Raw genomic sequence first — 115,343 nt, forward strand, 5'->3', positions numbered from 1 at the left:
ATGCAAAAAGCACCACATAGAGAATGGTTACCTGCGCCACGTCATTTTAAAGAATACACCAAGAAAACATTTAAAGAACCTGAAACTTTGTTTGATAATTATGAAGGAAGAGGTACTGCTGCAAAAACGGCTGAAATGAATTTGCTAACGCATATGAATTGGGCTGGAGATTCTAAAATGTACCCTGAAATCATGAAAGAATTAGGGATAAAAGATATGTCTGGTTGGGATTTAGAAGCTTTTGAACGAGAAGTCGGCGCTATGAATGCTGAACAAAGAGCTGTTTGGGATTCTGTGTATCGACCAATGATGGAAGCTTTTAAAAAGGAGTATCCTACCATGAATGAAAAGGAATTGATGAAATGGCGCTACCAACGTTATATGCAAGATTACCTTGGGTGTATTGCCTCTGTAGATGAAAATGTAGGTCGATTGTTAGATTATTTAGAAGAAACAAAATTGGATGAAAATACCATCATTATTTATACTTCGGATCAAGGATTTTATTTAGGTGAACACGGTTGGTTCGACAAGCGTTTTGTGTATGATGAATCTTTCAAAACACCTTTGTTAATTAAATGGCCAAACGTAATTACACCAGGAACAACAAATACTGAAATGGTACAAAATCTTGATTTTGCACAGACTATTTTAGAAGCTGCTCATATTGTGCCTCCAGCAGATATGCAAGGAGAAAGTTTGATTCCTTTGTTGTTAGGAAATAATGAAGAATGGACAAGAGATGCCGTGTATTACCACTATTATGAATACCCAGGAATTCATATGGTAAAAAGACATTATGCTATTATTACACAAGAATACAAATTAGCGCATTTTTATTATGATGTGGATGAGTGGGAATTGTACGATCGTAAAAATGACCCTCAGGAAATGAAAAATGTGATTGATGATCCTGCTTATGCTGATGTGCTTGTGAAATTAAAAAAACAACTGGTAGAACTACGTAAAGAATATGGTGATAGTTCTCAGTTAGATCAAGAGATATTGAAAAAATATATGGAGGCAAAAAACAATCCAGATATTGAAACGGTACCACTTCATTAAAAAAAAATAAAGGTCTGAATTTTTTAGGAAACTATAAATTCAGACCTTACCCAATTAAGAAATTTATTATAGCCCTTTGATTCTGATGAAATTGTCAAAATTTATCCATATACTCGTCTTCCTGTTTTTCATAAAAAGTCCAATGTTCGGACAAAAAACAGCTGCGCATCCTCGTTTATTTGCAGAAAATAAAGATAGAGCAGCTTTGTTAGTTAAAATAGAGAATGAAGACTGGGCGAAAGCCTCATGGGAAACTTTGATGTCTGAAATCAATCCACATGTCAATCGTCATGTAACAGATCCAGAATGGATGGTGTCTAGGTTGGCCATGTATTGGAAAGAAGGAGAACGTTTTACCCAATGTTATATCAAAAAACAAAATTGGGATTATGGAGAAGGAAATGCACCCGTTCCTACAGTTCGCCTACCAGGTATGCGGACTTGGAATGATTACGTAAATGTACCTTTGGAAGATAGAATTCCGTACAATGCCTCAGGAGATTTGTTGGGGATAAGCAGGTCTAAAGCAGATAAAACACCCGTTTTAATTCCTTATAAAGAAACAGGACATATGATTCGTCAGAATAATATGGAAATCCTGAAATTGGCTGAAAAAGCGGCTTTTGCGTACTACATTACCCAAGAGGAAAAGTATGCAAAGTTTTCTTCAGATATTTTATGGACTTGGTTGTTAGGAACCTATTACATGGAACCACCTTTAGATCCAAAAGAATCAACAAAAGGACCAGGTGGTTATAAACCAGGAGGCATTATGGGTTATTATGATTATGAAGTCATTCATGATGATAGACAAATACCTACAGCTATTGCTTATGATTTTTTATATGATTATATGAATGAGCACCCACATCCACATTTAAAAAGCATAGCGAAGACTCCTACAGAAGTTGCTGGTGTGGTTTTTAAACGTTTTATAGAAATAGGGTTGATAAGAGGAGGCAAAAAAGGCAATTGGAATGTAAATCGCTATAAAAACGTGCTGAATAGTATGCTTGTTTTAGAGCCGAACGATTTTTACGAAGATGGTAAAGGAAAAGAATATTACATTCCTTTGTACACGCAACAATCGTCAGATTATTGTGCTGCTTTACCAGGAATTATGGATTATTATAACAAAACAACGGGGCTATGGCCAGAATCTCCTGGCTATGCTTCAAGCATGATTCCATTAGTGTTAGAAATGGGCGTGAAATTGTATAAATCTGGGGTAAATACTTTGGCTGGAAATCCAATTATTACCAAAGCGGCTTTGGCTAACTTAGGTTGGTTAGATGCTCGTGGAAATTTAGTGGTTTTTGGTGATATGCGTGGAGGTCCTGCAGATATATCTTCTTTTGAATCTTTATTGACCTATGCAACCTGGGAAGGGGATACGGAAACGGCTAAAAAAATGGCCACAGTGATTCGTAAAAACATTGCATCGGGTCAATATAATAGAAATGCATCAGATTGGCAAGGAATTGTGTTAAATCAACCGTTACCAAATTCAGGCAGTAGTTTACCATTCCATAAAGCGGCATATTCACCATTTCATAAACATATTATTATGAGAAATGGGAATGATGAAGCTAATGGATTGATGTTTACTTTGTATGGAGGAAAACACAAATCGCATTTAGCAGCAAATGGTTTGGCCATGCAGTTCTATGCTAAAGGTTGGGCAATGGCTCCAGATGCTTCTGCATATGAATCCTATTGGTCTTCTGACGCAAGTTACCATCGAGGAATTTTAGGTTCTAATACCATTGTTCCTGGATATAGCGATGGAGCTATTACCATAAATGCGATGGATCCATCAGTAGATACTGAAACAGGATTTTATAATACTTCGGAAACTTCAAGTAATGTTTCTTTTTCAGATGTTTCAGCAGAAGAAAAACGTCGTTTGGTAGCCATGGTTCGTACTTCTGAAACTTCTGGGTATTATGTAGATATTTTTAGATCGGATCAACCAGATAATGATTATATACATCACAATTTAGGGAATTCTATGGTGTTGAAAAACACAGAGAATACAGCCTTGAATTTAAATAAAGTGAATGATTTAGGAGTAAAGTATGATAAAGATTACTCTTTCTTTAAAAATCAAAGAAAGGTAAATTATACAAACGATTTTAATGCTACTTGGACAATAACAGCAATCGCTCCTGAATTGCATACAAATATGTGGATGCTAGGACAAGACAATAGAGAAATTTATGCTGTTGATGCACCACCTACTACTTTGCGTAGTGATATTACTCCAGGACAAGTAAATAAAAGTCCAGAAACAACTCCAACGTTAATTGTTCGTCAAAATGGAATTAATGGAAAAGAGCATCCATTTGTGGCTGTTTTTGAAAATTACGAAACCAATCAAAAATCGATTCAAGAAATTTCTAAAATAGAAAGCTCTAAAAACTTTGTAAGCATTGCGGTAAGTTCAAAAAATAGCAAACAATATATTTTAAATGCTACAGATGATGAGGTTTATAAACCAATGAAAAAATTAGAGTTTCAAGGTGTTTTTGGAATTGCTTCCGAAGAAAATAAGGAATTTCAATATTTGTATTTAGGAAAAGGAAAGTTATTGCAAAAAGGATGTTATAAAATAGAAGCTGTTCATCATTCTGTAACTGCAGAACTAAAAGTAGAAAATGGTAAATATTACTATTCTTCAGATCAACCAGTTTTTATTCAACTGAACAAAGGAAAAGCAAAACAATATCCAGCAGGATATCATATCGAAATTAAATAGTATGGGAAAAATGAAATATTTTTTAGTAAGTCTAATGGTTTACATGTTCTCTTGTTCTTCTTTATTGAAGGCACAAGAAGCAGAACATCCTAGAATTTATGCAACCAATGCGACTAAAAATAATTTTTTAGCAAGTATAAAATCTGTTGCATGGAAAAAAAGTTTGATAGATGAAAAAATTGAAGGATTAGAAAAATATTTGATTTATTGTGAAAATGATTTTACTTGGTTGGTTTCTAGATTGCAAATGAACTGGAAAACTAAGCACGATAAAGTGTTTTTAAAAGGAGGTAATTTTTCTCATTCTGAGGGAAATGCACCCGTGCCTACGGTACGTTTTTCGGGTACTAGAGATTGGGCTACAGAATATGCTGTTCCTAAATTAGAAGATATAGAACCTTATTTCGATGATCCGCGTGGTTATTATTTGGCACACAAAAAAACAAAGAAAAAAGAATGGGTACATCCATCAAAAATTGGGCATGCCATTGAAGGCATAAATCGTAAAATTATGAGTCTTGTAGAAGATGCAGCTTTTTTATATTGGGTAACTGGTGATCAAAAATATGCTGAATTTGCAAAACCAGTTTTTGAAACTTACATAGAGGGAATGTATCATAGAGAGGCTCCTATAGATTTAGAAAATGGAAACCAACAACGTATTTCTGGTTTGGCTACTTTTGAAGTTATTCATGAAAAAATTCTGATTCATTTAATTACGACCTATGATTTTTTATACGATTATTTGAAAGCGGAAAATGTAAATTTAGCGCATAGTGCTGCTGTATTTCAGAAATGGGGAGACCAAATTATCAACAACGGAATTCCTGATAACAACTGGAATCTTTTTCAAGCTCGATTTTTAACTTATGTCGCTTTGGTTTTAGAATCAAACAAAAGCTATAAGAATGGAAAAGGAAGAGAATACTTTTTAGACCGTACTTTTACGACTTCTACAGAAAGACAATTGTCTATCAATGAATCGTTATTGGTGTACGACAAAGAAACCGGGATGTGGCCGGAATGTGCCTCTTATTCTGTACATGTGATTACAACCTTGCTTAATATTTTCACCTTATTAGATAATGCGACAAATAACAACGAATTAGCTAATTTTCCGATCATAGAAAAAGCTTCTTTGGCTTCTTTTCAATACTTATTTCCCAGTGGGTATACCGTTGGTTTTGGCGATTCGAATCACAAACCTTTACCAGCAGAAAATTTTGAATTACTAATCTCAAATTATAGTAAGTATAAGAATGAAGAAAAGGAAACGCTTATTTCTGGATTGTTAGCTGATATGATTGCTAAGGGCGAGTACAAGCGTAAAGCGGATGATTTGTTTCAGTTGTTTTTTTATGTGGATGCTTTAAAAACTACAGAAAATACTAAAAATGGTTTGGAAAAATTAACTTCTCCAACATTTTATGCTTCCAATGTAAGTATGTTCAACCAAAGGTTGGGACAAGGTGAAAATGCCATGATGGTTTCTACTGCGGGTTCTTATGGAAATCACTCGCATGTAAATGGAATTTCTATTGAATTGTTTGCGAATACATATGTTTTAGGACCCGACATGGGAAAAGGTTCTAGTTATTGGCATACGGATCATCGAGAATATTATTCAAGGTTTCCTGCGCATAACACCGTGGTAGTAGATGGAAAATCGGATTACGATGCCATGCGTGGTTATCATCCCTTTAAATTAGATACATATTTTCCAGAAGTTAATCAAACACCAAGTTTTGACAACCTAACTTTTTCTAAAGTGTCGTTTTTTGAACCCAAAACAAAGTCAGATCAACAAAGATTTACGGCACTTATAAAATCAAAAATAGCACAGGGCTATATGATAGATGTATTTAGATCTAAAAAGCAAAAAGAAGGGACGCAAAGACACGATTATTTTTATCATAATTTAGGACAGTCATTAGAAATTTTTGAGCCCCATGCAAAAGCATTGAACTTAAAAAAGTCGAATGATTTTGGTAGCAAACAAGGAGATTTAAAAGCTTATGATTATTTGACGGATAAAAAGAAAGTAAGTACAGATAAAGATGTACGTGCCTTGTTTACACTTAAAAGTAAAAATGCAGCTGATAACTTAATGAATGTTTGGATAAAAGGAAGTGAACAGCAAAGTGTTTATACAGCTTTGGCACCAAAATCGAATGCCTTTAAAAAAGGTTCGGGTACGGTTCCTGCGGAAGTGATTGGAGATGCAATGCAAACACTAATTATCAAAAGAGAAGCATCGGCATGGGAAAACCCGTTTGCAGTGGTGTTTAACCCTTATATGAAGGGAACAGAAAACCCGATTGCAGATGTGAATTATACGACCATTAAAGACTATCCAAGTACGCAAGTGATTGAGGTTTTGTTAAGTGATAAAAAAACAACAGATATAATTGTATTGAATACTTCAGAAGAAGATGTTGTAGCTCATAAAGATTTTTATCAAAAAGGATTGTTGTCAATTACTAGAAAAGTAGAAAATACAGAAGCTGTAGATTATTTGTTTTTATCAGGAATGTTTAAGTACGAGCAAAACGGATGGGGAATTGTTGCCTCTGGTTTGCCTGCAACCATTTCACTAGAGCGTTCTGGAAATACCTTTGTCATAGAAAATAATGCTCCTGTTTTGATAAAAGCTCCTTTTTTAGAGGGAAAGAAAACAGCTGAATTAAGAGTTTATGAAAATGGAAAATTAATAGCAACTAGACAAGGACAAATCAATAGGTCAAACCCAAATCAATTGGAATTCAGACTGTCTAAAGCCTATGAAAAATCGGTAATAGTTTATTAAAAAGAATATAAGAATGAGAAAGTATTTAATTGGAATGCTATTTTGGGTAGGTGTACTTAGCACTGTTTATGGTCAGCAAAAAAGTACTGAAAAAAAAACAGTAAGCTTGTATGTGTCTGCTATCAGTTCTTCAAAAAGTATAGGAACAGATGAGCACCCCTTTTCAACCATAGTAGCGGCTGTAAAAAAAGCAACCGCGTTAAAATTGAAAAATGAAAATACGAAGGTGACCATCCAACTGCTTCCTGGAGATTATCACTTAGAAAAGCCGATTTTGATTTCGCCTTTATTAAATGGATTGACGCTAAAAGGAACAAATGCAGCTGAGGTAAGAATTAAAGGTTCGGTAGTATTAAATCCAAATTGGAAAAAATACAATAAGTCTATTTACGTAACTACGCTTGCTGAACATGTAGATTTTGATCAACTAATTATAAATAAGCAACCACAAATTTTAGCGCGTTATCCAAATTATGATGAGGCGGCTCAATACTGGCAAGGTGCTGCTGCAGATGCTATTTCAAAAGAGCGTTTGGCTACATGGAAAAATCCGAAAGGTGCTTATTTTCATGCATTGCATGGTGGTAAATGGGGCGGGTTTCATTATGAAATTACGGGGGTAAATACACAAGGAGAAGCAATTTTAGAAGGTGGTCAACAAAATAATAGAGGTTCTAAACCACACAAAGAATACCGAATGGTAGAAAATGTGTTTGAGGAGCTAGACAGTCCGGGAGAATGGTACTTGGATAAAGAAACACAGCAATTGTATTATTGGCCTTCTGAAGATGTAAATATTAAGACTGCAAAAGTAGAAGTAGCTGTACTTAAAGATTTGATTCAAGTAGTTGGTACGTTAGAGAATCCTGTCAAGGATATTACGATTAGCGACATCACTTTTACACATACAAAACGTACATTTATGGAGAAATACGAACCTTTATTGCGTAGCGATTGGTCTATTTATAGAGGAAGTGTTGTGTTTTTTGAGGGTACAGAAAACTGTGTCGTAAAAGATAATAAGTTTGTTTATTTAGGAGGAAATGTACTTATGGCAAGTAAGTACAATAAAGGCTTACGAGTGCTCGGAAATCATATTCATGAGAATGGTGCTAGTGCCGTATCTTTTGTTGGAGATGCTTCTGCTGTGCGTTCTCCATCATTTAATTATGGGAAATTTGTAGCACTTTCAGAAATGGATACGCTTCAAGGACCGCAAAACGAATTGTATCCAAGAGCATGTTTGGTAAAGAACAATTTGATTCACAGAATTGGTCGTACAGAAAAACAAACAGCAGGCGTGCAAATTTCTATGGCAATGGATATTACGGTAAGTCATAATAGCATTTACGATGTGCCTAGAGCCGGAATTAATATTGGTGACGGTACTTGGGGAGGTCATATTTTAGAATTTAATGATGTGTTTAATACGGTATTAGAAACACACGATCATGGATCTTTTAACTCTTGGGGAAGAGATCGTTTTTGGCATCCTAAACGTAATGAAATGAATGCTATTACAACTGAAAATCCTGATATGTATACATGGGATGCTGTAAAAACTACCATTATTAGAAACAATCGTTTTCGTTGTGATCATGGTTGGGATATTGATTTAGACGATGGTTCTTCTAATTATCATATTTATAATAATTTACTATTGAATAACGGATTGAAATTACGTGAAGGATTTGCTCGGATAGCTGAAAATAATATTATGGTCAACAATTCTTTACACCCACATGTTTGGTTCGCAAATAGTAGCGATGTGTTTAAATACAACATTGTAGCAGACACCTATCAAGATGTTGGTTTGTTAGGTTGGGGAAAGGAATTGGATTACAACTTTTTTCCGAACGCAGAATCGATGTTAAAATCTCAAATTTATGAGAGAGATTTACACAGTGCTTATGGAGATCCTATGTTTAAAGATCCGGCACAGTTAGATTTTAGTGTACAAGAAAATTCTCCTGCTTTAAAAATAGGTTTTAAAAATTTTCCAATGGATCAATTTGGAGTTCAAAAACCTGCATTTAAAAAGATAGCAAAAACTCCAGAAGTACCTGTTATCAAAGATCCATCAACAAAGAAAAGTAGTCCTGTAGTGGCTTGGTTACGTAACAATATTAAAAGTGTAGCTTCAGAGCAAGAACAATCGGCTTACGGATTAAATACCCCAGAAGGAGTGATTGTTTTACGTGTTTGGAAACACAGTCCGGCTGTAAAAAATAACGGAATTAAAAAAGGAGATGTTATTTTGCAAGCTTCAGGAAAAAAGGTGAATAATGTCCAAGATTTTTTCAAAATAAATGTAGAAAATACTACAGATGCGTTGGATCTAGTCGTGATGAGAAATCAATCAAGTATAAAAATTACAATTAAAACTAAATAATATAAATAAAGAGAAAAATGAAAAATTACAAGAAAATTATTCTCGTTGCATTGGTAACAATATTTACTTTTCAAACGAGTAGTGCGCAAACAAAATCTAAAGCTAAAAAGCTTTCTGATGATGCGCGTATGGAATGGTGGAGAGATTCTAAATTTGGAATGTTTATTCATTGGGGAGCCTATTCAATTATTGGAGGTGAACGTGGAACAAAAATCGCCGGAGGTGGAGCCGAATGGGCCATGGATAAATTAGATTATACCATTGAAGACTATGAAAAATTCCCGGAAATGTTTAATCCCGTTTTGTTTGATGCAGATGCTTGGGTGTCTATGGCAAAAAATGCAGGGATGAAGTATATTGTAATTACTTCAAAACACCATGAAGGTTTTGGTTTGTGGGATTCTAAAGTGTCTGATTATGACGTAATGGATACATCTCCTTTTAAAAGAGATATCATCAAAGAATTATCGATAGCGTGTAAAAAACAAGGAATTAAATTTTGTTTTTATTATTCTATTGTAGATTGGCATCATCCGCAAGCACAAGGAAATTTATACCCGAATTACAATATTTCTCAGCATGATGATCCATCGGTTGTCAATCCAGAATTTCCTGAGTATTATGAAAATTATATGAAACCTCAGGTAGGTGAATTGTTAAAAAACTACGGTGATATTGGTGTTGTTTGGTTTGATGGAGACTGGATTTCTGATTATACCACAGAAATGGGGAAAGATCTTTACAAATACATTCGCGACATTCAACCAAATACAATTGTCAACAATCGTGTAGATAAAGGGAGAACCGGAATGGACGGAATGGATAACAAACCTGGCGAATTTGCAGGAGATTTTGGAACACCAGAGCAAGAAATTCCAGATACAGGAATTGATTCTGATTGGGAAGCTTGTATGACCATGAACGGTTCTTGGGGGTACAAACCTTCTGACAATAAGTGGAAAAGTAATGAAGACTTGATTCAAAAATTGGTAGATATTGTTTCTAAAGGAGGAAACTTTTTGTTAAATATTGGGCCTGATGGTTTTGGTAGATTTCCTTCAGAAAGTATTAGAAGGTTGAACGCGATGGGAGAATGGACTAAAAAAAATGGAGAAGCTATTTATGGCGCTTCTGCAAGTCCTTTTGAAAAACCAAAATGGGGACGTTATACTAAAAAAGACAATGTACTTTATGCGCATGTTTTTAACTGGCCAAAAGATGGATTGTTAAAACTTCACAAAAGTATCAAAGTCAAAAAAGCAACCTTGTTAACAGCTCCTAAAACAAAACTATCTACAATTGCCACTTCTAGAGAAGTGTTGGTTGATGTACCTATGTTGGCGCCAGATACGACGGTATCAGTTATCAAAATTGAGTTGGCAAACTAATACGAAGTCTATTTGAAAAGGGAGAAACAGGCAAACATCGTTTAGGTGTTTGTCTGTTTTGTTCTAAAATAAATTTAGAGATTTTGATTCTTAACAATTAAACTAAAAAAGATGAAACTTTACAAAAAAATACAAATTCTAGCAGTTGTTGCTTTTTTTACGACTAGCCTTGGGTTTTCTCAAACTCTTCCGTATGTAAAACCTGATTGGGGAGCTTATACGAAAGGAGAAGAGGGCTTTTTATTAGCGCATGTTATTCATTGGCCAGAAGATGGTAAATTAGTGATAGATCGCGCCATCAAACCAAGAGAAGCAAGGTTGCTTTCTGAACCAAATAAAAAAATAAAAATAAAATTAATTGAGGGGAAGTTAATCGCCTTCTTGCCTAAGAAAGCTCCTGAAGTTCAGATTTCAGTAGTAAGAATTCAATTAATTCCTACAGAAGATTGGGCGAATTTAGGACGTTATAGAGCGGCAAATGCAGCATTAAAGGCTCCTTCGAAAAAAGAAAATAGAGTGGTGTTTATGGGGAATTCAATTACCCAAAATTGGACAAGAGATCATGGTGTTTTCTTTGAACAAAATCCATCATTTGTAAATCGTGGTATTAGCGGACAAACATCTGCACAAATGTTATTGCGTTTTCGACCAGATGTTATTGAGCTAAAACCCAAAGCAGTTGTTATTTCTGCAGGAACTAATGATATTGCTGAAAATAGAGGTCCAATTAGTGTTGAGCGCATTGCAGGAAATATTTTTTCTATGGTTGAATTGGCAAAAAAGCATAAAATAAAAGTCGTGCTGGCCTCTGTGTTGCCAGCAAGCAGTTATTCTTGGAGTCCTTCTATAGAACCTGCAGATAAAATTATTGAACTGAATGGTTTGCTAAAAAAATATGCGAAAGCAAATAAAATAGTGTATTTAGATTATTATACGCCTATGGTAAATGACACAAAAGGATTGAAAAAAGAGTTGGGTCGAGATACTGTTCATCCAAATGCAAAAGGATATGAAATTATGGAACCTTTGGTAAAACAAGCCTTAAAGAAAGCTTTGTAAAAGGAAACTATAAGATTATAACCATAGTTTATAGTGGTTGAATCATAATTTAAATTTTTTTCTAAATAAAAGAATTAGCATTGCTACAGCATCTACAGGTGTTGTAGCATTGTTGTTTTTTAAAGAAGTTTAAATAGTTGAAAAGTATGAAAAATAGAATTTTACTCATTGTTTGTTGTTTGTCTTTAAGCACAGTGTTTGCACAAAAGCGAAATTATTTATTATACACAGATACAAATATTGCGAACCTAAAAAAACAAATTGCAACAGATACTTCTATTCAAAATAGTTGGGAAGCTCAGTTAAAAAAAGCAGACGACTTGCTAGAAAAAGGAAAGTATAAAGCGGCCGATTGCCAAGTACTTGGTTTGGCTTACAGAATGACTGGTGAAGAAAAATATGCAAAATCTATCAAGGAAATAGTAGTTAACTATACGTCTAAAGAAACTTGGGAAGGTCAAGCATTGTTAAACAGAACTCCCGCTTGGAAAGGAGGTTTAGGTACGTCTCATACGAGTTTCTTTATTTCTATCGGTTACGATTGTATTTATAATTATTTATCGAATAAAGAACGTAAAGAAATTGCGCAAGGAATTGTAAAAGTTGGAATTCAACCCGCTATGGCCGATTGGTTGAATCCGAATACTAGTTTTCATACGTTTGACACCATGGGGCACAACTGGTGGAGTGCCTGTGTGTATATGGCAGGATTTAGTTCCTTGGCTGTTAGGAATGAGATTTCTGAAGCGACGACTTGGGTACGGGAAATAGCTTTAACGGCTACCGATTGGGTAAATTATACAGGCAGTGTTCTTCAAAATAAACCGTCAACATTCGATAAAGACGGTGGCTTTTATGAAAGTATCAATTATGCGTCTTATGGAATTTCTCAATATTTATTGTTCAGATATGCACTAGGAGAAGCTTTGCCTAATGAAAAACAAGTAGCGTTGCCTATATTGGATAAGGTGGGTGATTTTTTTATAAAAACTACCTATTATGTTGGTGAAGGAAAACCGATGTCTGTAAATTTTGGAGACAGTGCTATTCATAAAAATGGAAATGGCTGCATGAAGTTATTGTGGCAATTAGGGTATACCGATGCTAAATACGCTTGGTACCTAAATCAAACAAATAAAGGAAACGACAAAGAAGGTTTGCAATTAGATACGCCAAATGGCTTGATTTTAAATCCGATACTGCCTAAATTAAAAGAAGATTTTACACCTGAATTAGCAACTTCTCATTTGTTTAAAGATATGGGTTGGGCTACTTTAAGAAATTCCTGGAAAAAGGATGCAACGATGTTGGCGGTAAAATCTGGTTTTACTTGGAATCATACGCAGGCGGATGCTGGATCGTATATTTTGTTTCACAAAGGAAAAAATTTAATTATTGATTCTGGGAATTCTTCTTATGGAAACCCATTGTACACACAGTACTATTGTCAAAGTGAAGCACACAACGTTGTGTTGTTTAATGGGGAAGGGCAAAACAGAAAAGATCCTTATTTCGGAGTCGCTAATCCGGGTTCACTTCATAACTTAGTGGAAGGAAGTAATTTTAAATACTTGTTGGCAAATGCAACTGGGCCTTATTCGCAAATATTAGCGCGTAACTACCGTAATTTTATTTGGGTAGGCGATGTTATTTTGGTAATTGATGATTTGTTGGCGCACAAACCAGGAAAGTTTGAATGGTTGCTGCATTACAATGGAACTTCAAAACGACAAGGACATGATTTGTCTATCAAAGAAGAAAATTCAGAAGTTTTGGTACGTTCTTTATTTCCAGAAACATTTCCTTCAGGTGGTTTGCCTCACGATTTTCCTGAACAAATGCAATTGGAAGAAAAGATTGGGTATAAAGATCATCATCCTGAAAAAGAAGAACCTTATTGGGCTATTAGTCATTTTAATGAAACAGCTCGAACAAAATTTATTTCGGCTTTAATTTTAAAAACGGACGAAAACAAAGAAAATTTACCCGTAATAAAACGCTTTGAAGGAAAAGATTTCCTAGGGGTTTCTATGACTCAAAATGGGGAAACGACTCAGGTGTATTTTAATTTATTGGCCGGTGGTCGTTTAAAACACAGAAATAGTGTGAATACGATGAATGGATGGGAAACGGATGCTTATTTAACCGTTTTAAAATTTAAAGAAGGAGCTGACACTTCAAAGCATACGGAACTAGAAGAGTTGTTTATTGGACATGGAAGTTATTTGCGTAAAAAGGGACAAACATTAATGCACTCACTTTCAAAATATACCGCTTTGGTAGAAGATTTTAAAAAGAGTCCAAAAGTAATTTTTCAAGGACAAGCTACCGGAAAGCTTCGCATATATAGCGCTAAAAAGAAATCGAGTATTTCTATAAATCAGCAATACAAAAAAGCAAGCTATCAATCGTCTCAAAAACTTCTAAACCTAAACCTATAAAAACCAATTTATGAAAATACATTACTTTCTTTCTAGAATAAGCGTCCTTGTTTTAGTACTCCTGTTTTCAACCAAAACACAAGCGCAAACAACTGTTGTTAGTTCCTTAGAAGATTTGTTGCCTTATTTAGATGATGACAATGCAGATGTTAAATTGACTCCAGGAACTTATAATATCAGCGCCATTGATATTACGCAAGGAAGGTTTTCCAATCCCTTATTTCTTTTTGAAGGATCTAATAGTACCTATGATTTTACAGATGTAACCATTAATATTAGTACAACGGTTTTTCAAAAATTTGGTTCCGTAGAAGTTAAAGAAATTCAAATCCTAGGAAATAATAATGTTCTTAAAAACTTGAAGCTAGTGGATACAGGAAATACGAGACCTAGTAAAACAGCGCAAAACATTACCATGGATGGTCGTGATAATAGAATAGAAGGTTTTCATTTAGCTACCCGTGGATCTTACCCTTACGGATATGGCGATGCTTTTGGAAAAGGCGGTGGATCTGTGATAAAACACTACAAGCATAGTGCAGTTTTAATACGAGGTTTGCGTAACCACTTAAAAAACACGACAGTTATTTCTCGTTCTTATGGACATATTGTTTTTATGCAGGCGGCTAGTTATCCACTTATTGAGGGCTGTTATTTAGAAGGAGAAATGCGTACGACCGATGACATGCTTACAGAAGTAGGTACGGGGACCCCAGCTGATAATGTGGATTTTATGACGGTATGGGGGTATAAACTTCCTGCTGGCTATATGATGAGTATGCAAGAAGGAGGAATACGCGCGTACAATGCAGGAACTACGTATATTGATGGTGTAGAAATTCAACGAGGAACGGACAACCCGAAGGTTTTAAATTGTACCATAAAAAATGCAAGAACAGGCGTGACTTTAGCACATGCTACAGGAACAAAATATGTGGAAGGTTGTACTACGATTGGTTGTGAAAACGGCTATTCTATAGGTAGTGGAACAGTTGTTAATTGTGGAGCAGATGCCACTTATGGACCGGTATATAAAAATGCATATAGCAGCGATAATGGCTATACAGCAGATATAACTATTTTACCTCCAAGTGCAGCTTATTACAACGGTCATGATGCTATTGCCTATGTAGGTGGAAAAAATCACAATTTGACTTTTAGAAGTGAAGAAACAAATATTCCGAGCAATCTTAAAATCATGGTCTCTGGCGATATGCAAAACCTTCGTTTGTTAAACGGAAGTAATGCTTCACAAAACAATCTTACTTCTTCGAATATTACGCTTAAAAACTTAACAAAATTTCCTATTGTTTTACATGGCGATAGTTCAAATATTTCTGTGAGTACCTGTGATACAGATGAAGTGACGGATAACGGAAGTACTAATACAGTCACTTCTTTAAACTGTGATTCTGTTAATTTAGCCTTATTAGGAGAGGCTTCTCAGTCATCATCTCGTCCAAATGATGGTTTTGCTGCAAATGCTATTGATGACAATACAAGTGGGGCTTGGGCAAATAATTCTGTAACACATACCAATACAGAAACCAACCCATGGTGGAAAGTTGAATTACAGGCTGAAAGTAGTATTGGCGATATCAATATTTTCAATAGAACAGATAATTGTTGCAAAGCTAGACTAGGAAATTTTACAGTTTATGTTTTGGATGCCAATGGAAATACAAGCTTTTCTAAAACAATTTCAAATGCGCCAGATCCTTCTGTGTCAATAGATGCAAATGGGGCTTTGGGTAAAACAGTTAAAATTATTCTTAACGGAACAAATCCACTGTCTTTGGCAGAAGTTCAGGTTTTTGAAAAATCCTTATCGGTCGCTAATTATGAAAAAGAATTAAATTTCTATCCAAACCCGGTAACAAGTGAATTGCATATTTCCTTAGCTCAGTTGGGGGTTCATTTAGCTAAAACGAATATTGTATTATTAAATGTTAACGGACAAATTGTAAAAAGAGTAGCTGTTGGCAATTCAGAAAAAATAAGTTTGCAATTAGCGGCTATTAAAAGCGGTGTGTATATTTTGCAGATTAGTGATGGAAGCAAAACAATCAGAAGAAAAATTATAAAAAGTTAAAATACTCGGTGACCAATGAATTTAGAGAAGAAAATACGACTCGCACTCATTTTATTAGTAGGATCTATTGGCCTTTATAGCTTCGAAAAATCAGATACTCCTGAGCCGGAATTGAATATTTCAGCCTATTTAAAACAGGCCGATGGTACGAAAATTTATCCTTCTGCCAAGCAAATAGAAATGTTAAAAGCCGTTCTGCCAAAAGAAGCGTTTCAAGCGGCCCCAAAAATTAACGATCGTGTTTATTGGGGTAAAATTAGCGCATCTGGTTCAGGTAAGTTATACTTGACAAAAGCCTTGTCTTTGCTGCCGAAAAAACCAGAAGTCCCAATTTCTGATGAAATCTACAGAAGAGCAAATAAAGAAGGAAATAGAGGGATTTATAAGCCTAGGTATTATAGAACAATGGAATGTTTAGAACATTTTATTTTGGCAGAATGCATAGAGAATGAAGGACGTTTTTTACCTCAAATACATGTTTTTTCGAAAGCCATACTCAATATGAAATCATGGGTACACCCCAATCATGACGATCGCGATAATGGTGTTCTTGAAGGAAAACGGGTGACAATAGATTTAGGTGCTCGCAGATTTGGGTCGGTTTTGGCTTTGGCAGAAAATCTTTTGGGAAATAAATTAGACGAAAATTTAAGAACGGAAATTACCAAACAATTACAAACTCGAATTATAGATTCTTATTTAACGAGTTGTGAGTTTTTAGATGAAAATAACAAATGGATCAAAAGTACCAGTAACTGGAATTCTGTCTGCACTAGTGGTTCTGTGTTTGTTGCAATTTCTAGTTCAAAAAAAGAAGAAGAACGATTGGCAGCAATAGGAAGCGCGCTAAATAGTATGAAATATTATTTAAGTGGTTTTGGCCAAGATGGTTATTGCTCGGAAGGCGTTGGTTATTGGCGGTATGGTTTCGGACATTATTTATATTTAGCGCAAATATTAAAGGATTATACAAACGGAAAAATAAATTTATTTGAAGCGCACAATCCGGAGAAATTAAAAAATGTCGCGAATTTTCCAGAGAATTTTCACATTCAAAATAATTTGTATGCACCCTTTGCTGATGGAAGTTCTGTGGTGAAAAATAACGAAGGGAATTTTGCTTATGTTTTGGCAGCAAAACAATACGGAGTACGTAAACCCAATGAAAATATTTTAGATCAGGCAGTAGAACAATTAATTGTGTGGAAAAATATTGCAGATTTTAGCACAAGGGCAACTTCAGAATTAAAGCGTGTTGTGACTCCAAGTTATTCGTATTTCGACGCTTTTGGAATGGTCATTTCTCGTGGTCAGCAAAAAACACCTTTTTCTATAGCCATGAAAGCAGGGCATAATAGTGAAAATCATAACCATAGTGATGTGGGGACTTATGTGGTTGTATTGGGGGAAGAAATTATAACAGGAGATATTGGCGCGCCTTCTTACAGAGCAGGGGCCTTTTCTCCAGCTAATAAAGCACGAAGTTCATGGGGGCATCCTGTTCCTAGAATAAATAATATTTTGCAATCCAACGGAAGGCAATTTGAAGGAAAGATTACAAGTGCTCTTTTTGAGGAGGCTAAAGATTTTGTGCAAATGGAGCTAAATTCAGCTTATGTATTGCCTGAACTAAAATCCTTGACTAGAAGCATCGTAAATGAAAAGTCTGACAAAGGGAAAATTACAATAAAAGATAGCTTTGAATCGATAAGTCCTGTTATTTTTGGTACAGCAATTATGACTTTTTCGAAATATGAAATGCTAGATGCGAATTCATTAATGATTACGGGTGAACATCAAAAGTTAAAAGTAGAGATTCAAAGTACAGGTGGTAAAATTGTAATTCACCCTGAGCCTGTTCCTGTAACACATTTAAGAGAAGGAAAAGCAGCGACGAGAATAGGAGTGGACTTTGAAAATCGAATAGAAAAAGGAACGATATCAATAATTTATACCCCCGTTTTGTAGTTGTTTGCTAGTTCTTATAAAAGTTATAAATATAAAACACATTGAATATTGAAAATCAAAAAATGACAAAAGATCTAAAATTCATGAAAATAAAAAATATAGTTTTACTTCTATTCTTAGCAAATTTTCTAGGTACGGGAGTAAGTGCTCAAATTCCATTACCAGAAAATCAAGAGCAAGGTTATCCTCGTTTGAATATAACACAAGCGGGTAAAAAAGATTTAAAGAAAACCATCAAAAAAGAAACTTGGGCTCAGGAAGTTTTGGCCGGAATCCATAAAAAAATTGACGTACATGTAAATCGTCATGTTTCTGATAAAGAATGGATGGTTTCTCGTTTGCAAATGTATTGGAAAACAAAATCCACCAATATATACGTCAACGGAATCAATTATTCCCATGCCGATGGAGAAGCGCCGGTTCCTACAGTTCGTTTTGTAGGGTCTAGAGATTATACAACACCTTATGGAAAGCCAAAGTTAGAAGATGTTCTGCCTTATATGGATGATCCTCGTGGTTTGTATTTGCCCAATAAGAGCAAAGAAGGGAAGCCTTTTGAATGGGTGGCTCCAGCTAAAACAGGAAGAATAATTTATTCAATAAATGAAGAAATTATTGGACTGGCTAGAGATGCTGCATTTTTGTATTGGTTAGAAGGTGAGGAGCGTTTTTCTGAATTTTCTTTCGATATTTTTCATACTTATTTGGAAGGTATGTCTTATCGAAGTGAACCTATCGATTTGCTAAAAGGCCATATTCAAACACTAGTTGGTTTTACCAATTTTCAAGTAATCCATGAAGGTGTGCTGAGAGATATTGCTGAACTGTATGATTTTTTACATCCCTATATTGAAGCAAATCATCCTGAGCATATAGCCATGTACGATCAAACGATTAAGCGATGGACAGACCAAATTATTAAAAATGGTGTGCCACAAAATAACTGGAACCTTCACCAAGCAAAAGTGATTTTAAAAGCTGCCATGGTATTGCAAGATGATAGTAGCTATGAAGATGGAAAAGGTCGAGCCTATTATATCAATTATATTTTAAATATAACATCAGCAAGGCAATGGTCGCTGACCAAATTTATAGACTATGGTTATGATGAAAAAAATGGCGTTTGGGCTGAATGTCCTGGCTATTCACAAGGCGTTACCAAAGATCTTACAAATTTTATAAGAGATTATGACAATACCTTCAACCAAAATATTTTGCCCTATATACCGGTCATGACCAAAGCGGTTAAAATGCTTCCACAGTATTTATTTCCTAACGGACAAAGTGTTGCTTTTGGGGATTCCTATTACGGACCAATCAGTACTGAGTCCATGAGCGATATTATTCGAATAGCACAAAAAAATAAGGATAAAGAATTAGAAGAAGAGTTTACGGGATTGTATCGTTTGTTTAAAAATGACAAAGAAAAATCGGGAAAAACAAGAAAACCTAAAGCCCATTTTTCTTCCTTTTTTGCAAGTAAACCTTTGGTGTTAAATCCGAAGTATAAAGTTGGAGCTATGGATGATTATCGTACGCAAACTTTTTACGCACCTAATGTAAGTTGGCATGTGCAGCGTATGGGAACTGGAAAAAATGGAATGATGGCTTCTTTAAATGCTTCACTTGGAAATCATATGCACGCCAATGGTATCAACTTAGAATTGTATGGAAAAGGTTTTGTGCAAGGAGCCGACCCTGGAAAAGGAGCTGGATACCTTCAGCCTATATATTTAGAATATTATTCTCAATTTCCAGCACATAATACTGTGATGGTGGATGGGGCTTCTTCTTATACAGAAATGCTAAGTTATCATGCGTTTGATGTATTGGGTGAATATCCTAAATCAGAAAAAAAAGAAGGTTTTCATCCGGAAATTACTTTTTCGGATGTGTATTTCTTAGAGCCTGAAACACAAAGTGATCAAAGTCGTTTGGTTAGTATTGTAAAAACGGGGAAAACTACGGGGTATTATATCGATATTTTTCGCTCTAAAAAACAAAAAGGAGGTGATAAATTTCACGATTATTTTTATCACAATTTAGGACAGACAATGGAAATAATGGATGGACAAGGAAATCCTTTAGCATTAGCGTCAAGTGAAGAAATGGCTTTTGCCGGTGGGCATCTGTATGCTTTTGATTATATGTGGGATAAAAAATCCATTCGTACAAATAAAGATTATCAGGCCCAATGGAAAATAGACATGCCTGCAGGAGAAGATGATGTGTTTATGAATTTATGGATGAAGGGAGCAGAAGGGAGAGAAGTTTTTTCTATTAAATCGCCACCAAACAAAGCTTTTAAAGGAAAGCATGGTTTGCCTTATGAAGTAGATAAAAAACCGTATTTGACCTTGGCAGCAAGGCAACATGGTGCTGCATGGGATAAACCTTTTGTGTCGGTTTACGAGCCTTTTACATCTAACGAAGGAAAAAGTATTGAAACTATTTCAAGTTTTGAAGATGAAAACGAAAATACTGAATTTGTCGGTTTGGAAATCACACATAGGTCGGGAAGGAAAGATTTTGTGTTTTCTTCAAAAAATAAAGCGATGGCAAAGTATAGAAATATGACTACAGATGCTTCGTATGCTTTGGTTGCCATTGAAAAAAATAATGATTTCACTTTATTTATGGGAACAGGAAAACAACTAAAAGCAAATGGCTATGTTATTGCTGCCGAAAAGGAAGGGAATATAGTTCTTGAACAAAAATCGGGACAATTGTATTTGCACAACGATGCAGCAATCACCATTAGGTATAAAAACATAGAGAAGAAATTTGAGATTGGAGATTCTCGTGAGATAAGTTTCAAATAATAGAAAATAACCTAACTAATAAAGTTTGTCATTGCAATAGTAAAGATGAACTAGAAGTTTAAAAAATATAAAGAACCGTATGCGAACTATTAAAAAAATATTCTCAGATAGAAAATTGATACTGTTTACGATTGTTCTATTTTTTCAATCCATTGTATTTGGGCAGACACCAAAAGATCAAGCTATTCTTGATGCATTTCCAAACAAAGAACGGGTGGTGTATAAAACAATAGATGGAATAGAATTGGATATGCTTATTTTTTATCCAGATGCTGCCAAAATCAAGAGCACTAATCCTTGGATGTTACATGTACACGGAGGCGGATGGGCTGGAGGAGATAAATACAAGGTTTTTCGAAAATCATTTTTGGGTACTTTAAAGTCGCTTGTTGCTAATGGAGTAGTGTGTGCTACTATAGAATACCGACGTACACGTGGAGGTTCTACAGCTTATGAGGCTGTTGTAGATGCGAAAGATGCAGCCAGGTTTTTAGTGAAAAATTCAGAAAAATATAAGTTAGACAAAGCGCATTATGGTGTTTGGGGAGGCTCAGCAGGTGGACATTTGAGTTTGCTAACCGCTTTAGGAAGCGATTCCGATTTTAAAGGACTTCCAAGCTTGTCAGAAATTGCGTTAGATTTTAAATGTGTCGTTTCTTATTTCCCTGCTACATCATTAGTGAACCCGAATTTAGTGCCTGGATCTCTTTTTGAAAAACAACAATCTTACGATAGAATTTTAGGCGATAGTTTGCAGAATAAACCAAAATTAGCAAGACTGCTAAGTCCGACTGAGCAATTGAAATGTGACAGTCCTCCAATTTTGTTATTGCACGGAGAGAAGGATAAAGTACTACCAATTATCAATTCTACGTACATGCTAGAAGTGGCAAAAGAAAAAAAAGCAGCAGTTGAGCTATTAACTATTTATAATGCTGGGCATAGTTTTAATGGAGCTAATATATCACCTACTATAGAAGAGTTAAATGCCTATGCGACCGACTTTATTCTTGCTCATTTAAAAAAAGAATAAGTTTAATAAAGGTTTGAAGTAGGAGGTATTAGTAGCTTGTATGGACTAATTCTTAAAATAGTTTTAATAAAGAAAAAATAGAAAAATGAAAAGTAAAGTTCACATTTTTGCAATCATGTTTTTAGTGATGTTTGCTGCCAATGCACAGAAAAACGATTTAAAATTGTGGTACAATGCACCCGCAGCCGATTGGAATGAAGCTCTTCCCTTAGGAAATGGTCGTTTAGGAGCTATGGTTTTTGGAAATCCGGATCATGAAAATATTCAATTAAATGAAAATACGCTTTGGGCAGGTGGGCCACATAGAAACGACAATCCTGAGGCACTTGATTCCTTGTCTAAAATCAGAGAATTAATTTTTGATAAAAACTTTGACGCAGCACATCGTATGGCGAACAAGCATTTTGTGTCAAAAAAATCGCACGGAATGCCTTACGAAACCGTTGGGAATTTAAGATTGAATTTTGCTTCACATGAAGGTTTTACCGATTATCATCGAGAGTTAGATATAGAAAAGGCTATCAATACAACGACTTATAAAGTAAATGGCATAGTGTACAAACGAGAAATTTTTTCTTCTTTTTCAGATCAGGTCATTGTTATGAAATTAACCGCAAGCAAAAAAAGAAAAATTAGTTTTACGGCAAGTATCGATAGACCGGCACCAGCAAAGGTTTCTGTTTTTACTGAAAATAAAAATGTTTTGGTCATGACAGGTTTTGGTGGTGATAACAAAAACAAACGATTGCCAAAAGAGACACCGGCTATTAAAGGAGAAGTAGCGTTTGATGCTCGTGTAAAAATAGTTCCGCAGGGAGGAAAGATAACTTCTACCCATAAGGAATTAATTGTGTCAAAGGCAAACAGTGTACTTTTATATATTTCAGTAGCAACCAATTTTGTGAATTATCAGGATGTCAGTGCCAATGCCCATAAAAAAGCATCGGATTATATTGCCAAAGCAGAAAAGAAAAAATACAAGCAGTTAGTGAATGAGCATACGGCATTTTATCAAAATTATTTTAATCGAGTTTCTTTAAATTTAGGGACTTCAAAGGCGGTAACTAAACCAACAGCTATTAGGATCAAAGAATTTAGCAAAGGAAACGATCCTTCTTTGGCTGCTTTGTATTTTCAATTTGGAAGATATTTACTGATTTCATCTTCGCAACCTGGTGGACAAGCAGCAAACTTGCAAGGTTTGTGGTGTAAAGATTTAACACCGCCATGGAAAAGCGCCTATACGGTAAATATCAATACGCAAATGAATTATTGGCCTGCTGAAGTAACTAATCTAGCAGAAATGCATGAGCCTTTAATTCAATTGGTGAAAGATCTTTCGGTGACCGGGAAGGAAACTGCAAAAGTAATGTATGGTGCCAATGGTTGGGTTACGCATCACAATACCGATTTGTGGCGAATTACAGCCCCTGTAGATGGTGCTACTTGGGGAATGTGGCCAACGGGAGGAACTTGGTTGAGTCAGCATTTATGGGAAAAGTTTATGTTTTCTGGAGATGTAAATTATTTAAAATCGGTTTACCCTGCTATGAAAGGGGCAGCCGAGTTTTGTTTGAGTTTTTTAAGCAAAGATCCAAAAAAAGGTTGGCTAGTTATGTCTCCCTCCATTTCTCCAGAGCATGGTCCTAAAGGACGCTCTAAAAGTGTAAATATAGCTGCGGGTACTACTATGGACAATCAATTGGTGTTTGATATATTCACCAAAACAATAAGGGCGGCTAAATTATTAAAGGTAGATGCTGATTTGCTTCAAAAAATGGAAGAAGCAATTTCTAAACTTCCACCAATGCAAATAGGAAAATACAATCAATTGCAAGAATGGATGGAAGATTTAGATGATCCTGAAGATACACATCGTCATGTTTCGCATTTATACGGCTTGTACCCGTCCAACCAAATTTCGCCTTATCGGAATCCGGAATTATTTCAAGGAGCAAAAAATACATTGATTCAAAGAGGAGATCCTTCAACAGGCTGGTCTATGAACTGGAAAATTAATTTATGGGCGCGATTGCTAGATGGGAATCATGCTTACAAATTAATGGGAGATCAAATTAAATTGGTCGGTAGGCCAGATTCGCCAAAAGGAGGTGGAACCTATGCCAATATGCTAGATGCACATCCACCTTTTCAAATTGATGGAAATTTTGGTTTTACATCTGGTCTTACAGAAATGTTGGTTCAGAGTCATGATGGGGCTATACATTTGATTCCTGCTTTACCAGATGTTTGGAAAAATGGTAAAGTAACGGGTTTACGTGCTAGAGGAGGTTTTGAAATTACAAATTTAGTTTGGAAAAATGGAGCGGTTGTCAAAGCCGAAATAAAATCTAAACTTGGAGGAAACCTGAGAGTTCGTTCTTATAATGAATTGGTACCTGCTGATAAAAAAGAAATGAGGAATGCTTCTGGAAAAAATAAAAATCCGTTTTATCAAATACCTCAAATTAAAAAGCCACTAATGGCCAAGTCAGTTTCGTTACAAGGTTTTGAGTTAAAGCCGAGTTATGTGTATGATATTCAAACAAAACCTGGGCAAATAATTGTTTTGACTAACAAGTAGTTTAACTCCAGTATAGCTAAAAAATAAGTACACTTAGAAATAAAAAACAGAATAAAAATGGGAAAGATACAACCAAAAACAAATCTAAAAATGTCTGTAAATAGAATCATTAAAATACTATGTATAGTAAGTGTAATAAGTTTGTGTTCGTGTGGGGCGACTAAATCGGAATTTAAGATAAGCGACAGCACTAGCTTTAAATCAAATACTACATTGCCTAAATTCAGTTGGGATACAACACCTATGTATTACCATTTTGGTGATATTGATCGTGTTTTAAAGCCGGAAGAAGTAAAATTTATATCTGACAGAACAGATTTTATTTGTATTGAAAAATCACATGCATACAACCAACTGGGTGACCAAGTACTAGGAACAAAGCATGAAGTGGAAGCATTTCATAAAATCAAGCCCGGGACTAAAGTTTTGTTTTATTACAATTCCTATTTGGCATGGCCTTATCCTAGTTTTAATAAGAATTTTACCCCAGAAGGCATTGTTGAAAACCCAGAATTAGCCAAGTTCCTATTTGTCAATCCAAAAACCGGCAAATTAAGAACAAAATCGAAGCCCGCATTTTCGTACTATTTTGATGCTTTGAATCCAGATTTCCGAAAATTTTGGGTAGCCTCTGCAGTTGAAGGAATAAAAGTTTCAGGTGCCGATGGTATTTTTATTGACCGCATGAATGTGGGCTTGAATTCAGATTATCCTAACGATCAATTGGTTGAAATAGCAAAAGCCAAAGGGGAAATGATGGCTGAACTGAAAAAACAAATGGGACCGGATAAACTATTGATAGGAAACAACGCGGCTAGAACCAAAGAGGTTTACCCTCATTGCGATGCTTTCTTTTTTGAACATTATAATAGCAGTGTTACCAATAAAGAAAATTTACTCGAAGAATGGAACGATATGCTTAGAATTGCGAAAGATGGAAAAATATCCATTTACCGTTTCGGAGCAAAAGGCAAGGGGAAAACCGATATCACAATTGGAGCAACAGGTGTCAGTGGGATTGAAGAAAAATCAAAAAAACAATTGGAGTTTTACCATGCTTGCTACCTAATTGGTGCACAACCATACTCGTATTTTCAATGGAATTGGGGGTGGAATTTGGCCGATGGAAACTTGGTAGATTATCCGGAGTTGACAAAACCACTAGGAAGTCCAAAGGAAGCCTTTAAAAGAGTAAATCCAGAAGGTTGGGTGTTTACGCGTGAGTTTGAGCATGCCAGTGTTTGGGTAAATACCGAGACAAGAAAAGCGAAAATAACGTGGAAATAATTTTTTTCAGAATGAAATAGAAAAAAATGCAACTCGTAAAGTAAAGGATCAATGGGAAATAAATACAGTCAAATGAAATCAATAAAACTTCTTTTAAATAGTGGGTTTTTAGTGTTTACATTATTCGTAAGTGCTCAAAATAAAAATGAAATTACCATAGAATCTTTACTAAAGGAAATGGTGAATAGAGATGCTGTAGCACGTTTTCCTACAACTAATTTTAGGTTGAAACAAGAAAGTAGTTATAATAGAGTCTCTAAAACACCAGAAGAATCAAAAGCTTGGTATAACAATCATGATTATAACAGCAATGAAAAAGATCATAATTTTATTAGAACCGAAGAAAAAAATGGAGTTAAAGAATGGGTATTGATGGACCATGTTGGACCAGGAGTAGTCGTACGTACTTGGATGCCTTTTTTGAAACCTGATAGACCAGATACAGATATTCAAATTAAAATTTATTTAGATGGAAGTACAGAACCTGTTTTAGAAGGCAATATGTTAGGTTTGTTAGATGGTACAGGATTGATTCCTTTCCCATTAGCACATCAATCTCTAAGATCAGCCGTTTCTTTTTTTCCAATTCCCTATGCCAAAAGCTGTAAAATTACAACAACGGCAATGCCTTTTTTTTATCAATTTACCTATAGGGCTTATGATGCTTATACACCTATAAAAACCTTTACAAAAGAGGGGTTTAACAAAGCGATTTCCTTAACAAAGGAGGTTGGGGAATTATTGTTAGCACCTAAAAACACAGAAAAAGGAGAAGCGCTTGTTTGCAGTGCTACATTAAAACCCAATAAAGAAAAATCAGTTAAACTTCCAAAAGGAAACGCGGCAGTTAGAGAGCTAAGTTTAAAATTAGATGATTATACAAATGCAGAGCTAACCCGTACAGTGGTTTTAAAAATGGAGTTTGATGGAGAACCAACTGTTTGGTGTCCCATTGGAGATTTTTTTGGCAGTGGAATTGGATTGCATCCGTTTGAAGGATGGTATAGAACGGTGAGCGAAGATGGAACCATGACGTGTAGATGGGTAATGCCTTATCAAAAATCAGGTAAAATATCCGTACTAAATTTAAGTGCTACTTCTGTGAATATAAATTTAAAAGCCGTTATAGGAACTTGGAAATGGGATAGCGAGAGTATGTATTTTAATGCGGCTTGGAAAGGGCAATATCCTGTAGCGACAAGACCTTTTTCTGATTGGAATTATATAACACTGAAAGGAAGAGGAGTGTATGTTGGAGACGCTTTAACGGTTATGAATCCCGTAGCAAAATGGTGGGGTGAAGGTGATGAAAGGATTTATGTGGATGGGGAAGATTTTCCGTCAATTTTTGGAACTGGAACGGAAGATTATTATGCCTATTCTTGGGGTGGAAAAAGCACCGATTTTTACGAGCACCCTTTTCATGCGCAGCCAAGAAGCTTTGTGTATAACAAGTTAAATAGAAAAACAACAAAAGAAAAAAGTACGCTAGGTTATAGCACCGAAACAAGAACTAGAGCTTTAGATGGCATGCCATTTAGCAGCTCCTTAAAATTAGATATGGAAATTTGGAGTTGGACCGATTGTGAAATGGGTTATGGTGTGGGGATGTATTGGTATGGCGACAAGCAAACCACATCTAATAGGGTACCCAATAAAAAAGAAGTTATAAATGTGCCGCCACTACCAAAAGAAATTACGGAGCTATTAAAATCGAATAAGTAAAATAACAAACTTTATGTTTTATGATGAATTTTAAAATAAATGCATTTTTGGGTTTGTTTCTTTCCATGTTTTCAATAGTGAGTGGACAAGAAAAATCGAAACAGATAATCGACAAGTCATCTAATGGTTTTGTAAAACCTAATATCATTTTTTTAATGACGGATGATCAGCGTTGGGATAATATGGGCTGTTATGGGAAACCAGAATTTAAAACACCAAATATTGATAAATTGGCCGCAAAAGGAGTGGTGTTTGATAAAGCCTTTTATGCCGTTGCTATTTGTATGCCCAGTCGTGTAACCATGATGACAGGGCGTTATAATTCAAATCATAGAGTAGGTTTTGTAGCTCCTGATGATTATACCTTATCGCAAGCAGATTTTGCTAAAAGCTATCCTTCGATACTTAAAAATGCAGGATACCGAACGGGTTTTATTGGCAAAGTAGGGTTTACAGTCACAAAGGAAGCAACCCGCCCAAGTACGCCCAAAGAGCATTATTACAAAGAACAGTTGGGTAGTGTCTTCGATTATTTTGCTGGAACAGAAACCCATGATAGAAATGGCATGATAACTTGGCCTGAAGAAGATCAAGAATTGCGTGAAATTTTTAATGAAAACAGGGAACTTTCGGGTAGGACTTTAAGAACCGGTAAAGCAATGTTGCATTTTTTAGATACCCAACCAAAAGAACAGCCATTCTGTTTGTCGGTTAGTTTTTATGCCGTAAAACATGACCAGAATAGAGATGTATTTATGCCTCATTTAGCACAATTTAAAGATACGAAAATGTCGGTGCCACAGAATTGGGTAGAAGGTGAAAATCCAAATTTGCCTGATGTAGTAAAGGAAAATGCCAGAGGTGTGTATTTGCATAAACAAAGGTCCTCAAAACCAGAACAACATCAAAGACTTGTACGTCGTTTTGCTACGCAAGGTTATAGTGTTGATGAGCAAGTCGGTTTTTTGGTTGAAAAACTAAAGAAGAAAGGTTTGTTAGAGAATACCATTATTATTTATACAAGTGATAACGGTCGTTTTCAAGGTTCACATGGACTTTTTGATAAATGTCTTTTGTATGATGAAGCTGTGAAAGCACCGCTTATAATTTATGATGGACGTGTGCCAGAATCTAAACGTCAACATCGTGAGGAAGCATTAATTTCTTCTGTTGATATGGCTCCAACTATTGTTTCCATGGCAGGTTTAAAGGTGCCTGAAAGTATGCAAGGCCGAGATATTAGTCATGTGTTGAGTAAAACACAAGACATGTCTCAGTGGCGGGATGCTGTTTTTATGGAAGACTTATTTTTGGTTGACATGTTTAAAAAACGATACGCAGTCAATGTTAATGAAATCAATCAAAAGTTGATTAAAGCTAATAAATCATATCGTAGCAGAGGAGTGCGAACGGGGCGTTGGAAATATATTGTATACTACGAGCATACCCCCAAAATTGAGGAATTGTACGACACAGAGAAGGATCCTTTGGAACAACATAATTTAGTGAATAATTCAGACAATGATGTTGTTTTGAAGAAATTGAGGAAGCAAACTGAAGATTTATATCAAAAGGCGATTCAATAAAAAATAGAACTAAGGCCATTTCAATAAAAAAACAAAACACCTAATAGATTCATAAAATGAAAATCAAATCAATTACAGAGAACTTTAAAAATTCTACTTTATTAGTACTAGGACTTTTTCTTTTAATAGCTATAAAAAGCTATTCTCAAATCACCGTAAATTCTTTGAAAGACTTGCTGCCTTATTTAAAACAAGACAATGTAGAAGTAAAATTAGCTCCGGGAACTTATTCCATAAGCACTGAAGATGTGGCTAAAGGATTGTATTCAGAAGAGTTGAAAATAAAATCAAAAACGCATGTACTACTTCTTTTTAAAGGAAATAATAGTACCTATGATTTTACAGATGTAATTATTAATATAGAAACCAAAGTACATCAAGCTTACGGTAAAAATCAGGTCCATGAACTTCAAATAATAGGGAATCAGAATGTACTGAAAAATTTAACCATGGTAGATTTGGGCTCTGTACACGATGCACCAAAAAGAAGAGCTACAAATATTGTAATGGATGGGGCTCATAATAGAATTGAAGGTTTTCATGTAACCACAAAAGGATCCTATCCTTATGGATATGGGGATGCTTTTGGAAAGGGAGGAAAGACCGTTATTAAGCATCAAAAACACAGTGCCTGTTTAATTCGAGGAGAATCGAATCATCTAAAAAATTCAACTTTTATTCATCGCTCTTATGGACATTGTATTTTTATGCAAGGAGCCAATAAACCTTTAATTGAAGGCTGTGTGGTAGAAGGAGAAGTTCGTTCAACAGACGCCATGTTGGCTGAGAAAGGCACAGGTACTCCTGCAGATAAGGTGAATTTTATGACCGTCTGGGGATATAAGCTTCCAAAAGGGTATATGCTAAGTACGGGTGAAGCAGGAATTCGTGCCTATAATGGAGGGGAAACAATTATTGATGGAAAAACCTATTTTAGAGGGACTTCCAATCCAACTGTTTTAAATTGTACTATAAAATACATGAGAACGGGCGTGACTTTAGCCCATGCTACAGGAAAAACATATATAGAAGGTTGTGTTGCCATTGGTTGTGAAAACGGATTCTCTCTAGGTTCCGGTGACGCTGTAAATTGCAGTGCAGATTGTAGCTATGGCCCCGTTTATGCTTCCACCTATGAAACTGACAAAAACTACCATGCAGATATTACCATTTTACCCGCAAGTCATCCGTATTATAACGGGTCTGGAAATGTTGCTTATATTGGAGGAAGCGGCCATCGAATTACTTTTAAGGGGACTGATGAAGCTGTAAAAGAAGGATTGAAAATAAAAGTAGGTGGAGATAAAAATAATATTCGCCTTTTACATGGAAACCTACCAAATCAAAATGATTTTAAAGGATTTAGTTTTGAATTGAATAATCAAACAAAATATCCTGTGTTTTTATCAAACAAAAGTAAAAATGTACAGGTGAAATCAGAAGGTAAGGTAACTGATTTAGGAAAGAATAATCAGCTAATTCATACCCGTATTTCAACCAAAAAATAAGAATTGGGTGTTGTTTATTTTTAAGTAAAAAACACACTTTGCTCATTGTTTATTGATTTTATAAGCAAAGTCGGCGCTGCGTTCCTTATTTCGGTATATAATTCATATTAATTGGATGATAGTTTATACGAATGTTTCTGTTGTTACAGTAGTTTTATAAAGTAGAAACTCAATAAAAACAGAAATATAAATATGAAATCGTATACATTTTATATCGGAATAATAGTAAGCACCTTATGTTTAATATCGTGTCAGTCGGGAGATAAAAAGACTTCAGTAAAAGCAGACCAACCTAACGTCATACTTCTTGTAGTAGATGATCAAGGTTATGGAGATGTGGCAAGTCTTGGAAATAAAATTATTAAAACGCCAAATATAGATGCCTTACATGCAAAAAGTGCACGATTTACAGATTATCATGTAAGTCCCACTTGTGCACCTACTAGAGCTGCATTAATGACAGGGCATCATTCAAATAGAACAGGAGTTTGGCATACTGTAAATGGTCGTTCACTTATTTTAGAAAGAGAAACCACCATGGCGCAAGTGTTTAAAGATAACGGTTACAGTACCGGTATTTTTGGAAAATGGCATTTGGGAGACAACTATCCGTTTCGTCCGCAAGACAAAGGTTTTGAAGAAGTATTGGTACACGGTGGTGGAGGTATTGAGCAAACTATGGATTATTGGGATAACGATTATTTTGATGATATGTACTGGCATAATGGAAAATTAGAAAAGTATGAAGGTTTTTGTACGGATATTTGGTTTGACAATGCAAAGTCATTTATAGGAAAGCAAAAAGACAAACCATTTTTTTGTTATTTATCTACAAATGCTGCTCACTCCCCTTATTTTGTTGCTGATAAATATTCAGATCCTTATAAAGAGAATGTGGATGTTCCCAATGCAGCTTTTTATGGTTTAATAGCCAATGTTGATGAAAATATTGGAAAGTTAGTAGCTTACCTAGAATCTATAAACCTAAAAGACAATACCATAATTATTTTTACAACCGATAACGGTACTGCCAAAGGAGCCAAGGTAGAAGGACATCGTTTGGATGGATTTGTAGTGAAAGGAAATAACGCAGGTATGCGTGGTATCAAAGCAAGTATGTATGAAGGTGGCCACCGAGTACCGCTTTTTATTCATTGGAAAGACGGTGGGATTACAACGGGTAAAGACATTCATGAATTAACGGCGCATTATGATATTTTTCCAACTTTGGTCGATTTGTGCAAACTGCAGGTAAAACAAAAAATAATTTTTGATGGAACGAGTTTGGTGCCTTTAATTAAAGGAGATAACAAAGATTTTAAAGATAGAATTGTTATTACCAACTCACAACGAGTGGAAGTCCCAGAACCATGGAGAAGAACAGCGTTGATGCAAGGAAATTGGCGTTTAATTAATGGCGAAGAACTGTACGACTTAAAAACAGACCCAGAACAACGTACAAATATTGCAACGCAACATCCTGATAAAATGCAAGAGTTTAAAGAAGCTTATGCTGCTTGGTGGAAAGAAATAGCTCCAGGGTATTCAGACCAGCCAAGAATTTATATCGGGCATGAAGCTGAAAATCCGACAAACTTATTTTGTCACGATTGGCATACGGAAAAGGAAGCCACTCCATGGCATCAAAGACATATTAGAACGGCTTATGTAGATAATGGACATTGGTTGATTTCGGTAGCAGAAAGCGGAACTTATACGTTTAAACTTCGTCGTTGGCCAGAAGAAATTCATTTGCCATTAAATGCAAAAGCTCCTGTTCGTCCAGCGTTACCTGGCACAAGTGTTACTGAAAGTCATAAAAGCAAGTCGTTAATTGTTAAAAAAGCAAGACTTAGAATCCAAGATTTGGAGCTTCGTAAAGAAGTAGATCCGAGTGCAGAATATGTAGCGTTTACGCTGAAGTTAAACAAAGGAGAAACAAATCTTAAAACTTATTTTGAGTTAGATAATGGGATAGAAATAGGGGCATACTATGTTCAAGTAGAAAAAATATAAATAGATGAAAAAAACAGGTACCACTTTTAATTATACGATTGGAAAAATCGGATTCTTTTGTCTATTCTTTTTTGGTGTTTCAGGTTCAGCGCAGATAACAGTCAACTCATTGGCACAATTTCGAGTGGCAGTTCAAAACAGCAATCAAATGATTATTTTGCAAGCAGGAGAATATCAACTTAACGATTTGCCTAGCGGGTCAAGAGTTATTAATTGTACAGGTTCTGGGAATACGATTGATTTAACCGGAGTTCGCATAAAAACCTTAGTAGGTTCTATACGTGAAGTTTATTTTATTATTTCAGGAGATTCGAATGTACTAAAAAATGGTGCAATTGAAGATTACTATCAAAGTGGTTTAGGAGAAGTCACGGATTTCAGTGCTTACAATCATGATCGAAATAATTTGGCCTATGGGTTAAAAGGAGATCCTGTGATGTCAATTACCGGAAACGGGAATTTAGTAGACGGCCTTGAAATGACGATTAAAGGTTCTTTTCCTTATGGGTATGGAAGTCAGTATGGAATAGGTTCGACAAACACTTTTGGTTTAAGCAAGCGTTGTGGAATTCTTATCACAGGAAAAGCTGGTGGAGGTGTTGGAAATACATTGGATCATATCACCATGTACCATCATGCTTTTGGGCATGGTATTTTTATGCAAAATAATGCGACTGAAACCACCATCAAAAATTCTTATATAGAAGGTCGCATGCGGCTGAGCGATGACATGTATAATGATACAGAAACCTACGATTTACCATATATTACAGGCTATCGTTTTCCTTCAGGGGATAATTGGAGAGATATTCCTTTTGCAGAATCCTATCCAATTCCTTACGATGTTATGTATCCGCTTTCCGAAGATGGAATTCGATCTTACAATGGTTCAGGAAGTGTTCTTGTTGAAAACTGTATTGTAAAACAAATGCGAGGAGGAATTCGATTGTATTTAGCATCAAGTGCTACAGTAACAAATACAAAAGCCATAGATTGTGGAGCTACCAATTTTAACATGCCTAATAACGGAACAATTACGGGGTCTAGTGGAAATTTTTCGTATGCACCCTTAAGTGATTTTCGATTAAGTCGCTCTCGTCAAAATATTGAAATGACTATTTTACCATCGCCCAACGCCGTTGGTCCCCATAACTTGGCAGATATTTTAGGAAACGATCATCATATTATTTTTCATAGAGCTGATGGTCCGTTGGATACAGAAGAAACACGTGTAATTGTCGTGTCTGGCGATAATTCTACCATTGTAAATGAAACGGAATATGCCATTGTTTTGGAAGCTTCGGCAAGTGGGAATACCATTAGCAGTTGTGGACCCGTAACAGACAATGGATCTAATAATACAATTTTAGATTGTGATGCGAAGCCAAATGTATGTGGTGATTACGACGCTTTTACAGTAATTCAAGCAGCCGATTTTTGTAGCCAATCAGGTATTCAAAAGGTAGGCGTAAATAATGTTGGATATGTAAATGCTGGGGATTGGGTAAAATATGAGAATGTTGACTTTGGAGGAGGTGTAAACTCAATAGAAATTTCTGCATCAAGTGGCAAAACAGGGGGTACTATTGAAATAAGAACCGAAAGTCGTACCGGAACTCTTATAGGTACAGTTAATGTTCCAGGAACAGGGTCTTTTACTTCATGGCGAACTTTTAAAACTAGTGTTTCTGTAACAGCAGGAAAACAAGATGTCTACTTAATTTTCACAGGAGGAAGTGGTTATTTATTAGATGTAGATTGGTTGCAATTCTCTTCCTCAAACTTAAGTGTTTGGAAGGCTGATTTGGAGGAATCCAATACTTCATTTTTGTACCCCAATCCGGTCAGTGCCAGTACAACGATCCAAAGTTCTAAAGATTCAATTTTAAAAATTTATGACCTACAAGGAAATAAAATTTTTACTGAGGCTATTTCAACAAATAACGAACGGGTCGATTTAAGTAGTTTACAAACCGGTATTTATTTTGCTGAAGTCCATTCCGATACGGCAAGGAAAGTAATTAAGTTGGTCAAGGAATAATTGGAAGTCTACATTTAGCCAAGGAAAAATTAATTAGGTTGTTCTTCAAATAAAAACTGAAGTTAAGTGCTTTGACCTTGACGATTAAAATAGAGTAGCTCTTCTTCATTTTTGAAAAATAGCACCAATTAAAATACAAGAGCACTTATTTCGTGTTAAAAACAAGTCATGATTAGAATTTATTTAAGGATCATATTTTGCTTATTAAGTGCTCCGTTTATAAGTTTAATGGCACAAAGTTCCGATTACATTCAGGTGTTTATTTCGTAAAAGTTCAAACACCAAAAGGTGTATCTGTAAAGTCGATTGTGAAAAAATAATTAACCCCTTGTAATTCTTCAATATGCCTTTTTTTACACAATTAATTGGGGGTTTTTTTGCTTCCCTTGTAAATACAGGGTTTAGACAAGGAAAATGGGCATTGGTTTTAAGGGAATGAGTGTTAATTTATAGCATTCATTTCGAGATTTCTCTTTATTTACAGTACAAACTAAACTTTTAAATATTTATATGATGAAAAAAACATTACAATTATTAATAGCACTTTTTGCCTTTACTTATGCCAGTGCTCAATCAATTTCTGGAACAATAGGAGAAGAATTTACAGTGGGGGATTATACTTTTAGGATAACAAGTCAAACTCCTAATGAAGCAGAACTTTCAGGGAGTACTCTTGCAGATTTAAATGTGCCTGCTAATGCAGTGGATTCTTTTAACGCAACTGATTATAGTATAACTGCAATTGGAGCGAATGCTTTTGAATCAAATACGACAATAACTTCTGTAATACTTCCATCTTCAGTAGTTACCTTGAAGGCTAAGGCTTTTAATAAGGCGTCAAATTTGGTTTCTATTAATTTAGATTATATTGTAGCAACAGAAGCTAGTGCTTTAGCTAGTTGTACATCACTTCCTAGTACAATGAATTTGCCGAAATGTGAAGATTTTGGGAATTACACGTTTGTATTTTGTACTAACATTAATGCGGTAAATATTCCGTTAGCTACAAGAATTGGTGAAGGTGCATTGAGAGGTTCAGGAATTTTCCAAATGAACATACCAAGTACTGTAACTACAATTGGAGGTCAATTATTTAGAGGTTGTACTAATTTAACAGATGTTCAACTTAATTGGTTAGATCCTAATGTGGTTACGTGGGATAATACTAAGACTACTAATACTACAGTATGGAATAATATAGTACCATCAGCGGTAAAATTATATGTGCCAGTAACAACTAAAGCTACTTATGAAACTTTCTACCCTTGGTCTGATGTTACAGCAGTTAATGTTATAGAAGGATCAATTCCAGAGCCAGCTGCAGATCCTGTTGGAACTACATTTACTATTGCGGATATTGAGTATAGAGTAACAAGTGTTGATGATTTAGAGGTAGAAGTCGCGTCTAGTACTTTAGCGGCTGTAACGGTACCAGCAACGGTTACAAAATTAGATGGGGATGCTGAGACGTATAGTGTTACTGCTATTGGAGGTAGTGCTTTTTTAGATAATACAAGCGTAACATCTGTTACACTTCCAACTTCTGTAGACGTAATTAAAGGAGATGCATTTAGTGGATGTGTGAATTTAGAAACAATCAATCTAGAAAATATTGTTACTGTTCAAACACAAAATGCGTTTTTCAACTGTCCAAAATTGACTACGGCTAATCTTGCCGCTGCAACAGAAATAGGTAATTTTGCTTTTCATGGATTTGGTGATAGTACACTTGCTACTATAAATATACCAAGTGCTGTAACAATTGGTAAAGCTGCTTTTAGAACTTCTGAAATCTCTGCTATCAATATTCCAGAAACGGTTACTTCTATAGGAGATGTCGTATTTATGGATTGTAATTCTTTAACAAAAATTCAAGTAAATTGGACGGCTACTGAAAATATTCCCGTAATTACGGCAGGAGTGTTTACTAATTTAACACCTGCAAGTATAACCTTGTATGTGCCTGTTGGGACGGCGGCTTTGTATGAAGCTGCAGACGTTTGGACTGATTTAACAATAGTTGAAGGAACGTTAAGTGTAACAAATGTAAATGAAGCAGACTTTAGTGTTTATCCAAATCCTACAAATGATTTGCTTACAATTACGAGTCAAATAAATATTATTGATGTGACTGTATTGAATGCAAACGGGCGTGTTGTGTTGAATAGCAATGCAATGCAATTAGACTTGTCAGCTTTAGCTCCGGGGGTTTATTTCTTGAAAATAAAAACGCAAAATGGAGTTGCTGTAAAAACAGTGATTAAAAAATAAATTCAACTTTATTAGTTATAATAAAACCGATACAATTCTTTGTATCGGTTTTTTTTATGAATATTTTTAGGGGCGAAACAGAATGTGTAGCTGTATTTGCTCGTAAATAGGCAATAAGAAGCATAGTTTATGTTTTTTGAATGATAAATTCAAATTCTTAAACTGAAAAAGGAATAATTTCGTAGAAGGTTTAAATAAGTATTCAAGAATATAAATAGTAATAAAATAAGAGTCAAGTTTATGAAAGTATTTAAAATTGCAATTTTGGTAGCTGCTTCAATTTTAGTTAGCTGCAAAGAGTCTGATAAAAAAATAGCGAAAAAAAAGAAACCAAATTTTTTGTTCGTTTTAGTGGATGATCAATCTCCATTCGATTTAAAAACGTATGATCCAAATTCAATTTTAGAAACGCCAACGATCAGTAAGTTGGCTCAAGAAGGAATTGTTGTTGAGCAAGCACGACATATGGGGTCTATGAATGGTGCGGTTTGTACACCTTCAAGACATATGATTATGAGCGGACGTTCCTTGTGGCATTTGCCTCCAAGTGCATTGTTTCAAAAACAAATAGATCCACATGAAATAGATACGCAAACAATTGGTGCTGTATTTAATGAGGCAGGTTATAAAACCATGCGTACCTGTAAAAAAGGAAATTCTTATCCAGGTGCAAACAAGCAATTTACGGTGGTAAAAGATGCGACAAAACGCGGAGGAACGGAAGAGTCTGGGAGTGCTTGGCATGCAAAACAAGTTTTAGAATATTTGGGAGATCGAGAAGAGGCAAAAGAAGCAGATCCGTTTTTTATTTATTTTGGGTTTTCACATCCACATGACACACGAAATGGAACACCAGAATTGTTAGCAAAGTATGGAGCTACAAATCATAAAGACAAGAATAGTCTACCTCCTGCAAATGAAAAACAACCTGTACTTCAAGACAATTATTTGAACAAGCATCCTTTTCATCATGGACATCCAAATTTAAGAGATGAAGAGCGTGTAAGTGGTGTTTGGAAAAATAGAGATGAGCAATCAATTAGAAATGAGTTGGGTAGAGAATACGCTTGTTCTGAAAATATAGACATTCAATTGGGTAAAGTTCTTGCCAAATTGGAGGCTATGGGAGAATTAGATAATACTTATATTATTTATACTTCAGATCATGGTATGTCTATAGGAAGACATGGTTTAATGGGAAAACAAAATTTGTATGAGCATACTTGGAGAGTACCATTTATTATAAAAGGGCCTGGGATATCAGCTGGTAAACGTGTAAAAGGAAATATTTATTTGTTGGATGTACTACCTACCTTATGTGATTTGGCAGGTATAAAGGCTCCTGATGCTGTGGATGGAAAAAGCTTTAATCCTGTGTTAAAAGGAGAAAAAGAAGTTGTTAGAGATGTTATGTATGGTGTGTATGCAGGTGGAACTAAACCAGGAATGCGTACAGTAAAAAAAGGGGATTGGAAATTAATAAAATACGACGTATTGGATGGTGCGGTTAGAGAAACACAATTGTTTAATTTAGCTAAAAATCCGAACGAATATTTACCTGAACATAATAAGGCTGGTGAAATGGAAACTGATTTGGCTGAAAATCCAAAATATGCCGATAAATTAGCTGAAATGGAGGCCTTGCTATTAGAGCAGATGGTAGAAAATAATGATCCGTACCGACTTTGGGATCAAAAAAAATAAAAGTCTTTCATTACAGATTGAAATGATTGAGTCAGTCGTTATATAGTAGCGGCTGATTTTAAATTAATAAGAATAAGACCATGAAAATAGAAAAAGGATTTTATCAATTTTTATCGCTATCGTTAAGTTGTATTTTGTTTGTTTTTTGTTCTCTTTTAGGGAATTCTCAAACAAGAAAACCTAATATCATCATCATTTATACAGATGATCAAGGCTATGGAGATGTCAGTGCACTCAATCCTGATGCTAAATTTAAAACACCAAATATGGATCGGTTGGCCAATGAAGGAATGGTGTTTACCGATGGACATAGTAGTGATGCTGTTTGTACTCCTTCAAGATATAGTTTGTTAACAGGTCGCTATAGCTGGAGAACTTCTTTGAAAAAAGGAGTTATTGGTGCAGATGGACCTTGCTTGATTGAAAAAGGCAGAACAACAATTGCTTCGCTGTTAAAAACCAAAGGCTATGCCACGGCCATGATTGGAAAATGGCATTTGCAAATGGAATTTGAAGGGGAGAAAGGAAAAGGTAGAGACTGGTCGAAACCTTTTACCGACGGACCCATAGAAAAAGGTTTCGATTATTTTTTTGGTATTCCTGCTTCTATGAATTTTGGGGTTTTGACATATTTAGAAAATGATAAGGTATTAGATCCTCCTGTTTTATTTACAAAAAAGAAAATGGATGTCACTCCTAGAACCTACAGAATGACACCTCCTTATAAAAAAGAAATAGCCAAAGGACATGTTGAGGTAGCGCCTTCTTTTAATGATGAATTGGTGCTGGAAACGTTTGCTAATAAGGCCGTTGCCTATATTCAAGAATCTGTAACAGAAGAAAAAAAGGACCAACCGTTCTTTTTATATTTACCGTTAACAAGTCCGCACTTGCCACATTGTACACATCCAGATTTTCAAGGAAAAAGTAATTGCGGTAATTATGGTGATTTTATGCAAGAGACAGATTTTCGCATAGGTCAGGTTTTAAATGCTTTAAAAGAAAATGGTTTAGAAGAAAATACCTTGGTTATTTTTTCTTCAGACAATGGGGCAGAAAGTAATTATAAGTACCAAAAGGATACTTATCAGCATTATAGTTGTATGAATTTTAAAGGCGGGAAAAGAGATATTTACGAAGGTGGACATAGAGTCCCTTTTTTAATGCGTTGGCCTAAAGTAATTAAAGCGGGTTCAAAAGTAAACGATCCGGTTTGTCAATCGGATTATTTAGCTACGATAGCTGCTATTGTAGGCACTGAACTTGCCGATACAGAAGGCGAAGATAGTTATAGTTTGTATGCCATGATGAAGGGAGAAGATGCCGCAATGAATAGAGCTGTAATTCACCATTCTTTTACAGGACATTTTGCCATCAGAGAAGGGAAATGGAAGTTGAATATGCTAAGAGGTTCTGGTGGGTCTTTAAAACCTGTGGTGCTAACACCAAAAGCAGGAGAAGCCTTGTATGAATTGTACGATATAGAAAAGGATCCTGGGGAAACTGAAAATTTGTATTTTAAATATCCAAAAATTGTTCAAGATTTAACCCAAAAAATCACCGAGATTGTGAAAAACGGAAGATCGACAGAGGGGGAGCCTCAATCGTATATAAAAGAACATTGGAAACAATTGACTTGGATGCAATAACAAGCTTGATAAACGTAAAAAATACATCTTTTTTGAGTACTGTTAGAAATAGCTTAATTTTAGCTCATTTTATTTAAGACAGGAAGTGACTAGTTGTTTCAGAATAAAAAAGCATTATAATTTTATAATGCTTTTTTTTATTTCAAATTTTTAAAACAATTATTGTTAAAATTTTTACAAAAAAAATGAAAGTTTTTGGGTTTTTATGGTTTTCCTGTGTTTTCGGGGGGTAAGCTGCTATAAAGGGTCATATTTTATGTTGAATGAGTACTAATTTATACACTTATGTTAAGGTTTTAGTTAAAATTACATAACCAAAAATCACTTAAAGAATAAATTAAAAATACAACCTATGACCAAATGAAAAAACAACTAAACTTTTTAAAAATCACTAATTAATTACAATATTATTAAATTATGAAACAAAAAATTAAGCATCTAGTTGCATTAATAACAACGGGATTATTTATAATTGTTTTTGCCCTTAGCTGTAGACCTGATTCAGCTGAGTTTGACCGGCCAGCAGATTTAGCAGGTACTGTGTATTTGCAGTTAGAGTCCATGGGCACTTTCAATTATTATTTAAAATGTCTGGATCAAACAGAATATAAAGAAGGACTTCTGAAAGGAGGTTCTTGGACAGTTTTTGTTCCTTCAGATAATGCGTTTGAAGCTTTTATGGCTGAAGAAGGCTATACTACATTTGAAGAAATACCTTCTTATAGAATTAAACGTTTAGTAGAGCATTCACTTGTAACGGATGCCTACAATACAACTACTTTAACTTATTACCGAAATGGTTGGTATGAAGGAAATGCCTTTAGACGTGATACGCATTTTCAAGACTCTATTGTAGAGGTGGATGCAGAAGATTATCCGAATTTTGATGATTGGGAACCAGGGAAATACAAAGTAGATCAAAGTAGTGGTCGAATTAAAACAACCAATTTCTTTATTCAGTCTTATTTCGATTTTGACAGACATCCAACGGAAATTGGAGATTATGATTTTATGTTTCCAGGAGAAAGCTATACAGCAGGTGATATGAAAGTTGCAGATGCGCATGTATCGCAAACAAACGTAGTGGCTGAAAATGGAATTATTTATGTTTTAGATAAAGTTGTAGAGCCAAGACCTAACTTATATCAAAATCTTACATCGCCAGAATATGAAGGCAAATATACTTTGTTTAAAAGTTTGCTAGAACGCTTTGCTTATTTCAATGATAGAGGAGAACAAATAAATCGCTATACAGGAGAAACGGAGCGACTTTATTATATCACATTTCAAACAGGAATTGCTGTTAATAAATTGGCTTTTAATCCAAATGATGAAAGTTATCCTCCTTTGGTAAACAATGTAAATAGAACTTGGGCAAATGCGACAGGAATGTTAGTTCCTACAAATGATGCCTTGATGACTTATTTGGAAGGAAATAGTGTGTTAGGAAATTATTATTCAAGTTATGATGACATGCCTTTGGATGTTTTAGGGAAGTTTTTGAATACTTTCTTGTTTCAAGACTGGTGGAATATTTGTCCTAGTCATTCTGGAAAAACATTTAACATCGCTATTGATCAAGTAGATTATAAATTGGAAGATGCGGTAGATAGAAAGTTTTGTAGTAATGGATTTTTTGTAGGAATAGATGATGTTTATACAAACAGTAGTTTTTCTACAATTATGGGACCACTACTTTTAGATGATGAGTATACGATTATGCTTAAAACAGTAAAAGATTTAGGAATCGACAATGCCTTACAAAGTAAAGGAATTGATTTTTCTATACTTGGAGTTAAAAACCATCAATTCATAAATATCGCAGATCCAAATAGTGCAACAAGAAAAGTATCTGTTGTAGATTATAATGAGGATTTGAGTGTTATTTATATGGAAGTTACTGGAGATCCTGTTGCTGCTAATAACAGAGTGTATCCAGAATTAAATGACCCGAGCCCTAGCTCTGCAGATATTTCTTATGTAACAAACACATTAAAGTCTATTGTATTGAATCAAATTATTGAAGAAGAAATTGATCCTACAGCAAACAATTACTATGAAACCAAGAGTGGTGAGTTTGTGTATGCACATGCAGGCAATAGAGTTTCTGGAGGAGGAGATCTTGCTTTAAATAATACCATAGAAATTGTAAAAGCAAACAATACAGATAACGGTGTCTTTTACGAGATGAGCGGTCCTGTAGAACGTCCGTTAGTTTTTACTTATGGCGCTTTGGCTGAAAATTCTGCGAGTTTCTCATCTTTTATAGATGTGTTAAAAGGAGCAGGTACACTTGTAGCGATCCCTAATTATGGAGATGATTTTTTACTGAGTTTTATAAATCTACAGAAAAAATTCACCCTATTAGCACCTAATAACGACGCGGTAGCTCAGGCTGTAATTGATGAAGTAATTCCTGATCCAGATCCAGCTAGTTTGGCTGCTTTGTCTGATCTAGATAGAGCCATCGCAAAAAGAGATCTTCTAAATTTTGCTAAAAAACACTTTTTGCAAGAAGCCATTCCTACAGATGGAAAAACGGCAGGAACTTTTGCGTCTCTATATTTTGCAAAAGAAATTGATTTTGTGCCTGTTTATGATGAGTTTACTATAGAAAACGATCATGCTAACTTATCACTGACTATTAAAAATGCAACCACTGGAGAATTGATTACTCAAACAGCTGGTTTGACAAATGTATTGTCTAAAAAAGTAGTCATTCATGAAATTGATAATTATTTAAAATAGTAAAACTTAAAGTTTGAAAAATATGAAGGATAAATATAAATCATATTCCTACACCTTAATAATAGCATTTTTACTGTTGTCGGTGTGTAATATGTCAGCACAAACAAAACTGAATGTAACCGGGGTTATTACTTCGGAGACCGATGGTTTGCCTTTAGTAGGTGCAACAATTGTAGAAAAAGATAAAGACAATCGTATTATTAATGCAGTAGTAGCCGATTTTGATGGGAATTATTCCATTATGGTTTCTAATGCAAAAGCAACCTTAGCTTATTCTTATGTAGGTTTTAATACAAAAGAAATTGTTTTAGGAGACGCTAGAGTCCTTGACATTCAATTATCGGAAAATATTTCTGAATTAGATGATGTTGTGATTAAAATTCGACCAAAAATATTTACGGGAGTTTTTAATATTGAAGCACGAAGAGTTGCAACAGCTATTGAAACTGTAAACATGACGGAATTGGCAGAAACAGTTTCTGGTGGAATTACAGATCAGTTACAAGGACGTTTAAGTGGGGTAGATATTACGGCAAGTTCTGGTGATCCTGGAGCGGGAATGTCAATTCGTATTCGTGGTACTTCTTCTTTAAATGCTTCTTCTGAACCTTTAATTGTTATTAATGGTGTTCCTTTTGAAACAGAAATTGATGATGCTTTTGATTTTGGATCTGCCGATGAAGAGCAGTATGCTTCTATGATTGGAGTTTCTCCAGATGATATTGAAGAAATATCTGTACTAAAAGATGCCGCTGCAACTGCACAATATGGTTCTCGTGCTGCCAATGGAGTTTTGTTAATTACTACCAAACGTGGTACGCAAGGAAAAGCCATCTTTTCTTACAGCTACAAAGGAACAGTAGGATGGCAGCCAAAAGGAATTCCGATGTTAAATGGAGATCAATACTCTACTTTAATAAAAGAAGAAAATTTAGATGCAAATATCAGAACTGAATTTCCTCAAATTGAATACAATCCAAACTATGAATCGTATAATTTATACAACAAAAATGTAAATTGGATTGATGAAATAACGCAATTAGGAGAAACAAAAGAACATTTTTTGAGTGTTTCTGGTGGGGGTGAAAAATCTACGTACAGGGTTTCTGGAGGTTATAAAAATCAAGTAGGTACAACAGTTGGTACTGGATTGAAAAATTTTAATGCCAGAGCTATTTTAGATTACCATATCTCAGATAAACTTTCTATTGCTTCGGAGTTGTCTTATAGTCACAATTTATTAGATAGGTCTTTTATCTCAAAAATTGATGGAAGGAATGTTGGGATTAGAGAATTGGCCCTTATTAAAATGCCGAATCAATCAATTTATGAATTGGATGAATTTGGAAATCCAATGGATTCTTATTTTACGCCTGAAGATGCTTTCCAAGGAAATGGGGCAACCTATTACAACCCTGTTGCCATGGCAAATCTTTCTTCTTATAGAATAGAGAAAAATAGAATTATTCCAACATTTAGAATTAATTATAGCCCGATTTCGTCTTTGTCATTTAGATCAATTATTTCATTTGATGTGAATGTAGAAAAAACAAATCGTTTTTTACCAGAAGAAGCTGTAGGAACAGCATGGACAAGTTCTGCTGCCAATGCATCTACTTATGTTGATTCTGAGTTTTTTGTAATGCGTACAGATAATAGTCTGACATGGCATCCACAATTAGGAGAGAAACATTCTTTATTCGCTTTGATAAAAGCAGAAACTTACGAAAAAACAAGTAAGGGATATGGAGTGGCTACAAGTAACTCACCAAGTAGTAATTTACAATCGTCAATTGTACCTGCAAGAGTTGAAGGTGGTGGTGGTTCTATTGCTTCTTCCTTTAGTCAAAGTAGAAGTTTAGGTTTTAACTTTATGTTTAACTACCAATATTTAGATAGATACATCTTAAGTGGAGGTATTCGTTCGGAAGGAAATTCAAAATTTGGTGCCAACTATAGATATGGAGTTTTTCCAAGTCTTGCCGGAAAATGGATTTTTTCTGATGAAAAATTTATGGAACCTTTAGAAGATTATGTTGATGAATTAAGTTTAAGAGCTAGTTATGGTGTCAATGGTATTTCACCAAATATTAATTATGGTCAGTACAACACCTATAGCACCTACAACTATAATTATTTAGATGAACGTCCAGTATATCCAAACAGTATGGAATTGGTGGATTTAAGATGGGAAACTGTAGTTCAAAAGAATTTAGGTCTTACGTATATTTTGTTTGACAATAGAATAAGTGGAGATTTAGAGTATTATACAAAAGAAACAAGAGATTTATTGAATAAAAACACATTTATCCCTTCTACAACTGGTTTTACAAGTGTACCCTATTTAAATTTAGGAAACGTAATGAATAAAGGTTTTGAATTGAATATAAAAACGAAAATAATCAATAAAAAGAACTTTAAGTTTTCTATGGATTTCAACTTCTCTCGTAACACAAACGTAATCACAAAAATTACAGAAGCTCAGGATGTTGAAGATGGAAATCCACTAGCAACTGGTGAAGATTCTTACTTAAAAAGAATTCAAGTTGGAAACCCAATTGGTTCGTTTTATGGATACAGATACAAAGGAGTGTATAGTACCAGTGATGATACCTTTGCACTTGATGAAAATGATGAAATTATTTACGACATCAATGGTGTGCCTAAGCAAATGACTTTTAGCAACTCTAGAGAATTTAGAGCTGGAGAAGCAAGGTATGAAGACATTAACAAGGATGGAACTATTGACCGTTTAGATGTGGTGTATTTAGGAAATGCAAATCCGTTGTTGTATGGAGGATTCGGACCTACTTTTGAATTCAAGAATTTCCGTTTTAATTTCTTCTTTAACTATAGATTGAAACAAAAAGTAATCAATATAGCTAGAATGAATACAGAAAGTATGGATGATTATGACAATCAAAGTACGGCTGTATTAAGAAGATGGAGATTTGAAGGAGATGTTACAGATATTCCAAAAGCTTCTTTAGGAAATCAAGTAAATACTTTGCCTTCTGACCGTTTTCTTGAAGACGCTTCTTTTATAAGACTTAAATATGTAACGTTACGATATAATTTACCTAGTAATTTTGTGAAAAAATTAAACTTCACAAAAGCCTCTCTTTATGTAACAGGAAACAATCTGTTAACTTTTACAAAGTATACTGGAGCTGATCCTGAAACAGGAAATAGTTCTGACTGGAAAAAAATTGGATATGATAGAAATCAGACTCCACAATCTAAGCAGGTTACAGTAGGGTTAAATTTATCATTCTAAATAGTTATCAAATTTTTTGAAGATTATGAAAAAAAATATATTAAAAATAATAACAGTCATCACCATTTCTTTGATCATGCCTTCGTGTAGTGATTATTTAGAATTGGAACCGAAAGACAACCTGATTCAGCAAGAGTTTTGGAAAAGTAAAGAGCAAGTTAGTGCTGCTGTGGCAGGATGCTATGCTTCTATGAATCAGGCTGATTTTACAAGCAAAGCCTTGTTGTGGGGAGAGCTAAGAGCCGAAATGCTAGTCTCTGTTAGAGCTGGTAATAATGAGAGAAACATGCTTAAGAATTATATTTTACCTACCAGTTCATTGGTAAAATGGAATTCTTTTTACAAAACCATAAACTTTTGCAACCTAGTGTTAGATTTTGCTGATGAGGCAAAAGAAAATGATTTGTCTTTTACAGAAGAAGAATTAAAAGCATTCAAAGCAGAAGCCAGAGCGATACGATCGTTGGTGTATTTTATTTTGGTTAGAAACTTTAAGGAAGTTCCATTAATTTTAGTGGGAACTTCAAGTAATGAAGTTGATTTCTATCCAGCAAAAAATACAGAAGAAGAGATTTTAGCACAAATTATATCCGATCTTAAATTGTGTGTTCAAGACCTTCCTGTTGGTTATGCAAAATCAATCAAACACGACAAAGGAAAAATCAATAAAGGTTCAGCTTTGGCTATATTAGCAGATGTTTATTTATGGGCAAATCAATACAACAATTGTATCGATGCTTGTAATGAAATCATCGCCTTAGGGAAATACAATTTAGTGGAAGGAACAGAATGGTTTAACCAAATATTTTTTGAAGGAAACTCTACAGAAGGAATTTTTGAACTTCAGTTTAGCGATATCAATACCACCTTTAAAAACTATTTTTATGAACTGTCTCCTTATTTTGCTCCTTTTGGAGGAACGCAAGATCTTTATGAAGAAATTCCAAATGATATAAGAGGAGAAAGAGCTTCGTATGATTTGTCTCGTAATTCTGTCTTTAAATATTCAGGAGTTGACGCAAGTGCAGGTGTGTTTAGAACAACGCAAGAATTTTTTAACACGTTTATCTTTTATAGATATTCTGATGTTTTGTTAATGCAAGCGGAAGCGTATTTATTATCGACAGATAGACAAGATTTAAATCAAGCCTACTCGTTGATAAATCAAGTGCATGAAAGAGCAACGGGAGCCGTTTTAGGAGCTGTAATAAGTCAAACAACGTTGTTAGATGCGGTTTTGTTAGAAAGACAAAAAGAATTTGCCTTTGAAGGAAAAAGATGGTACGATTTACTTCGATTTGATCGTAGAAATGATTTTTCAGAACTACTTATTTTAACCATGGCAGAAGAAAAAACAACGGCAGATGACTACGAGGTGATTATTAGTAATTTCACAGATCCTGAATCTTACTTCTTACCAATTGATCAAAATGAAATTAATTTGAATCGCAACTTGGAGCAGAATCCATATTACATAAACTAAAACTATTAATTATGAGAAACAGAGATAAATTATACGCTTTTTTGTTGATGGTAGTTACCGTGCTAACGCTATCCTTATACAGTTGTACGGATAAGTTAGATGGGCAAACATTTTTCACAAGTGATGCTTTGACGATTGCTCAAAAGTTAGAGGAAAGTCCTGAAAAATACTCATCTTATATTGAGATTTTGAAGAAGACAGAATTTTACAATGCACTAAAAAGTTACGGAAGTTACACTTGTTTTGTACCAACCAATGAGGCTGTACAAGAATATTTACAAGATACTTGGAATGTAAGTACGGTAGCAGAATTAACAACAGAGGAACAAATTGAACGTTTAAAAACTTTGGTAAAGTTTCATATCATTCCAACAAAAAGAGGAACTTCTGCTTTTGTAGAAGGTCGATTGGTAGATACGACGTATACAGGAGATTATTTAACAACATCTTTCTTAAAAGGTGGTGGTGTTGCAAATGTTGAAATCAATAGAGAAGTTACAATGGATCAATATGACATTCCTGCGAATAATGGAATTATTCATTCTATTGTAAAGGTGTTAACTCCTTTTGAAGAGCCAATTACAAAAATTCTTGAGAATACTGGTGAGTACACCATATTTGTAGAAGCTTTAAAACAAACAGGGTATTTCGATGTGTTTTCAGTATTGAAAAATGAGTCGGGTAATAGAAATAATTTCACCATTTTGGCGGAATCAGATGAGGTATATAGCCAAAACGGAATTAATTCATTTGCCGACTTGGTTGCTCGTATTTCTCCAGATAATTCTGACTTTTTAAGTGCAGAAAATGAGTTGAATAGATTTGTAGCTTATCATGGAACACAAAACTTTTTATATTCTGCTGATTTTCCAGAAGATGGATTTATCAATACCGTATTGCCTAGAAATGCAATTAAATCATTTAAAACAGACAAAGAGTTGAAGTTGAATGAAACAGAAACAGGAGTTGATGATACTTGGACTTCTTTAATTAGTGAAGGAAGTAATTTTCCTGCAAGAAACGGGGTGTACCATACGGTAAATAAAATATTAAACATATTTACACCAAAAGCAAAATACATTCTTTTTGATCCCGTTAATGATCAGCCAGAAGTACAGGCAAGATTGGTGAAATCTCACCAAAGAGTTCCAAGTACTTTTTATGAGTATGTAACTTGGTTTCCAGAATCTGACAAACGATTTTTGGCGCAAAGTAAAAACCCTACAGTAAATTATACCGTTTTTGATGTTGGAGGATTTGCGTATATCGAATTTGTGACACCTGTATTGCCTAAAGGTAAGTATGAAGTAACGGTTTGTAGTAATACCGGAAACAGTGCTAGGGGAGTATTCCAATTGTATTGGGATGGAGAGCCTATGGGATCTGTTTATGATGTTAGAACCAAAGTAGCAAAACTTGGCTATCCAGATGATGAAGCTTTGATGGAAATTAACGGTTGGAGACGTGGTCTTAAAACAGCAGTAAACAACAAAGGTGTAGCTGCTTATGATACCTCTAACTGGGTACGATATGTTGTTACCAAAGAATTGTTATGTCCTGTGCAAGATCGACATGTTATAAGATTCGAAACGGTAAAATCGGGTGGTATGCCACTTGATTATATTGAGTTTATCCCAGTAGAATAATAGAAATAATATTTAAAGAAAGAAGAATGAAAAATAGAAATAAATATGCCTTTATTTTCTCACACACGGTAGCAGTAATTTTACTGCTACTAACAAGTGGGTGTAGTGAAAATTCATGGGACGATCACTACAAGCAGATTGATGAAAGATTGGAAGTTAATCTTTTAGAGGTACTGTCTCAAGATTCAGAACTGACAAAATTTGTGGCTTTATTAAAGCAAACAGAGTTGGATAAATTGTTAGCCTACTCACAAGCGTATACCGTTTGGGCTCCAAGTAATGCAGCAATAGATGCTTTGCCTGCTGAAACTTTGAATGATCCGGAATTGTTGAAGCGATTATTAGAAAATCATATAAGTAAATTCTCATATAGCAGTAATATAATTGAAGAATCTGTATTAGTAAAAATGTTGAATGACAAATACATTGCCTTTGCAAAGTCTGGAACTGAGGTTTCTTTTGGAGGGGTTGCAATACTTGAAAAAGATGTTTTGGCTTCCAATGGAGTGCTTCATAAAGTAAATGGAATTCTAAATGTAAGTCCAAATATTTGGGGCTATTTAAACGAAAATGAAACGGAGTTTATAACAATGATGACTTATTTAAATCAGTTTAATGAAACTGTTTTTGATGAGGCGAATAGTGTGAAAATAGGAAGCAATAGTTTAGGACAAGCGGTTTACGATTCGCTTTATGTTTCTTCAAACACACATTTTAATGTTGTTGGAAACTTAAATTCTGAAGAAGAACGTTTTACAACCATAGGTATTTCTGATATGGCTTATACAGCGTCGTACAATATGCTTAAAGACTATTATCAATATCCTGTAGAAGATTCAGTAAAAAATAATACGGACAAAGCTATTTTTAATAATTTCAATTTTCCTGCTATTTTACCCGCTGATTTAGGAGGTGTTATTACAACGACCACAGGCAATAGTGTTATGTTGGCTCCTGAGAATATTGTTGAAGATATTCCTTTAAGTAACGGAAATTTACTTGTTGTAAGTGATTTAGGTTTTGATGCCAAAGATGTGATTTTTAAACCTGTTAGATATGAGGTTGAAAATCCAGAAAGACGTGTTATTGGTTCTTTAACAGATTTGACAATTAAAAAGAAATACAATGTGAATGCCTCAGGTGAATTTATCAATACGGTAGATTTATTAGAGAATCCTAATGGAAATAATAGCAATAATTATTTTGAAATAGCTTTTCCAAATGTGCTATCTGCTGCTTATACAGTCAACATAAAATTCCATCCAATTGGAGCTTCACAAGACACCAAATTAAAGTTTGAATTTAGTTATAAAGATTTGTCAGGAACGACAATAAAACATGAAATTCCTTCAATGGTTATTAGCAATTTACTAGAAGATGTTATGCAAATAGGAGATACGTATACGATTCCTGTTTACGTAAACAATGCGCAATCAAATAGCTATTTCGTAAAACTTAAAGTTATTGTAGATATCAGCGAGCCAGAATTATTGTTATACGACCGTAAGTTTGGAATTGATTATGTGGAATTAATCCCTGCGGAATAACTATAACTAAATATTGAAAACATAAATTATCGAATTATGATAAAAATAAAAAATACGACAACCCTGTTTTTCATGTTGTTTATCAGTTTTACCATGGCTTTGCAAGCGCAAGTAAAATCGGATATTACAGTTACTGGAACCGTGGTAGACGCAATAGATCTTAGTCCTATTGCAGGGGTAAGCATACAGGTGGGTAAATTCGCGGCTGTATTAACAAATGAAGAGGGGGCTTTTAGCATTAAAGTACCGCATAAAAGTGCAACTCTTAAAATTAGCAATTCTGTTTATCAAACAAAAGAAGTTGCTTTAAAAGGACGTTTAAAACTTGAAATTGAGTTGTACAACAAGTCTCATAAAACCTATTATGAGTCGGTTGAGATGCCAATGAAAAATAAGTCGAAAACCTCTATCGTAAATGCAATTGCAACCAAAGAAGGTAGCATCAGCAACTCTAGAGAAACGGTTTCTCAATTATTGAATGGGGAAATTAGTGGACTTAGAACTATTATGAGATCTGGAACTCCAGGAATTGGCGGTAACATGTTTTTAAGAGGGTACAATACCTTAAATGGGAATACACAACCTTTAATTATTATTGATGGAATGATGATTGAAACCAATACTTTCAATAGTTCTCTTATTAACGGTTATAATTATGATCCTTTGTCTGATATCAATGTAAAAGATATTGCGAATATTACGGTAATTAAAGATGCCGCTTCTATCTATGGATCTAAAGGAGCCAATGGTGTTATTTTAATTGAAACCAATAAAACGGTAGATATTTCTACAAAGATTGAGTTTTTTGCTCAAGGTGGAATAAATCAAGCTCCGTCAAATCTTCCTATGATGAATGCCAACCAGTTTAAGTCTTACTTAAGCAATCAATTAAACAACTCAGGCTTGTATTCAAATGAAGAAATCAGCAAATTGCCTTATTTTAATGAAAATACTGCTTTTGAAGATTACGAGAAATATCACAATTCTACAGACTGGCAAAAGGAAGTTTTTCAGAACAGTTTTGTAAATGAGTATTATTTAAAAATATCTGGGGGTGATGAAATTGCAAAGTATGGTCTTTCAGTTGGATATACATCAAACCAAGGGGTTATTAAAAATGCCGATTACCAAAGATTTACAACTCGTTTTAACGCAGAAACAAGAATCAATAAAAAACTGTCTTTAAACACAAATCTAAGTGTAAGTTATGCTACTAGAAATTTATTTGAAGATGGACTGTCGCAAGATTCACCTGTTTTTTCAGCCTTGAACAAAGCACCTTTTTTAGCGCCATTTACACCAAATGCAGATGGTATCATCACCGATTCTTATGAAGATGTAGATAATGTTGGGAGTTTTAGTAATCCAACAGCAATTATTGACAATGCAACTTTTGAATCTAAAAACTACAACTTATACGGTCATTTAAAATTTATGTACAAAATAAATGACAAATTAAACATAAGCTCATTGGTTGGGGTTAACTATTTGAAAAATAGAGAAGATGTTTTTCTTCCAGATTTAGGGCTTTCTTCAGGTGCTAATGTGTATGGAGATGAACAATACCGTACCTCAAAAGTAAGTACAGAAAACTTATTTGCTATTTACAACGACACACGTTTAAATTATTCATTGAATTTAGATCACTTACACCAGTTCAATTTTAATATTGGTGGACGTTACAATGAAAATAATTATGAAAATTCTTTTGCCTCAAGTGGAAATTCAGGAGATGATCAGTTTACTTCTTTAAATAGTGGAGATAGATTAACAAATGTAACTTCAGGGAGTATTGGAAATTGGAAAGATGGGTCATTGTACACAAATATTGATTATGCTTACCTAGACAAATATTTTGTAAGTTACAATATGGCCGTTGACTGGTCTTCTAGATTTGGAGATGCTAGAGCCTCTGGTGTATTTCCTTCTTTGGGAGCTGCTTGGATGGTTTCTTCAGAAGATTTTATGAGCGATATTGCTGCTGTAGATATGTTAAAAGTTAGAGCTAGTTATGGTTTAACAGGAAATGATGGTGTTGGAAACTACAACGCACAATCGTATTTTGTTTCTAGACGATTTTTAGAAGGAGCTGGACTTGTAAGTGGAAATATTGCAAATAGCGCTATTCAATGGGAAGAAACTGCAAAAGCGAATTTAGGAGTAGATGTAGGTTTGTTCGACGAAAAATTGTCTGTTAATTTTGACGTGTACAATAACGTAACAAATGGTTTGTTAAATATAAATAGTATCAGCCCAATTTATGGATATGATGGGTATATGCAAAACAATGGAGAACTTAGAAATAGAGGTGTTGAAGTAGGTTTTAATGCTACTGTTGTGCGTTCAAAGAATTTTGAATGGAATATTGGAGGTAACATTTCTAAATACAAAAACAAAATTATTTCGTTGCCTGATGGAGAAAGTCAAATTTACAATATTGCAGGCGTTAATGCTACAATTATAAACCAAGAAGGAAGTCCTTTAGGCTTGTTCTATGGTTATAAAACGGATGGAATTTATCAAAATTCAGCGGCTGCTTCTGCTGATGGTTTGAGCTACACAGATTACAAAGGTTTTGAACAAGCTTTTGCTGCCGGAGATGTGAAATTTGTAAATAGCGACAGTAGTGATAACGTAATTAATGAAGATGATCGTGTGATTATTGGAAATCCAAATGCGGATTTTACAGGAATGGTGTACACAACTTTGAACTATAAAAAATTAAGTTTATCGGCAGTGTTCACATTTAGCCAAGGAAATGATGTTTACAATGCATTAAGAAGAGAAACAGAATCAATGAGTGGTTTTGCAAATCAAAGTCTTGCAGTTGCAAATCGTTGGCAAGTTGAGGGACAAACTACAAATATACCACGTGCAGTTTATGGCGATGAAATGGGGAATTCTAGATTTTCTGATCGTTGGATCGAAGATGGTTCTTTTGTAAGATTAAAAACGTTGTCTTTATCGTATAGTCCAGATATTTTAAGTGATGATCAAAAAAATATCACCTTTTATGTAACAGGGAACAACCTGCTAACATTTACCAAATATTTGGGATATGATCCTGAAGTGAGTTTTTCTCAAACAAGTTATTTGCAAGGAATTGATGCTGGTATGTCACCACAATATAGTTCTGTAATGCTTGGAGTTAAATTAGGATTGTAATTTATTAGAAAATTCAAAATTAAAAAATAAACAGATGAAACAACATTTAAATATTTTATTCGGCATCTTATGTGCTTCAATACTTTTTACTTCTTGTAGCGATGCTTTTGAAGTATCTCCAGATGAGGTATTGTTGGCAGATAATTATCTAGGAGATGATAAAATTGATGCAAGATCGGCTTTATTCGGAGTTCTTTCTCAAATGCAAGATATTACCGGACAATATATTGTTTTAGGAGAAGCTCGTGCTGATTTGGTGGATGTAACCAGTGATGCAGGTGATGAAATTAGACAAATAAACAGACACGATATAGATCCAGATAACAGTTATATCAATCCTGTAAAATTGTTTTCTATGATTAACAATTGTAACTATGCCTTAAAAGGAATAGATACAGCGGCTTATGAAAGTGAATTGTTAGAAGATTATGTTTCTATACTTCGTGTAAGAACTTGGGCACAATTACAAATACTCGTTAACTATGGTAAGCTTCCTTATATTACGGAGCCTGTTAAAAGTAATGAAGATTTAGAAAAAGATCTTTTAGTGCTTTCTTTCAATCAAGGTTTAGATCAGTTAATGGAAAACTTAGAACCTTTTGCTAGTGTAGACAATGTTTCTAAATATGCGAATTCTTTAACCTATAATATCCAAAAAATGATTCCTAATAATGATATCTTAATGGGAGATTTACATTTATGGAGAGGTGATAACGTGCTTGCGGCAATTTATTACAAACAGTTTTTAGATGACAATGTTTCTGGAAGTTTGTATAATTTACAAGCATATAGTGTTAGCTATACGCCAGTAGGAAGTGGTTTTGGAATTACGAATAGATGGTTAGACATCTTTCAAGAAACTGTTCAAAATAATGAAGTGATTAATTTTGTAGGCTTTAGTGATCAATACAGACAGCCAAATAATAGCTACAGTGTTGTTACTGAACAAATCAAACCTTCTGTATTGGCTGTTAATAAATGGAGTTTAGAGTTTAAAGGTTATGAAGGGAGTCCTTTTGAATTAGTAGATAATAGAGCTGAAGGATCTTATGAAGGTATTGGTGAATTGGCCAGAATTACAAAATATCAAGAAGAGTATTTTGTATGGAATAGAGCTGCTAAAATTTATTTAAGATATGCTGAGGCTATTAATTATGCTGGCTATCCAAAACAAGCGTTGGCTATTGTAAACGGTATTTTTAACAGTACAACCACGACACCTGTAAATGCGCCAATTTTTAATAATTCAGAGTCTTTCTTAAATTTTGATATAAATGATTATTATACCTTAGATAATAATGATCGTCCAACAGGAGGAAATCAAGGAGTAAGAGGTAGAGCTGGAATGGCACCGGTAACTGTTCCAGAAGATATTAGCCAATTAGATTCTATAAATTTAGTAGGCCAACTTATTTTAAATGAAGGTGCTTTGGAGTTGGCTTTTGAAGGAAATAGATGGGAAGATTTACTTCGATTTGCAAAAAGAGATAATGACCCTACAATAATCGCTGATCCAGTTTCTGAAAAATTTGAAATTTCGGGAGATGCTGCTACCGCATCGGCAACTCGTGCAAAATTAATGAATCCAGAAAATTGGTATTTGCCTTTGGCATTGCCAGGGAACTAATAAAACCATTTTTTAAGTAAAAATATCAAGCTTTTACTTGGTTGAATTTATAGGATAAGGGAAAAGGAAAAGTCGACAGACTTTTTCTTTTCCCTTTCTTTTGTTTAAAACAGTTTTTTAAACAGCTCTTAGGGCAAAATGGACGGTGGTTTAAATACTCAGATTGATAATTTATAGATAATCAATTAGGGGCTTGCTAATATTACTAAGTAAAAAAGTTTTATGTATGAAAAAAATAAATAAAGTGTTTTGTTTCAGTAACACTACAAATTATCTCATCGCATTTGTGTTTTTTTGGTTTCAAGTTTTTGGACAATCAATTACTGTTAATTCAACCAACTATAAACAGACTATTGACATGATTGGTGGTGATATGGAACGTAGTTCCATTGCTGTTCAAAAAGCGAAGAATAAAGAAGAGATTTTTCAATGGAGTTTCGGTGATATTAATTTCAACGTTTGTAGGGTTCAATATGATAAAAATCAAGAATTAACAGAAGGAGTTAAAAATTGGTCGTTTTATGAAAAACAAGTTGCGACCATGAAAGCAATAAAGACGATCAATCCTGCAATTAAATTTTTTGCTACCATGCGTTCCGATTATGATGGTTTTGGTGATGATAACAATATGCCAGATTGGATACATACCTATAGTACAAAAGCTACAAATGTTGAGAAATATGGAATATTCTTGGCGGATTACTGCGAGTATATGAGTCAGCAAGGTGTGCCAATTTCCATACTTTCAACAGCAAAAGAATGGATGTGGCATGTTCGGGCATCTGAAGCCGAAGAGATCATTCATACGTTAAACACAGAATTAACCAATAGAGGTGTTGAAATACCTCTAATTATTGATCAAGGATTTTGGAGTCTTTCGGCGGGTATTACCTATTTGAATAATGTGGCATCCTTGGAAACCAAAGATTTGTACAGTGCTTTTTGTAGTCATAACTATGGGAATGAAGCTCCTGAAAAATGGGTAGAAATTATTGAGAAGTCAACGGCATTAGGTAAATCCATGTATGATGATGAAACCAGTACCGGAAGTGGATCTCCAACCTATGGAGAAGAACGAGAAATGTACAAACAAATTGCTGAATATATTAAAAAAGCAGAAAGATATAAAGCAGGGCTAAACGGTGAAATTTTCTTTGAAATTTGGTCAAGAGGTATAGACAAAGAAACAAGAGCTATTTATTATCCTGCTAAAGGAACAGGAAAACGGTTGAGAGGCTATTATATGATGAAACAGTTTTCTAATAATATTCTAGATCATACTTATGTGACTTCTTCTATAAACGATATGTCTAATGTCTATACCATTTCTTTTAGAAAAGAGAATAAAATGGTGTTGTGGGTCATAAATAAAGGGGATACGGAATATACGATTCCTATAAAAGTAGATGAATCAACGATTACAAGTCAAGTTGAAACGCATTATTGGACCAACAATTCACCTATTGAAGGAACAAAGTCGTCGTATATAGCTTCAGGGAATACTTTCACTCCTACTGTAGCAGGAGAAAGTATGAATTGTTATGTTTTTGAAGTTACGCCAACAATTCCAAATTTAGCTTTGGCTTCAAGAGGAAGTGTGGCAACGCAATCATCTATAGCATATAACGGACCACCTGAACTTGCAATTGATGGGAATACAGATGGTAGTTTTGGGAATGGTTCCGTTACACATACAGCGCATACAGATAATCCAAAATGGTGGCAAGTAGATTTTCAAGGAGATTATAGTATTGAAAATATAATTATTTACAATAGAACTGGAAGTAATTATAGAGAACGATTAAATAATTTTACGGTAGATGTGATAGCTGCGAATGGGAATATAACATTTACACAAGTGTATGAGGACTATCCAAACCCATCAATGTCAATTTCTTTAGGTGGCGTCGTAGGAAGTCTCGTTAGAATTTCGAAGTCGTCTGATAACGGCTTGACCTTGGCCGAAGTCGAGGTTTATGGAGAGGATAAAATGCTGAATATTGAAGGCTTTGAAAAAAACAATGTGCAAATTTATCCGAATCCAATTAAAGATTTTTTTACAATAACCCATTGTAAAAATGCCGAAATAGAAATTTATAGTACACTTGGTAAATTACTTTATGCTAACAAAATTGAAAGAAATACCGAGCAAATTGAAATGAAAACATTCAAAAAAGGCGTGTATTATACCAAGGTCAATAATCGCGGAGTAATTTTAATTAAAAAAATAATAAAAGAATAGGACAACTTGTGCTTAGTTGAAATACTTAGGTGGATACAGGGTAAATAAGTGATAGTTTATTGCTTTTGAGCGATAAGTTATTAGCTTTTTCTGTATAGCCCTTTATTTTTGGATGAATATTCAACCAAAATTATTTAACCAAAACTTAATTATTATGATGAAAAAATTAGTACAAGTAGTATTCGCTCTTTTTACATTTGCGTACGCCAGTGCACAAGATTTTACAGTAGGAGACCTTGGGTACAACATTTTGAGTGGTACAGAAGTAGAAGTAGAGGGGTTTTCGGGAGCTTTAGTTACCGAAATAACAGTTCCTGCATCTGTTGAGAATGGAGGTACAAGCTATAATGTAATTGCTATTGGAACCGATGCTTTTAATACAAATGTAGGTAAGGGGGGAAGTGCCGCGAACCAAGGAATTGAAGTAGTAAATTTACCTACTTCTGTTTTAACAATTAAAGAAGACGGTTTTAGAGAGCAGAGTAGTTTGATTACTATAAATCTCGGAAATGTAGTGACAATTGCTAAAAATGCTTTTGCAAGTTGTAGTGCTGTTACTGATTTTGGTGACATGTCAAACGTAACTACTTTAGGAGATTACTGTTTTAACAACTGTAAAGGATTAACAACACTAGAACTTCCTGCCCTTGTAACCATAGGTACTGGGTCTATATACAATTCAACAGTTGGTGCTGGAGGAATTAGTAGTTTTAACATTCCTAGTACTGTAACAAGTATAGGAAGTCTTCTTTTAGGAAATCTTCAAAATTTGACAGCTGTTCAGGTAAATTGGACAGATCCTGCTAATGATGTTGCAGTGAATGGAACTCATTTTTTTAGAAATATTGATATCGCTACGGAAGGAACGGTAACTTTATATGTTCCGGTAACTTATAAAGATGAATACGAGGCAGCAGAAATTTGGGGGACGGCTGAAAGCCCTTTGTCTGCTAACCCTAATGGTCCTTTTCATGCAAATAACATTGTAGAAGGAACCTTGCCTACACAAATTGTAGGTGATACTTTTTCTGATGGAGATTATAATTATAAAATAACTTCTTTGGTGCCAGATGAAGCAGAAGTAACAGGAAGTTCAAACGGGGCATTGACATCAATTGTAATTCCTGCTACAGCAACCAATCCAGAAGATGCAGAGGTATATGCAGTTACAGGAGTTGGGCTACAGGCTTTTGAAGGGAATACAGACATTACATCTGTAACACTTGCTAGTTCTGTAACGGCATTGGACACGAAAGCCTTTAACCTTGCTTCTAGCCTAGAAACCATTAATTTGGAAAATGTTGTGGAAATAGGAATTAGTGCTTTGGCTAGTTGTACATCGTTAACAACTACTGGAACTTTAACAAATGCAACTACTTTAGGTAATTATGCTTTTTACAATTGTGGAGCTCTTACGTCTTTAAACGTTCCTGCTGCAACTAGTTTTGGTGATGGACTTATGAGACAAAGTGGAATTGAAAGCTTTAATATTCCAAGTACAGTGACTTCTATTGGAAATCAGTTGTTTAGAACTTGCAACGCTTTAACGGCAGTACAGGTAAATTGGGCTGACCCAGCAACAGGGGTTTTTAGTGATGAAACAAATACTTTTGGTGGATTAACTGCAGCAGATATTATGTTGTATGTACCTTCAGGAACAGAAGCTGCTTATGAGGCTGCTACGCCATGGAATACTATTCCTGCAGAAAATATAGTCGAAGGATCATTGCCAATATTGAGTGCAGTTGATGCTTCAGTAGAGTTAGGATTTACGATGTATCCTAATCCAGTAAAAGATGTTCTTTCCATAAATAGTGAAGCGTTAAATGGAGCTACGGTAAGTATTTATGATGTAACCGGAATTCTATTGTTAAGCAATCAGTTATCAGGAACTTCAACAGAAATAAATATTTCTAATTTAAATCCAGGGATCTATTTTCTGAAAGTTAAAATTGGAAATAGTGAATTTACAAAGAGAATTATAAAAGAATAAGTACTGAGAAATAGGACCAATAACCTTCCCTAGGGGTATCCAATTTATTCAGAAAACAGCATTGAGATTTTCTTAATGCTGTTTTTTTTGTTTTCGAATAACTTTTAATGAAGTTGGAACTCGGTAGTAAGAATGGTTCTTTTTTACTTATAAAGAAGTATGTCTATAACAGAATGAGCGATAATTTATAGAGGTGTTTTGTAACAAGGCATACATTTGATTCAGAAGCAGCTTATTCAGGTAGGTGTTAAAAAAAACTCAATAATTATATTATAAAAACATGAAGAAAAGAACCTTATATAAATCTGTTTTTACCAAAAAGACAGTCTTTGTTATGTATTGTTTATTGGCCTTACTAAATTCTGTTCACGCACAATTTGTACATCCAGGAATAACCAATAAATTAAGTGATTTAGATCGTGTAAAATACATGATAGAAGCGCAAATCGATCCTTGGTACTCTTCTTATCAAGAAATGCAGGCTGATGCCAAATCAAGTTATAATTATACGGTTAGAGGGAAACAAAGTTTTACCGTTTTAGGAAGAGATGATGGTACAAATTATAATGCTTGGAATGATGATATTAGAGCTGCCTATTACAATGCAATTCAATGGTATGTAACCGGAGATTCTAGGCATGCAGAAAAATCTATTGAGATTTTTAATGCATGGAATAATTTACAAGATGTTACTAGTGGCGGTACCCAAGCGTTAAGTGGTGGTATTGTTTATATTATGATTGAGGCTGCTGAAATTATTAAAAGTACGTATAATGGTTGGGCAGCAAATGATATTCAAGCTTTTAAAGATATGCTTGTTTATCCAGGTTATTCAACCACCGCTGAACCTAATGGAATTAGCAGATTGTCTGGCTCTTTTTATTGGCAGGCGTATCAAGGAGATGCCGTACGACATGGTAACCAAGGTTTGGCGGGTTTTAGAGCCGTTATGGCTATGGGAATTTTTTTAGATAATGAAATTATGTACGACAGAGCCTTACGTTATATACAAGGCTTGTCGCATCGATCTGATGATATTCCTTATCCTGCTGGGCCACCACAGGCTACTACCATTTCAAATGTTGGCGATTATGAGGATACTTATAATTATACGGTAGGAAATTCCATTGAAGATTTTGGTTACAATGAAGTAATGACCAATTATATTTATGAAAATGGACAATGTCAAGAAAGTTCAAGAGACCAACAGCATACGTTTTTTGGAATCGGAAATTTATGCGCAATGGCAGAAATGGCTTGGAATCAAGGAGATGATTTGTACAGTCATGCCAATGATAGGCTGTTACTAGGACTTGAATACACAACTAAATACAATGTTACCTATTTAAGATCTTATCCAGACCAAACAAGTCATTGGATACCTACAGTGGCTTCAGGAGAGTTTACGCAACGTTTTAATGCATCGCAACGTGTATATGCAAAATTTATCAGTCCAACACATGTGGGTGGTTATGTAGATGCTAGACCAATATTGGAAATGCCCTTGGCGCACTATTACGGTCGTGGATTTAAAACGGAAGAGGAAGTAAAATGGACTACTAGAGCTCGTGATGTAGCCATTGAAGAATCAGGTTATGAATCGGCCGGTCATCAAAATGGAGCGATAGGTTGGGGTGCTCTTACATCACGCAGGCCAGAAGGATGTTATGGAGAACCAATTAATGGGTTTGATTCAAATGGTTTGCCAGAATATGCAATGAATGTATTGCCAGGAAAGCTCGAGTTAGAAAATTTTGATTATTCACCTGTTTCAGGAGAAGGAAGAACCTATCACGAAACAACGACCTCAAATAACGGAGGCGATTATAGAACCAATGAAGCTGTGGATGTTGAGGTTTGTAATGAAGGAGGTTATGCTATTAGTTCAGTAGAAGATGGGGAATGGTTGACCTATACGGTCTATATTCCTGAAACAAAAAATTATACGATTTCTATGAGATATGCCTCAGCTAATGCTTTAGGAACGGTAAAGCTTTTGTTTGGGACGAGTGATAAAACAGGTTTCGTTTCTTTACCTTCAACAGGTGGGGAACAAAGTTGGAATGATGCAACTTTATCCAATGAAGTGTCATTGACCAAAGGAGTACAGAGTTTAAAAGTTTTAGTGGGTACAGGTGGATTTCAAATGAATTATCTCTCCATACTTGATGCCGATGCACAAGTTGTGGGAGCTATTTTTATGGAGGATGCTATTGAGTATACGGTTACGAGTATAGCGCCTAATGAAGTTGCGGTTACTGGAAGTACTTTGAATGTTTTAAATATCCCTGGAGAGGTAAGTTATTCTGGTACCAATGCTACCTATACGGTAACGGCCGTTGGAACCGAGGCTTTTAGAGATAATGAAACGATAAAAGCAGTAACACTGCCTTCTTCTGTAGTGACCTTGGGACAGCATGCTTTTGCTGATTGTATCGCATTAGAGTCGATCAATCTTGAAAATGTAGTAACTTTTGTAGGGAATGAGTTTGGAAATACAGCGCTGACAACGATTGATCTTTCAAGTGCTGTCAATATGGGAGGGTATTCGTTTTATTCGATAGCTACTTTAACAAGTGTTATTCTTCCAAAAGTGGAAACTATGGGGAATGGAGTATTTAGAGCTACACCCATTACAGAATTGAATTTACCAAGGTCTCTAAATTCTATAGGAAATCAGCTTTTTAGACAATGTACTAGTTTAAGAAAATTTCAACTAAACTGGACCGACCCTGCCAATGAGGTAACCATTGTAGAAGCAAACACATTTGGTGGGATTGATACGAGCCTGCTAAAATTATATGTACCCATAGGAACAAAATCTATCTATGAAGTAACTTCTCCTTGGTCGCAAATACCGGCAAGTAATATTATTGAAGGAACCTTAGGTGTCAATAACTATAAAGCGGCTATCGGTTGGAGACTATCGCCAAATCCTACCCATGGAGCCGTGACTGTGCAAAGTGAAAATTATGCAAATGCACAGCTAACAATTTACGACATAAGTGGTAAAATTTTACGCATGGAAAAAATTGATCAATCGGAAGTAATTATTGATATTTCTGATTTTGCTTCTGGAATTTATATTTTTAGAATTGCTTCTCAAAATAGTAGTTTTTCAAAAAAAATAATCAAAGACTAATGTGATCATTCAAGCACATTGACGATGGAAAAAAATCCGATTCTTGTGAGTCGGATTTTTTATTTGTTGTTTTTTCGACCTTACTTAATTTAAACAAGCTTTGTTCTGTTGGATGGTTTAACAGCTGTACATTCTCAACTGTTCTAGCGGGTTGCAGTATTTTGAGCCATAATTTATGTTATATGGGTATATAGTTATAGTTATGCAGTTTAGTTTTTTTGAACTTGCATTGAAAATTTATAATCTCAAAATCATGCCTTTTAATTACAAATTAATTCTCGTATTTCTTCTTTCATTGCCACAAGCATTGTTGGCTAATGTAAAATTAAATCCGCTTTTTTCAGATCATATGGTACTCCAGCGAGAGCGTAATGTGCCTATTTGGGGATGGGCAGATCCGGATGAGAAAATTAAAATTGTAGGAAGTTGGGGAAAAAGTGCAAGCGCTATCGCAGGGGCAGATGGGACATGGAAAACAACACTTAAAACACCAAAAGCTGGTGGCCCTTTCCAAATAACCATCACAGGTAAAAATAAAATTGTTTTAAACGATGTTTTGTCAGGAGAAGTTTGGTTGTGCACCGGACAGTCCAACATGGATTTTGCTTTGAATAAATTTGTTCGAGATGCTAGAGAGCCCGTTTATCAACCTTTGGTAGAACATATTAGAAATGAAATTGCGACTGCAAATGACGATCAAATTCGTCATATAGAAGTTTTACAAAATACTTCTTTGTATAAAAAACAAACAGATTTTAAAGGGCAGTGGATCAGTGCAAATACAAAACAGGTGGGCGAAATAACTGCTACCGGATACTTTTTTGCCAAAGAACTGCGTAAGCAATTAAACGTACCAATTGGTTTGGTAGAATGTTCTTGGGGAGGTACAAGAATACAACCTTGGATTTCTGAAGAAGCCTATTTACAGGATGATAATTTAAGAGACTACTTTAATACCAATAGAAAAGAAGTAAAAGCAACCTTAGAAAAAGTAGATGCGGAAAACTATGTTGATAAAGCCTATGAGGCAAAGCTCGAAGCTTGGAATAAAAAAGGTAAAAAAGGGCGTAAGCCAAAAGCTGCTGTGCATCCTAAAATGGACAGACAGGCACCTGCAACCTTGTATAATGGGATGTTAAACGCCATCATTCCTTATGCAATAAAAGGAGCCATTTGGTACCAAGGGGAAAGCAATGCGGTTTATATGCCAAATGAATATGAAATGTTTTTTACAAGTATGATCAATAGTTGGAGAGCAGATTGGAAGCAAGGTGATTTTTCTTTTTACTGGACACAATTGGCCGCTTGTAAAAGAGGAAACGATGAAGCTGATAAAGGATGGGCAACCGTAAATGATCAATTAAGAAGAACGCTAAAGCTGCCAAATACAGGGATGGCTGTTTTGTATGATATTGGTGAAGCAAAGGACATACATCCTCATAATAAAATGGATGCAGGAAAACGTTTGGCCTTATGGGCTTTGAAAAAAGATTACAAGTCAAAAATTACTGCCATAAGCGGACCTCTATATAAATCTCAAAAAATAAAAGGTTCTAAAATACAAGTCAAGTTTTCTGAAGTAGGAAGTGGTTTGTTGGTGGCAAAAAAACATCTTTTAGCTCCTGCAATTGCTGTAAATGAACCTTTACAATGGTTTGAGATTAAGGATGCTGATGGGAATTGGCATAAGGCCGAAGCTAAAATAATAACGAAGAATAAAATTGAGGTTTGGAATTTAGCAGTAGCAAATCCAACTCATGTTCGTTATGCTTGGTCAGGAACCCCAACAGGTGCAAATCTGTACAATAAAGAAGGGTTGCCTGCTGCCGTTTTTTCAACAGAAAAATAATAAACAATTAGATCACTAAATAAACTAAAGTATTCTTACAATGCATATTTTCTCAATTTTTTTAAAGGTGCCTATGAAATATAAACTAGCTGTAGTTATAAGCTGCATGAGTTTTTTCTCCTGTTCAAAAAAGGTGTCTTCGGTGGTTATAAATGATACATTAACAGCCAAAGCAACTTTGCTATATCAAGATGACTTTTCTAATGGTTTGGAAGATTGGAAGATAGAACAAATGGAGGGGGGAAAGGCTGAAATTAAAGATGAAAAATTAGAAATAACCGATGTGTCTGGTTGTACCATTTGGCAAAAACAAGAATTTAATGGGCCTATTATGATTACCTATGATGCTTTTGTTATTAATGAGGGTGGGGCACAAGATAGAGTCTCTGATTTGAATTGTTTTTGGATGGCGAAAGATCCGAAGAGTATGGCAGATATTTTTAAAAATTCGGAAGTTAGAGGGGGAAAATTTTCTAACTACGATTCTTTACGCCTTTATTATATGGGTGTAGGTGGTCATGACAATACAAAAACTCGTTTTAGACGCTATATGGGCGACGGAAATAGACCTTTGCTTCCTGAATATGATTTTTCAGAATCTAAAATGTTGTTGACCCCAAATAAAATATACAAGATTAAAATTATCGCTTTTGATGGAGTTGTTCAGTATTACAGAAATAATAATCTATTGGTTGATTTTGTAGATGAAAGCCCTTATACCTCAGGTCATTTTGGTTTTAGAACGGTTAACAATCATATGACGATTGATAATTTTAAAGTGTACGCTTTGAGTCGTGCAACTAAATAAAATGAAAATTCGTTTCATTCAAATAATTCATTAAAACGTATGTCAAATAGAGTTCAAAAAGTAGTATTTGGTTTTTTGTTTAGCTTTTCTATGCTTGTAAATGCACAAAATGTGCGTGTTAATGTGGCAAAACAGGGCAAGCAGTTTGATCATTTTTGGAGTAAAATGGTGGGTGCTGGTCGTGCCAATGAAGGTTTACGAGCAGGCTGGTTAGAGCAATTAGAGCAGGTTCAAGAAAATTGTGGTTTTGAATATGTCCGTTTTCACGGACTTTTTCATGACGATATGTTTCCGATACTTATTCAAAAAGGAAAAACGGTATACAACTGGCAATATATTGATGATTTGTTTGACCGCATGTTGGATTTGAAAGTGAAGCCTTTTGTAGAATTGGCTTTTTTACCAACCAGTATGGCGGCTGAAGATTCTAAAACTGTTTTTTGGTGGAAAGCAAATATTACACCTGCAGAGGATTCTTTTGAAAAGTGGCACGATTTGGTAAAAGCCTTTACGCAACATTGTGTAGACAGATACGGAATGGAGGAAGTGCTGACTTGGTATTTTGAAGTTTGGAATGAACCGAACCTATATCCGTTATTTTGGGACGGTACCAAATCGCAGTATTTTGAATTGTACAAGCAATCTGCTTTAGCTGTAAAATCAATTGATAAACGTTTGAAAGTCGGAGGTCCGTCTACAAGTAATTTTGTTCCAGACACCCGTTTTGATGGAGAAACTACAGATGAGAAAGCTTCTGATGCGGTTTTTAATACAAAAGACATCAATTCTTTGAAATGGCATGGAGTGTGGATCGAAGATTTTTTAAGCTATTGTGAAAAAGAGAAACTTCCTGTCGATTTTGTAACAACACATCCATATCCAACAGATTATGCGTTTAACCCAGAAACAGGAAAAGGAAAGGGCTTAACAAGGTTTGTTCAATCTACTAAGTTAGATTTGGAATGGTTGAATAAAACCATTAAAAAAAGTGCTTTTCCAAATGTAGAAATTCATTTAACAGAATGGAATACAAGTCCAAGTAGTAGAGATGCCATGCACGACCGTTTACCTGCGGCAGCCTATATTGTAAAAACCAATTTAGACTGTATTGGCTTAACCAATTCATTGGCTTTTTGGACGTTTACCGATATTTTTGAAGAAAAAGGTGGCGCTGCAAGTATTTTTCATGGAGGTTTTGGAATGATCAATTTTCAAGGTTTGGTAAAACCATCCTATCATGCTTATCGCATGTTGCACCAACTAGGAGATGTACAACTTTATAAAGACGATTATTTATTTGTTAGTAAAAATTCAAAAAACGGAAAAGTAACGGCATTGGCCTATAATTATCCTGTAGAATATGAAAAATCTGTTCCCGCAGGAAGTGATAAAAGAGAAATAGGTACTTCCAAAGAATTAAATTTTTCTTTGACAGGTTTAAAACCAGGAAGCTTATTTACGTTGGAGATTATGGACAAAGACCATGGTAATATTCATAACTTTTGGGAAGATATGGGGAAACCTGAACCACCAACTAGAGAAGAAATTAAAATAATGAAAGCCTATGCCAATTCTATGAAAACGGAGTATGTAAAGGTCAATGAGCAAGGTGTTTTGGCAATTCACCATCAAATTACGCCTTGGAGTTTGGTTTTGATCAAACAAGTCAATTAAAAAATACTTATGAAAAAAATAAATATTTCATTAATAGTCTTTGTTTCGTTTTTGTTTATCGGAATGAAACCTGAGATAAAAACAATTTATTATAAGGGGTGGATCGATTTCAATAAGAATGGAGTTAAAGATGTTTTTGAAGACCCTACAGCAGGGCTTGATGCAAGAGTTGCGAATTTAATTTCTTTAATGAATGTGAACGAAAAAACCTGCCAGCTGACGACGTTGTATGGTTTTTCTCGTGTTTTAGAAGATAAATTTCCAACTCCGAATTGGAAAAACAGGGTTTGGAAAGATGGGATTGCCAATATTGATGAACATTTAAATACAATTTGGAATCAGGAAAAAACCCATACAAAATATGCTTTTCCATACAGCACACATGCCGAAGCAATTAATACGGTTCAAAAATGGTTTGTAGAAGAAACTAGATTGGGAATTCCAGTAGACTTTACCAATGAAGGGGTCCATGGTTTGTGTCATGAAAAAGCAACACCCTTGCCAGCTCCTATTGGAATAGGGAGCACCTGGAACAAAGCTTTGGTGCGTAAAGCAGGTGAAATAGTTGGACGAGAAGCAAAGGCATTGGGATACACCAATGTATATGCACCAATTTTAGATGTGGCCAGAGATCAACGTTGGGGACGTGTTTTGGAATGTTATGGAGAAGAACCTTTTCATATCGCTGAAATGGGCAAACAAATGACTTTAGGAATTCAATCGCAAGGAGTTGCTTCTACCTTAAAGCATTTTGCGGTATACAGTGTGCCAAAAGGAGCGCGAGATGGTGATGCACGAACAGATCCGCATGTAGCGCCAAGAGAACTATTTCAATTGCACTTGTATCCTTTTAAAAGAGTGATAGCGGAGGCAAAACCTATGGGAGTTATGAGTAGTTACAACGATTATGACGGAGTGCCAATTACGGCAAGTCATTATTTTTTGACAGAATTATTGCGAGAACAATATGGCTTTGATGGTTATGTAGTTTCCGATAGTGAAGCTGTTGAATATGTTTCAGAAAAACACCATGTGGCAGAAAATTATAAAGAAGCTGTTCGCCAAGTAGTTGAAGCGGGTTTAAATGTGAGAACCACTTTTAGAACTCCAGAGTCTTTTATAGAACCTTTACGAGAATTGATACAAGAAGGAAAGATTTCTATGAAAACCATTGATGCAAGAGTAGCAGATGTTTTGCGTGTGAAATTCAGATTGGGATTGTTTGATAGCCCCTATGTTGAAAATCCGAAGGAAGCAGATAAATTAGTGCATACAGCCGAAGATGAAGCCTTTTCAAAGCAAATAAACAGAGAATCTTTGGTTTTGTTGAAGAATGAGAATAATGCATTGCCATTGGATGTTAATAATTTGAAAAATATTTTGGTGACAGGCCCCTTGGCAGATGAGGTGAGTTTTACCTATAGTAGGTATGGCCCTGCATTCAATCCATCCGTTTCCGTATATCAGGGCATTAAAAAATATGCAGGAAACAAAGCGGCAGTAAGTTTTGAAAAAGGTTGTGATATTGTAGATCCTAACTGGCCTGGAAGTGAAATTATTCCAACACCTTTATCGGAAAAAGAGCAAGCAAGTATTGATGCTGCTGTTGAAAAAGCAAAACAATCGGATGTGATTATTGCGGTGGTAGGTGAAGATGAAAAACGAGTAGGAGAAACAAAATCAAGAACAAGCTTAGGATTACCAGGAAGGCAATTTCAATTAGTACAAGCACTTTATGCTACAGGTAAACCGGTTATTTTGGTTTTAATTAACGGACAGCCATTAACCATTAATTGGGAAAATAAATTTTTACCTGCAATTTTGGAAGCTTGGTTTCCTAGCACGGCTGCAGGAGATGTAATTGCCGAAACTTTATTTGGAGCCTACAATCCTGGGGGAAAATTATCGGTAACATTTCCAAAAGCAGTCGGGCAAATTCCTTTAAATTTTCCTTTTAAACCAGGGTCACAAGCAGGACAGCCTGGAGCAGGACCAAATGGTTACGGAAATACACGTGTTTTAGGTCCTTTGTATCCTTTTGGTTATGGCTTAAGTTATACCAATTTTGAGTATAGCGATTTGCTTGTGCATCAAAAAACAAAACATACACAAAGTGTCATTGAAGTTTCTTGTAAAATTAAAAACACAGGAAAAGTAGCAGGAGACGAGGTTGTTCAACTGTATATAAAAGATTATGTAAGTAGTGTAACAACGTATGAATCACAGCTTCGTGGTTTTGAACGAATTCATTTGTTGCCTAATGAAACAAAAATAGTTAATTTCGCAATTCTGCCAAATAATTTGGCACTATTGGATAAGAACATGAATTGGACCGTTGAACCTGGTTTGTTTAATGTTCAGATAGGGAGTTCTTCTGTTGATATCCGATTGAATAAAGATTTTGAGTTAAAGGAATAAAACAATTTAGTTGTTTTTGAAATTGCGCTCTGATTTTTAGTTTTTATTAAAAAAGAAAACTAAAAATCAAAAAAAACAGTACTGATAAAAAAATATTGATTTGAAAAAGAAAGATACATTAGATGCAGGACGAAAATCAAAATAATAGATAAATATAGAATTTTAGGGGATGAATTTAGAATTACAAGATAAGGTTATCATAATTACAGGTGGCTCAAAAGGAGTGGGCTTAGGTATTGTAGAGTCGTTGTTAGAAGAAGGAGCGATTCCTGTAATTATTACTCGTAACAAAGAAAGTGTTGAAGAGGTATTAAAGGAGCATGAAAATAAAGGGAATGAAGTTTTTTCTGCCATTGCAGAATTGACAGATCCGAAGCAATGTGAAGATGCAATTAAAGCAGTTGTTGAAAAATATGGACGTATTGACGGACTCGTAAACAACGCAGGAGTAAACGATAGTGTTGGTTTAGAGCATGGAAATTATGAAAGGTTCATGAATTCTTTAAAACGAAATGTAGTACATTATTATTTGATGGCACATTATGCATTACCCGAGCTAAAAAAGAGCAAAGGTTCCATCGTGAATATAAGTTCTAAGACTGCAGAAACCGGACAAGGAGGTACTTCTGGCTATGCCGCAGCAAATGGTGGACGTAATGCTTTAACTAGAGAGTGGGCTTTAGAGCTTTTGCCTTATGGAATTAGAGTAAATGCCTTGGTAGTGGCGGAATGTTATACACCTTTGTATGAAAAATGGATCAATACTTTTTCGAATAAAGAAGAAAAACTAGCAGAGATTACTAAAAATATTCCTTTAGGAAACAGAATGACTACTGCAGAAGAAATAGGAGATACGGTAACCTTTTTATTATCAAACAAATCGAGCCATACTACAGGCCAATTGATACATGTAGATGGAGGTTATACGCATTTGGATAGAGCCCTGTAAAATTCGGCTATAAAAGTTTTAACTTTACAATGTGCTTTTTTAGAATTGTTTTCTAAAGCGGGCACTTTGTAAAGTTAACTTCTTGATTAATTTAAATACTTTCTTTAGTTTTATAATTTATGTTCAAAATATTTTTAAGTATGAATTTCAGGTTTTGTATGGTTGTTTGTTATTTTATTTCGCAAACAATGATAGGGCAATTTAACAACTTGAAATTTGAAAACTTAGATGTTTTTGACGGACTTTCGAGCAGTACTTGTAATGAAATTTTTCAGGACAAAGAAGGTTATTTATGGTTTGGTACTATTGATGGGTTGAATAAATACAATGGCTATGAATTTGAAATTTTTAGATCTATTCAAAAAGATTCGACCTCTATTAGTAACAATAGAATTAACAAAATTGCAGAAGATAATGCAGGAAATTTATGGATAGGAACCAATAATGGTTTGAATCTTTTAAACAAAAGAACCAATAAGTTTGTTCGAGTAAACCTATACCGAAATTTTTCTTTATCGAAAAGTTCAAAGAAAATCATAAATGATTTATTGTACGACGAAATCAATAATATTTTATGGGTGGCTACCAATAACGGAGTCATAAAAATTATTTTAAATGACGATAATTTAAATACGTCAAATTACGAGTTTTCTTATTATTTAAATGACCAGTCCAATCCTAGATCCTTAGATCATAATGGCGTAAATGTAATTTTAAAGGATGAGAATGGTAGTATTTGGATTGGAACCAACGGTGAGTATTTAAATAAATACAATGCCAATAAAGATAATTTTGATCGAATACTTATAGATAAAATTGAGCCTTATGAGTTGAATCATATTCCTAAAAAGGTATTTATTGATATAGAAGGCGATTTTTGGATTGGTAATGATTTGTCGAATTTAATTCTTTGGAATAAAAAACAAAACAAATTTAGTCATATTTCTATCGTCGATAAGAACATTCCAATTCTAGATTTTTATCAAGATAGCAATGGCTTATTTTGGGTGTCTACAGATGTTCAAGGAATTTATGTTTTTAGCAGAACTAACGGAGAAGTGAAATTGTTAAAGCATATTGTTAATGATTTTTCAGATCCTTTTTCTCTTCCCAATAACAAAGCATCAAAAATATTTCAAGATAAGAAAGGGGTTTATTGGATAGGGAGTTATGACAAAGGGGTGAGTAAATTTGACCCAACAAATTATCCTTTTGGCTATTATTATTACAGACCATTTGATAAGAATAGTTTAAGCGAAAAAACAATACAATCGGTTTTAGAGGATTCCAAAGGTAGAATTTGGCTAAGTGCCTACAATGGAGGTTTGAATCTGTTTGATGAAAAAAACAAAACATTTAAACATTTTGGAAACGGCAAAAAGGAGTCAAATAGTTTAAGTTCCTACAAAATCTTATACACTTTTGAAAGTCATGATGGTGCTATTTGGATTTGTACCCTAGATGGCGGTTTAAATAAATTTGATCCCAAAACCAATACTTTTATAAAATTCAATCACAACACAAAAGATTCTTTATCTATAGGACAAAATTCTGTTTGGGCGGGTGTTGAAGATTCAAAAAATAGGATTTGGCTTGCCTTAAGAACAGAAGGGATAAGTTTATACAATCCAAAAAATGAAAAATTTAAAAACTATAAAAGAAGCTTCGGTTCTAAAAATAGTTTGCTTAGCGATCGAGTGATTAGTCTTTTTATAGATTCAAAAGACCGCTTGTTTGTAGGAACATCCTTGGGGTTAAACATGGTTGATTTAAAGAAATTGAACGGTTTTATTCCTGAAGAAATTTCCTTTGAAAAATTAAAGTCGCCTACCTTAGATGGCGTTGGAATCAATTATATTACTGAAGATCATTTAGGGAATATTTGGTTAGGTTCCGATAATGGAATTTACAAATTAGACAAAAATTTAAAAATACAAGCCTACTATTCTTCTCAAAATGGATTGCCTAACAATCTTGTTGTTGGTTTAAAAGAAGACAACAACCATAATTTATGGATCACCACAAAAGGTGGTTTGTCCTTATTAAATCCATTTACGCATCAGTTTAAAAATTTTAATGTTCATGACGGTTTACAAGGACCAGAATTTCAAAGCAAGTCCATTGAAAAAACAAAAGATGGGCGCATTATTATAGGGGGTATCAATGGCTTCAATATTTTCAATCCCGATGAAATTATTACACCGGTTTCAGTTGCATTGCGGCCTCAAATCACACATTTAAAACTAAATAATAAAGCCGTTGTAGCAGGAGAAACCATTAACGGACGTATTCTTATTAATAAAAATATTTCTGAAACCAAAGACTTGGTTTTAAAGCACAATGAAAACTATTTAACGTTTGAGTTTTTGGCCTTGTTTTTAGAAAATCCAGAACGGGTGCAATATGCATATCGTTTAAAAGGTTTGGACAATGATTTTATCAATGTAGGTGCAAATAGAGTGGTCAATCATTCAAATTTAGAACCGGGTAATTATGTGTTTGAAGTAAAAGCTTCTATTGACGAATTGTGGGAAGAAAGTGAAATTGCTTTTGTAACAATTAAAATATTACCTCCGCTTTGGAAAACTTGGTGGGCTTACTTGCTTTACGTTGTAGCTGCTGCTTTGTTGGTTTGGTTTTTTATGAGACTGTATAGCAAAAGTTTTCAAAAAACACAGGAACATAAATTGGATTTAATGAAAATTCAATTTTTCATCAATGTGTCTCATGAGTTTAGAACACCTTTAACCTTGATATTGAATCCTTTAGATAAAATACTAACGGGCTTACACAGTACCGAGTTGGTGAAAGCCTCTGCCTTATCGGCACAAAGAAGCGCTATGCGTTTGTTGCATTTGGTAAATCAATTGTTAGATTATAGAAAAATGGATGCTGGAATGGCGCCTTTGCAATTGGAAAAAGGAGATATTGTTACTTTTGGAAAGGATATTTTTTTACTATTTAAAGGATTGGCTGCTAAAAAAGAAATTGAATACAAATTTGTTTGTACTTCAAAAAAGATCACAGCACTTTTCGATTTTGATAAGATTGAAAAAATTATCACCAATTTAATTTCTAATGCCATAAAATTTACAGACAATGGAGGTGAAATTACCATTACTATTCGAGAAGTACTTGTAGATATCCGAAATTCCAATTTCTTGAAAATACAGCAAGGGAAAATGGGAGATCATGTTGAAATTGTGATTGAAGACAATGGTGTTGGTTTGAACAAAGAACAATTGGAAAATATTTTTTCTCGTTTTTACAATTTAGATCTTTCAAAATCGGGAACAGGTATTGGACTTAATTTTACAAAAGCCTTGGTAGAAATGCACAAGGGAGAAATTTCTGTAAGAAGTAAAAATAAAAAAGGAACCAGTTTTGTTGTGAAATTACCTTTAGATTTGACAGGTGAAGCAAAAGAGGTAGGTAAGGTTAAAAATCAATTTTTAATCAACTCAGTGAAATCTGTAGAATATGACATGTTGATTTCTAATGATGATTTACCTGAAGAAGAAACTAAATCAAGTGATATTGATTCAAAATCTTTGACACTTTTAATTGTTGAAGACAATAGAGAATTGAGAAATCATTTAAAGGATGATTTAAGTGATTTCTACAAAGTAAAAGTAGCCGTCAACGGAAAAGAAGGCTTGAAAATGGCTTCAAAATATTATCCCGATTTAATTATTAGCGATGTAATGATGCCTGAAATGGATGGGTTTGAAATGTGTAGCGCTATTAAAAGTGAATTTGATACCTCTCATATTCCTATTATTTTATTAACAGCTAGAAGCCGAGAAGAAGATTTGATTACAGGTTACGAGCATGGGGCTGATGCCTATTTGCCAAAACCTTTTAAAATGAGTATTCTCAAAGCCAGAATTAAAAACTTACTAGAGGCCAAGGCCAGAGTCAAAGAAAAATTCTCTAAACTTGGCGCTGTTTTACCTACAGAAAAATTAACGTCCAGCTCATTGGATGATGCTTTTATTGAGAAAACAACAAAAGTAATATTAGATAATATTAGTGATCCAGATTTTAAACTAGAAAATATTCTAGAAGCTGTTGGAATTGGACGCTCTCAGTTTTATCGAAAAATACAATCCATTACAGGGCAAAATCCAAGTAATTTTATCAGGTCTACTCGTTTGCGATATGCTTCAGAGTTGTTGTTAAACAATGCACATTCCATAAAAGAAGTTACCCATATGACTGGGTTTAATTCTACGGCTTATTTTAGTAAAACCTTTCGAGAATTGTTTAACGTGAGTCCTTCAGAATATATTGAACAAAATAAAAAAGACTAAAGTTTTTAATCATAAAGACACTAGCGTTTTTAAGTACGTTGCCATTTGCAATACATCTACCCCCATTTTGATTTTCATCAAGGGTGAATCAATTAATTTGATTTCTACCTACGGATTGGGTTCGTTGGTTTGGAATAAATAACAAGATAAAATTCAACAATATTTTGTTTATAATCCATGCTGTCTTCTGTCGTTACCGAATACCAAAACAACAAATAGTATATAAAAATAGGGGCGTAGTTTATTGTATAACTAGGTTTTGCCAATGAATGGGTTGATAATTTATAGCGTTTGAACCATAATTTGTTTATAAAATTTCTTTGAAGAGATATTTTTACAAGAGTAAATCAACGGTAGAAATTTGAGAGGGAATAAATAAAATTCTTCGATCAGGTTTTTACTGAAAAATGTTTTAAAAAGAAATAACCTTAAGCGAATAACCAAAAACGAAAAACTAATTGTAAACATTATGAAACGAACAACCACTATTTTAAAAAATATTTTTTTGCTTTTCTCAAGTGTAATTTTATGGAATTGCGGAAGTAATTTCGACAATGTCGACTCCGAACCAAAAATTATCTTTCAAGAAGAAGAAGTTCGAACAGATGGGAAAATTCTTGTTAGTTCCATAAAGGACCTGAACAGGGTATTGCGTAAAAGTGATATTGATGTGATCATGGCTCCTGGAACTTATAAAATAGGACCGGCAGATGTTGCATCTAATTTAATCATCAAACCTACCTTATTTGAGATCTTAGGAGAAAATTGTACATACGATTTTACGGGAGTAACCTTTGAATTTGATACCAATATATTTACATCTTTTGGTTCAGTAGCAGTTCAAGAATTTCGCGTAGTAGGTAAAAATAATGTGGTTAAAAATTTGACAATCGCTGATATTGGAGACACACCTCCTTCTAAAACTGCTTTGGCTGTTTTATTGGATGGCGTAGATAACCGTATTGAAGGTTTTCATATTTCAGCTAGAGGTTCTTCACCTTATGGTTATGGAGATGTTTTTGGAAAAGGGGCACCAACGGTGCTTTCTCATAAAAAACATGCTTCTGTATTGATTAGAGGAGAGCGTAATCATTTAAAAAACTGTACCATCGTACAAAAAACATACGGACATGGTATTTTTGTACAAGGAGGAATAGACACGCTTATTGAAGGATGTGATTTGTATGGAGATGAAACTCGCACTTCAGACGATATTTTAGCTGAAGAAGGAACAGATTCTAGAGCAGATGGTGTAGATTTTATGACGGTATGGGGCTACAGACTAACACCAGGATGGATGTTTAGTAAACATGAAGATGGAATCCGTGCCTACAGTACAGGACCTCACTATATTACGGGAGAAACAATTCATACAACAAATATGATTGTTAGAGATTGTACAATTAGAAATTTTAGATCTGGAGTTACTATCGGTTTTTGTAATGACACAAAGATTGTTGAAAATTGTGTAGCAACAGGTACTGAAGGGGCTTTTTGGGTTGGTACTTTGGGTGAAGTAATAAATTGTAAAGGAGATGCTGCTTATGGTTCTTTGTACGGAACAGCGTATCAGCATGATAGAGATTCTAAAATTGACGTAACCCTAATTGATGCAGGTAATGAAAAATATGGAACACATCCAATCATGTATTTAGGAGGAAGTGGGCATGATGTAACTTTAAAAACTGAAGAAGCAACTCCAAGTCAAAATGCAGAGCTAATGATTTCTGGAGAAAATAGATCGATTCGTTTTGAACAAGGAAGAGAGGATACCTATTATAAGCAGTCGTCCAATAATATAACATTAACCAACCACACAAGTTACCCTGTTGTTTTAGGAGCAGCCTCTGAAAATAGTATTGTTGAAACTTGTGGGGCTACTACTGATAATGGGACAGCAAATTCAATTACTACGGTAAGTTGTAATTAAAGTAAATTCGATAACAGTAAATCAAGTAGTAGATAGACATTATTTGCTGAATTAGAAGAAAATAAGAACATGAAATTAAAGGATCCAATAAAATTTATTCCCATACTTAAAGAACGAATTTGGGGAGGAGAAAAGTTAATAACCACCTTTAAAAAAACGTCAGATAAGAAAAATATTGGCGAAAGCTGGGAGATTTCAGATGTAGAAGGAGATGTCTCAGTAGTTGCTAATGGCCCTTTGCAAGGACAAACTTTAAAAGAGTTGCTAAACAGCTATAAAGGCGATTTGGTGGGGAATAAAGTGTACGAGCAATTTGGAAATGACTTTCCTATTTTAATTAAATTTATTGATGCGAAAACGCCACTTTCAATTCAGGTACATCCTAATAATGAGTTGGCGAAAGCACGTCATAATTCATTTGGTAAAAATGAAATGTGGTATATCATGGATGCAGAACCTGATGCTGAGTTAATTGTTGGATTCAATAGAAATGTCAGTCAAAAGGAATATGTGGAAAGTTTAGAGAATGGAAGCGTTTTGGAGCTGCTAAATTCTGAAAAAATAAAAACAGGCGATACTTTTTATATTCCTACAGGAAGGGTACACGCCATTGGTTCTGGAATTGTGTTAGCAGAAATCCAACAAACATCTGATGTTACCTATAGAATTTATGATTACGAGCGTATTGAAGAAGCAACAGGAAAACAGCGTGAACTGCATACTGAATTGGCTTTAGAGGCCATAGATTATGATGTACATAAAAATTATAAAACAACTTATGAATTAAAAGAGAATCAGTTTACAGAATTAGTGCATTCGCCTTATTTTAAAACAGATATATTGAATTTAGAGGGGCGTTTAAGCAAAGATTACAGTCAATTAGACTCCTTTGTTATTTATATGTGTGTGGCTGGTAGTTTTGAGCTAGACTGCAATGGAGAAAAATTGCAAGTTGATAGCGGAGAAACTGTTTTGTTACCTGCAAGTATTACAAAAGTGAATTTACAATCTTCTGAAGCTACCCTGTTAGAAGTATATTTATAAAATTAGTTTGATAGTAGTTTGGCATTAGTCATAAGTTGGTTTCGGCTTGGGCTAATGCTTTTTTTGTTAAAAAAAACTGCTTTTATAGAGGTTTTCGAGGTCTTATTTAAACGATATTTTGTTCGAAAAGGAACTTATAAGGTAAAATATCTTTCTTTTTCACTACAGTTAAAAAAGTTTTTTTCGCCTCCTTAGAACTCTTAAAAAGCTTGTAGTCTATGGATTGTCTAGTCTATTTGTTGTGAGTTTGTTAAAAAAGTGTTGTAGTATTTTGAACATATGTTTTAGTGGTCGAAAATGACTGAAATTTAATTTTCTTAGTCTTTTTTCGGCTTTTTTGTTTGTGAAAAATTGTTCTAGTTATGGAAACATCTGTTGCCTCATAGATGTTAAATAAAACCAAAATTTGTAACATATTAACTTAAAACAAAAAATATGAAATTCAAATTACTTGCTAATTGGAAGCTCAAAGCTTTTGCAATAACCAGCATTATGTTGTTGAGTTTTGCGCCAATTCAAGCGCAATCAATTACCGTAAAAGGTAATGTGACAGGTGATGGAGAACCTTTACCAGGGGTTTCCATACTTGTAAAAGGTACAGCCAATGGTGTCATATCAGATTTTGACGGGATGTATGAAATCAAGGCGAAGAAAGGCGATGTCCTTTTATTTACCTATTTAGGTTTTATCGCTAAGGAAATTAAAGTAGGTGACAAAGCAATCATCAATGCTACTTTAGTATCGGACGTTGCTGCTTTAGATGAGGTCGTAGTTATTGGTTACGGTACTCAGAAAAAGAAAGAAGTAACAGGAGCCGTTTCTAGTGTGAAAGCTGAGGAGTTAGAAAAAATGGCAACTTCCGATTTAGGAACTGCTTTACAAGGCCAAATTGCTGGGGTAAATGTTACACAAAGTTCCGGTGCTCCAGGTTCGGAGTCTAATGTAATTATTCGTGGGTTGAGTTCTGTGAATGCAAGTAGCGCTCCTTTATATGTGGTTGATGGTATTCCTCAAGAAAGTGATCCTAAGTTAGGAATTCAAGAAATTGAAACCATTGATGTATTGAAAGATGCTGCATCTGCTGCGATTTATGGTACACGTGGTGCCGGTGGGGTAATTTTAATTACAACCAAAAAAGGAAAAGTTGGTACCATGAGTGTCAAATTGAACAGCTATTATGGTGTACAAGATGTGACTTCATTAACACCTAGATTAGATTTCGAAGAAGATTTGTATGTACAATTCCTTTCTTCAGCAACTTTAAATGGAACGTATTTTGGAGAAACTTGGACACCTATTGAATATGGAATTACACAGTTGACCAATAATACCAATTTAGAAAGTTTGGTAGTTCAAAATCAAGCTGAAATTCAAAACCATAGTATCAGTGTTTCAGGTGGTAAAGAAGGGTTGACGTATAGTGTTGTTGGAAGTTTTTTTAATCAAGATGGAGTTATTTTAAATTCTGGATATGAACGTTTCAATTTAAGAGCCAACACACAGTTTACCAAAGGGAAATTAAAAGTAAATACGGGTATCGGACTTCGAGTAGAGAAGAAACAATTTGCTCCTTGGGATATGTTGCTACGCGTAAATAGATACCACCCTTACCAACAGGCAATTGATCCTAATGCTTCTGAAGCACAATCTTCTGGTGGAGGAAATACAGTGGAAGCACAAAACTTGAGTAATACTTTAATTTCATTCAAACAAACAGATGAAAATAAAGGAGAGCATTTTAATGCGAATGTAAACGCTGAGTATAGTTTTACGAAAAATTTAAAATTCACTTCACGTGCGGGTGTTTCTTATACAAATGATACAAGAGTAAGAATCAATCCATTGTTTATCAGTCGTGATTCGGAAGGGGAAGTTATTCCTCCTCAAACCAGATCGGGTATTTATAATTATAGTGGAAGAAGAGAAAATTATTCTTGGGAAAATATGCTAAACTATAACAAGAAATTTGGAGCTCATAGCGTAAAAGTATTTGCGGGGTATTCTTTTGAAAGATTTCAATTTTCTTCTTTCAATGCTACAAAATTAGATTTAGTAAGTAATGATGTATTGGTGCTTAATGGAGCGTTAAACGATCCAACGGCAGGATCTGGAACAAACTGGGGACAAGATTATGACGCTGCCATTAATGGTATTATTGGTCGTGTACAATACAATTATAGAGGGAAGTATTTGGCGAGTGTAAGTGTTCGTAGAGATGGTTCTTCACAATTTTCAAAAGGAAAAAAATGGGCAACTTTCCCTTCTATTTCTTTAGGATGGAATGTGTCTGATGAATATTTTTGGGAACCTGTAAAAGATGTTGTGAATGCTTTCAAAATAAGAGTAAGTGAAGGTACAACAGGAAATCAAGGAGTTTTACATTATTCAAACCAACCGTCAATTGTTTTAAATCAAGATTATATATACGGAGCAGAAGGTGCTGATGTTTTAGGACAAGGTGCTATTCAAACAGGATATAAAAATCCAGATTTACAATGGGAAACTACTGTTTCTACAAACTTCGGATATGACATCGGTTTCTTTAGAAATAAATTGACACTTTCTAGTGATATTTATAATACAAGAAAGAAAGATATGTTGATGCCTTTGTTGTTGGCCCCTACCACTGGTGCAGGAACCAATTCTTCAGTAATGTTGAATATTGGAGATATGACCAATAAAGGAATTGAGTATGCTTTAAAATACAAACATACAGGTAGAAACAAATTGTCTTGGAATTTAGGGCTTACTTATGCTGAGAATGATAATGTGATTACCAACCTTGGGGGAACTACTGAAATTGTTTATTTGGATAGTAAATTGGTAACATCTTCTCCAGGAGAAGATAATGTGACCGTTTTAAAAGAAGGCTATGAAGCTGGTGCATTCTTTTTGCACGAAACAAATGGTTTGATTAAAACCGAAGAAGAATTGATTGAGTATAAAAAATTAGTGCCTTCTGCTAATTTAGGTGATTTAAGATATGTAGATCAGTTAACGGAAGATACCAATAATGACGGAATTGCCGATGCAGGAAATGGTTCTATTGGAAATGAAGATAGAAAATACTCTGGAAGTGGAGTGCCAGATTTTGAATTGGGATTGAATTTTTCAGCCTACTATAAAAATTTCGATTTTTCTATGAATTGGTATGGTGCCTTTGGAGGAGAAATTATGAATGGAAGTAAAGCAGTAGCTTACAAATATGGAACCCATAAAGATTTGGCTTACCAATGGACTCCTGCGAATCCAACATCTGATATTCCAACAAATAGAGGTCGTGATCATGAAAACTATAGAGGGTTTACAGATTTTTGGCAAGAAGATGGAGATTTTGTTCGATTGAGAAATCTTTCTATCGGTTACAAATTACCAAGAAACTTGATTGAAAAAATGAACATCTCTAAATTAAGGTTCTATATCGCAGCTCAAAATTTATTGACATTGACAAAATATGAAGGTTATGATCCAGAAGTAGGAAATAATGGATTAAGCACAAGAGGAATTGATAGAGGTAATTACCCTATTAGTAGACAGTTTAGAGCAGGTGTACAATTCGAATTTTAAATAGATTGAACATGAAAAAAATAGATATAAGCTCACAAAAAATAAATTTAAGAATGAAAAATACACTAATAAATAAAATAGTAGTGGTGCTTTTAGTTGCCACAACTTTTTCAGCATGTAGTGACGATGTTCTTGATAAAGTCAATCCAAATCAAATTTCTACAGAAAGTTTTTGGAAGAATTTGGACGATTTAAATTCAGGAATCAATGCCGTATACAACGCATTAAAAAATGGAAATGTTTTAGATATCGGGTCTGAATACAACAGAAGTGATATGACCTACCCTGGTTATGGAAGACCAAACACTAGCAACGTGCATTATTTGCAAAGTTTTAATGATTCCAATGGAGCATCTGGAAAATGGGCTGCTTTGTATGCAGGAATTTTTAGAGCCAATCAGGTAATTGCAGCATGTGAAAGGTTAGAAGGAACTTTTAGTGAAGAAGGTGAAGAAGAAAGAGCAGCTATTTTAGCGCAAGCAAGAGGGCTAAGAGGTTTGTTTTATTTCTATTTGCATTCTTCTTTTAATGAAGGTTCTGTGCCAATTTATGATTTTGTTCCTGCTAATGAAACGGAATTATTTCAACCTGTAAGTTCGGCAACAGATGTAAAAGGATTTTTTATGGCAGATCTAGAGCATGGTTTGGCAAATTTGCCTGCTACATACTCTAAGAATAACGCGGGTAAATTAACTGCTGGTGCTTGTGCAGCCTTGTTAGGGAAAGCTTATTTGTATGCGGGTGATTATGCAAATGCTGAAAGCTATTTCAGAAAAGTAATCAATGACTATGATTATGCACTTACTCCTGATATTGGAAGTAATTTTACAACAAGAGATGAATTGAACCAAGAATCAATTTTGGAAATTAATTATTCATTGACTTACAAATCTGAAATCAATCCGTATTCCGCAGAACAAACTTCAAGTACCTTAAACTTTGCTTTAAGTCCTGTAGGTGGCTGGAGATCAATGTACCCAGCATGTTGGTTGATTATGGAATACAAAAAAGAACAATTAGACACTTCTGATCCAAGAAATATTGTTACAAGAGATGTGTATGATGAAACTGGAAATGTTACAGGAACAGTTACAGAATTACGTAAATATTCGTTACGAACTTCTCATTCAGTTGCTTTGGTGGATGATTTGGATTTAGACTATTACGGACAAGTACCAGCAATAACGACTCCTTTTAATAATGGGGAGACTTCTTATTGGAGAAAATATACCAATTGGGATATTGCTGAAAGTGAAAAGGATATTTCTGCTTCATTTCCTCGATCAGGTGTAAATATTAGAGTTATTCGTTTGGCAGATGTGTATTTGATGTTGGCTGAGTGTTTGATTCAAGGTGGTACAAATGATGCCGGAGTAGATGAGGCCTTGGTGTATATTAATAAAGTGAGAAAACGTTCTGGAGTTGTTTTATTAGGAGCTATAGGTTCTGGTGAATACCCAATTTCTGACCATGACAATATTACCTATGATGCCAATAGTTTAATGGAACATTTAATGTATGTTGAAAGACCTTTAGAATTGTCTGCAGAAGGACATGCCATTCGTGCCATTGATTTAAGAAGATGGGGGATTGCTAAACAACGATTTACAGAGCTTGCTCAAAAAGAATACTACGCTACAAATTTTGAATATGAGTATTTTGATTTTGAAGATTTAACAGAAGACGGAGATCCAAAGAAAAAGAAAATTACAAGATGGGGGGCTCTTCTAAGCGATGATGGAGCGGAAGAAGCAGATCCTATCTATAAAGAATTTGATAAATCTGCGGAAAACTATTTAGAATCGGAAAATGCCTATTGGCCAATTCCAAATGCTGAAGTTACTGCTAATCCTAAATTATATGATAACCAATAATATGAACAATATGAAAAATAAAATAATAATAGCATTGTCATTTGTTTTTGCAGGCCTGTTTGTTGCTTGTCAAGATGAAGATTACGACGAACCAAACTCATTTTCTGATGTAGGTTGGTATACAAGTCAGCTACGTCAAGCTGAATACAATGTAGGGGTAGGAAAATATATTTCTTTTACAGATTTATCTATGGGAGAAATTGAACATACTTGGACCATTGGTGAAGGGAATTTCTTTTTAAAAGGACCTATACAACGATTGGACAGTGTTTTTGATAAATTTATCATTAATGCTGGAGATACTGTTTCTACTGATCCAACAATTCATGTATTGTTTCAAAAAGGAGGAATGCAAAATGTACGCTTGTTCAATACTTTTGAAGACTCTGTCGCTTTTAGAGGTCCGGCCGGACTTATAATTCCTTCAGTAAAGGTAGGAGACCGCTGGGTAATGGATCAAACATTTACTGTAGATGTGTATGATACGATTGTTCCAATCATTGAATTGAGTAAAGGCGGTGCTGTAATTGCACATAGCAATCCGTTAGATACAATTAAAGTTGAAGCTGGTGAATCTTTAGATATTACGGATTTAACAGTTATAGGAAGACCAACAACCATAGCTTTTAATGTGGGAGATGCTTGGGCTTCTACACAACCAGGAGGTACGGCAACAGTTGTACTGAAAAAATTAGGATTGTTTGAAGGTGCTGTAAATGTATCTCGTTCAGGACAAAATATTCCTGGTGATTGGGAAACCTATAAAATAGGTTCTCCTATTAAAGTAATTCCTTCAAGTCAACCATTTGTGGTAACAGGTACCATTGCTGAGTTGGAAGACCAAACGATCCAAATTCCTTTTAACGGTGAATTTGCTCCTTTTGCGGCAAAAGAGTCCTTTTTTGAAGTAAAAGTAAACGATGTACCCGCAAGTATTAAAAGTTTGACCATCAATTCAAGTGATGAAACGATTTTAGATATTGAATTAAATGATCCAATTTATAAAACAGATATGGTAACGGTTAGTTTGATGGATGGTTCAGGAATTGAATCAACGGACACAAGAACTCCTGTAGCTTTTACTGATCAGCCAGTAAAAATGTACGATTTAGGAAACCTATTCGATGTAAATGCCTCTGGTTTTGAAGATGCAGGTGTTTCAGGTGTTTGGGAGCCTTCTTGGGAAAGTGATATTTTGTTAGAATATTCTACGGAACAAGCAGCTTCAGGAACCTATAGTATGAAATGGACTTTAGATGGTGTTGAAAGAAAAAGACCAGGATTTACAATGTACAATGCTTTTGCAAATGGTGCTAAAGTGAATTTGAAAGCAGGAAAAACGTATAGATTTTCTTATAAATTTTATGCTGTAGCAGGAAATACTTCGAATGCAACATGGCCACACTTAACAGGTGGTGGATTGTGGAAAGGATATTGGACAGGTATTTCTGGTGATCCTGTAGATCAATGGGTTGAAAAATCTATTGAATATACCGCAGATTCTGATGTTTTTGATGTGACTTTTATGATGCGTTTAACAGGTGATGATACAACAAGAGGGGTTGTTTATTTTGATGATTTCTATCTAGATGAACTAGATGATAGACCTTAATTAATTTTCGGTTTACTTTTTTAAAGGTCCATTTGATTTTGTCAAATGGACCTTTTTTATTGGAGGTATTTTTTTAGTAGCTAGAAAACAATTATGGAAGTAGTTTATTGGTTGTTTAGTTTTTTTTACTGCTGTTTTAGAGTGTGTTAACTTAGTTTGGCGAGTTTTGTCAATATTTTTTGTAAGCTGCACTTACACATATGTGTTAGTCTTAAACACATATAATCCAAATGTAAACAGGAAATCGTATTACTTTTATCTCGAAATAATTCAATATCAATTAACCAAATAGTATTATGATGAAAAAATTACTTTTTAGCCTTGTTGCAATTCTTACGGCAACTATTTCAATGGCACAAACTGGACCAACTACCGCTTGGGTAACGAGTCCTGCTGACAACGCAGTTTTAACTATTGGAGATGCCTTGCCTGTTTCTGCTACTTATGATGCAGGTGATGATGGCGAGGGATTAGATTATACAGTAGGAGGTACTGGGTCAGCTAACCTTCAATTTTCGATATCTGAAAAAACAGGAACTTCTTATGTTTGGAAAGCAGGGTCAAATGATGGTACAACGAATGGTACACATACGGGTACGTCTACTAAGGCATGGACAGTGCCAGATCTAACACCATCTGCTGATTTGCCTGAAGGAACTACACATGTTTTACGTGTTGGTTTTCAAAACAGCAACAATGCATGGGCATCTGGAGCTGCTGAAATTCCTGTGACTATTGTAGCTGGTGTTGCACTAGATGCTTATAGTTTTAATCCACAACCTCAAGTGTTTCATGCTGAAACAACAAGTTTAGATGTGAATATTAAATATACTTCTGTAGGGGAGGATATTGCTGTTGGTGGAATTAAATTCACGATGTGGACAATTACAGATGGAACTGTTGAAGGTGTGTCTTTATTTTCAGATAAATGGCATGGCGTATTTACAAATCCTGAGGTTTTACCTGCAGGAGAAGATGTAGAAGCAACCATTACGATTACAATTCCAGCATCTGTTAAAAATGCAGGTGTAATAAGACCTTCTACTGATTTAGGAGCGCTTTGGGATCCAAATGCAGGAGATGAAGGGAATAATTATGTAGATCACGCTACTACTCCCGCTCCAAGTTATTTTTATCAATTTAGACAAGTTGCTGGTTCTGATGCAAATTTCACACCTTCAACTGCTCAGTATGCATTTACAGTGGATGCTTCAGCAGGTTTGTCTGAAGTTGAATTAGAAGGAATTAACGTGTATCCAAATCCAACTACAGGTTTGTTAACTATTTCTGACTTATATGATGCTGAAACAATTAGTATTTCAAATATTTCAGGGAAACTTGTAAAAACTTTTGAAGCTAATAATTCTATCGATATTTCTGATTTACCTACAGGTGTGTATGTATTGCAAACAGATAATGGATTGCAAAGAAAAGTAGTGAAAAAATAAGTGATTCTATATTTTATAACTTAAAAGAGAGACTGTCTGAAAAGGCAGTCTCTTTTTTTTGTTGGTCAATTTGGTTGAGCTAGGCCATGATTTTGTAAGCGAATTAGATGCAAATCTACCCTTGTGGATGTCTGATTCAGTTTAATAAGAGCGCCTGAAAGGATCTTCCTATATATTTGTTGAGAGAACTTAAATCGCAAAAAAAAAGGGAACAAACCTTATCGGTTGTTCCCTTTTTTATTATTGTTTCCTTTGATTTAACCTACAGGCGCTACCTTTAGTTTAGTATTTGATAAATTTAAAAGTAGTTCCATTGTCCGTTTTTAAGAGATAGATTCCGGGACTTAATGAAGATACATCCATGTTTTGATGGTTGTTAAAAGTGAAAAGCTTTTTACCGACTTTATTAAAAATAACAACGGATTGAATAGAGTCATCTCCGGAAATGGAAAGATAATTATTTGTTGGGTTTGGAAATACAGCAATTCTTTTTCGATTCACATTTTCTACAGTCAATATACCTGTAGTAGATTGGATGAAGTCATCTACGAAATAAACACCTTCATTGTTATCAAATTTTAAATCTAAACGAGCAATATATCCATCGCTTGCCTCCGTAAAATCGAAGGAAGTTTGGTACCAAGTGTTTGAATTTAATCCGCTAAAGTTTTTCGTAATGCCTGTACTCGCTGTACCTCCAATCCAAGGAATTATAGTAAAGCTAAAGTCTGTTTTATTTGTAGCTAAAAATTTAATTAAGAGGTGTTTTCCTTCGGAAGCATTCATAGTGAAGCCTCTAGTTCCAAATAATAAAGCAGGATACGCCCATGCTTTACCTCCAACTTCCTCAGTTATTTTTAATGCATTGTTACTTGAGTTTAAGTCTGTTTTAAATGGGTTTTCAGCCCAGCTACCCAATTGTTTTTCAGAAGCTGCTGGTCCATTATTTCCTATCACATAATCATTATCATAATCAACAATTAAATCGTCGTTTGCAGGTACTTCTTCTGAAGGAGCTGTTTCAAAATTTTGGGCATAACCATAATTTGGATTGTTTGGAAGGGGAGCTCCTGTATCTCGAACAGCATTTATACCTGCTGTCCATTTGGTTCCTCCATATTCATAAGCACCAATGTCAGGCGCATTTCCCATAAATGATTTTTCGAATCCGGAAATAATCTTTGCTTGATCTACAATTGTGCTGTTTTCTTCGGGATAAAAATTTTGATTATTTGCATCTGTAAATGGAGAACTAGCTGAAATTAAATTATTCTGTATGTCAAATTCTGAGCTTCCATTTCCTGCAAACCAACTGCCTGTATTGGCAAAATTGTTATAGATTTTGTTGTTTTCCTGATCGTAACCATTTACCCACGAGTCCATGGCGCGTTCTGCATTCCAAAAGCTGTTGTGATAAAAATCCAAATTAGTATTGTTCCAATTTACCTGTATACCACTCCACGACACGTTCCAAACAACATTATGATGAACTGTATATCCTTTGCTATTATTGTCTAAATATATTCCAGCAGCTTTTGCTGGTTCTCCTATTTTATGAGAGTAGTTTGGGGCAGTGGAGTCGTGCAGCCAATTATGGTGAATTTCTGTATTCTTTAAAGTTGAATTTCCAACAGTATAAAAAACGCCTGAATCGCTGTTGATCAATTCGGCATAAGATACATCGTTATAGGCTACTTCACAGTTTTGACCACTTACATAGATCCCATCTCTACCTGCATTTAAAATGGTGTTTTTAACGATGGTCACGTTATTTGCGGATGATCGAATTGGGGTAGCGTGTATTCCCAAGTAATCGGTGTTTTTAATTGTATTCGCTTCAATAGTCGTGTTATGTGCACCTGCCCAATTTTGAATACTAATTCCACTTGTTGCACTGTGGTTTAGGGTACAGTTTTTAACCAAAGTACTTTCACCTAAAATTTCTATGGCAGCACGGCCAACACTTGCTGAGGTGTTGTTTAAGTCGTCATGTCCTTCAACACCATGAGTTATTTTATTATTTATAAAAATGGCATGGTTTCCATTAATTTTCACACTTCCTCCAAAAAAGTTAATGCCTTCTAATTTTATATAATTCCCGTTTAACTGCGCGGCATAGGCATGTTTGGTGTAGGTAACTTCGCCGTCTATAGGTTTGTTTCCGTCAGAAGGTTGGAAATAAAGTGTATTAGTAATGTTGTCCTGGTACCATTCATTGGCATAGTCTAAGGCTTCTAGTTTATTGAATAAATAAATTTGACCTCTGTTGTTGTTTGGGTTATCTCTCCATACGGTAGGGTTGTGGGGGGTGAAGGGCCAACTATTAATATTTACCCCCGCATGTTCAATACTAGTGTTGGTGCTGTTAGTAATACTTCTGGTCCAACTAGTTCCAGAGTGTGCACCAAGATAATACACCATTCCCCCGGTCCAATCTATATTCGGAATATCGTCAGCCAAAAAATTAGAAGCACTTCCGCCAGTTACAGGAACTGTATTTAATGTCCATCGATTGGCATCGGAATTATTGGGCCATCTAGCCAAGTCCATATAATTGTTATTGTGATAAACCGCTTGAAGCTTGCTGTCAATAGTCATGTTTACATTGGCCTTGTAAATAGTTCCTGTATGAAGCTGCCAACCACTAATAGAAGAAGTTGCTCTAATTTCAACTTCTTCACCATTAGCGGCTTTAAAAGTTATATAATTGCCAGATGTTCCACTAGTGTTTATTATAAATTCTTCTTCATAAACACCACCTTTTATAATACAAGTACCACCTGCAGTCATTGTAGAGATGGCTTTGTTAAAAGTTTTGTAAGGGCTGTTTATTGCTCCTGAATTGTTGTCGTTTCCATCTGTAGCCACATAGATAGTTTGTGCGAAAATAGCAGAACTAATGGGGAAAGTTAGAAGGCATAAAAAGTGTATAATTCTAATCATTTTTTAGTTTGGTGTAAATTAGTTTTTGGTTGGGTTGTTTTTTTTTGAAAATTAAAAAATAGGATGATTGCTATTTCAGAAATAATAAGTCTACTTCTAAGAGTAACAAAAGTATTTGTAATTGTGGGAATAAGGACCTCAAATGTACATTAGGCTAGTAGATAAATGGTCTAATTGTTATCGTAAAAAAAGATACAAGCAATTTGCCGTGATGCGCATTCAAATAAATAAATAAGTTTATAATGAGTGAAATACTGTTAGTCTATTTATTAAACAAAACTTTTGTATGGGAGGTAAACAACTATAGATGCTGTGCTTTCGACTCCTTAACTGTTGGTTAAAATGTTAGAATTATAATAATGTTAATGATAGTTGTTCAGTTAATGTCTAGTTGAAATAAGTCACTTTTTCAAGTTGTATATACATATGTATTAGTGTTGCGTACATACAAACAACTAGAAAAAGGAGTTTGACCTTAAATTTGTATTATTAAATAACCAAAACCATATTTATGATGATCAAAAAATTACTTTTTACGCTATGCTTCATAGCAACTACATTTGTTTATAGCCAATCGGCTAGTTTAATAGATCCTCCAACAACCGTGACTCAAAACCAGTTACTTACCTTGTCAGGGAATTATGATGTTGGTACAGGACATACCGTTCAAGGGTCAGGAGTAACATTTCTTTTGAGAGAATATGATACTAACAATAGCACATTTTTATGGAAAGCAAGTGCTGTGGCTGATGAAGTAACTATTGGAACTCAATCAGGTGTGGCTACAACTTCATCGGTAAGAATTCCATCAGATTTAGCACTTTCGTCTGAGTTGGCATCAGGTGTTGAATACAGATTGTACATTTCATTCCAAAATGAAGAAGAGTCGCCTGCGTACACTTCGGCTTACCAAACAATAACCGTAACGAATGGGTATAGGTTTGATTTTGAAGGTTCTGAAACTGTAACTATAGGAAAGCAGGGTAACGATGCGAGAATTGCAGTTGCTGAGGTTGCGAACCCAGTAACAGATGGTATTAATACTACTGCTACTTGTGTTCAAGTAACGGAAGAGTCTAACTCTTTTGGCTGGGAAAGATTGCTTTTAAGCGGTTTTACAGCTATTAGTATGGCAAGTGAGGGAAATTATATCAGTGTTAAATTTATTTCGCCGAAGGCTAGTGGAAATATTTATTTGAAAGTGAATCATGGCGCATCAGGAAATATTTATGAACAAACACTAGCTTACACTGGTACTGCTAATGTTTGGCAAGAAAAAGAATTTTACCTTCCTTTTATTGGTGATCCAGCGGATACGGAAGTTTCAATTACTAGAATTGATATTTCTTTTGATCCTTCTACAAATAATACTGCTCAAGAAATTTATTATGTAGATCAGATTGATGTCTATAATGAGACTGTATTGTCAACTTCTCCTGTTGCTATTGAAACAGAAGGCTTGTTGGTGTATCCAAACCCAACAACAGGTGTTATCAATATATCAGACTTGTCAGATGTAAATGTTATTACAGTTTCTAATGTAATGGGCCAAGTAGTAAAGAATTTTTCTGCAAAAAACGCCATAGATATTTCAGACTTACCAGCGGGTATGTATGTATTACAAACAGACAATGGATTGAAAAGAAAAGTAGTGAAAAAATAAACTTAAAAGTATTAATTGTTTAGTTACTTTTAATGGAAAAGCTCGAATTAATTTTCGGGCTTTTTTTATAGAGTTTGGTTGCTGCTAAGGAATTAGGAATGTTTTCATGTATACAATAAAACGATGTATGATGCCAGGATTAATGCTGCTGGGCTTTCTAGGTTAATAAGATAGGAACTAGGGTTTTGTTTTTAAATAGCTCTGTGGGTGTTTTAAATGTATTAGCTGGGATGTATGTATTACAAACTGATAATGCAGTGAAAAGAACAATAGAAAATAAATAAAAGCTTAGAAGTGAAGATTGTTGAGCTCCTTTTAAATGTAAAAAAGCCCGAATTAATTTTCGGGCTTTTTTATTGAGTTCGGTTATTGATATAGTAATTAGGAATCTTTGACTAGATTCAGTGGTTTAAAAGGGATGGTTGGGTCCGTTAGTTTTAAAGGGTCAACGAGTTTTCTTTCTTTAATGAATTTGGTTCCTAGAACATAAGCTTTGGCATTGTTAATAGCATCAACGGCTAGCAATTCTTCATCTTTAAAATACCAAATAGAAAATTTCTGTAAGTCTCCTTCTTCTTTTCTAAGCAGTACTTTGTTGTAACCTGTTGAAAGTCCAACCATTTGTAATTTTATGTCGTATTGATCTGACCAAAACCAAGGAATGGAATTGTAAACTGGAGCTTTGCCACAAATAGTGGCTGCTGCAATTTTTGCCTGATCCACAGCATTTTGAACAGATTCTAAGCGTATAAAACGATCGTAATGTGGATTGAAATGGAAAGTACAATCTCCGATAGCATATATGTTGGCATCACTTGTTTTAGCAGTTTCGTCTACTTTGATACCGTTTTCTATAACGATAGCTGCTTCTTTTGCGAGTTCTAAATTTACATAAATCCCTACACCAACAATAATGAGATCAGCTTCGTAAGTTGATCCGTCAGAACAACTGACCGTATTGGAATCAGGGCAAATAGAAACTACATTTTTATGGGTTAGAACGTCCACCCCATTTTTTGCATGAAGTTCTTGAAAGAAATCAGACATTATTGGAGCAGTAACTCTGGCTAATATTCTCTCTTCTCTTTCTAAAACCGTCACATTTGCGCCTAGTTTTTTTAGTGAAGCGGCAGTTTCTAGGCCAATATAGCCTCCACCTATCACCACTACATTTTTAGTAGTACTTGTTTGTAGGGCTTTTCTGATATTTTCTACATCTCCTGCTGTTCTTAAAGGAAACAAGTTTTTGGCTTGGTCAATTCCTTTAATCGGTGGAATAATAGCACGTGCACCTGTTGCTAAAACTAATTTATCATAAGTTATTACTGTCTCGTCAGTTAAGGCAATAGAATTTTCTGTTCGGTTTATTGATTTAACCGTCACGCCAAGCTGTAAAGTAATCGCTTGTTTTTCATAACTTTCTGCCGATTTCAATAAATTCTTATCAATAGCATCTTCGCTTGTTAAATAAGCTTTTGAAAGAGGAGGTCTGTGGTAAGGTAGTACGGGGTCTTTGTCTAGCAAGATAATTTTCCCTTCCCAACCTTCTTTTCTAAGCGCAAAAGCGAAGTTGACGCCTCCATGGCTTGCTCCAATAACTACGCAGGTTTTGTCTATTGAATTCGTTTCAGACATGATACTTTTGTTTTAGGTTTGATTGATTTTATTGAGCTACGTGTAAAACAACACCATCAAGTTCTTCGCTAATTTCTAACTGGCAGCAAAGACGGCTGTATTCGCTTACGTTTTCATCTAATTCTAACATATCGGTTTCAATTTCGCTTGCTTCTCCTGTTTTGCTAACGTGTTCTGGAGCTACATGTACGTGACAAGTGGCACATGAGCATACGCCTCCACAATCTCCGTCAATACCTGAAATACCGTTGTCTACAGCTAGCTGCATGACAGAACCTGAAGTTCCTTCTAATGTAATTGATTCTTTGTCGCTTGTAATAAATGTTATTTTTGCCATGGTTTTATTTTTTATGAAATTTAACTTGTAAACTGTGGAAGCCAACTTTGCGTTTGAATGCTCCTAATTCTTCTATATTATCTTTTGCATCTAGTAGTTCCATTGAGGCTACTTTGTCTGTCAATACTTGTAAAAGTATTTTCATAATTGTTCTTGCATGGGTAGCTCCTAAGCAATTATGTGTTCCAAATCCGAAACTTAAATGAGGATTTATTTTTCTGTCTAAATCTACTTCATTTGGATTTTCAAAAACGGTTTCATCTCTGTTTGCAGAAGCCCAACAAAGTCCAACCCTTGTGTTTGCTTTTACGGCATGTTCACAAACAGCAGTATCTTGGGTAGCTACTCTTCCCATTTGTGTTAAAGGAGAAAAATAACGAATCAATTCTTCAATAGCTCTGTTTCTAATTTCAGGCTCTTCACGCAATCGGTCAAATGAATTTTGATGTTCTGCCAAGTAGGCAATGGTGTTTGATACTGCATTAATTACAGTGTCTCTACCTCCTGCAAAGGTTAAAATCATTACGCCTTTGACTTCTTCTTTCGTTAGTTTTTTTCCGTTGACTTCAGAATTTAAAAGAACAGAGTATAAATCTTCACCAGGGTTTTCAATAGCTTGGTCAATACGATTGTCGATATAATCGTACAAGATGTTTGCTTTGTCACCATCTAAAGATTCTCCTTCACTTCTAAACACGTGTGTTCCCCATGAAATCCAAGTTTCTGCTTCATTAAAAGGTGTGTTTAAAAGTAGAGTTAAGGCTCTAGATTGCAGTACCAATGAAAATTGTTCAATAACTTCTACAGAATCCTTGGTAAGAATTTCGTCTACCAAGTCACTAATTTGTACAGTAAGTTTGGCTTGGTAAGCTTCATCCAAAGGTCTTTTGAACCAAGGATCAAGAATGTCTCTAAAACTTTTATGTTCAGGAGGGTCTACTTCAAAAGGAATTTGTCGTGTGTCTCTGATGTTTACTTCAGAAGGAATGACAATTCTTCCTGGTTCTGCTCCAGATTGCAAGGTTTTCCAGTTATGAGCTCCTTTACGCACGTCTTTCAGTCGTAAAGCCATTGTCACAGGATCGTTTTGATCGTCCATTTCTCCATAACCTTTTTCTTGACGGGCTTTTTCAAATGGATCTGGTAAAGTGCTTTTTTTCATACGGTTGATTTTAGTCGTTAATTTCTTAGTTAGAAATTAATTAGTTTGTTGTTTTAGAAATAGGATGGGGTATTTATAACTGTTTGTCAAAAAACAATAATGTGTCTTTGATATGTTCTTGCCAATAGCTCCATTCGTGTTTCCCTTCAAATTCTTGGTATTGATGCGGAATATTGGCCAAGGTTAATTTTTGATGCAAAATTCTGTTGTGCTCAATTAACAAATCGTCCTTACCACAGTCAAAACGAAATGGGGGTAGGGTTTCTTTATGGGTAAACATCCAATGAAAAACATCTTCTTCATTTTTTATTTTTTGTTGGTATTCGCTTTCATTTTCTTCAACAAACAAAGGCATTTGATTGGTGTTTGTTATTGAAGAATGTCCGGAAACAGCGGCATATTTATGGGCATATTTAGCTCCAATTCTTAAAGCACCATAACCTCCCATTGAAAGTCCGGAAATACATACTTTAGAGCTTGGTCCGGTACAGGAAATATTCTCTTTCACAGCAGCAACAACATCATCAGAAATCCAATTTTCGAAATTCTTGGAATTATGTGCTAAGTAGCCAGAACCATCACCCCATAAACCATCAGATGGCATGGCAATAACCATGGGTTGTATGAGTCCTGCTTCCATCATTTTAAGCGCAGTAAAATGTACACCCGCTTTGTGTGCCCAAATCCATGCGCTACCGTATACTCCGTGTAATAAGGTTACAATAGGCAGGTTTTTAGCATTTTTTGTAGGTGGTACAAATACACAAATATCACCTCGACCTTTTAAATTAGGCGTTTTTATGGTGATAAAGCGTAAGTGATTGCTTTCAAATTGGGGATCAGAAATTTCTGTGGTTTTAAACTGCGACATAGGTTGTTGATTTATTTAAAAACAATAACGCCTTTTGCGTTTTTTCCAGACAACATATCGTCTAAGGCTTGTTGCAATTTTTCTAAGGGATAATTATTTGTTATCATTTCATCTAACAAAATCTCTCCTTTACTGTAAAGGTTGATAATGTTTGGAAAATCTTTTTGTGGATTGCATTTTCCGTAAAGTGGATTGATGTATTTTTTATCCCATTCAAAAAGTGACATGTCGATCAGGACTTCCTCTTCAATACCACTTACTTGAACAGCGGTTCCTGCATTTCGAATCATGGCCAAAGGAGCTGCTCCTAAAGCAGGAATAGCAGTACATTCAAAAGCAAAATCGGCACCTCTTCCATCGGTCATTTCTTTCACTTTTTCCGCGGCTAATAAAAGTCCTTTGTCGTTTTTGTCTGCTAAAATAGTATGTGTTGCTCCAAATTGAACTGCCATATCTAAGCGCTGTTGATTGATATCGATAGCAATAATTTTTGCAGCTTTTGAAACTTTGATTCCTTGTATAACGTTTAGTCCCACACCACCAGTTCCTAATATAACGGCAGAAGATCCTTCGGTAACTTTCGCTGTATTTACAGCAGATCCAAAACCAGTCATAACACCACAACTAACAATACTAGCTGCCTCATGGCTCATGTTTTGGATTGGGTTTTTTACAACAGCTGATTCTTTGACTAAGGTATATTCAGATAGGGTACCTATATTAAAAGAGCGTTCAATAGGTTGATCGTTCCAAGTGGTGCCTTCTATATGTGCGTGTCCAGGTGTATAGCCATTTCCTCCGGCAACTACTGGCGAATTGTTTTCACAAATATGTTCATTTTCATTGGAGCATTGAAAACATGTACCACAAGGGGTTGCCCAGTTTAAAATAACGGCATCACCGACTTTTACGCTCGTCACATTTTCACCTACGACTTCAACAATTCCAGAACCTTCATGTCCCATGATAATCGGTTTTCCCCAGTTCAAAGAATCGTGATCAGTATGGCAAAGTCCTGCCGATTTAATGGCTACAATCACTTCGTCTTTTTCGGGATTTCCTATTTTAATGTCTTCAATCGAAAAAGTTCCGTCGCCTTTTGCTATGGCTGCTTTACATAGTATGCTCATGTCTATATCTTGTTGTTTGTTGTATGGAAGTACAAATTTAAGAGCTCAAAGAATAGTAGAATTTAACTTTATTAGCTAATCAGTATCTTATTTTGATATTTTTAACTCGATATTTTTTTATTAGGGGTAGAATTAGGTATTTTTGAGGAAATGTAAAAAATATTGAAAGCAGAATACGAAAAAATTCCTTTAAGTACAGAAAGCTCTTTTCATACGTTTGTTTATAAAAATGAAGGTTTTGAGGCACCCTGGCATTTTCATCCTGAATATGAATTAACATTTATAGTCAAAGGTAAAGGAATGCGTTATGTAGGAAATAGTGTTCAGCAGTTTGAAGAGGGAGATTTGGTTTTGTTGGGATCTAATTTACCGCATTGTTGGAAAGAAAACGCAGAAGAAAATTCAGGAGATGTAGAGTCTATTGTTTTTCAGTGGGATGACAAGATTTTGGGCGAGGGCTGGTTGCAAAAAAAAGAATTTTCACGAATAAAGTATTTGTTAGAGAAATCTGCACGTGGTGTATTGTTTAAGCAAGAGCTTGCCTTTAGAATTGCTGCCTTGATGCTTGAAATTATGCAGAAACCTGCTTTTGAAAGAATGATGGGCTTTCTAAATTTACTACAAGGTTTAGCGGCTATTGATACTACGGAATGTTTGGTGGCAGAAGGTTTTACACCTAATTTAAATAGCAAGTCACATAAAAGAATTGAGTCGGTTTATAGTTTTGTTCATGAAAATTATTCGCAGAAGATAAAATTAAGCGAAGTGTCCTCTTTGGTCTCTATGGGAGATGAGGCTTTTTGTCGTTTTTTTAAGAAGAATTTAAACAAGTCCTTTTTTACGTTTGTCAATGAATATAGAATTAATAGGGTTTGTCGAATGTTGATTGAAACCAATAAACAGGTGAATCAAATTGCCTACGAATGTGGCTATGAAAGTCTGCCTTTTTTTTACAGGCAGTTTGATAAATTTATGAATTGTTCTCCCTTAAATTTCAAAAAAGAACATTTTAGAATAAGAGGCTAAAACTAGACAAAACAAGAAAAAAGTTCAGGTTAGTAGAAATATTAACCGTACTTATCCTGAATTAAGACATATGTGGTACTCAATACTTTTAAATTTAAAGATATTTATACATTAATAATTGGAAGCAAAATCATGATAAAAAAATTACTTATTTTGGGACTTGCAGGAATCGGTTTGATTTCCTGTAATTCTGCAAAGGAAACAAAAAAGACAGGTCAAAAACCAAACATCATCTATATTATGGCAGATGATCATACCACCCAGGCTTTTGGGATTTATGGTAGTAGGTTGGCAAAATTGAATCCAACTCCGAATTTGGATCAAATAGCCAAAGAAGGGATTATTTTCGATAATTGTTTTGTAAATAATTCTATTTGTACACCTAGTCGTGCAGCTATTCTTTCAGGACAGCACAGTCAGGCAAATGGGGTGTTAGATTTGGAAGGAACTTTACCGAAAGACCATCAGTATTTACCAATTGAAATGAAGAAGTTAGGTTACCAAACAGCAATTGTTGGTAAATGGCACTTAAAAGCAGAACCTAATTTTGATTATTACAATGTGTTTACAAAGCACGGACAACAAGGTTCCTATTTTGATCCTTATATGACACAAACAGGGATGAATTTTGTAGAAGAAAAGGATCCGAATTACGAAGGGAAAATGTACAAGGGACATAGTTCTGATGTCGTGGCAGATATTTCTATTGATTGGTTGAAAAACAAAAGAGACAAAACAAAACCCTTTATTTTATTTCATCAATACAAAGCACCGCATGACGATTTTGAATATGCACCGCGCTACAGAGACTACCTAGCAGATGTTGAAATTCCTGAGCCAGCAAGTTATTACGACAATCAAAATAATGGATCTGTAGCTACAAGAGGTGAAAATGGTGAGTTGTTAAGCGTAGTTGGTTCTTCACTTTCAAAAAGAAATACCATTAGACATATGGGAATGCGTATGTGGAGCAAGCAATATATTAAAAGAAACAATCCTGATTTTGATATTCATCAAGCAGATGATTTGGAAGGAGATGCTTATAAACATGCAACTTACCAAGAATATTTAAAGCGTTATTTACGTTGTGTAAAAGGTGTGGATGACAATGTTGGCCGTTTGATTAAGTATTTAAAAGAAGAAGGTTTGTATGACAATACTATTATTGTATATACAGGTGATCAAGGGTTTATGTTGGGTGAACACGATTATATTGACAAAAGATGGATGTATGAAGAAGCCTTCCGTATGCCATTTTTTGTAAGATATCCGAAAGCAATTAAGGCAGGACAAAGAACTGATGCAATTATCAACAATACAGATTTTGCGCCTACTTTAATAGAAATGGCAGGAGGGAAAGCGCCAGAAAAAATGCAAGGGCATAGCTTTAAGCATATTTTGGAAACAGGGGAAGAACCTGAAGGTTGGCAACAGTCTACCTATTATAGATATTGGATGCATATGGCACATGCCCATGCAAATCCAGCACATTTCGGAATTAGAACAAAGCAATACAAACTTATTTTCTTTTATGGTAAATATTGGGTAGATACAGACAACCCTGATGCTGAATGGAATAAAAAAAGTTGGGGGAATCGTTTTGATTTACACACACCGGCGGCTTGGGAGTTTTATGACTTGACAAAAGATCCGAAAGAAATGAATAATACCTACAGTGATCCTGCCAATAAAGAGATTATTGCAAATTTAAAAGAGCAGTTGTTAGCAAAACGTAAAGAACTAAATGAAGAAGATGGAGAGAAATATCCTCATATTCAAAAAGTAATTGATGCACATTGGAATGATTAACAGCTCATTTTAAGAACTTAAAAAAACACTTTATAGCAATTGCTTTAAGGTGTTTTTATTTTATTTGTTTTTGTGAAATAAACGAATAAATAAGTTGGATTATTTGGAGTGTTCCTTTGTTAAAAACTAGAATATGTTAGTTTTTGATTGATATACAGGTTGTTATAGTTTTGTTTTACAGGGTTGTCTATATGCTGTCTAGTCATTTAAAAACATATGTGATAGGTTGAAACACATTCGTGCAACTTAAATTTTTGAACATTTCTTAGTTTTACATCATAAAATAACTGTAAAAATAAAGTACATGAAGTCTTTACTGAAATCTTTAACCCTTATTGCAATTACATTAATTGTAGTTGTCTCATGTGGGCCAAACAAAAAAAATGAAGCACCTAAGAAATTAGTATACGAGGCTAATTGGGAATCTATAAAAAAGAATTATAAAGATCCAGAATGGTTCAATAAAACAAAATTCGGAATATTTATCCATTGGGGAGCGTATTCAGTACCTGCTTTTGGTTCGGAATGGTATCCAAGACAAATGTATATGGATACAGCCAACTTTAATGCGCAGTTAAATACAGGAAGACCTGGTCCTTCAAGAGAACATTTACATCATAAAGAACATTGGGGAGATCCAAAAGAATTTGGATACAAAGATTTTATTCCAATGTTTAAAGGTGAAAAATTTGATGCCAATGAATGGATTGATTTATTTAAAGACGCCGGAGCTAAGTATGTAATTCCTGTTGCCGATCATCATGATGGTTTTGCGATGTATAAGTCTAACACGACTAGATGGAACTCCTACGACATGGGGCCTAAGCGTGATGTTTTAGGAGAGCTTTTTGAAGCAGGTAGATCTAAAGGAATGATTATGGGAGCTTCTTCTCATTTTGCATTTAACTGGTCATTTTACAATAAAAAAGATCATTTTGATACGACAGATCCTGAATTTGCAGATTTGTATTCTTCTAAAGGAAAAGATTTGACAGAACCTGTTTCTCAAGAGTTTTTAGACAGATGGTGGTTAAGAACAAAAGACGTTTTGGACCATTACCAACCAGATATTTTTTGGTTAGATTTTTATGTAGATATTCCTGACTTTGCAAGTGTTCGTCCAAAACTAGCGGCTTACTATTATAACAAAGGAATTGAATGGGGGAAAGAAGTTGTTTTACAAGATAAAAACTTTTCACATGAAGCCTTTCCAGAAGGAACAGTAGTTTATGATTTGGAAAGAGGGAAATTGCCAGGTATTCGAAAGCTTCCTTGGCAAACGGATACATCTGTAGGGAAAAATTCTTGGTCGTATGTAACAAATTGGAAGTCGAAAACGGCAAACCAATTGGTAGATGATTTAGTAGACATTGTAAGTAAAAACGGATGTTTATTATTAAATGTTGGGCCAAAATCTGATGGTACAATTCCAGAGGATCAAAAAGAAATTTTGTTACAAATAGGAGCTTGGTTAAAGGTAAACGGAGACGCTATTTATGATACGAAATATTGGAATACTTTTGGTGAAGGACCAACAAAAGTGAAAAAAGGACACCATTCTGAAGGAGGAAATGAAGATTTGTCTTCTAAAGATATTCGCTTCACTCAAAAAGGAAATAAATTGTATGCTATTGTTTTAGCTTGGCCAGAGAATGGTATTGTAGATATTACAACTCTAGGTAAGAATTCTGAGTATGCAAAAGGATTAGAATTTAAAAGTGTAAAAGTATTGGGAAGTCCTGATACGATTGATTGGCATCAAACAAATAATGGTTTAGAGGTGAAAATGCCTTCAACCAGACCTTGTGAATATGCTTATACAATAGAGTTTACATTGTAAGATAATATTGGTTTTTATTAGTTTAGTTAAGAGTGCATTTTGTAAGAGATGTGCTCTTTTCGTTTTTTAGGAAGAAGTTATATGTTTAAAATTAAATATCTATTGAAATGAAAAATTTGAAATTGCTACTACTCTTGTGGACTGTGTTCTTTTTTAAGGAAGCAAAAGCACAAAATTTACCTTTTGGTTTCCCGAAAACAGAAAGGACAAAAGTCAATTTGAAACAAAACTGGAAGTTTCATTTGGGAAATCCAGAGGCAAAGTATTATAGCAAAGAAACAGATGATACGAATTGGAAATCTGTAAGTGTACCGCATACTTTGCAATTAACGTCTCTTACATTAGACGATTTACAAGATGAAAAAACACAGTTGGTTTTTCATCGAAAAGTGGGGTGGTATCGTAAAAATATCCAGGTTGCCAAGTCCAACAAAAAAGTGTTTTTAGAATTTGAAGGGGCGCATCAGGTTACGGATGTATGGATCAATGGAATTCATGTTGGTCAGCATGCAGTTGGTGGGTACACACCTTTTCATTTTGATATCACGAACTATGTGAAAAAAGGAGAAGAAAATCAGCTTACCTTATTGGTCGACAATCGCAGGAATGAGTTGGTACCACCAGATCCGGGGCCTTTTGATTATGTGAAATTTAGTGGTTTATACAGAGATGTGTATTTGGTAGAAACCGCGCCTGTGCATGTAACTTTTAATTGGGAGACTTTAAATTCTGGAGTAAACATTACAACGCCAACGATTGACGTAGTGAATAAAAACGCGACAATTTCAATAAAAACCGCTGTAAAAAATGAACAATCCGAAGTAGTAAGTTGTAATTTAATTACGCAAATTATTGATAAAGAAGGTTTGGTTGTTTTAAAATTAGAGAATACTTCTAAATTAAGTCCGGGACAAGAATATCAATTCAATCAAATAGGAAGTTTAGAAGATGATGTTCATTTTTGGAATACAAGTTCTCCATATTTGTACAGAGTTAACAGTGTGGTAGAAATTGATGGGGTAAAAGTAGACTTCGTTGAAAATAAAATTGGTTTAAAGAAATTTGAATTAGATCCAGTAAGAGGATTTATTTTAAACAATAAGCCAATTAAATTGATAGGAGCCAATAGGCATCAGCAGTATCCTTATATTGGAGATGCAGTACCCAATTCGTTACATTATAAAGATGTATTGCAATTTAAAGAATATGGTTTTAATATCATTCGTACAGCGCATTATCCACAAGATAATGCTTTGTTAGAAGCTTGTGATGAGCTTGGGGTTTTGGTTTATGAAGAAGCGCCAACATGGATTTCTATGTCGCAAAATGATGCTTGGTGGGACAATCTTGAAAAAGCAGCAAGAACTATGGTGCGTAATCATCGGAATCATGCCTCTGTAGTGATGTGGGGAGCTGGAGTGAATCATAGAGGGTATGTGCCACGAATTCACAATATCATGAAGCAGGAAGACCCTGTTCGCTTAACAGCTTCTCAAGGTGCTCGTTGGACAGGTTGGCAAGCTTCTGGTTTGACAGATATCAATGCAAATATGTTGTATGGTCCATTTATTTGGGATCGTACAGAACCTATGTTTGCCATGGAGGGTAGAAGTGGAGCAGCGGCAGTAGCACCTTATAAAAGAGATGTTTTAATGACAGGGCTAATTTCTTGGACGGCACATGCGTATTATACGTTTCATCCTACGCACGCAAGAGCAAATGACAAAAGAGATAGAACAAGAAGTGGTATGATGACCATCTTTAGATATCCTAGACCAAATTTAGATTGGTACAAGTCGGAATTGTTAGAAAAACCGTTTTTAGGAATTGAACAGGATTGGAAAACTGGGACAGATGAATTGACGATAAATAGCAATGCCGAAGAAGTAGCGTTATTTGTAAACGGAAAATCAATCGCAAAAAATAAAGCAAGTCAGGATACTATTTATAGAGGATTAGATCATCCACCTTTTCATTTTAAAGGGTTGACGTATACAAAGGGAAAACTCACGGCAAAAGGCTATTTCAAAGACGGAAGTACTGTCGAAGTGTCTAAATCTTCGGTAGGAAAACCGTATGCAATTCAGTTAAAATTAGACAAAGAAGGCCGAAGGTTTGTGGCAGATGGAAATGATATTTTACTAGCTTATGCCACGGTAGTAGATAAAAATGGAACCACGGTTACAGATACAGACAAATTGATCAAATTCTCTGTAAAAGGAGATGCAACCATTGTAGGGAATGGAACTAAGATCAATGCAAATCCGATGTTTACAGAATACGGTGTTGCTCCTGTTTTGATCAAAGCAGGAACCAGTACCAAAGAAATTACCATCTATGCAAAATCGAAAGGTTTAAAAAGTGCTAGAATGAGTACCGTTTTGGAAGTTTATAATCCAGATTTTATAGCTAGAAATGCCAAACCTATTTTCGACTTTAAAAAAGAACGTATCGATTTAGGAGCTAAAGATCAGTTATTACAATTTGGTTGGTACCCTTGGAATGGAGAAGATAACGTTAAAAACAGCTATGCTTTTAAAGAATTTAAAGGAGTGACTGCTGAATTAAAAAATGTGTCAGACAATGGAATTATTCGTTGGTTGGGTGAAATGAATGTAATTGGAAAATATGGATTCGCGTATGGTGATGGTGTTATTTCTATAGACAAAGAAGGTATGGATTTGGTATTGTCAAATTTACCAAAAGGAATTTATAAATTAAGTAGTTGGCATCATGCTCCACGTAGTAATTCTGATTTAATGGATCCTAATCAGGAAAAATTAAAAACACAATCTATTTATAAATTGCCTTATGAAAAGAAGCTTAAATTAAGCTCTAAAAATTCTTTAGAGGCGAAGGATTTAGTAGCAAAAGTAACAGAAGGTAAGCAAATGCAATGGGAGGCTCCTGGTTTGAGTGTATTGGTCTTCGAATCGGATGGTGTACATCCTGTAGTTATAAATTACAACGGATTAGGAAACAAAGGCGTTTGGTTGAATGCTTTGGAATTAAGTGCGTGGAAGCAATAAAATGTTAAGCCAACTTTAGTTTTATACCTAACTAATATAGATGTGTTTCTTCAAGCAAATATGGCTTGAAGGAACACATTTTTTTTTGTTTGTAATTTAAAAGATGTTGATTGCATATTAATTTTCTCTTAGCGTGTTTAGACAAGATTGTAATAAGTGATAAGAATTTTGTGATGTTGTAATCAAAGCATGTATTAGTACTTGCCTTGGTGTTTAGAGCCGCTTAGGATGTGTATAGAAATAGTATGCCTATAATTTATTTAGCTGTTAGGCGAAATTCTATTTATAAGAAGTATAAAATCAAAAAGTTATTCTAACATATACTATGTAAAGTTATGACATAAAAAAACTCCCCATATTAGAATGAACTAATTGGGGAGTTTGAATTAACTTAAAAAAATGTTTTTATGGACGTACTTCTTTAGTTACTATATAAATATCATCGATATATGCGGTAATATTAGAGTCTGTTGTTCCGTTAGGAAGTATTCTCAAGTACAATCGAGCTAAAGGTGCCCAATTCTTAAACTCTCTTTCAAATGTTTTCCATTCTCCTTGAGTTTGAACAGGACTCACCCATAAAGAAGACCATTGTCCTAATTGCCAAAGACTAACTTCAGAAGGCGCTACTGTTGATGATTCTATGTACATTGCAAATCTCATAATATAAGTTACATCCTGCTCAAATAGCACAGAACTTGGTAAATAAGATTCTATAGCTAAACGTTGTCCATTTACGCTAGTTAACTTAATACTTTGATTTCCTTTGTATTTAATATCAGTGGAATAGGAAATTTCACCCTGATTTGCCCCCCATGCTGGTGCAAAACCTGACCAACTTGTTGTGTCTTCAAATCCAGCTATGTTTGCAGGAACTAAATTTACATTGTGCATGACTACTGCTTCGTCAGTAAAAAGAACTGGACTTCTTGAATCGGTAGACTTTAAAGTGTTTCCAGCTAACAAACTAACGGTTATTACATCAGGTCTGTAAATAGGGTCGTCTAACTTAATATTAATAAAAGTCGCATCATTTTCGTCTAGTGTCACGCTTTTTACGCTAAAGTCTACATCATTCACTTTAACTTCAAAAAAGGCTTCTTGATTATTAAAGTTTATAAATTCTCCATTAAACGATAGTCTTAACGTTTCGTCTTCCAATTCTTTAATTGTAGAAGCTAGTCCAAATGGTTTTGAAGAAGGGGTTACTTTTATTGGGCTTTTGAAAACAAAAATTTCAGAATCACCAGGAATTAATTCTCCAGATCTTGAGATGTTTATTCCTCCTTCGTAAACGCCTAATTTTTTTAATAAAAGTTGAGCATCTTGTTCTTGACTACCCGCGATTTGAACACTTGTAGAAGTATTGTCACTTGGATCTTTTTTAGTTCTTACAAACCAGTTACGAGCAGTTGGTTCTCCTTGTGTTGTATTGTCAATTACATGTAAGGATTCTCCAGCCTCCACATATATAGTGTCAGTACTCATTGGGTCAATACTAACTTCAACCCCCTCTTTTATTTGCTTAACTTCAATATTTGGAACAATAGTGTCAAAAACTTTTACTACAAATGTAGTATCAATCACCCATCTATCATTTAATCTTTCGGCAGGAACTACATAATCCGCAGCTGCACCTAAATCTGCATCCCATTTATTACCTCTAAAAGCAACAGAATCTCTAAAAGTATTGTATAGTCTAACTTTCTTTAGACCTGGTTCTCTAAAATAAACAATGACTGTCTTATCTCCAACCACTGTATCTCCAGGATAAATAATTCGAGAATTTAAATTTGCCGTAGTTGCTGTTCTAGAGATCGGTCCTTTTAAAAACGCATCTCCTTTTTCGATGGACCAAGAATGTTGCAATGCTCCTTGAGACAAATCAGTAAAAGTCATGTATTTTAACAAACCAATATTTAACTCGTTAGCGTTACCTTCACTGGTATAAAATCCAATGTCAGAAATGCTATCTGGTGTTTCATATTCATTGGTAACGCAGCTATTCAGCAATACCGATAATGTTATGAACATTAAAATTATTTTATATTTCATCTTTAATTTGTTTTAAATATTATTTTTTCTGCAAAATCATTTGTTTTGAATTTTATTCAGCTGTGTCATACAGTCTTGGATTTGCAATAATTTCACTATTTGGTATAGGTAAATATGCATGTAAATCGTCATTGTAATTTTTAGCGGCTAGTTCTAAATCGTTAAAATTTTCACGAATGTTGGGATCTCCAGCTTGGACTTCATATAAAAGAGTAGACCATTTTGTAATTGAGGCTCCAGTTTTTGGATTTGTAGTTACATAGTGATCTGCAGCATATCTTTTTTGAGCCAATTCTTGGAATCTTTGTTTTTTAACACCCCATCTTCTCAAGTCAATATTTCTATTCCCATCTCCTTCCGCAGACAATTCTAATGGATATTCAACATGTCTTAAGTGTTCTCTTAAGTTGTCTAATGTCCAAGGTGTGTTACCTGGAGCTCTCATATGATCATTGTTAGGAAATTCTCCGGAACCATCTTCTCCTAATAAGGCAACTTTGGCTCTTCTTCTTACTTTGTTGATATACAATAAAGCTTCGTCTAAGTTTCCTAACTCAATTTGACATTCAGCATATTGTAAATAAATTTCAGCCAAACGAATTAGTCTTTCGTTAACGCCTGATCTAACTTTTCCTGGGGATAATTCATCCTCACTTTTTGCTCCTAAATCCCAGTTTGTATGTTTTCTGAAATAAGCTGCAAAAGATTGATTAAAGGGAGCTGTTTGACCTGGGTTAGCCCATGGTGTTGCAGGGTCTGGATAGTAGCCTAAGTCATTATCATCTACTAAAGCTAACGAGTAAGACGTTCTAATGCTATAAACTCTAGGTCTAGTTATAGTTTCTTTTACGACCTCACGTTTATAAGTTTCATAAATAACTTCTTCAACGAAGTTCTCTGGATCTGAATAATCTAAAGGATCTTGTTTGTAAGTATTAATTAACCAACTAGCAGGGCCTGCACCAAACCAACCTTGAACACCTGTAAAATGTTTGATGTAAGAGGCGTTAGAAACATCTCTAGAATCATACTGTGCTAAATTTTGTTTATGATCCATAGAGTAAACAACTTCTAAAATAGACTCTTCATTTAACTCGTCTTTTGTGGTAATGTTACTACCAAAGTGAGGTGTAAGTGCATATCCAAAATTGTCGATAACATTTTTAAAATGCAGAGCTGCTTGTGCAAAGTCACCTGCGTATAAATGAGTTTGTCCAATTAAAGAAACTGCGGCTCCAGCTGTAACACGACCTTTTTGATCGTCTGCCCATTCAACAGGTAAATTTTTAGCAGCATATTCTAAATCTGCCATATAAAATGCTTTTACCTCAGAAGCAGGTCTTAATGATTGAAAATGATCTTCTTCTGTTTCTGCTACATAATCAAAGATAGGTACAGATCCTTGGTTAAAAGTATTGTACAATAGAAAATACATGTACCCTCTTATAAAGCGTGCTTGTGCTAAAGTAAAAGCAGCAATGGTTTCTTCCGTTTCATTTTCAAAAGTTCCGATCTTTTTGTTAAGATTAACGATAACTTGATTGGCTCTGAAAATTGTAGTATAATTTTGAGTCCATTGTCTGTTTCCTGCATCATTTGCATTGTTGAAAAGCTGTAAGTAAAAAATGTTTGCGGTCGTTGGTCTTTGCCATCCATTTCCCCATGCTAAATCACTTCTATGTAAATTTTCAATTAATCGGATATTGTCTGTTTTCGAAAATGCCTTGTAGGTAGCAGTCAATCCATTGTCAAAATCTTCAATAGTTTCCCAAAAAATTCCTGTTGATAGAAAGTTTGGGCTTGTTTGCTCCAGGAATGAATCCTCGCAACTTGTAATAACGGTTGCCATCAAAATAGCAATGACAACTTTGATTTTTATATTTTTCATTTTGTTCCGTTTTTTCAAATTAAAATTGTACTTGTAATCCAAGTCTTAATTGAGCAGTTACAGGATAATTTCCTTTGTCAATTCCTCTTGTGCTTACTCCATTACCTCCAACTTCAGGATCATATCCTTTATATTTGGTTAGTGTCAATAAGTTTTGTCCAGCCATATAAACTCTTAATTTAGATAGCCCAATACTTTCTATGTTTCTTTTTGGAATTGTATATCCTACGACTAAGTTTCGTAGTCTGAAAAAAGTTCCATCTTCTAACCAATAATCTGAATGACCTCTATAATTGTCATGCAGCGCTCCTCTATTTACAGGTATTGTACTTGTATTGTTTTGCTGCGTCCATTGGTAAACTAGATCTTGATGTGCAGCTGATTTATAAGCCAAGGCTTTGTTTCCGTTTAAGATTTCACCTCCAAAGGCACCATACAATTGCATAGAAAGGTCAAATCCTTTGTAATAGGCTCCAAAATTTAATCCAAGTTCAAAATCAGGAACTCCACTTCCGGCATAAGTTCTATCATTTATATCAATAGCACCATCTTTGTTAGAGTCTACGTATTTTAAATCACCTTCTTGAGCGCTAGGAACCATTGTTTTGTAGGGTCCATCAATTGGATTATTCTCATTGTCTAACATGATATCTCCATTTGTGTCTAGTTGATAAATATCAGATTTAGATGTTAAGCCATCTGTTTTCATTAAAAAGAAAGCACCTGCTTCATAACCTTCTGCTAAAACAGTTGTTAAATCTTGGTCGTTATCATGTCCTGAAATAGTACTACTATCAAAATAGATAATATCATTTGTTCCACTTAATTTAGTAAGCGTGTTTTTGTTTTGTGAGTAGTTTAAGCTCGCGTTCCATGAAAGTTTTCCGCTGTGTTTGTATTTAACAGCTAGTTCCGTACCTGTGTTTCTCATGTCACCAACATTCAAGGTTACTTCTGGGTCTAATCCACCACCAGATGACGGAGGCAATAATACCGGGAATAACATATCTTTTTTATTCGTTACGTAATAATCACCAGTGATGGTTACTTTATTTCGGAATAAACTTAAGTCGTACCCAAAGTTTGTTGATACAGAAGTTTCCCATTTTACATTTGGATTTGCAAAACCTGTTTGAATAGCTCCAATATGAAGGTCTTCATTTGTACCTAATACATAATCTTTTTCTAATTCAATTACGGCATCATAAGAATAATCAGCAATTCCTTGGTTACCTGTTGTACCTCTACTTGCACGTAATTTAAATTTATTAACGACATCTTTTACAGGATCCCAAAAGTCTTCATCAGATACATTCCATCCTAAACTATAAGAAGGGAACCATCCATAATGTTCTTTTTTAAATCTAGATGACCCATCTCTACGTAAACTAGCGCTAAATAAATATTTACCTCTATAGTTGTATTGAAATCTTCCTAGTGTTCCTATTAAGGTGTTTTCTCTTTCCCAAGTCCATCTATTTCTACTACCAGAATCTACATTAGGTTCGATTGTAGCACCGTCTAAAACGGTAATGGCATTATTGAAAATACCGTATTTTTCAGCTAAAAATTGAGAATAATTGTATTGCTCAGCCGAGTATACGAATGTGGCATTGATGTTATGATCACCTATACTTTTCTTATAATTTAAAATACTTTCCCAAGTTCTTCGTTTGCTTAAAGTACTGGTATTTCTAATTCTTGAACTTTGTCCAATTAATTCTTCTCCTAAATCATTGTATGCTATAAATTCAGGGTTGATTATGATACGAGTTCCGTTGTCAAAACTAGCAGAGGCACGTGATGTAAATTTTAAATCTGGTGTTATACTGTATTCAGCATTAATACTAGCATCAAAATACTGGTTTTCACTATTGTCCTCTTGAATCAATTTATAACCTAAATAAGACAACCTTTGTGTTTCATTAGCATCTCCAGCATCATCAACTCTTAAGTTATTAGGGTCAATTAATAAAGATAATGGATTGTAGGTAATAAGATCTTGAAGCATTCCCCAAGGTGGTGTTTCTTTTTCTTCAGCTCTAAGAGAAATTCCTGTTCTAATTTTCCACTTCCCTTTGTTGTATTGTGTATTCGCTCTAATATTGTATCTGTCAAATTGCGACTTAATAAAAATACCTTCTTGGCTGAAAAAGTTTGCATTGATATTGTAGGTCAATCCTTCCTTTCCTCCTGATACACTTAAACTATGGTTTTGAATAGGAGCCCAGTCGTTTACAGTAAGATCTGCTAAATCTGAATTTCTAGTTAAACTGTGAGGTGAATTCTCAACACTTGTCCAAGTATTTCCAAATACAGTTCCGTTTAAAGCGGTTGCTCTTAAAAACTGAGTATACAATCTATCTTCTTTATTAAGAATAGGAGTACCTGAGGTGATTTTTTGAACTCCATAAAAACTATTTAAGTTCACTCTCATAATCCCTTCCTTCCCTTTTTTAGTCGTAATTAAGATAACCCCTGCGGCTCCACGTGTACCGTAAATAGCAGCAGATGCAGCATCTTTTAAAATGTCAATCGATTCGATTTCACTCGTACTTAATTTAGGATCTCCTTCAAAAGGAATTCCATCTACTACGTATAAAGGAGTGTTTGCTCCGTCAACTGATGCCAATCCACGGATTTGGATATTTGCTTCAGCACCTGGTTCTCCAGAAGAAGCAATAACACTTACCCCAGATACTTGTCCTTGTAAAGCTGTACCAATATCGGATGTAGAAATTTTGCTTAGTTCTTCAGCTTCTACTCTAGAAACAGCACCAATAACTTCTTTTTTAGTTTGCGTTCCATAACCAATTACGACAACTTCATCTAGTGAGGCTATATCTGATTTTAGAGTTGCATTGATTGTGTTTTTTTTGCCTACGGATAATTCTAAAGTTGTAAAACCTACATAGCTAAAAAGTAGCTTATCTCCTTCTTTAGCTTTGATTTCATAGTTTCCATCAAAATCGGTGACTACTCCATTTGCGGTACCTTTTACAAGGACCGTTACTCCTGGCAGTGGTTCGCCATCTCCGGAAACAATACCTTTTACAGTGGTTGTCTGCGCATAAATTGGAGCAAAACTAAGCAGCATCATGGTTGCGAATGCAAATAGCTTGAATTTCCAATTAGCAATTGAATTGAATTTCATATTCTTCATGTTTTAAGTTAATAGGATACAATTTTAAAGAAATCGTTAAGTTGTGTTGAAAAACACGACTAGATTAGAATCCTACAAAATGAATAAAATTGAATGTATTTTCTGGTTTTTTATAAGAATAGAGCTTCAGTATCTTGACTTTTACTAGACGGAAAAGGGTTAAAAAACTGTTAATCAGTCTTTTGTGGTTTTATGTTTTAATTAACGTCTATTTTGTCTTTTGGCAAGTGTTTTTTTTGTTTTACCAAGGGGTAGGAGGTAATTGAATTTTTATTTTGACTAGCTTTTGGTGCTTAGAGACTGTTTATAAACTCTGTTAGATTGTCGTTTCTTTCCAATCCTAATTTTTTACGTAATCTGTATCTTGACGTATGAACGCTTTCTACAGAAATTCCTAATAAGGAAGCCATTTCTTTACTAGAGAATTTTAATTTGATCAAAGAGCAAATCTTTTGATCGGTTTGACCCAATTCAGGGAATCGTTCTTTTAAGTTTTTGTAGAAACTTTGGTTGATACTAGTGAATCTAGCTTCAAATTCTTTCCAATTTCCGCTGGAATTACCTTGTATGGTTTTAACCATTCGCTTAATGGTTCTAACATCTATCGTATCTTTTTGTTTTGATAACTTGTCATTCAAATTATTTAAAAACTCTTCTTTTTCAATTAATTGAAGTGCGGACGTGGTTAATTCTTTGTTTTTTAATTCTAAGATATCTCTTTGTCTCTGAATTTCTATTTGTTGACGCTCTCTAATAATCTTCTTTTCTGTTCTATGTTTAAGTCGTAGGTTTCGTATAAATAAATAACCAAAAAGTAAGATGAACACAAGGCTAACTAAAAGTAATACTTGCTTTAGAAAGCCAATTTTTTCTTCATGCTCTAAGTGTTTTAGCAAGGTTTCTCGGGCGTCTTTGTTTTGACGTTCTTTGGTTAATCTATAATTGTCCTTTATATTTAAAAGTTCTTTGTTGTTTTCATTGTTACTTCCAAATATTTCTTCATTGTATTTTTTTGATAAGCTCAGGTATTGAAATGCCTTTTTATATTGTTGATCACTGTAATATAAGTCAGCAAGGGCATCGCAATTCATAATTTTATAATTAGAGTGACTTTGTTGTGTTTGTGATATTTTTAAAGACTCTAAAAACCGTTCTTCACTTTTTTTAAGGTCGTTCATTAATTTATAAGTGTGACCTAAATTGTAGTTGACAATTACTAAATAAGGGCTCTCCTTTTCCTCAAAAAACTTTTTTGAAGCATTTAGCTTGTTTAATGCGCTTTTAAATTGTTTTTTTTCAGCCAATAAATATCCAGCTTCAGTTTCTAAATAGAAATTTCTACTCCCAGCTCCCATGTAGCTTTGTATTGTTAGGCAACTATCTAAGTATTTTTGGGCATATTCATAGTTTTCCGCAACACGATAATGATTTAAAATAGAAAAATAATCACTTAATATATGTGAGATTGGAATTTTGTTATTGTGGTGAAGTGTTTTGCTGATATGTAAAGAGCGCTTAAAATACTTTAAGGCTTCTTCATCTCGTTTAAAAAAGCTGTATAGAAAACCGATACCTTGGTATATTCTTGCAGAGTACATTTCCGATTTAATCGCTTCTGAAAGCAAAAGAGCTTCCCAAAATCCATCATAAGCCTTGCTGTAATTTCCTTGATGTCCATAAATATTAGACAAGCCAATGATGCTTCTAATCATTACAATGGTGTCAGAGTCTTTAGTTGAAAGTACTAAAGCTTTTTTGTAATTAACAAAGGCACTGTCGGTGATTATTAAATTTAATCGATTTGCTTTGTTAAGGTATTCAATTGCTGTTTTTTCTGATTGCGCAAAATTAATTTGTGGGCTAAATGATAAGAAGAGTAAGAAAATAAATTTCAATTTCATGTTCAAGAGGTATTGTGAGTCTAGTATTTAAATAGTGGTTGACTCAAATATACAATTATTGTTCTCGCTATCAAAGAGCTTTTATAGTAGCCTTAAATAAAGTGAAATAAGCTACAAGCCTTGTTTGCACTAGACTTGATGGTAATTAGTAGAGGAAAAGGCTAAAGATGGTTTTGGTTTTGCAAAAAAATAAATTAAGTAGGTAACTAAAGGGTTGTGATGTAGTGTTTTGTAAGTGGTGTGTCTATATTTTGTACAGTGGTTTTTCTGTTTGTTTTTAAGTGTTTTGGAGGGTGGTTGAGTTTCTGTCTAGCGTAGTTAGCGCGAAAGGGCTTTGGGATGGTTTATTTTTGAAAGGAACTTAAACGAGCTTAATTTACAAATATGAAGCATTTACTCACTGTTTTTATAGCCTTGTTTCTTTGCGCATGTGGCGGAGAAGGGACCGAGGAAATAAAAAATACGGCACCAACGAAACCAGAAAATTTATCACCAACAAATAATTTGGCTTGCCTTACTTCTGACTTAGATTTTAGTTGGAACAAATCTATAGATGACCAAGGAGATGCGCTCACTTATTTTGTTGAAATAGCAACGGATAATCAGTTTGCTCAGGTAGTTTCTTCAGAAGAAACAAATGCTACCGAAAAGTCTTTCAATTTAGAGAAAGGAAAAGTCTACTATTGGCGAGTAGCTGCTAAAGATGCTAGAGGTATGCAGAGTGCTTATTCAGATACTTGGACTTTTTATACAGAAGGTGAAGCAGTGGAAAATCATTTGCCTTTTATGACAGAAAATATTAGCCCTGTACCTAATGCAAAAGTAACAAGTAATAGTATTTCCTTAGAATGGTCGTGTGTTGATTTAGATACTGATGCATTGCTTTTTGATGTTTATTTTGGAGATACGGAAACACCAAGTTTAGTCAGTTCAGATGTGGAAAACACCACCTACGACGTTAGTGTTGACGCTGAGAAAATGTACTATTGGCGTGTTGATGCTAAAGATGGCTCAGGGTCTATTACCCAAGGTCAGCTTTGGAGTTTTGAGACCGAATAAACAAATAAGTTCTAATTAATTAAAAATCCAATGGTCAACTTAAAAAAAATAATTTTTCTTCTTTGTTTTCTTGGTAGCCTTCAAGGTTTTTCGCAAGTAAAAGTGAATTGCAACTTGAATGTAAAGCATACGGTTGGTGGTATTGATAGTTTTGATAGATCTAAATTTATTACCATTCATGCCAATCAAACAGAAGGAGAATGGGATGGCGATAATTTTACATCCGATTTAAGAAATGACTTTTTAAACGGACTGGATGTTTATTTGGGCAGAGATACGGGTGGCATTACTTGGAATTTAAACAATATGGAAGAGGATGTGACAAGACCTGGTTTTGCAGATCCTGCTAAAATTGCTTCCAAAGGAACGGCTTCAAGAAATTCATTCGCTTCCAAAACAAATTTACATGCCTATGAGCAAAGAAAAAATCATGTAGTCGGTGCGCAATTGCATCCTTTTTGGACAGGTGAAAGTCAAGTAGCAACAAAAAAAGGTTGGAAATTAGCAAGCCCAACTGCGGTAGGTGAATATATGGGAAGATATTTCAATGCATTTCATGGAGGTAACGGTCAGAAAGATCCAGCATGGGTTGAAATTATGAACGAACCTGCTTATGAGGCTTTGGGAGGTAAAAAAAATTACACCAATTCTTTACAAGAAATAGCCGATTTTCATGTGGAAGTGGCGGATGCGTTTAGAGCACAGAATTCAAATTTAAAGCTAGGTGGTTATACCGTAGCATTTCCTGATTTTGAAACAGGTAACTTTCAAAGATGGATCAATAGAGATAAGTTATTTATAGATGTGGCTGGTGAAAAAATGGATTTTTGGTCTTGGCATTTATACGATTTTCCTGCTATTGGAGGAAAGGTAGACCTGCGTTCGGGAAGTAATGTAGAAGCTACTTTTGATATGAATGACCAATACAGTATGATGAAACTGGGACATAAAAAGCCCTATGTAATTTCAGAATATGGTGCACAAACGCATGATTACAGCAAGCAAGGCTGGAGTCCTTATAAAGATTGGTTGTTTTTAAAAGCACAAAATTCTTTAATGATGTCGTTTATGGAACGACCAGACGACATTGCCATTGCCATACCGTTTACGATTGTAAAAGCAGAATGGGGTTTCAATCATACATTAAATATTCCTTACAGTTCTAGACTGATGCGAAAATCTAATGAGCCAGAAAGTTATACTGGAGAATGGGTATACACCAATAGAGTCAAATTTTATGAGTTGTGGAAAAATGTAAAGGGAACAAGAATAGACACACAA

62 protein-coding genes (2 of these 62 cut by a window edge) are annotated in these 115,343 nt (G+C 34.7%); 51 read left to right on the forward strand and 11 right to left on the reverse strand.

Translation table 11 applies throughout. The features are described from left to right. The 42 genes from FGM02_RS00200 to FGM02_RS00405 all read left to right on the forward strand — a co-directional run. A protein-coding gene (locus FGM02_RS00200; protein ID WP_139955762.1) for a sulfatase family protein crosses the window boundary here: on the forward strand, positions 1 to 1,065 show its 3' portion. Its footprint begins 600 nt before the window's first position; 1,065 of the gene's 1,665 nt are visible here — the last part of the coding sequence; its start codon lies beyond the left edge, outside the window; it ends in the stop codon at positions 1,063 to 1,065. 142 nt (positions 1,066 to 1,207) lie between these two features. Beyond that, the gene (locus tag FGM02_RS00205) at positions 1,208 to 3,823 is read left to right on the forward strand and encodes a hypothetical protein (protein ID WP_139955764.1); all 2,616 of its coding nucleotides are present in this window, start codon (positions 1,208 to 1,210) and stop codon (positions 3,821 to 3,823) included. Positions 3,824 to 3,833: 10 nt separating this feature from the next. After that, entirely contained in the window at positions 3,834 to 6,629 is a 2,796-nt protein-coding gene (locus FGM02_RS00210; RefSeq protein WP_139955766.1) for a heparinase II/III domain-containing protein, read from the forward strand. Between the two features lie 13 nt (positions 6,630 to 6,642). After that, positions 6,643 to 9,021 carry a PDZ domain-containing protein gene (locus tag FGM02_RS00215; RefSeq protein ID WP_139955768.1) on the forward strand — a complete coding sequence of 793 codons (2,379 nt, stop codon included), beginning with the start codon at positions 6,643 to 6,645 and terminating at the stop codon, positions 9,019 to 9,021. A gap of 17 nt (positions 9,022 to 9,038) precedes the next feature. Next, positions 9,039 to 10,409 (forward strand): alpha-L-fucosidase, encoded by a 1,371-nt coding sequence (locus FGM02_RS00220; RefSeq protein WP_139955770.1) that lies wholly within the window; start codon positions 9,039 to 9,041, stop codon positions 10,407 to 10,409. A 111-nt stretch (positions 10,410 to 10,520) separates the two neighbouring features. Continuing rightward, positions 10,521 to 11,468 (forward strand): SGNH/GDSL hydrolase family protein, encoded by a 948-nt coding sequence (locus FGM02_RS00225; protein ID WP_139955772.1) that lies wholly within the window; start codon positions 10,521 to 10,523, stop codon positions 11,466 to 11,468. Positions 11,469 to 11,614: 146 nt separating this feature from the next. Further along, entirely contained in the window at positions 11,615 to 13,909 is a 2,295-nt protein-coding gene (locus tag FGM02_RS00230) for a heparinase II/III domain-containing protein (RefSeq protein WP_139955774.1), read from the forward strand. Positions 13,910 to 13,919: 10 nt separating this feature from the next. Continuing rightward, the gene (locus FGM02_RS00235; RefSeq protein ID WP_139955776.1) at positions 13,920 to 16,001 is read left to right on the forward strand and encodes a galactose-binding domain-containing protein; all 2,082 of its coding nucleotides are present in this window, start codon (positions 13,920 to 13,922) and stop codon (positions 15,999 to 16,001) included. A 15-nt stretch (positions 16,002 to 16,016) separates the two neighbouring features. Continuing rightward, positions 16,017 to 17,969: a hypothetical protein gene (locus FGM02_RS00240; protein WP_139955778.1), complete on the forward strand. Its 1,953-nt coding sequence runs from the start codon at positions 16,017 to 16,019 to the stop codon at positions 17,967 to 17,969. Between the two features lie 62 nt (positions 17,970 to 18,031). Continuing rightward, positions 18,032 to 20,791 carry a hypothetical protein gene (locus tag FGM02_RS00245; RefSeq protein ID WP_208021449.1) on the forward strand — a complete coding sequence of 920 codons (2,760 nt, stop codon included), beginning with the start codon at positions 18,032 to 18,034 and terminating at the stop codon, positions 20,789 to 20,791. A gap of 79 nt (positions 20,792 to 20,870) precedes the next feature. Beyond that, positions 20,871 to 21,824: a prolyl oligopeptidase family serine peptidase gene (locus tag FGM02_RS00250; protein WP_139955780.1), complete on the forward strand. Its 954-nt coding sequence runs from the start codon at positions 20,871 to 20,873 to the stop codon at positions 21,822 to 21,824. An 85-nt stretch (positions 21,825 to 21,909) separates the two neighbouring features. Then, a complete protein-coding gene (locus tag FGM02_RS00255) occupies positions 21,910 to 24,408 on the forward strand; it encodes a glycoside hydrolase family 95 protein (RefSeq protein ID WP_139955782.1) in 2,499 nt (832 codons plus the stop codon). A gap of 57 nt (positions 24,409 to 24,465) precedes the next feature. Continuing rightward, a complete protein-coding gene (locus FGM02_RS00260) occupies positions 24,466 to 25,695 on the forward strand; it encodes a putative glycoside hydrolase family 15 protein (protein ID WP_208021450.1) in 1,230 nt (409 codons plus the stop codon). A 72-nt stretch (positions 25,696 to 25,767) separates the two neighbouring features. Continuing rightward, the gene (locus FGM02_RS00265) at positions 25,768 to 27,420 is read left to right on the forward strand and encodes a glycoside hydrolase family 172 protein (RefSeq protein WP_139955784.1); all 1,653 of its coding nucleotides are present in this window, start codon (positions 25,768 to 25,770) and stop codon (positions 27,418 to 27,420) included. Between the two features lie 20 nt (positions 27,421 to 27,440). Further along, a complete protein-coding gene (locus FGM02_RS00270) occupies positions 27,441 to 29,006 on the forward strand; it encodes a sulfatase-like hydrolase/transferase (protein ID WP_208021451.1) in 1,566 nt (521 codons plus the stop codon). A 56-nt stretch (positions 29,007 to 29,062) separates the two neighbouring features. Further along, positions 29,063 to 30,514 carry a right-handed parallel beta-helix repeat-containing protein gene (locus FGM02_RS00275; protein WP_139955786.1) on the forward strand — a complete coding sequence of 484 codons (1,452 nt, stop codon included), beginning with the start codon at positions 29,063 to 29,065 and terminating at the stop codon, positions 30,512 to 30,514. Between the two features lie 192 nt (positions 30,515 to 30,706). After that, a complete protein-coding gene (locus tag FGM02_RS00280; protein ID WP_139955788.1) occupies positions 30,707 to 32,530 on the forward strand; it encodes an arylsulfatase in 1,824 nt (607 codons plus the stop codon). Between the two features lie 4 nt (positions 32,531 to 32,534). Beyond that, the gene (locus FGM02_RS00285; protein WP_139955790.1) at positions 32,535 to 34,571 is read left to right on the forward strand and encodes a carbohydrate-binding protein; all 2,037 of its coding nucleotides are present in this window, start codon (positions 32,535 to 32,537) and stop codon (positions 34,569 to 34,571) included. Positions 34,572 to 34,768: 197 nt separating this feature from the next. After that, complete coding sequence (locus FGM02_RS18375) at positions 34,769 to 34,891, forward strand: T9SS type A sorting domain-containing protein (RefSeq protein ID WP_166461100.1); 123 nt, start codon at positions 34,769 to 34,771, stop codon at positions 34,889 to 34,891. Positions 34,892 to 35,081: 190 nt separating this feature from the next. Then, a complete protein-coding gene (locus tag FGM02_RS00295) occupies positions 35,082 to 36,842 on the forward strand; it encodes a leucine-rich repeat domain-containing protein (RefSeq protein WP_139955792.1) in 1,761 nt (586 codons plus the stop codon). 240 nt (positions 36,843 to 37,082) lie between these two features. Then, positions 37,083 to 38,546: a sulfatase-like hydrolase/transferase gene (locus tag FGM02_RS00300; protein WP_139955794.1), complete on the forward strand. Its 1,464-nt coding sequence runs from the start codon at positions 37,083 to 37,085 to the stop codon at positions 38,544 to 38,546. An 80-nt stretch (positions 38,547 to 38,626) separates the two neighbouring features. Further along, positions 38,627 to 40,195, forward strand: coding sequence for a sulfatase-like hydrolase/transferase (locus tag FGM02_RS00305; protein WP_139955796.1), 1,569 nt, complete (start codon positions 38,627 to 38,629; stop codon positions 40,193 to 40,195). A 417-nt stretch (positions 40,196 to 40,612) separates the two neighbouring features. Beyond that, positions 40,613 to 42,943, forward strand: coding sequence for a fasciclin domain-containing protein (locus FGM02_RS00310; RefSeq protein WP_139955798.1), 2,331 nt, complete (start codon positions 40,613 to 40,615; stop codon positions 42,941 to 42,943). 22 nt (positions 42,944 to 42,965) lie between these two features. After that, complete coding sequence (locus FGM02_RS00315) at positions 42,966 to 46,220, forward strand: SusC/RagA family TonB-linked outer membrane protein (RefSeq protein ID WP_139955800.1); 3,255 nt, start codon at positions 42,966 to 42,968, stop codon at positions 46,218 to 46,220. A gap of 25 nt (positions 46,221 to 46,245) precedes the next feature. Further along, positions 46,246 to 47,703 (forward strand): RagB/SusD family nutrient uptake outer membrane protein, encoded by a 1,458-nt coding sequence (locus FGM02_RS00320; RefSeq protein WP_139955802.1) that lies wholly within the window; start codon positions 46,246 to 46,248, stop codon positions 47,701 to 47,703. Between the two features lie 11 nt (positions 47,704 to 47,714). Continuing rightward, entirely contained in the window at positions 47,715 to 49,349 is a 1,635-nt protein-coding gene (locus FGM02_RS00325; RefSeq protein WP_139955804.1) for a fasciclin domain-containing protein, read from the forward strand. A 26-nt stretch (positions 49,350 to 49,375) separates the two neighbouring features. Beyond that, positions 49,376 to 50,896, forward strand: coding sequence for a fasciclin domain-containing protein (locus FGM02_RS00330; protein ID WP_139955806.1), 1,521 nt, complete (start codon positions 49,376 to 49,378; stop codon positions 50,894 to 50,896). A 36-nt stretch (positions 50,897 to 50,932) separates the two neighbouring features. Beyond that, positions 50,933 to 54,061 carry a SusC/RagA family TonB-linked outer membrane protein gene (locus FGM02_RS00335; protein WP_139955808.1) on the forward strand — a complete coding sequence of 1,043 codons (3,129 nt, stop codon included), beginning with the start codon at positions 50,933 to 50,935 and terminating at the stop codon, positions 54,059 to 54,061. 34 nt (positions 54,062 to 54,095) lie between these two features. Continuing rightward, on the forward strand, positions 54,096 to 55,688 hold the full coding sequence (locus FGM02_RS00340) for a RagB/SusD family nutrient uptake outer membrane protein (RefSeq protein WP_139955810.1): 1,593 nt from the start codon (positions 54,096 to 54,098) through the stop codon (positions 55,686 to 55,688). Between the two features lie 226 nt (positions 55,689 to 55,914). After that, positions 55,915 to 57,930, forward strand: a complete 2,016-nt coding sequence (locus FGM02_RS00345; protein WP_139955812.1) for a galactose-binding domain-containing protein — start codon at positions 55,915 to 55,917, stop codon at positions 57,928 to 57,930. Positions 57,931 to 58,084: 154 nt separating this feature from the next. Further along, positions 58,085 to 59,923, forward strand: coding sequence for a leucine-rich repeat domain-containing protein (locus FGM02_RS00350; protein WP_166461102.1), 1,839 nt, complete (start codon positions 58,085 to 58,087; stop codon positions 59,921 to 59,923). A 280-nt stretch (positions 59,924 to 60,203) separates the two neighbouring features. Next, positions 60,204 to 63,065, forward strand: coding sequence for a leucine-rich repeat protein (locus tag FGM02_RS00355; protein WP_139955821.1), 2,862 nt, complete (start codon positions 60,204 to 60,206; stop codon positions 63,063 to 63,065). 253 nt (positions 63,066 to 63,318) lie between these two features. Next, complete coding sequence (locus FGM02_RS00360) at positions 63,319 to 64,914, forward strand: sialate O-acetylesterase (protein WP_166461103.1); 1,596 nt, start codon at positions 63,319 to 63,321, stop codon at positions 64,912 to 64,914. Between the two features lie 73 nt (positions 64,915 to 64,987). Then, positions 64,988 to 65,722: a DUF6250 domain-containing protein gene (locus FGM02_RS00365; RefSeq protein ID WP_166461104.1), complete on the forward strand. Its 735-nt coding sequence runs from the start codon at positions 64,988 to 64,990 to the stop codon at positions 65,720 to 65,722. A 39-nt stretch (positions 65,723 to 65,761) separates the two neighbouring features. Further along, on the forward strand, positions 65,762 to 67,396 hold the full coding sequence (locus FGM02_RS00370; RefSeq protein WP_139955827.1) for a GH39 family glycosyl hydrolase: 1,635 nt from the start codon (positions 65,762 to 65,764) through the stop codon (positions 67,394 to 67,396). Between the two features lie 9 nt (positions 67,397 to 67,405). After that, positions 67,406 to 69,814 carry a glycoside hydrolase family 3 N-terminal domain-containing protein gene (locus FGM02_RS00375; RefSeq protein WP_139955829.1) on the forward strand — a complete coding sequence of 803 codons (2,409 nt, stop codon included), beginning with the start codon at positions 67,406 to 67,408 and terminating at the stop codon, positions 69,812 to 69,814. A gap of 169 nt (positions 69,815 to 69,983) precedes the next feature. Beyond that, positions 69,984 to 70,763: an L-fucose dehydrogenase gene (locus tag FGM02_RS00380; RefSeq protein WP_139955831.1), complete on the forward strand. Its 780-nt coding sequence runs from the start codon at positions 69,984 to 69,986 to the stop codon at positions 70,761 to 70,763. A gap of 188 nt (positions 70,764 to 70,951) precedes the next feature. Continuing rightward, positions 70,952 to 75,076 carry a hybrid sensor histidine kinase/response regulator transcription factor gene (locus tag FGM02_RS00385; protein ID WP_139955833.1) on the forward strand — a complete coding sequence of 1,375 codons (4,125 nt, stop codon included), beginning with the start codon at positions 70,952 to 70,954 and terminating at the stop codon, positions 75,074 to 75,076. Between the two features lie 469 nt (positions 75,077 to 75,545). Beyond that, on the forward strand, positions 75,546 to 77,006 hold the full coding sequence (locus tag FGM02_RS00390) for a right-handed parallel beta-helix repeat-containing protein (RefSeq protein ID WP_139955835.1): 1,461 nt from the start codon (positions 75,546 to 75,548) through the stop codon (positions 77,004 to 77,006). A 69-nt stretch (positions 77,007 to 77,075) separates the two neighbouring features. Further along, positions 77,076 to 78,050, forward strand: a complete 975-nt coding sequence (locus FGM02_RS00395; protein ID WP_139955837.1) for a type I phosphomannose isomerase catalytic subunit — start codon at positions 77,076 to 77,078, stop codon at positions 78,048 to 78,050. 435 nt (positions 78,051 to 78,485) lie between these two features. Beyond that, a complete protein-coding gene (locus FGM02_RS00400) occupies positions 78,486 to 81,617 on the forward strand; it encodes a SusC/RagA family TonB-linked outer membrane protein (RefSeq protein WP_139955839.1) in 3,132 nt (1,043 codons plus the stop codon). A 53-nt stretch (positions 81,618 to 81,670) separates the two neighbouring features. Further along, positions 81,671 to 83,491, forward strand: a complete 1,821-nt coding sequence (locus FGM02_RS00405; RefSeq protein ID WP_139955841.1) for a RagB/SusD family nutrient uptake outer membrane protein — start codon at positions 81,671 to 81,673, stop codon at positions 83,489 to 83,491. Here the strand turns inward: FGM02_RS00405 and FGM02_RS18380 are convergent. Next, positions 83,474 to 83,521 carry a hypothetical protein gene (locus FGM02_RS18380; protein ID WP_394344431.1) on the reverse strand — a complete coding sequence of 16 codons (48 nt, stop codon included), beginning with the start codon at positions 83,519 to 83,521 and terminating at the stop codon, positions 83,474 to 83,476. The two genes, FGM02_RS00405 and FGM02_RS18380, sit on opposite strands and share 18 nt — an antisense overlap. Here FGM02_RS18380 and FGM02_RS18235 point away from each other — a divergent pair. Both FGM02_RS18235 and FGM02_RS00415 read left to right on the forward strand, forming a co-directional pair. Then, entirely contained in the window at positions 83,502 to 85,103 is a 1,602-nt protein-coding gene (locus FGM02_RS18235; protein WP_243739314.1) for a hypothetical protein, read from the forward strand. The genes FGM02_RS18380 and FGM02_RS18235 overlap by 20 nt on opposite strands. A gap of 296 nt (positions 85,104 to 85,399) precedes the next feature. Continuing rightward, complete coding sequence (locus tag FGM02_RS00415; protein ID WP_139955843.1) at positions 85,400 to 86,551, forward strand: T9SS type A sorting domain-containing protein; 1,152 nt, start codon at positions 85,400 to 85,402, stop codon at positions 86,549 to 86,551. A gap of 282 nt (positions 86,552 to 86,833) precedes the next feature. Here the strand turns inward: FGM02_RS00415 and FGM02_RS00420 are convergent, their stop codons facing one another. Further along, positions 86,834 to 89,494, reverse strand: coding sequence for a right-handed parallel beta-helix repeat-containing protein (locus FGM02_RS00420; RefSeq protein ID WP_139955845.1), 2,661 nt, complete (start codon positions 89,492 to 89,494; stop codon positions 86,834 to 86,836). A gap of 511 nt (positions 89,495 to 90,005) precedes the next feature. Between FGM02_RS00420 and FGM02_RS00425 the strand changes: the two genes are divergently transcribed. Then, complete coding sequence (locus FGM02_RS00425; RefSeq protein ID WP_139955847.1) at positions 90,006 to 91,157, forward strand: T9SS type A sorting domain-containing protein; 1,152 nt, start codon at positions 90,006 to 90,008, stop codon at positions 91,155 to 91,157. Between the two features lie 381 nt (positions 91,158 to 91,538). Here FGM02_RS00425 and FGM02_RS00430 read toward each other — a convergent pair whose 3' ends face one another. The 5 genes from FGM02_RS00430 to FGM02_RS00450 form a co-directional block, all read right to left on the reverse strand. Further along, the gene (locus FGM02_RS00430; protein WP_139955849.1) at positions 91,539 to 92,792 is read right to left on the reverse strand and encodes an NAD(P)/FAD-dependent oxidoreductase; all 1,254 of its coding nucleotides are present in this window, start codon (positions 92,790 to 92,792) and stop codon (positions 91,539 to 91,541) included. Between the two features lie 28 nt (positions 92,793 to 92,820). Next, complete coding sequence (locus FGM02_RS00435; RefSeq protein WP_139955851.1) at positions 92,821 to 93,129, reverse strand: 2Fe-2S iron-sulfur cluster-binding protein; 309 nt, start codon at positions 93,127 to 93,129, stop codon at positions 92,821 to 92,823. A 4-nt stretch (positions 93,130 to 93,133) separates the two neighbouring features. Continuing rightward, the gene (locus FGM02_RS00440) at positions 93,134 to 94,291 is read right to left on the reverse strand and encodes a cytochrome P450 (RefSeq protein ID WP_139955853.1); all 1,158 of its coding nucleotides are present in this window, start codon (positions 94,289 to 94,291) and stop codon (positions 93,134 to 93,136) included. Between the two features lie 73 nt (positions 94,292 to 94,364). Next, positions 94,365 to 95,162 (reverse strand): alpha/beta hydrolase, encoded by a 798-nt coding sequence (locus tag FGM02_RS00445; RefSeq protein ID WP_139955855.1) that lies wholly within the window; start codon positions 95,160 to 95,162, stop codon positions 94,365 to 94,367. A gap of 11 nt (positions 95,163 to 95,173) precedes the next feature. Then, positions 95,174 to 96,292 carry a Zn-dependent alcohol dehydrogenase gene (locus FGM02_RS00450; protein WP_139955857.1) on the reverse strand — a complete coding sequence of 373 codons (1,119 nt, stop codon included), beginning with the start codon at positions 96,290 to 96,292 and terminating at the stop codon, positions 95,174 to 95,176. Positions 96,293 to 96,454: 162 nt separating this feature from the next. On the opposite strand from FGM02_RS00450, the gene FGM02_RS00455 reads away from it, so the two are divergent. The 4 genes from FGM02_RS00455 to FGM02_RS00470 all read left to right on the forward strand — a co-directional run bounded on the left by FGM02_RS00455 (position 96,455) and on the right by FGM02_RS00470 (position 103,996). Continuing rightward, positions 96,455 to 97,318, forward strand: a complete 864-nt coding sequence (locus FGM02_RS00455; RefSeq protein ID WP_139955859.1) for an AraC family transcriptional regulator — start codon at positions 96,455 to 96,457, stop codon at positions 97,316 to 97,318. A gap of 132 nt (positions 97,319 to 97,450) precedes the next feature. After that, positions 97,451 to 99,127, forward strand: coding sequence for a sulfatase family protein (locus FGM02_RS00460; protein WP_139955861.1), 1,677 nt, complete (start codon positions 97,451 to 97,453; stop codon positions 99,125 to 99,127). A 304-nt stretch (positions 99,128 to 99,431) separates the two neighbouring features. Next, on the forward strand, positions 99,432 to 100,967 hold the full coding sequence (locus tag FGM02_RS00465; RefSeq protein ID WP_139955863.1) for an alpha-L-fucosidase: 1,536 nt from the start codon (positions 99,432 to 99,434) through the stop codon (positions 100,965 to 100,967). Positions 100,968 to 101,074: 107 nt separating this feature from the next. Further along, the gene (locus FGM02_RS00470; protein WP_139955865.1) at positions 101,075 to 103,996 is read left to right on the forward strand and encodes a glycoside hydrolase family 2 protein; all 2,922 of its coding nucleotides are present in this window, start codon (positions 101,075 to 101,077) and stop codon (positions 103,994 to 103,996) included. Positions 103,997 to 104,401: 405 nt separating this feature from the next. Here FGM02_RS00470 and FGM02_RS00475 read toward each other — a convergent pair whose 3' ends face one another. The 4 genes from FGM02_RS00475 to FGM02_RS00490 form a co-directional block, all read right to left on the reverse strand. Continuing rightward, positions 104,402 to 106,051 (reverse strand): hypothetical protein, encoded by a 1,650-nt coding sequence (locus tag FGM02_RS00475; RefSeq protein WP_139955867.1) that lies wholly within the window; start codon positions 106,049 to 106,051, stop codon positions 104,402 to 104,404. A 52-nt stretch (positions 106,052 to 106,103) separates the two neighbouring features. Then, the gene (locus tag FGM02_RS00480; RefSeq protein WP_139955869.1) at positions 106,104 to 107,939 is read right to left on the reverse strand and encodes a RagB/SusD family nutrient uptake outer membrane protein; all 1,836 of its coding nucleotides are present in this window, start codon (positions 107,937 to 107,939) and stop codon (positions 106,104 to 106,106) included. Between the two features lie 19 nt (positions 107,940 to 107,958). Then, on the reverse strand, positions 107,959 to 111,093 hold the full coding sequence (locus tag FGM02_RS00485; protein WP_139955871.1) for a SusC/RagA family TonB-linked outer membrane protein: 3,135 nt from the start codon (positions 111,091 to 111,093) through the stop codon (positions 107,959 to 107,961). 302 nt (positions 111,094 to 111,395) lie between these two features. Then, the gene (locus FGM02_RS00490; RefSeq protein WP_139955873.1) at positions 111,396 to 113,003 is read right to left on the reverse strand and encodes a tetratricopeptide repeat protein; all 1,608 of its coding nucleotides are present in this window, start codon (positions 113,001 to 113,003) and stop codon (positions 111,396 to 111,398) included. 384 nt (positions 113,004 to 113,387) lie between these two features. Here FGM02_RS00490 and FGM02_RS00495 point away from each other — a divergent pair, with 384 nt between their 5' ends. Together FGM02_RS00495 and FGM02_RS00500 are read left to right on the forward strand one after the other, a co-directional pair. Next, on the forward strand, positions 113,388 to 114,062 hold the full coding sequence (locus FGM02_RS00495; protein WP_139955875.1) for a glycoside hydrolase family 78 protein: 675 nt from the start codon (positions 113,388 to 113,390) through the stop codon (positions 114,060 to 114,062). 114 nt (positions 114,063 to 114,176) lie between these two features. Beyond that, positions 114,177 to 115,343: the 5' portion of a T9SS type A sorting domain-containing protein gene (locus FGM02_RS00500; protein WP_208021453.1), read on the forward strand. Its footprint extends 1,380 nt past the window's final position; the window shows 1,167 of its 2,547 coding nt (coding positions 1–1,167); the start codon lies at positions 114,177 to 114,179; the stop codon falls past the right edge of the window.

This window comes from Flavicella sediminum (assembly GCF_006381105.1).
GTDB classification, from domain to species: Bacteria; Bacteroidota; Bacteroidia; order Flavobacteriales; family Flavobacteriaceae; genus Flavicella; species Flavicella sediminum.

Bases quoted from the DNA above. Each gene is read 5' to 3' on its own strand.
- FGM02_RS00260 (WP_208021450.1), top strand. From the start codon at position 24,466: ATGGGAAAGATACAACCAAAAACAAATCTAAAAATGTCTGTAAATAGA.
- FGM02_RS00310 (WP_139955798.1), top strand. From the start codon at position 40,613: ATGAAACAAAAAATTAAGCATCTAGTTGCATTAATAACAACGGGATTA.
- FGM02_RS00270 (WP_208021451.1), top strand. From the start codon at position 27,441: ATGATGAATTTTAAAATAAATGCATTTTTGGGTTTGTTTCTTTCCATG.
- FGM02_RS00450 (WP_139955857.1), bottom strand. From the start codon at position 96,292: ATGAGCATACTATGTAAAGCAGCCATAGCAAAAGGCGACGGAACTTTT.
- FGM02_RS00240 (WP_139955778.1), top strand. From the start codon at position 16,017: ATGAATTTAGAGAAGAAAATACGACTCGCACTCATTTTATTAGTAGGA.
- FGM02_RS00315 (WP_139955800.1), top strand. From the start codon at position 42,966: ATGAAGGATAAATATAAATCATATTCCTACACCTTAATAATAGCATTT.
- FGM02_RS00220 (WP_139955770.1), top strand. From the start codon at position 9,039: ATGAAAAATTACAAGAAAATTATTCTCGTTGCATTGGTAACAATATTT.
- FGM02_RS00225 (WP_139955772.1), top strand. From the start codon at position 10,521: ATGAAACTTTACAAAAAAATACAAATTCTAGCAGTTGTTGCTTTTTTT.
- FGM02_RS00465 (WP_139955863.1), top strand. From the start codon at position 99,432: ATGAAGTCTTTACTGAAATCTTTAACCCTTATTGCAATTACATTAATT.
- FGM02_RS00355 (WP_139955821.1), top strand. From the start codon at position 60,204: ATGAAGAAAAGAACCTTATATAAATCTGTTTTTACCAAAAAGACAGTC.
- FGM02_RS00495 (WP_139955875.1), top strand. From the start codon at position 113,388: ATGAAGCATTTACTCACTGTTTTTATAGCCTTGTTTCTTTGCGCATGT.
- FGM02_RS00345 (WP_139955812.1), top strand. From the start codon at position 55,915: ATGAAAAAAATAAATAAAGTGTTTTGTTTCAGTAACACTACAAATTAT.
- FGM02_RS00490 (WP_139955873.1), bottom strand. From the start codon at position 113,003: ATGAAATTGAAATTTATTTTCTTACTCTTCTTATCATTTAGCCCACAA.
- FGM02_RS18235 (WP_243739314.1), top strand. From the start codon at position 83,502: ATGAAAAATAAAATAATAATAGCATTGTCATTTGTTTTTGCAGGCCTG.
- FGM02_RS00440 (WP_139955853.1), bottom strand. From the start codon at position 94,291: ATGAAAAAAAGCACTTTACCAGATCCATTTGAAAAAGCCCGTCAAGAA.
- FGM02_RS00245 (WP_208021449.1), top strand. From the start codon at position 18,032: ATGACAAAAGATCTAAAATTCATGAAAATAAAAAATATAGTTTTACTT.
- FGM02_RS00255 (WP_139955782.1), top strand. From the start codon at position 21,910: ATGAAAAGTAAAGTTCACATTTTTGCAATCATGTTTTTAGTGATGTTT.
- FGM02_RS00400 (WP_139955839.1), top strand. From the start codon at position 78,486: ATGAAATTCAAATTACTTGCTAATTGGAAGCTCAAAGCTTTTGCAATA.
- FGM02_RS00470 (WP_139955865.1), top strand. From the start codon at position 101,075: ATGAAAAATTTGAAATTGCTACTACTCTTGTGGACTGTGTTCTTTTTT.
- FGM02_RS00330 (WP_139955806.1), top strand. From the start codon at position 49,376: ATGAAAAATAGAAATAAATATGCCTTTATTTTCTCACACACGGTAGCA.
- FGM02_RS00360 (WP_166461103.1), top strand. From the start codon at position 63,319: ATGCCTTTTAATTACAAATTAATTCTCGTATTTCTTCTTTCATTGCCA.
- FGM02_RS00305 (WP_139955796.1), top strand. From the start codon at position 38,627: ATGAAAATAGAAAAAGGATTTTATCAATTTTTATCGCTATCGTTAAGT.
- FGM02_RS00215 (WP_139955768.1), top strand. From the start codon at position 6,643: ATGAGAAAGTATTTAATTGGAATGCTATTTTGGGTAGGTGTACTTAGC.
- FGM02_RS00325 (WP_139955804.1), top strand. From the start codon at position 47,715: ATGAGAAACAGAGATAAATTATACGCTTTTTTGTTGATGGTAGTTACC.
- FGM02_RS00295 (WP_139955792.1), top strand. From the start codon at position 35,082: ATGATGAAAAAAACATTACAATTATTAATAGCACTTTTTGCCTTTACT.
- FGM02_RS00335 (WP_139955808.1), top strand. From the start codon at position 50,933: ATGATAAAAATAAAAAATACGACAACCCTGTTTTTCATGTTGTTTATC.
- FGM02_RS00395 (WP_139955837.1), top strand. From the start codon at position 77,076: ATGAAATTAAAGGATCCAATAAAATTTATTCCCATACTTAAAGAACGA.
- FGM02_RS00275 (WP_139955786.1), top strand. From the start codon at position 29,063: ATGAAAATCAAATCAATTACAGAGAACTTTAAAAATTCTACTTTATTA.
- FGM02_RS00280 (WP_139955788.1), top strand. From the start codon at position 30,707: ATGAAATCGTATACATTTTATATCGGAATAATAGTAAGCACCTTATGT.
- FGM02_RS00205 (WP_139955764.1), top strand. From the start codon at position 1,208: ATGTTCGGACAAAAAACAGCTGCGCATCCTCGTTTATTTGCAGAAAAT.
- FGM02_RS00425 (WP_139955847.1), top strand. From the start codon at position 90,006: ATGATGATCAAAAAATTACTTTTTACGCTATGCTTCATAGCAACTACA.
- FGM02_RS00480 (WP_139955869.1), bottom strand. From the start codon at position 107,939: ATGAAAAATATAAAAATCAAAGTTGTCATTGCTATTTTGATGGCAACC.
- FGM02_RS00320 (WP_139955802.1), top strand. From the start codon at position 46,246: ATGAAAAAAAATATATTAAAAATAATAACAGTCATCACCATTTCTTTG.
- FGM02_RS00460 (WP_139955861.1), top strand. From the start codon at position 97,451: ATGATAAAAAAATTACTTATTTTGGGACTTGCAGGAATCGGTTTGATT.
- FGM02_RS00435 (WP_139955851.1), bottom strand. From the start codon at position 93,129: ATGGCAAAAATAACATTTATTACAAGCGACAAAGAATCAATTACATTA.
- FGM02_RS00420 (WP_139955845.1), bottom strand. From the start codon at position 89,494: ATGATTAGAATTATACACTTTTTATGCCTTCTAACTTTCCCCATTAGT.
- FGM02_RS00250 (WP_139955780.1), top strand. From the start codon at position 20,871: ATGCGAACTATTAAAAAAATATTCTCAGATAGAAAATTGATACTGTTT.
- FGM02_RS00390 (WP_139955835.1), top strand. From the start codon at position 75,546: ATGAAACGAACAACCACTATTTTAAAAAATATTTTTTTGCTTTTCTCA.
- FGM02_RS00445 (WP_139955855.1), bottom strand. From the start codon at position 95,162: ATGTCGCAGTTTAAAACCACAGAAATTTCTGATCCCCAATTTGAAAGC.
- FGM02_RS00365 (WP_166461104.1), top strand. From the start codon at position 64,988: ATGAAATATAAACTAGCTGTAGTTATAAGCTGCATGAGTTTTTTCTCC.
- FGM02_RS00340 (WP_139955810.1), top strand. From the start codon at position 54,096: ATGAAACAACATTTAAATATTTTATTCGGCATCTTATGTGCTTCAATA.
- FGM02_RS00430 (WP_139955849.1), bottom strand. From the start codon at position 92,792: ATGTCTGAAACGAATTCAATAGACAAAACCTGCGTAGTTATTGGAGCA.
- FGM02_RS00380 (WP_139955831.1), top strand. From the start codon at position 69,984: ATGAATTTAGAATTACAAGATAAGGTTATCATAATTACAGGTGGCTCA.
- FGM02_RS00475 (WP_139955867.1), bottom strand. From the start codon at position 106,051: ATGAAATATAAAATAATTTTAATGTTCATAACATTATCGGTATTGCTG.
- FGM02_RS00285 (WP_139955790.1), top strand. From the start codon at position 32,535: ATGAAAAAAACAGGTACCACTTTTAATTATACGATTGGAAAAATCGGA.
- FGM02_RS00210 (WP_139955766.1), top strand. From the start codon at position 3,834: ATGAAATATTTTTTAGTAAGTCTAATGGTTTACATGTTCTCTTGTTCT.
- FGM02_RS00375 (WP_139955829.1), top strand. From the start codon at position 67,406: ATGAAAAAAATAAATATTTCATTAATAGTCTTTGTTTCGTTTTTGTTT.
- FGM02_RS00350 (WP_166461102.1), top strand. From the start codon at position 58,085: ATGATGAAAAAATTAGTACAAGTAGTATTCGCTCTTTTTACATTTGCG.
- FGM02_RS00235 (WP_139955776.1), top strand. From the start codon at position 13,920: ATGAAAATACATTACTTTCTTTCTAGAATAAGCGTCCTTGTTTTAGTA.
- FGM02_RS00485 (WP_139955871.1), bottom strand. From the start codon at position 111,093: ATGAAATTCAATTCAATTGCTAATTGGAAATTCAAGCTATTTGCATTC.
- FGM02_RS00265 (WP_139955784.1), top strand. From the start codon at position 25,768: ATGAAATCAATAAAACTTCTTTTAAATAGTGGGTTTTTAGTGTTTACA.
- FGM02_RS00370 (WP_139955827.1), top strand. From the start codon at position 65,762: ATGTCAAATAGAGTTCAAAAAGTAGTATTTGGTTTTTTGTTTAGCTTT.
- FGM02_RS00230 (WP_139955774.1), top strand. From the start codon at position 11,615: ATGAAAAATAGAATTTTACTCATTGTTTGTTGTTTGTCTTTAAGCACA.
- FGM02_RS00300 (WP_139955794.1), top strand. From the start codon at position 37,083: ATGAAAGTATTTAAAATTGCAATTTTGGTAGCTGCTTCAATTTTAGTT.
- FGM02_RS00385 (WP_139955833.1), top strand. From the start codon at position 70,952: ATGATAGGGCAATTTAACAACTTGAAATTTGAAAACTTAGATGTTTTT.
- FGM02_RS00405 (WP_139955841.1), top strand. From the start codon at position 81,671: ATGAAAAATACACTAATAAATAAAATAGTAGTGGTGCTTTTAGTTGCC.
- FGM02_RS00415 (WP_139955843.1), top strand. From the start codon at position 85,400: ATGATGAAAAAATTACTTTTTAGCCTTGTTGCAATTCTTACGGCAACT.